124 protein-coding genes, 1 tRNA gene and 2 pseudogenes (2 of these 127 running past the window's edge) are annotated in these 110,303 nt (G+C 62.3%); 28 read left to right on the top strand and 99 right to left on the bottom strand.

Annotated elements, in window-relative coordinates; all coding sequences use genetic code 11:
* Both ABID19_RS03610 and ABID19_RS03605 read left to right on the top strand, forming a co-directional pair.
* Nucleotides 1-250: the final stretch of an ornithine cyclodeaminase family protein gene (locus ABID19_RS03610; RefSeq protein ID WP_354488033.1), read on the top strand. The gene continues 752 nt to the left of window position 1, outside the view; the window shows 250 of its 1,002 coding nt (coding positions 753-1,002); its start codon lies off the left edge, out of view; it ends in the stop codon at nt 248-250.
* Complete coding sequence (locus ABID19_RS03605; protein WP_354488031.1) at nt 247-1,728, top strand: HAL/PAL/TAL family ammonia-lyase; 1,482 nt, start codon at nt 247-249, stop codon at nt 1,726-1,728. The genes ABID19_RS03610 and ABID19_RS03605 overlap by 4 nt, the downstream gene beginning before the upstream one ends.
* A gap of 17 nt (nt 1,729-1,745) precedes the next feature.
* On the opposite strand, the gene purU is transcribed toward ABID19_RS03605, so the two are convergent.
* From purU to ABID19_RS03530, 15 genes are all read right to left on the bottom strand, one after another.
* Nucleotides 1,746-2,627, bottom strand: a complete 882-nt coding sequence (purU, locus tag ABID19_RS03600; RefSeq protein WP_354488030.1) for a formyltetrahydrofolate deformylase — start codon at nt 2,625-2,627, stop codon at nt 1,746-1,748.
* Entirely contained in the window at nt 2,624-3,424 is an 801-nt protein-coding gene (locus tag ABID19_RS03595) for a 3-methyl-2-oxobutanoate hydroxymethyltransferase (RefSeq protein WP_354488029.1), read from the bottom strand. Before ABID19_RS03595 ends, purU begins: the two co-directional genes overlap by 4 nt.
* A 117-nt stretch (nt 3,425-3,541) precedes the next feature.
* Nucleotides 3,542-3,853 (bottom strand): MocE family 2Fe-2S type ferredoxin, encoded by a 312-nt coding sequence (locus ABID19_RS03590; protein WP_354488028.1) that lies wholly within the window; start codon nt 3,851-3,853, stop codon nt 3,542-3,544.
* A gap of 44 nt (nt 3,854-3,897) precedes the next feature.
* Nucleotides 3,898-4,986: a fatty acid desaturase family protein gene (locus ABID19_RS03585; protein WP_354488026.1), complete on the bottom strand. Its 1,089-nt coding sequence runs from the start codon at nt 4,984-4,986 to the stop codon at nt 3,898-3,900.
* Nucleotides 4,987-5,070: 84 nt separating this feature from the next.
* The gene (locus ABID19_RS03580) at nt 5,071-6,252 is read right to left on the bottom strand and encodes an aldose 1-epimerase family protein (RefSeq protein ID WP_354488025.1); all 1,182 of its coding nucleotides are present in this window, start codon (nt 6,250-6,252) and stop codon (nt 5,071-5,073) included.
* 16 nt (nt 6,253-6,268) lie between these two features.
* Entirely contained in the window at nt 6,269-7,051 is a 783-nt protein-coding gene (locus ABID19_RS03575) for an ATP-binding cassette domain-containing protein (RefSeq protein ID WP_435528687.1), read from the bottom strand.
* Nucleotides 7,048-8,052 (bottom strand): ABC transporter permease, encoded by a 1,005-nt coding sequence (locus ABID19_RS03570; RefSeq protein WP_354488024.1) that lies wholly within the window; start codon nt 8,050-8,052, stop codon nt 7,048-7,050. Before ABID19_RS03570 ends, ABID19_RS03575 begins: the two co-directional genes overlap by 4 nt.
* Before the next feature lie 61 nt (nt 8,053-8,113).
* Entirely contained in the window at nt 8,114-9,049 is a 936-nt protein-coding gene (locus ABID19_RS03565; protein ID WP_354488023.1) for a sugar ABC transporter substrate-binding protein, read from the bottom strand.
* Between the two features lie 69 nt (nt 9,050-9,118).
* A complete protein-coding gene (locus ABID19_RS03560) occupies nt 9,119-10,033 on the bottom strand; it encodes a sugar phosphate isomerase/epimerase family protein (RefSeq protein WP_354488022.1) in 915 nt (304 codons plus the stop codon).
* 26 nt (nt 10,034-10,059) lie between these two features.
* A complete protein-coding gene (locus ABID19_RS03555) occupies nt 10,060-11,157 on the bottom strand; it encodes a Gfo/Idh/MocA family protein (RefSeq protein WP_354488294.1) in 1,098 nt (365 codons plus the stop codon).
* 50 nt (nt 11,158-11,207) lie between these two features.
* Nucleotides 11,208-12,299, bottom strand: coding sequence for an ABC transporter ATP-binding protein (locus ABID19_RS03550; protein WP_354488021.1), 1,092 nt, complete (start codon nt 12,297-12,299; stop codon nt 11,208-11,210).
* A gap of 4 nt (nt 12,300-12,303) precedes the next feature.
* Nucleotides 12,304-13,395 (bottom strand): ABC transporter ATP-binding protein, encoded by a 1,092-nt coding sequence (locus ABID19_RS03545; RefSeq protein ID WP_354488020.1) that lies wholly within the window; start codon nt 13,393-13,395, stop codon nt 12,304-12,306.
* Complete coding sequence (locus ABID19_RS03540) at nt 13,392-14,351, bottom strand: carbohydrate ABC transporter permease (protein WP_354488019.1); 960 nt, start codon at nt 14,349-14,351, stop codon at nt 13,392-13,394. The genes ABID19_RS03545 and ABID19_RS03540 overlap by 4 nt, the downstream gene beginning before the upstream one ends.
* Nucleotides 14,348-15,208 carry a carbohydrate ABC transporter permease gene (locus tag ABID19_RS03535; RefSeq protein ID WP_354488018.1) on the bottom strand — a complete coding sequence of 287 codons (861 nt, stop codon included), beginning with the start codon at nt 15,206-15,208 and terminating at the stop codon, nt 14,348-14,350. The genes ABID19_RS03540 and ABID19_RS03535 overlap by 4 nt, the downstream gene beginning before the upstream one ends.
* A gap of 80 nt (nt 15,209-15,288) precedes the next feature.
* The gene (locus ABID19_RS03530; RefSeq protein ID WP_354488017.1) at nt 15,289-16,902 is read right to left on the bottom strand and encodes an extracellular solute-binding protein; all 1,614 of its coding nucleotides are present in this window, start codon (nt 16,900-16,902) and stop codon (nt 15,289-15,291) included.
* A 365-nt stretch (nt 16,903-17,267) separates the two neighbouring features.
* On the opposite strand from ABID19_RS03530, the gene ABID19_RS03525 reads away from it, so the two are divergent.
* Complete coding sequence (locus ABID19_RS03525) at nt 17,268-18,299, top strand: LacI family DNA-binding transcriptional regulator (protein WP_354488016.1); 1,032 nt, start codon at nt 17,268-17,270, stop codon at nt 18,297-18,299.
* Nucleotides 18,300-18,360: 61 nt separating this feature from the next.
* On the opposite strand, the gene ABID19_RS03520 is transcribed toward ABID19_RS03525, so the two are convergent.
* The 7 genes from ABID19_RS03520 to ABID19_RS03490 form a co-directional block, all read right to left on the bottom strand.
* Nucleotides 18,361-19,380, bottom strand: coding sequence for an aliphatic sulfonate ABC transporter substrate-binding protein (locus ABID19_RS03520; protein WP_354488015.1), 1,020 nt, complete (start codon nt 19,378-19,380; stop codon nt 18,361-18,363).
* 69 nt (nt 19,381-19,449) lie between these two features.
* Nucleotides 19,450-20,352: an ABC transporter permease gene (locus tag ABID19_RS03515; RefSeq protein WP_354488014.1), complete on the bottom strand. Its 903-nt coding sequence runs from the start codon at nt 20,350-20,352 to the stop codon at nt 19,450-19,452.
* 11 nt (nt 20,353-20,363) lie between these two features.
* Nucleotides 20,364-21,200 carry an ABC transporter ATP-binding protein gene (locus ABID19_RS03510; protein ID WP_354488013.1) on the bottom strand — a complete coding sequence of 279 codons (837 nt, stop codon included), beginning with the start codon at nt 21,198-21,200 and terminating at the stop codon, nt 20,364-20,366.
* A gap of 17 nt (nt 21,201-21,217) precedes the next feature.
* Nucleotides 21,218-21,544: a ferredoxin family protein gene (locus tag ABID19_RS03505; protein WP_354488012.1), complete on the bottom strand. Its 327-nt coding sequence runs from the start codon at nt 21,542-21,544 to the stop codon at nt 21,218-21,220.
* On the bottom strand, nt 21,541-23,175 hold the full coding sequence (locus tag ABID19_RS03500) for an FAD-binding protein (protein WP_354488011.1): 1,635 nt from the start codon (nt 23,173-23,175) through the stop codon (nt 21,541-21,543). Before ABID19_RS03500 ends, ABID19_RS03505 begins: the two co-directional genes overlap by 4 nt.
* 49 nt (nt 23,176-23,224) lie before the next feature.
* Nucleotides 23,225-23,812, bottom strand: coding sequence for a thioredoxin family protein (locus tag ABID19_RS03495; protein WP_354488010.1), 588 nt, complete (start codon nt 23,810-23,812; stop codon nt 23,225-23,227).
* Between the two features lie 287 nt (nt 23,813-24,099).
* On the bottom strand, nt 24,100-25,080 hold the full coding sequence (locus tag ABID19_RS03490; RefSeq protein ID WP_354488008.1) for a heme/hemin ABC transporter substrate-binding protein: 981 nt from the start codon (nt 25,078-25,080) through the stop codon (nt 24,100-24,102).
* A gap of 152 nt (nt 25,081-25,232) precedes the next feature.
* On the opposite strand from ABID19_RS03490, the gene ABID19_RS03485 reads away from it, so the two are divergent.
* The gene (locus tag ABID19_RS03485; protein ID WP_354488007.1) at nt 25,233-27,353 is read left to right on the top strand and encodes a TonB-dependent hemoglobin/transferrin/lactoferrin family receptor; all 2,121 of its coding nucleotides are present in this window, start codon (nt 25,233-25,235) and stop codon (nt 27,351-27,353) included.
* Nucleotides 27,354-27,355: 2 nt separating this feature from the next.
* The gene (locus tag ABID19_RS03480; RefSeq protein ID WP_354488006.1) at nt 27,356-28,441 is read left to right on the top strand and encodes a siderophore-interacting protein; all 1,086 of its coding nucleotides are present in this window, start codon (nt 27,356-27,358) and stop codon (nt 28,439-28,441) included.
* Here the strand turns inward: ABID19_RS03480 and ABID19_RS03475 are convergent.
* The 9 genes and pseudogenes from ABID19_RS03475 to ABID19_RS03435 form a co-directional block, all read right to left on the bottom strand.
* The gene (locus tag ABID19_RS03475) at nt 28,438-28,875 is read right to left on the bottom strand and encodes an aconitase X swivel domain-containing protein (RefSeq protein ID WP_354488005.1); all 438 of its coding nucleotides are present in this window, start codon (nt 28,873-28,875) and stop codon (nt 28,438-28,440) included. The two genes, ABID19_RS03480 and ABID19_RS03475, sit on opposite strands and share 4 nt — an antisense overlap.
* Nucleotides 28,868-30,117, bottom strand: a pseudogene (locus ABID19_RS03470) (aconitase X). Before ABID19_RS03470 ends, ABID19_RS03475 begins: the two are co-directional and overlap by 8 nt.
* A 67-nt stretch (nt 30,118-30,184) precedes the next feature.
* The gene (locus ABID19_RS03465) at nt 30,185-31,249 is read right to left on the bottom strand and encodes an ABC transporter ATP-binding protein (RefSeq protein ID WP_354488004.1); all 1,065 of its coding nucleotides are present in this window, start codon (nt 31,247-31,249) and stop codon (nt 30,185-30,187) included.
* Nucleotides 31,249-32,037, bottom strand: a complete 789-nt coding sequence (locus tag ABID19_RS03460) for an ABC transporter permease (protein ID WP_354488003.1) — start codon at nt 32,035-32,037, stop codon at nt 31,249-31,251. Before ABID19_RS03460 ends, ABID19_RS03465 begins: the two co-directional genes overlap by 1 nt.
* A complete protein-coding gene (locus tag ABID19_RS03455; RefSeq protein ID WP_354488002.1) occupies nt 32,037-32,906 on the bottom strand; it encodes an ABC transporter permease in 870 nt (289 codons plus the stop codon). The genes ABID19_RS03460 and ABID19_RS03455 overlap by 1 nt, the downstream gene beginning before the upstream one ends.
* Nucleotides 32,907-32,932: 26 nt before the next feature.
* On the bottom strand, nt 32,933-33,994 hold the full coding sequence (locus ABID19_RS03450) for an ABC transporter substrate-binding protein (RefSeq protein ID WP_354488001.1): 1,062 nt from the start codon (nt 33,992-33,994) through the stop codon (nt 32,933-32,935).
* A gap of 55 nt (nt 33,995-34,049) precedes the next feature.
* Complete coding sequence (locus ABID19_RS03445; RefSeq protein ID WP_354488292.1) at nt 34,050-35,018, bottom strand: PfkB family carbohydrate kinase; 969 nt, start codon at nt 35,016-35,018, stop codon at nt 34,050-34,052.
* A 17-nt stretch (nt 35,019-35,035) separates the two neighbouring features.
* Nucleotides 35,036-36,070 (bottom strand): ADP-ribosylglycohydrolase family protein, encoded by a 1,035-nt coding sequence (locus tag ABID19_RS03440; protein WP_354487999.1) that lies wholly within the window; start codon nt 36,068-36,070, stop codon nt 35,036-35,038.
* A 2-nt stretch (nt 36,071-36,072) separates the two neighbouring features.
* Complete coding sequence (locus ABID19_RS03435) at nt 36,073-36,798, bottom strand: GntR family transcriptional regulator (protein WP_354487998.1); 726 nt, start codon at nt 36,796-36,798, stop codon at nt 36,073-36,075.
* Between the two features lie 229 nt (nt 36,799-37,027).
* Here ABID19_RS03435 and ABID19_RS03430 point away from each other — a divergent pair, with 229 nt between their 5' ends.
* Complete coding sequence (locus tag ABID19_RS03430; RefSeq protein WP_354487997.1) at nt 37,028-37,357, top strand: hypothetical protein; 330 nt, start codon at nt 37,028-37,030, stop codon at nt 37,355-37,357.
* Nucleotides 37,358-37,438: 81 nt separating this feature from the next.
* On the opposite strand, the gene ABID19_RS03425 is transcribed toward ABID19_RS03430, so the two are convergent.
* The 10 genes from ABID19_RS03425 to ABID19_RS03380 form a co-directional block, all read right to left on the bottom strand.
* Complete coding sequence (locus ABID19_RS03425) at nt 37,439-37,684, bottom strand: DUF2934 domain-containing protein (RefSeq protein ID WP_354487996.1); 246 nt, start codon at nt 37,682-37,684, stop codon at nt 37,439-37,441.
* A gap of 77 nt (nt 37,685-37,761) precedes the next feature.
* On the bottom strand, nt 37,762-37,962 hold the full coding sequence (locus ABID19_RS03420) for a hypothetical protein (protein ID WP_352939393.1): 201 nt from the start codon (nt 37,960-37,962) through the stop codon (nt 37,762-37,764).
* Between the two features lie 96 nt (nt 37,963-38,058).
* Entirely contained in the window at nt 38,059-38,364 is a 306-nt protein-coding gene (locus tag ABID19_RS03415) for a DUF1236 domain-containing protein (RefSeq protein ID WP_354487994.1), read from the bottom strand.
* 350 nt (nt 38,365-38,714) lie between these two features.
* On the bottom strand, nt 38,715-39,062 hold the full coding sequence (locus ABID19_RS03410) for a hypothetical protein (protein ID WP_354487993.1): 348 nt from the start codon (nt 39,060-39,062) through the stop codon (nt 38,715-38,717).
* Nucleotides 39,063-39,333: 271 nt separating this feature from the next.
* On the bottom strand, nt 39,334-39,627 hold the full coding sequence (locus tag ABID19_RS03405; RefSeq protein ID WP_354487992.1) for a hypothetical protein: 294 nt from the start codon (nt 39,625-39,627) through the stop codon (nt 39,334-39,336).
* Nucleotides 39,628-39,753: 126 nt separating this feature from the next.
* Nucleotides 39,754-40,098: a hypothetical protein gene (locus ABID19_RS03400; protein ID WP_435528683.1), complete on the bottom strand. Its 345-nt coding sequence runs from the start codon at nt 40,096-40,098 to the stop codon at nt 39,754-39,756.
* A complete protein-coding gene (locus ABID19_RS03395) occupies nt 40,077-40,280 on the bottom strand; it encodes a hypothetical protein (RefSeq protein WP_354487990.1) in 204 nt (67 codons plus the stop codon). The genes ABID19_RS03400 and ABID19_RS03395 overlap by 22 nt, the downstream gene beginning before the upstream one ends.
* Nucleotides 40,265-40,534 (bottom strand): hypothetical protein, encoded by a 270-nt coding sequence (locus ABID19_RS03390; RefSeq protein WP_354487989.1) that lies wholly within the window; start codon nt 40,532-40,534, stop codon nt 40,265-40,267. Before ABID19_RS03390 ends, ABID19_RS03395 begins: the two co-directional genes overlap by 16 nt.
* 106 nt (nt 40,535-40,640) lie before the next feature.
* Entirely contained in the window at nt 40,641-40,832 is a 192-nt protein-coding gene (locus ABID19_RS03385; RefSeq protein WP_354487987.1) for a hypothetical protein, read from the bottom strand.
* A gap of 4 nt (nt 40,833-40,836) precedes the next feature.
* Nucleotides 40,837-41,631 carry an N-acetylmuramidase domain-containing protein gene (locus ABID19_RS03380; RefSeq protein ID WP_354487986.1) on the bottom strand — a complete coding sequence of 265 codons (795 nt, stop codon included), beginning with the start codon at nt 41,629-41,631 and terminating at the stop codon, nt 40,837-40,839.
* An 87-nt stretch (nt 41,632-41,718) separates the two neighbouring features.
* Here ABID19_RS03380 and ABID19_RS03375 point away from each other — a divergent pair, with 87 nt between their 5' ends.
* The 4 genes from ABID19_RS03375 (at nt 41,719) to ABID19_RS03360 (ending at nt 43,674) form a co-directional block, all read left to right on the top strand.
* Nucleotides 41,719-41,904, top strand: a complete 186-nt coding sequence (locus ABID19_RS03375) for a hypothetical protein (protein ID WP_354487985.1) — start codon at nt 41,719-41,721, stop codon at nt 41,902-41,904.
* Nucleotides 41,905-42,330: 426 nt separating this feature from the next.
* On the top strand, nt 42,331-42,534 hold the full coding sequence (locus tag ABID19_RS03370; protein WP_354487983.1) for a hypothetical protein: 204 nt from the start codon (nt 42,331-42,333) through the stop codon (nt 42,532-42,534).
* Between the two features lie 139 nt (nt 42,535-42,673).
* On the top strand, nt 42,674-42,850 hold the full coding sequence (locus ABID19_RS03365; protein WP_354487982.1) for a hypothetical protein: 177 nt from the start codon (nt 42,674-42,676) through the stop codon (nt 42,848-42,850).
* Between the two features lie 281 nt (nt 42,851-43,131).
* Nucleotides 43,132-43,674: an acyltransferase gene (locus ABID19_RS03360; RefSeq protein ID WP_354487981.1), complete on the top strand. Its 543-nt coding sequence runs from the start codon at nt 43,132-43,134 to the stop codon at nt 43,672-43,674.
* Here the strand turns inward: ABID19_RS03360 and ABID19_RS03355 are convergent.
* From ABID19_RS03355 to ABID19_RS03270, 18 genes are all read right to left on the bottom strand, one after another.
* Entirely contained in the window at nt 43,663-44,376 is a 714-nt protein-coding gene (locus ABID19_RS03355; RefSeq protein ID WP_354487980.1) for a class I SAM-dependent methyltransferase, read from the bottom strand. The two genes, ABID19_RS03360 and ABID19_RS03355, sit on opposite strands and share 12 nt — an antisense overlap.
* 74 nt (nt 44,377-44,450) lie before the next feature.
* Nucleotides 44,451-45,455, bottom strand: a complete 1,005-nt coding sequence (locus tag ABID19_RS03350) for an SGNH/GDSL hydrolase family protein (protein ID WP_354487978.1) — start codon at nt 45,453-45,455, stop codon at nt 44,451-44,453.
* A complete protein-coding gene (locus ABID19_RS03345) occupies nt 45,455-46,684 on the bottom strand; it encodes a hypothetical protein (protein ID WP_354487976.1) in 1,230 nt (409 codons plus the stop codon). Before ABID19_RS03345 ends, ABID19_RS03350 begins: the two co-directional genes overlap by 1 nt.
* Nucleotides 46,685-46,836: 152 nt before the next feature.
* Nucleotides 46,837-47,112: a VanZ family protein gene (locus ABID19_RS03340; RefSeq protein ID WP_354487975.1), complete on the bottom strand. Its 276-nt coding sequence runs from the start codon at nt 47,110-47,112 to the stop codon at nt 46,837-46,839.
* 283 nt (nt 47,113-47,395) lie between these two features.
* Nucleotides 47,396-47,869, bottom strand: coding sequence for a hypothetical protein (locus ABID19_RS03335; RefSeq protein ID WP_354487974.1), 474 nt, complete (start codon nt 47,867-47,869; stop codon nt 47,396-47,398).
* A 108-nt stretch (nt 47,870-47,977) separates the two neighbouring features.
* On the bottom strand, nt 47,978-48,598 hold the full coding sequence (locus ABID19_RS03330) for a T6SS immunity protein Tdi1 domain-containing protein (RefSeq protein ID WP_354487973.1): 621 nt from the start codon (nt 48,596-48,598) through the stop codon (nt 47,978-47,980).
* Nucleotides 48,599-48,723: 125 nt separating this feature from the next.
* Nucleotides 48,724-49,020 carry a hypothetical protein gene (locus ABID19_RS03325; protein ID WP_354487972.1) on the bottom strand — a complete coding sequence of 99 codons (297 nt, stop codon included), beginning with the start codon at nt 49,018-49,020 and terminating at the stop codon, nt 48,724-48,726.
* A 448-nt stretch (nt 49,021-49,468) separates the two neighbouring features.
* Nucleotides 49,469-49,936, bottom strand: a complete 468-nt coding sequence (locus ABID19_RS03320; RefSeq protein ID WP_354487971.1) for a hypothetical protein — start codon at nt 49,934-49,936, stop codon at nt 49,469-49,471.
* A gap of 63 nt (nt 49,937-49,999) precedes the next feature.
* Nucleotides 50,000-50,440 (bottom strand): hypothetical protein, encoded by a 441-nt coding sequence (locus tag ABID19_RS03315; protein ID WP_354487970.1) that lies wholly within the window; start codon nt 50,438-50,440, stop codon nt 50,000-50,002.
* Nucleotides 50,440-52,980 (bottom strand): hypothetical protein, encoded by a 2,541-nt coding sequence (locus ABID19_RS03310; protein ID WP_354487969.1) that lies wholly within the window; start codon nt 52,978-52,980, stop codon nt 50,440-50,442. Before ABID19_RS03310 ends, ABID19_RS03315 begins: the two co-directional genes overlap by 1 nt.
* Complete coding sequence (locus tag ABID19_RS03305; RefSeq protein ID WP_354487967.1) at nt 52,981-53,511, bottom strand: hypothetical protein; 531 nt, start codon at nt 53,509-53,511, stop codon at nt 52,981-52,983.
* 2 nt (nt 53,512-53,513) lie between these two features.
* On the bottom strand, nt 53,514-54,173 hold the full coding sequence (locus ABID19_RS03300) for a hypothetical protein (RefSeq protein ID WP_354487966.1): 660 nt from the start codon (nt 54,171-54,173) through the stop codon (nt 53,514-53,516).
* Between the two features lie 205 nt (nt 54,174-54,378).
* A complete protein-coding gene (locus ABID19_RS03295) occupies nt 54,379-56,835 on the bottom strand; it encodes a phage tail protein (RefSeq protein ID WP_354487965.1) in 2,457 nt (818 codons plus the stop codon).
* A complete protein-coding gene (locus tag ABID19_RS03290; RefSeq protein WP_354487964.1) occupies nt 56,835-57,434 on the bottom strand; it encodes a hypothetical protein in 600 nt (199 codons plus the stop codon). Before ABID19_RS03290 ends, ABID19_RS03295 begins: the two co-directional genes overlap by 1 nt.
* A gap of 300 nt (nt 57,435-57,734) precedes the next feature.
* On the bottom strand, nt 57,735-57,986 hold the full coding sequence (locus ABID19_RS03285; protein WP_352937691.1) for a hypothetical protein: 252 nt from the start codon (nt 57,984-57,986) through the stop codon (nt 57,735-57,737).
* 196 nt (nt 57,987-58,182) lie between these two features.
* The gene (locus ABID19_RS03280; RefSeq protein ID WP_352937689.1) at nt 58,183-59,172 is read right to left on the bottom strand and encodes a Coat protein; all 990 of its coding nucleotides are present in this window, start codon (nt 59,170-59,172) and stop codon (nt 58,183-58,185) included.
* Nucleotides 59,173-59,260: 88 nt separating this feature from the next.
* A complete protein-coding gene (locus ABID19_RS03275; RefSeq protein ID WP_354487963.1) occupies nt 59,261-60,169 on the bottom strand; it encodes a hypothetical protein in 909 nt (302 codons plus the stop codon).
* A gap of 215 nt (nt 60,170-60,384) precedes the next feature.
* Entirely contained in the window at nt 60,385-60,957 is a 573-nt protein-coding gene (locus ABID19_RS03270; RefSeq protein ID WP_354487961.1) for a hypothetical protein, read from the bottom strand.
* Between the two features lie 287 nt (nt 60,958-61,244).
* Here ABID19_RS03270 and ABID19_RS03265 point away from each other — a divergent pair, with 287 nt between their 5' ends.
* Entirely contained in the window at nt 61,245-61,559 is a 315-nt protein-coding gene (locus tag ABID19_RS03265; protein ID WP_354487959.1) for a YMGG-like glycine zipper-containing protein, read from the top strand.
* 174 nt (nt 61,560-61,733) lie between these two features.
* Here the strand turns inward: ABID19_RS03265 and ABID19_RS03260 are convergent, their stop codons facing one another.
* From ABID19_RS03260 to ABID19_RS03225, 8 genes are all read right to left on the bottom strand, one after another.
* Complete coding sequence (locus ABID19_RS03260; RefSeq protein ID WP_354487958.1) at nt 61,734-61,940, bottom strand: hypothetical protein; 207 nt, start codon at nt 61,938-61,940, stop codon at nt 61,734-61,736.
* 184 nt (nt 61,941-62,124) lie between these two features.
* A complete protein-coding gene (locus ABID19_RS03255; protein WP_354487956.1) occupies nt 62,125-62,331 on the bottom strand; it encodes an SMI1/KNR4 family protein in 207 nt (68 codons plus the stop codon).
* Between the two features lie 171 nt (nt 62,332-62,502).
* A complete protein-coding gene (locus tag ABID19_RS03250) occupies nt 62,503-62,934 on the bottom strand; it encodes a hypothetical protein (RefSeq protein WP_354487954.1) in 432 nt (143 codons plus the stop codon).
* A 49-nt stretch (nt 62,935-62,983) separates the two neighbouring features.
* Nucleotides 62,984-63,298: a hypothetical protein gene (locus ABID19_RS03245; RefSeq protein WP_354487952.1), complete on the bottom strand. Its 315-nt coding sequence runs from the start codon at nt 63,296-63,298 to the stop codon at nt 62,984-62,986.
* Nucleotides 63,299-63,306: 8 nt separating this feature from the next.
* Nucleotides 63,307-63,606 (bottom strand): hypothetical protein, encoded by a 300-nt coding sequence (locus tag ABID19_RS03240; RefSeq protein ID WP_164759187.1) that lies wholly within the window; start codon nt 63,604-63,606, stop codon nt 63,307-63,309.
* On the bottom strand, nt 63,603-65,903 hold the full coding sequence (locus ABID19_RS03235) for an HNH endonuclease (protein WP_354487950.1): 2,301 nt from the start codon (nt 65,901-65,903) through the stop codon (nt 63,603-63,605). Before ABID19_RS03235 ends, ABID19_RS03240 begins: the two co-directional genes overlap by 4 nt.
* Before the next feature lie 251 nt (nt 65,904-66,154).
* The gene (locus ABID19_RS03230) at nt 66,155-66,475 is read right to left on the bottom strand and encodes a Bbp19 family protein (protein WP_354487948.1); all 321 of its coding nucleotides are present in this window, start codon (nt 66,473-66,475) and stop codon (nt 66,155-66,157) included.
* Nucleotides 66,472-68,238 carry a portal protein gene (locus ABID19_RS03225; RefSeq protein ID WP_354487946.1) on the bottom strand — a complete coding sequence of 589 codons (1,767 nt, stop codon included), beginning with the start codon at nt 68,236-68,238 and terminating at the stop codon, nt 66,472-66,474. The genes ABID19_RS03230 and ABID19_RS03225 overlap by 4 nt, the downstream gene beginning before the upstream one ends.
* Before the next feature lie 128 nt (nt 68,239-68,366).
* On the opposite strand from ABID19_RS03225, the gene ABID19_RS03220 reads away from it, so the two are divergent.
* Nucleotides 68,367-68,981, top strand: coding sequence for a methyltransferase domain-containing protein (locus tag ABID19_RS03220; RefSeq protein WP_354487944.1), 615 nt, complete (start codon nt 68,367-68,369; stop codon nt 68,979-68,981).
* Between the two features lie 384 nt (nt 68,982-69,365).
* On the opposite strand, the gene ABID19_RS03215 is transcribed toward ABID19_RS03220, so the two are convergent.
* Entirely contained in the window at nt 69,366-69,932 is a 567-nt protein-coding gene (locus tag ABID19_RS03215; protein ID WP_354487942.1) for a hypothetical protein, read from the bottom strand.
* Nucleotides 69,933-70,669: 737 nt separating this feature from the next.
* Here ABID19_RS03215 and ABID19_RS03210 point away from each other — a divergent pair.
* Complete coding sequence (locus ABID19_RS03210; protein WP_354487940.1) at nt 70,670-71,101, top strand: hypothetical protein; 432 nt, start codon at nt 70,670-70,672, stop codon at nt 71,099-71,101.
* 34 nt (nt 71,102-71,135) lie between these two features.
* Here the strand turns inward: ABID19_RS03210 and ABID19_RS03205 are convergent, their stop codons facing one another.
* Complete coding sequence (locus tag ABID19_RS03205) at nt 71,136-72,689, bottom strand: hypothetical protein (RefSeq protein ID WP_354488311.1); 1,554 nt, start codon at nt 72,687-72,689, stop codon at nt 71,136-71,138.
* On the opposite strand from ABID19_RS03205, the gene ABID19_RS03200 reads away from it, so the two are divergent.
* Entirely contained in the window at nt 72,570-73,334 is a 765-nt protein-coding gene (locus ABID19_RS03200) for an acyltransferase family protein (protein WP_354488290.1), read from the top strand. The genes ABID19_RS03205 and ABID19_RS03200 overlap by 120 nt on opposite strands.
* Before the next feature lie 82 nt (nt 73,335-73,416).
* On the opposite strand, the gene ABID19_RS03195 is transcribed toward ABID19_RS03200, so the two are convergent.
* From ABID19_RS03195 to ABID19_RS03175, 5 genes and pseudogenes are all read right to left on the bottom strand, one after another.
* Nucleotides 73,417-74,271, bottom strand: a complete 855-nt coding sequence (locus ABID19_RS03195; protein ID WP_354487938.1) for a hypothetical protein — start codon at nt 74,269-74,271, stop codon at nt 73,417-73,419.
* 78 nt (nt 74,272-74,349) lie between these two features.
* A pseudogene (locus ABID19_RS03190) lies at nt 74,350-75,099 on the bottom strand (phage terminase large subunit family protein); the annotation flags it as partial.
* Between the two features lie 420 nt (nt 75,100-75,519).
* The gene (locus tag ABID19_RS03185) at nt 75,520-76,071 is read right to left on the bottom strand and encodes a terminase large subunit domain-containing protein (RefSeq protein WP_435528682.1); all 552 of its coding nucleotides are present in this window, start codon (nt 76,069-76,071) and stop codon (nt 75,520-75,522) included.
* A 79-nt stretch (nt 76,072-76,150) separates the two neighbouring features.
* On the bottom strand, nt 76,151-76,579 hold the full coding sequence (locus tag ABID19_RS03180) for a hypothetical protein (RefSeq protein ID WP_354487937.1): 429 nt from the start codon (nt 76,577-76,579) through the stop codon (nt 76,151-76,153).
* Between the two features lie 4 nt (nt 76,580-76,583).
* Nucleotides 76,584-77,009 carry a hypothetical protein gene (locus ABID19_RS03175; protein WP_354487935.1) on the bottom strand — a complete coding sequence of 142 codons (426 nt, stop codon included), beginning with the start codon at nt 77,007-77,009 and terminating at the stop codon, nt 76,584-76,586.
* A 560-nt stretch (nt 77,010-77,569) separates the two neighbouring features.
* Here ABID19_RS03175 and ABID19_RS03170 point away from each other — a divergent pair.
* Complete coding sequence (locus ABID19_RS03170; protein WP_352937673.1) at nt 77,570-77,875, top strand: hypothetical protein; 306 nt, start codon at nt 77,570-77,572, stop codon at nt 77,873-77,875.
* 52 nt (nt 77,876-77,927) lie between these two features.
* Here ABID19_RS03170 and ABID19_RS03165 read toward each other — a convergent pair whose 3' ends face one another.
* Nucleotides 77,928-78,362: a DoxX family protein gene (locus ABID19_RS03165; RefSeq protein ID WP_354487934.1), complete on the bottom strand. Its 435-nt coding sequence runs from the start codon at nt 78,360-78,362 to the stop codon at nt 77,928-77,930.
* A gap of 128 nt (nt 78,363-78,490) precedes the next feature.
* Nucleotides 78,491-79,237, bottom strand: a complete 747-nt coding sequence (locus ABID19_RS03160) for a tryptophan 2,3-dioxygenase family protein (protein ID WP_354487932.1) — start codon at nt 79,235-79,237, stop codon at nt 78,491-78,493.
* 160 nt (nt 79,238-79,397) lie between these two features.
* Here ABID19_RS03160 and ABID19_RS03155 point away from each other — a divergent pair, with 160 nt between their 5' ends.
* The 6 genes from ABID19_RS03155 (at nt 79,398) to ABID19_RS03130 (ending at nt 82,212) form a co-directional block, all read left to right on the top strand.
* Nucleotides 79,398-79,868, top strand: coding sequence for an Lrp/AsnC family transcriptional regulator (locus tag ABID19_RS03155; RefSeq protein ID WP_354487931.1), 471 nt, complete (start codon nt 79,398-79,400; stop codon nt 79,866-79,868).
* A 564-nt stretch (nt 79,869-80,432) separates the two neighbouring features.
* Nucleotides 80,433-80,963, top strand: coding sequence for a hypothetical protein (locus ABID19_RS03150; protein WP_354487930.1), 531 nt, complete (start codon nt 80,433-80,435; stop codon nt 80,961-80,963).
* 140 nt (nt 80,964-81,103) lie between these two features.
* Nucleotides 81,104-81,177 (top strand) — tRNA-Gln (locus tag ABID19_RS03145).
* A 112-nt stretch (nt 81,178-81,289) separates the two neighbouring features.
* The gene (locus tag ABID19_RS03140; protein WP_352937666.1) at nt 81,290-81,472 is read left to right on the top strand and encodes a DUF3606 domain-containing protein; all 183 of its coding nucleotides are present in this window, start codon (nt 81,290-81,292) and stop codon (nt 81,470-81,472) included.
* A gap of 217 nt (nt 81,473-81,689) precedes the next feature.
* Nucleotides 81,690-81,845 (top strand): hypothetical protein, encoded by a 156-nt coding sequence (locus ABID19_RS03135; protein ID WP_354487929.1) that lies wholly within the window; start codon nt 81,690-81,692, stop codon nt 81,843-81,845.
* A 181-nt stretch (nt 81,846-82,026) separates the two neighbouring features.
* A complete protein-coding gene (locus ABID19_RS03130) occupies nt 82,027-82,212 on the top strand; it encodes a hypothetical protein (protein ID WP_354487928.1) in 186 nt (61 codons plus the stop codon).
* Nucleotide 82,213: 1 nt separating this feature from the next.
* Here ABID19_RS03130 and ABID19_RS03125 read toward each other — a convergent pair whose 3' ends face one another.
* The 4 genes from ABID19_RS03125 to ABID19_RS03110 form a co-directional block, all read right to left on the bottom strand.
* Nucleotides 82,214-84,310 carry an EAL domain-containing protein gene (locus ABID19_RS03125; RefSeq protein WP_354487927.1) on the bottom strand — a complete coding sequence of 699 codons (2,097 nt, stop codon included), beginning with the start codon at nt 84,308-84,310 and terminating at the stop codon, nt 82,214-82,216.
* A 146-nt stretch (nt 84,311-84,456) separates the two neighbouring features.
* Complete coding sequence (locus ABID19_RS03120; RefSeq protein ID WP_354487926.1) at nt 84,457-85,056, bottom strand: YdeI/OmpD-associated family protein; 600 nt, start codon at nt 85,054-85,056, stop codon at nt 84,457-84,459.
* A 156-nt stretch (nt 85,057-85,212) separates the two neighbouring features.
* Complete coding sequence (locus tag ABID19_RS03115) at nt 85,213-85,425, bottom strand: tautomerase family protein (protein WP_354487925.1); 213 nt, start codon at nt 85,423-85,425, stop codon at nt 85,213-85,215.
* A 34-nt stretch (nt 85,426-85,459) separates the two neighbouring features.
* Entirely contained in the window at nt 85,460-86,200 is a 741-nt protein-coding gene (locus ABID19_RS03110; RefSeq protein ID WP_354487924.1) for an SDR family oxidoreductase, read from the bottom strand.
* Between the two features lie 100 nt (nt 86,201-86,300).
* On the opposite strand from ABID19_RS03110, the gene ABID19_RS03105 reads away from it, so the two are divergent.
* The 3 genes from ABID19_RS03105 (at nt 86,301) to ABID19_RS03095 (ending at nt 88,799) form a co-directional block, all read left to right on the top strand.
* The gene (locus ABID19_RS03105; protein ID WP_354487923.1) at nt 86,301-87,206 is read left to right on the top strand and encodes a LysR family transcriptional regulator; all 906 of its coding nucleotides are present in this window, start codon (nt 86,301-86,303) and stop codon (nt 87,204-87,206) included.
* Nucleotides 87,207-87,345: 139 nt separating this feature from the next.
* A complete protein-coding gene (locus ABID19_RS03100; RefSeq protein WP_354487922.1) occupies nt 87,346-87,957 on the top strand; it encodes a hypothetical protein in 612 nt (203 codons plus the stop codon).
* Between the two features lie 119 nt (nt 87,958-88,076).
* On the top strand, nt 88,077-88,799 hold the full coding sequence (locus ABID19_RS03095) for an SDR family oxidoreductase (RefSeq protein WP_354487921.1): 723 nt from the start codon (nt 88,077-88,079) through the stop codon (nt 88,797-88,799).
* Here ABID19_RS03095 and ABID19_RS03090 read toward each other — a convergent pair.
* Complete coding sequence (locus tag ABID19_RS03090; RefSeq protein ID WP_354487920.1) at nt 88,750-89,691, bottom strand: LysR family transcriptional regulator; 942 nt, start codon at nt 89,689-89,691, stop codon at nt 88,750-88,752. The two genes, ABID19_RS03095 and ABID19_RS03090, sit on opposite strands and share 50 nt — an antisense overlap.
* Before the next feature lie 22 nt (nt 89,692-89,713).
* The gene (locus tag ABID19_RS03085; protein WP_352937654.1) at nt 89,714-90,616 is read right to left on the bottom strand and encodes a S1C family serine protease; all 903 of its coding nucleotides are present in this window, start codon (nt 90,614-90,616) and stop codon (nt 89,714-89,716) included.
* Between the two features lie 289 nt (nt 90,617-90,905).
* Between ABID19_RS03085 and yghU the strand changes: the two genes are divergently transcribed.
* Nucleotides 90,906-91,772: a glutathione-dependent disulfide-bond oxidoreductase gene (yghU, locus tag ABID19_RS03080; RefSeq protein WP_354487918.1), complete on the top strand. Its 867-nt coding sequence runs from the start codon at nt 90,906-90,908 to the stop codon at nt 91,770-91,772.
* 716 nt (nt 91,773-92,488) lie between these two features.
* Here the strand turns inward: yghU and ABID19_RS03075 are convergent.
* The 10 genes from ABID19_RS03075 to ABID19_RS03030 form a co-directional block, all read right to left on the bottom strand.
* Nucleotides 92,489-93,364 (bottom strand): DMT family transporter, encoded by an 876-nt coding sequence (locus tag ABID19_RS03075; RefSeq protein WP_354487917.1) that lies wholly within the window; start codon nt 93,362-93,364, stop codon nt 92,489-92,491.
* A 354-nt stretch (nt 93,365-93,718) separates the two neighbouring features.
* On the bottom strand, nt 93,719-93,991 hold the full coding sequence (minE, locus tag ABID19_RS03070; protein ID WP_352937650.1) for a cell division topological specificity factor MinE: 273 nt from the start codon (nt 93,989-93,991) through the stop codon (nt 93,719-93,721).
* Complete coding sequence (gene minD / locus ABID19_RS03065; RefSeq protein WP_352937649.1) at nt 93,988-94,803, bottom strand: septum site-determining protein MinD; 816 nt, start codon at nt 94,801-94,803, stop codon at nt 93,988-93,990. The genes minE and minD overlap by 4 nt, the downstream gene beginning before the upstream one ends.
* 29 nt (nt 94,804-94,832) lie before the next feature.
* Entirely contained in the window at nt 94,833-95,594 is a 762-nt protein-coding gene (gene minC / locus ABID19_RS03060; RefSeq protein WP_354487915.1) for a septum site-determining protein MinC, read from the bottom strand.
* 164 nt (nt 95,595-95,758) lie between these two features.
* Nucleotides 95,759-96,196, bottom strand: a complete 438-nt coding sequence (locus ABID19_RS03055) for a hypothetical protein (protein ID WP_354487913.1) — start codon at nt 96,194-96,196, stop codon at nt 95,759-95,761.
* A 359-nt stretch (nt 96,197-96,555) separates the two neighbouring features.
* Nucleotides 96,556-96,705, bottom strand: a complete 150-nt coding sequence (locus ABID19_RS03050) for a hypothetical protein (RefSeq protein WP_354487911.1) — start codon at nt 96,703-96,705, stop codon at nt 96,556-96,558.
* A 4-nt stretch (nt 96,706-96,709) separates the two neighbouring features.
* Entirely contained in the window at nt 96,710-97,039 is a 330-nt protein-coding gene (locus ABID19_RS03045) for a DUF2934 domain-containing protein (RefSeq protein ID WP_354487909.1), read from the bottom strand.
* 121 nt (nt 97,040-97,160) lie between these two features.
* Nucleotides 97,161-97,820 carry a BA14K family protein gene (locus tag ABID19_RS03040; protein WP_354487908.1) on the bottom strand — a complete coding sequence of 220 codons (660 nt, stop codon included), beginning with the start codon at nt 97,818-97,820 and terminating at the stop codon, nt 97,161-97,163.
* A gap of 132 nt (nt 97,821-97,952) precedes the next feature.
* Nucleotides 97,953-99,095, bottom strand: a complete 1,143-nt coding sequence (locus tag ABID19_RS03035) for a KamA family radical SAM protein (RefSeq protein ID WP_435528680.1) — start codon at nt 99,093-99,095, stop codon at nt 97,953-97,955.
* Between the two features lie 258 nt (nt 99,096-99,353).
* On the bottom strand, nt 99,354-100,976 hold the full coding sequence (locus tag ABID19_RS03030; protein ID WP_354487906.1) for an ABC-F family ATP-binding cassette domain-containing protein: 1,623 nt from the start codon (nt 100,974-100,976) through the stop codon (nt 99,354-99,356).
* 195 nt (nt 100,977-101,171) lie between these two features.
* Here ABID19_RS03030 and ABID19_RS03025 point away from each other — a divergent pair, with 195 nt between their 5' ends.
* Both ABID19_RS03025 and ABID19_RS03020 read left to right on the top strand, forming a co-directional pair.
* A complete protein-coding gene (locus tag ABID19_RS03025) occupies nt 101,172-101,531 on the top strand; it encodes a hypothetical protein (RefSeq protein WP_354487904.1) in 360 nt (119 codons plus the stop codon).
* A 221-nt stretch (nt 101,532-101,752) separates the two neighbouring features.
* Nucleotides 101,753-102,163 (top strand): hypothetical protein, encoded by a 411-nt coding sequence (locus ABID19_RS03020; protein ID WP_354487902.1) that lies wholly within the window; start codon nt 101,753-101,755, stop codon nt 102,161-102,163.
* A gap of 30 nt (nt 102,164-102,193) precedes the next feature.
* On the opposite strand, the gene ABID19_RS03015 is transcribed toward ABID19_RS03020, so the two are convergent.
* Nucleotides 102,194-104,212, bottom strand: coding sequence for an amidase (locus ABID19_RS03015; protein ID WP_354487900.1), 2,019 nt, complete (start codon nt 104,210-104,212; stop codon nt 102,194-102,196).
* A 330-nt stretch (nt 104,213-104,542) separates the two neighbouring features.
* Here ABID19_RS03015 and ABID19_RS03010 point away from each other — a divergent pair, with 330 nt between their 5' ends.
* Nucleotides 104,543-105,007: a GFA family protein gene (locus ABID19_RS03010; RefSeq protein ID WP_354487898.1), complete on the top strand. Its 465-nt coding sequence runs from the start codon at nt 104,543-104,545 to the stop codon at nt 105,005-105,007.
* A gap of 63 nt (nt 105,008-105,070) precedes the next feature.
* Here ABID19_RS03010 and ABID19_RS03005 read toward each other — a convergent pair whose 3' ends face one another.
* The 6 genes from ABID19_RS03005 to ligD all read right to left on the bottom strand — a co-directional run.
* Nucleotides 105,071-105,841 (bottom strand): exodeoxyribonuclease III, encoded by a 771-nt coding sequence (locus tag ABID19_RS03005; protein ID WP_354487896.1) that lies wholly within the window; start codon nt 105,839-105,841, stop codon nt 105,071-105,073.
* Nucleotides 105,842-105,850: 9 nt separating this feature from the next.
* Nucleotides 105,851-106,495: an alpha/beta hydrolase family protein gene (locus tag ABID19_RS03000; protein WP_354487894.1), complete on the bottom strand. Its 645-nt coding sequence runs from the start codon at nt 106,493-106,495 to the stop codon at nt 105,851-105,853.
* Between the two features lie 215 nt (nt 106,496-106,710).
* Nucleotides 106,711-107,385 carry a hypothetical protein gene (locus ABID19_RS02995; RefSeq protein ID WP_354487892.1) on the bottom strand — a complete coding sequence of 225 codons (675 nt, stop codon included), beginning with the start codon at nt 107,383-107,385 and terminating at the stop codon, nt 106,711-106,713.
* Nucleotides 107,386-107,394: 9 nt separating this feature from the next.
* On the bottom strand, nt 107,395-108,486 hold the full coding sequence (locus ABID19_RS02990; protein WP_354487890.1) for a tetratricopeptide repeat protein: 1,092 nt from the start codon (nt 108,484-108,486) through the stop codon (nt 107,395-107,397).
* Nucleotides 108,483-109,394: a non-homologous end joining protein Ku gene (gene ku / locus ABID19_RS02985; RefSeq protein ID WP_354487888.1), complete on the bottom strand. Its 912-nt coding sequence runs from the start codon at nt 109,392-109,394 to the stop codon at nt 108,483-108,485. The genes ABID19_RS02990 and ku overlap by 4 nt, the downstream gene beginning before the upstream one ends.
* Nucleotides 109,395-109,487: 93 nt before the next feature.
* On the bottom strand, nt 109,488-110,303 hold the 3' end of the coding sequence (gene ligD / locus ABID19_RS02980; protein ID WP_354487887.1) for a DNA ligase D. The gene runs 1,665 nt beyond the window's last position; the window shows 816 of its 2,481 coding nt (coding positions 1,666-2,481); the start codon falls outside the window, past its right edge; it ends in the stop codon at nt 109,488-109,490.

The following is a 110,303-nucleotide window of genomic DNA, read 5'->3' as shown; positions in this document are numbered from 1 at the left end:
CTGGGGCCAGTGCAAGGGCGGCAAATTCGGCTCGCTGCGCGCCCATGTCGAGACCGGACGCCTGAGCGAACAGACGCTGCACGCCGAACTTGGCCAGATCGCCGCCGGCCGCAGGCCGGGCCGCCAGAGCGACGACGAGACGATCCTGTTCTGGCATCGCGGCCTTTCGCTCTCCGATATCGCGCTGGGCAAGGCAATGCTGGCCAAGGCGCAGGCGCAAGGCATCGGTCAGCGGCTGCGTTTTGCATGAGTGCGCTCGTCCTCACCGGAGCCGGCATCCGCATCGAGGACGTCGCGGCGGTTGCCCGTGACGGACGCAAGGTCGAGGTGGCGCCCGCGGTCATGGAGAAGCTGGACAGAGCGCGAAAAGTGCTCGATCGCGTCGCCGCTTCGGGCCAGCCGATCTATGGGCTCAACACCGGTCTCGGCGCTAACCTCGGCGTGTCAATCGGCGGCGACGCCAGCGCCTTCCAGCGCCAATTGCTGGAAGGGCGTGGTGGTGCGGTGGGTGACGCGCTGCCGCAAGACATGGTGCGCGCGACGATGCTTGCCCGCGCGGCGATGTTTTCGGCCGGCGGTTCGGGCATTTCATCGCCGGTTTTCGTCGCACTCATCGACGCGCTCAATGCCGGCGTGCATCCCGTAATGCCGTCGTTGGGCTCGATCGGCGACAGCGACCTGGTGCTGGTGGCAGCGCTCGGCCGCATGCTGATCGGTGACGGCGAAGCCGACTTTCAGGGCCGGCGCATGCCCGCGGCCAAGGCGCTGGCCATGGCGCGCCTCGCCCCCGTCAGCCTCGCGCCCAAGGACGGGCTGTCGCTGATAAGCGCCTCGGCGGTGTCCGCCGGCAGCGGCGCGCTGGCGGTGGCCGACGCACTGTCCGCCTTCGCACAACAACAGCAAGCGGGCGCGCTGACCATGGAAGGCATCGGCGCCAACCAGACGATCCTCGATCCGCGCTTGCAGGCGGCGCGCCCGGCCGCTGGCCAGCAGCAGGCGGCAAAAGGCTTGCGCGAGCTGCTGGCACGCGACAAGGCGCCGGCGCCGGCGACCTTACAAGACCCGCTGTCGATCCGCTGCATGCCGTCGATCCATGGCGCGCTGCTGCTGGCAATCGATCAGGCCAGGCAAGCCGTCGAGATCGAGCTCAACGCCGCCGCCGACAACCCGCTGGTGCTGGGCGACGACGACATGGTGCTGTCGACCGGCAATTTCCACACCCCGTCGCTGTCGCTGGCCTTCGAGACGCTTGGGCTTGCCATTGCGCAATGTGCGGCCGCCTGTGCTGCCCGCTTCATCCAGCTCACCGGCTCAGGCCGCAACGGCCTGCCCAAATATCTGTCGCCGGTCGGCGGCGCTTCGGCCGGCTTCGTGCCGTTGCAAAAAACAGTGACCGCGATCCTCGCCGCCATCCGCCATAAGGCCAACCCAGTGATGCTCGACTTCCTGCCGGTCTCCGAAGGCGTCGAGGACCATGCGACGCAAGCACCGCTGGCCGTTTCGAAATGCGCCGAGATGATCGTGCTGTGGCAGCGGCTGATCGCCTTCGAGCTGATGGCCGCCGCACAGGCCGCAGACCTGCGCGACGGGCTGACGTTGGCGCCAGCGACCGCCACAATTCATGCGGCGGTGCGCGCGCTCGTCCTGCCGCTCCAGGAGGACAGGCCACAGGGCATCGATGCCGAGGCGATTTACGCAGCGCTCGCTAGCGGATCGTGGCAGGCGTAGCGCCGAACGACCACTCGTCAAAAGACGATTGTCTTGTGGCCGTTGAGCATGACGCGAGCCTCGAGATGCAGTTTGACGGCACGCGCCAGCACGCGGCTTTCGATGTCGCGGCCGACGGCCACGAAATCCTCCGCGCTCATCGCATGGGTGACGCGTTCGGTCTCCTGTTCGATGATCGGGCCTTCGTCAAGATCCGATGTCACGTAATGCGCCGTCGCGCCGATCAGCTTGACGCCACGGTCGAAGGCCTGGTGATAGGGCTTTGCGCCCTTGAAACTCGGCAGGAAGGAATGGTGGATGTTGATCGCCCGCCCGTAAAGCCGGTCCGACAGGCCCTTCGAAAAGACCTGCATGTAGCGCGCCAGGACGACAAGCTCGGAGCCCGTCTCCTGCACGAGATCCAGCAGCTTCTGCTCCTGTTCGGCCTTGTTTTCCCTGGTCGTCGGCCAATGGTGGTAGGGAACGCCTTCCATCTCGGCGAAGCGCCGGGCGTCTTCGTGGTTGGAGACGACGGCGGCGACCTCGGCATTCAGCCAGCCGACCCTGATCTGGTAAAGCAGATGGAGAAGCGCATGGTCGAATTTCGAAACCATGACGATGATCTTCGGGCGGCGCGCCTGATCGACCAGAGCGGTCTTCATCCCAAACCGGTCGACGGACGATTTCAGGGCTCGCTCCAGATCGTCCTTCGTCGAACCAGCCGGGCTGGTGAACGCGATCCGCATGAAAAAGCGATTGCTCTGCCGGTCCCAAAACTGGCTGCTTTCGGCGATGTTGGCGCCGTTCGCGGCAAGCTCCGTGGTGACCGCAGCGACGACCCCCGGCCGGTCCTCACACGATAGATTGAGAATATGAACCGGCTTCACATCGCCGGTTGCAGCATTGCTGTCAGGTTTCACGCGCCGTCGACCCTTTTCATGAACAGACCGAGTTGGTCCGGGTCCATATGCACCACATGCTTATCTTCCGGATAGGCCAGGCTGTTCACGTCGGCGACATATTCGGAAAAAGCAGCGATGCGTTCGGCCTGCAGACGATCGTATTCGGCGGCGAAATTGCGATAAACCTTGGAATGGCGAGGCATATGGCCGCGGTTCTGGCCAAGGATGTCGTCGGCGAATAGATATTGCGCGTCGCAGCCGGTGCCCGCCCCCATCGACAGCATGATCAGCGAAGTGCGTTCCGAGATTGCCTTGGCCACCTCGACCGGCACCACTTCGATCTCGGCGCCGACAGCACCTGCGGCCTCGTACTGCTTGACCGCCTCGAAGATCTGCATGGCGCTGTCGGCAGTCTTTCCGACGGCCTTGAAGCCACCGGTCCAGGTCGCGCGGGATGGAATGAGTCCGACATGGCCGATCACCGGTATATTGTCATCGGCCATCCGTTTGACCGTGGCGAAGCCGGCGCTGCAATAGACCGCGTCGGCACTCGCCTTGTAGAGCCGGAACGCCCAGCGCACGAAATCGTCGGCAGTGCCAATCTCGTAGAAATTGTCTCCCGGCATGGTGAACAGGCTGGGTGCTGCATCGCGATATTGCGGGTTGAGCACCAGCTCCGGCGGCACCGAGACGATGTCGATTCCGGCTCTTTCGGCGGCCTCTGCCTCGTCCATGGTCAGCACGCGCAGCATGGTCAGTTGCCGCTTGCCCTTCATGGCGCGCAGATCGGCGATCGTCGGTCTTTTGCGGCTCATCGATTTCGGTCCCTTTGTTGCGTGTATGGAAGGCCGGTCAGCCTTCAATTTACATGATCTTTCCCGAACCGAAGGTCAGCGCAGCAAAAACCGGTTCCCACTTTTCGGGATCATGCCCTAGATCTGGATCATCACCTTACCGGCCTCGACTTTGACCGGGTAGGTCACGAGATTGACGCAGACGGGAGCCCCTTTGGCCTGGCCAGTCTTGTAGTTGAAGCGGCCATTGTGCTTGGGGCATTCGATGATGTCGTCCATGACCAGCCCGTCGGCCAGATGGGCCTTCTCATGCGTGCAAAATCCGTCGGTGGCGAAGAATTCGTCGTCAGGGGAACGGTAGATCGCGAAGGTGCGGCCACTATGGTCGAAGCGGATGACATCCTCTTCTTCGACATCGTCAACGGCGCACGCTTCGACCCAATCGGCCATTTCTATTTCTCCTGAAATTTCTGCATTGCAGCAGTGCGCGATGCCTATTCCGCCGCCGCCGACATATTCACTTCGTGGAACTCGCCACGATAGGGCCGCGCCGTCGGCGGCAGTTCGCGTTTGAGGAAATAGTCCTCATATTTAAGCTGCCTGAGCAGGACCGGCCAGACTTCGCGATAGGCATGCCAGATAGACGGGTTCGGCTCCGGCAAATCGTGCTTGATCAATTCATGCAGCCTGGGCAACGCGTGATAGGGCACCATCGGAAACATGTGATGTTCCACGTGGTAGTTCATGTTCCAGTAGATGAAGCGGCTGATCGGATTCATGTATACGGTGCGGGTGTTGAGCCGGTGGTCGATCACATTGTCGGCCAGGCCGATGTGCTGCAGCAGGCCAGTCAGCACCATGTGCCAGGTGCCGTAGAGGCGCGGCACCCCGATGAGCACCAGCGGTATCCAGGACTGCATGAAAACCGCGAGCGCGATCGTGGCGATGTAGATCGCGACATGCCAGCGCGCGGCGATGACGGCCCTGTGCTGTTCCATCTCGGGAACGTAGCTTTTCTCGTCGGGCGTCAGCTTGCCGAATGCTTGGCGCACCAGCGCCGGGAGCGAATAGCGAAAATCAAGGATGCCGGTGAAAGCGAGCGCTGCGCGCAAAAGATCCGGCGGGCGCATCACGGCGATCTCGGCATCGCGGCCGACGATGATGGTGTCGGTGTGATGGCGGGCATGGCTCCAGCGCCAGGTCACCGGATTGCGCATCAGCATGAAGCTGGCGATCTGGTAGACCACGTCGTTCATCCAGCGCGTGCGGAAGGCGGTGCCATGGCCGCATTCGTGCCAGCGCGAGTCGCTGGAGGAGCCGTAGAGCACGCCATAGACGAAGAAGAACGGCACGCACCACCAGGTGCCCCAGAAGTAAACCCCACCGGCAGCGGAACCCAGGATCGCGACGATCCAGATGATCGTATCGCGGATCGCCGGGCCGTCGGAGCGCTGCATCAATTCCTTCATCACCTTGCGGGGGACGTCGGTGTGGTACCATTCGGCCGAGGCCAATCCGGTTTCGATTGCCCTGCGTGTGCTCTCGCCGACCAGGCTGTAGTCGCGCTTCATCTTGTCAGCCATTGTGACCTCCAAATCCCGTGGGCCGCGAGCCCTCCCCGCTCCGGCCGGATCCAAGCTCCCAACTGGTGCCTCGCATCGACCTCATCACGACCTGCCTCCGAGAACCGGAAAATTGCCTGACGGCGTCGGATAATCCTGCTGCGGCTGCGTAGCGATGTCAGCGATCCGGCTTTCAGCGGCAGCGATATCGCCGGCGCCGTCGAGAACCCGCAACACCGCATTGTAGGAGCGGCTTTCGCCATGCTCCAGCCAGATCATCTCGCCGCGTTCGCGCGCGGCCAGATTGCCTAGCACGTGATGCGTCGACGGCTCGATGCCCAGCGCATAGTGTCCGGCCTGGAAATTCTGCCACTCATAGGCACAAGGCAACTGGTCCTTGCGAGTGACGACTTCGAGACCAAGGCCAAGACGGTCGTTGACCACCGCCACCGGCACCTCGCCCTGGGCGTCGGCGCCGAGTTCGTGCTGCCAGACCTGCTCCCTGAAACCCAGTTGCGGCGCCGGCACGGTGCGGTAACCAACCTTCTGCGCCTCGTAGCGCTCGCCGGCATGTCCGGCCCATACCACATCGCGGATCGGCGCCAGATAGCGCGAGCCCTCGTCGAGTACCGGGTGGCTGACATTGATGTGGTAGAAATACATATGCGGCGTGCAGTTGAAGCCGTGATTGACGACCCGATCCGAAAGCCGGATCTCGTTGCCGCCGACATCGGCCTCGATCCGCCGCAACAGATGCAGATCCTCGCCGAACACCGTCGACTGCTGGACGATCGCCTCGGCCCACAGCACGCAGCGGTCGCCGTCCCACGCCTCGCCGTGGCCGGTCAGCCGCGCCGGGATGGTGCTGACGCGGCCATGCAGCGAATGGCGCACCGTCTTCTTCGCCGGATAATTGTAGCTGTCGGCCGGCACTTCATCCATGAACAGGATATGGTCGAGGCCACAGGTCAGCAGCAGTCCGGAAAATGACCGCGCCCAGGCCAGCCCCTCCTCGCCTTCATACTCGTGCAGGCCGGGATGGCGGAAGCCACTCGGCGAATGCCAGCCGATCGCCTGCCCCTTGAAGTCGCAGTCGGCAATATCGAGTGCCCGGTCGACGAGCGCGGTGAAGCGCAGGCCTGAGCCGGTGCGGAATTCGAGCATGCGGATGCCGCGCTCGACGCCGTCGCCAAGCGTCATCAGCCGCACGCCGGCGAATTGCGACAGCATGCCGGAGCGCTCCGAGACCTGCCGGCGCGAAAGCGTCTTGCCGTAAAGCTCTACCATGTGACGGCCAGTTCCTTCACTTCGCTCTCGTCTCCTTGAGCAGGGCCGACATGTCGGCGCCGGTGATGATGCTTTCCACCGTCAGCAGATCGGTATCGGCGACCGTCTGCTCGGCGACGATCTCGCCGCGGCGCATGACGATGATGCGGTCGGCGACCTGGAAGACATGGTGGATGTTGTGGGTGATCAAAAGCACCGAATGACCGGCCGCGCGCACCTCCTTGACGAAGCGCAGCACGCCATGTGTTTCCTCAACGCCGAGATTGTTTGTCGGCTCGTCGAGGATGATGACCTTGGCGGCAAACTGCATGGCCCGCGAAATGGCGATCGACTGGCGCTCGCCACCCGAAAGCGTGCTGACCAGCGCATCGGCGTCGAGCTTTTTCGAGATGCCGACGCGCTTCAAAAGCGCCGATGCGGCGTCGCGCAATTTGGCGAGGTCGAGCGGCGCGAACACGCCCAGCCATTTCAGATTGACCGGCTCGCGACCGAGAAAGAGATTACGCGCAATGCTGAGATCCGGCGCCAGCGACGTGTCCTGGTGGATGGTTTCGATACCGAGATCCATCGCATCGCGCGTCGAGCGGATCGAGACTTTCTGGCCGCGCACATAGATGTCGCCGCGGTCGACGGGAAACACGCCTGAGATCGCCTTGATCAGCGTGGATTTGCCGGCGCCGTTGTCGCCCAATAAGGCCACCACCTCGCCCTCATTGAGTGTGAAGGAGGCGCTCTTCAGGGCACGGACGCTGCCGAAGGACTTTTGCAGGTTCTGCAGCCGAAGCACTTCCATGATCAGCTCCTTGCGGCGTTCTTCTGCAGCAGAGCGTGCAGGATGAGCATGGCGAGGATGATGACGCCGACGAAGATGTTGTAAGCGAGCCCCGGCACGCCGATCAGCACAATGCCGTTGCGGATGGCGCGCAGCATCAGCGCGCCGACGATCGTGCCCAGGATGGTACCCCGCCCGCCGGTCAGCGCCGTGCCGCCGACCACCACCATGGCGATCACTTCGAGCTCGTATCCGGTGCCGGCCACCGGCGAGGCAGCCGAGATGCGGAAGGCGCTGATCATGCCGGCCAGACCTGCCAGCACCGAAGTCAGGATGAACAGCCAGATCTTGACCGCATCGGCCGGCACGCCGCGCGCCACCGCCGCGTTGCGATTGGAGCCGATGGCGCTGATCCAGTTGCCGAGCTTGGCGTAGTGCAACACGTAGATCGCCAGCAGCGACAGGCCGACGAACCACCACAGCGAGGTGTAGAACCGGAACGAGCCGATGTTGAAACTGCCGGCCAGCAGCGTCACGAAGAAGCCGGGCTGGTCCCATGATTTCAGCGGAAACCCTTGCGTGATGTAGAGCGCGGCACCCCGCACCACGAGCAGCATCGACAGCGTGACCAGGAAGGAAGAAATGCCGATCTTGGTGACGATCAGCCCATTGATCGTCCCGATCGCCACGCACAGCAATAGCCCGGCCAGAAGCGCCATGCCGATGTCAACCTGGCCGCTCTGCACCAAAAGCATGACCACGACTGGCGCCAATCCAAACACGGCCCCGACCGAAAGGTCGAACTCGCCTGCGGTCAGAAGCAGCGTCATGCCGAGCGCGATAATGCCGAGTTCGGGCAGAAACGCCATCATGTTGGAGATGTTGAGCGGCGACAGGAAATTGGCGTCGGCGATGGCGAACACAGCCAGCAGCACGACGAGGATGACGAGCGAGGAGAATTGCGGCGAGCGGATCAGGCTCGACCTGCGCTTGACGCCCGGCATTTCCTCTTCTGCGGCAATTGTCATAACGGTTTGAACCATACCTTGGAGCGACGCCCGCCGCCTGCGCGGCGGACGTCAATTTCCATCACTTGTTATAGAGTTTCAGGATCGGCTCGACGCTTGTCGCGTCGTAGAGGCTGAAGGTGTGGATGTCGTAGCCGATCGGTTCACCCGAGGCGGCAAGGCCCAGCAGCGCGACCGGCATGAAGCCCTGCGCCGACGGGAACTGCCAGGCGGCCGCGTTGACGAAGCCGGCCTTGACGGCTTCGGCGGTTTCCTTGGAATTGCCCCAGCCGACGACCGGGATCTTGCCGGCCGGCACGCCGGCGCCGTCGAACACCCGCTTGATGCTGGCCGCCACGGAATCGCCGAGCGCGATGATCGCCGGCGGATTGTTGGCCACCATATAGTCGGTCATCTTGGCGATGATGCCGGCCGGGTCCGTGCCGCAATCGACCACGTCATACTTGATGCCGAGCGGATCGAAGACGCTGGCGATACCTTCGGTCTCGAGCTGCTGGTAACTTGCGCCCGGCACCTCCACCGGCAGGAATACCTTGTCGCCCTGCTTCACCATCTTGTTGTCGACCAGGTACTTGGCCCAGATGGCGCCAGCTTCCTTGAGGTCGGCACCGACATAGGCCTGCCGCCCAGTTGCCGGATCATCGGTGTTGAAGAACACGATCGGGATGCCCGCAGCCTTGGCCGCCTTGACCTCCTCGGTCCACAGGCCGGGCTGCGCCGAGGTGGTGCCGATACCGTCGGGCTTGGCGGCCAGTGCCGAGTTGAAGGCCTCCTTCTGCGCCGCCATGTCGCCACCGCTGAAGGATATCTTGCAGGTCACCTTGAGCTGGTCACAGGCTTTGGTGGCGCCGGCATTCCAGTCGAGCCAGAATGCATCCGATGGGCCGCCATGCGACAGGAGATAGAACGTCTTCTGGCCGTCCTGTGCCTGCGAGCTGAATGCGAGGCTGGCGAGTACCGTCGCGGCCGCCGCCAGTTTCAATCCGAATTTCAACATTTCGCTTCCTCCATTGTTGGTTCCTCCCGGCCGAATGCGCCGCCGCATGGCGGCGACGCAGGACCGCTGTCAGAGGCCGTTGGCGCGGAACTTGCCGTCGAGGAATTTCTTGGCCCGCGGCACGTCGTCTTCCGAAAGATGCTCGATGATGACCGGGATGTTCGGGTGCTTTTCGGCAAGCCGCTTAAGATAGAGATCGTAGTTCAGCGAACCTAGGCCGGGCGCCGGCAGCTCGATCTCGCCGACACCGCGGAACGTGTGGCTCTCCAGCGCGTCCTCGTCGCCGATATCGGCATGCTTCTCCGACTTGTCGCCGCCAGAGCGCTTGACGTCCTTGGCGTGCGCGATCTTGATCTTGTCGGTCAGCGTGTCGAACACCTGGTTCAGGATCTGGTCCATCCTGTCGATGTTATGGGTCTCGAAATAATTGGTCGGATCCATCAGCAGGCCGAGGCCGGGATGATCGACCTGCGCGAACATCTTCACCGTCTCCTCGACCGAGCCGACGACATTGTTGACATAGGTTTCGAGCAGGAACACTGCGCCGTGGTCGTAGGCCGTCTGGGCGAGGTCAGCGATGACCTTGCGGCATTCCTCGAAACCTTCCTCGGTCTTGTTTTTGGGGTGGTGGACCCAGTCGGACTCGGTGTTGTAGGTGCCGGTTTCCGAGATCACGTAAGGCGAGCCGAAATCGCGGGCACTGCGAATGATCTCCTTGAGATAGCCGACGCGCTTCTCGCGCTCTGTCTTGTCCGGATGGATGATGTTGGTGTAGCCCGACACGCAGCACACCGGCAGATTGTGGTCGCGGAAGGTGTCGCGAACAGTCCGGGCCTTGTCCTTGGTGATCTGCCCGGCCGACAGATCGACATCCTTGAAATGCAGGTCGAGCTGCACCGTGTTGAAATCGAGCGCGCGGATCTTCTGCGCGGTTTCCTTGAGGCTGTACGGGAAATAGCCCGTGAAAATACCTGCCTGCATCATGATGTGAAATCCTCCCTGTAAGTGATTCAGTTGATTGAGTTTGTCGAGATTTCGGAAAGCTTGACCGTGCGGCCCTCGTCGATCGAGCGGTAGCCGGCTTCGATCAGCGCCATGGTCTTGACGTTGTCGGCGACGGAGAGTGCAGGCGGCTCACCCGTCTTCACCGCGTGCTGGAGCTGCTCCATCACGCCGATGAAGGCGTGCGGGAACCACATCGTTTCCCAGCTGGGTGTCACCCATTCGCCGCCGGTGGTCTCGGTCGAGGCATAGGTCAGCGTCGAGGCAGCGCCCGTCGGCCAGCCGATCGTGCCCTTGGCGACGCCCTTGGTGCCATCGACGCGCCAGTTGATGTGCTGGTCGTCCTTGTAACCGTCCTGGCGCGGGCCGGACCAAACATCCTCCAGCGACACGGCGAGCACGCCGGAGGGAAACCGCAGCGTCGACACGGTGATGCCGTCGGAATGGTCGAAGCGGGTGCGCGGGTCCTTGCGGGTCAGCGTGGTGATCTCCTGGGGATCACCGAACAGGAAGCGCAGCACGTCGAGGTGGTGGACGCTCATATTGGCGAGCGTCAGCCGGTCGTAGTCCTCGAGGAAGCTCTGCCAGTGCGGGATCGCGTGCATGTCGATCTGCGCGAAGACGATGTCGCCGAGCGCGCCGCTGTCCATGATCTGCTTCAGCACGCGCATCGACTGGTCGTAGCGCATGTTCTGGTTGACCGAGAGGACCTTGCCGGCCTTGGCCGCCTCGTCGCGCAGCTCGATTGCATCCTTGAGTGACAACGCCAGCGGCTTCTGCGCCAGGATCGCCTTGATGTGCTTTTGCTTCAGCGCATGACGGATCAGCGCCGGCTGCTGGTCCGGCGGAAAGGCAAGGTCGATGATCTCGACATTTTCGTCCTCGATCAACTGTTCCGGCGTGTCGTGGACGGTCGGGATCTCCCAGCGCCTGGCGACCTTCTCGGCGCTGGCTTTGGTCCGCGAGGCAATCGCTACCACCGGAAAGCCGGCTTCCTTGTAAGCGGCAAGATGGCATTCGGCCATGATCATACCGGCGCCGACGCAGCCGATTTTGTACTCCCTGGTGCGGACCTTCACGTCCGGCTCGAAGTCGTTGCCCGCTATTTCTTCGCTTGCCACATGTTCCTCCCGAAGCTCGTTTCTTAAAACCGCTGTCATCGTGCCAGCGCTCCGCCGCTTTGGCCGAAATAATGCACTCTGGCCGGCTCACAGGATATCGCCACCATCGCGTCCGGTTTGATATCAGGCTGGCCGCGCAACAACGCCCTCAGCCGCGCCTGCCCGGCAGCGAGCGTCATCACGGTATAGCCGCCAAGCGGCTCGACCTCGAACACTCGTGCCGGGCGGCCCGCGCGCCCAACCGACATTCCCTCATGCGATATTTCCCCATCCAGCCAGGGCTGGACCTTGATATCTTCCGGCCTGAGCCCGATCTCGACGGCATCGGCCGGAGCAGCCTTGTCGGCGATACGGATCGCGCCTTCGGCCGCCTCGACGCCGCCCTCGCTGCGCACCGACTTCAAGATATTCATCATCGGCGAACCGAGCAGCCGCGCCACATAGGTGCTGGCCGGGCGATCATAGATCTCGGCCGGCGCGCCGATCTGCCTGATCTTGCCATTCTCCAGGATGGCAATGCGGTCGGCGACCGACATCGCCTCTTCCTGGTCGTGCGTAACATAGATCAGCGTCTTGCCGAGCTCGCGCTGGATGCGCTTCAGCTCGACGCGCGTCTCTTCGCGCAGCCTGGCATCGAGTGCCGAGATCGGGTCATCCATGAGATAGGCGGCGGGATCGCGCACCAGCGCACGGGCGATCGCCACGCGCTGCCGCTCGCCGCCCGAAAGCTGCGCCGGCGGCTTGTGCAGGATGTGGCCGATATGCAGCTTGGCCGCGGCGTCGGCGACACGCTTTTCGATATCGGCCTCGGCGACCCGGCGTTCGACCAGGGGAAAACGGACATTGTCGCGCGCGGTCATATGCGGAAACAGCGCCAGGTTCTGGAACACCATGGCGACATTGCGCTCGGCCGGCGACACGGTGTTGACCGGCCTGCCACCGATCAGGATTTCGCCCGAGTCAGGCGTTTCCAGTCCGAGCACCAGACGCAGCACCGTCGACTTACCCGACAGCGGCGGGCCGAAGAAGCAGAAGAACTCATTGTCGTTGACCGTGAACGAGGCGTCGTCGACGGCGAGCGTGTTGCCGTAGCGTTTCGTCACATTGCGGAAGACGATATCAGCCATGGTCTCAGCCCGCTTTCATCGCCAGGCCGGTCGCGGCGTCGAAGACGCGCACCGACTGCGCGGCCGGCGCTACAACTGCCGTTTGTCCGATCGCCAGCCCGACATCATTGTCGAACACCCCCTTCACCGCGCTCTCGCCCTGGCCGAGATGCACGATGGTGCGCGCGCCGATACGCTCGACGAAAGTCACCGGCAAGGAGAGACCTTGGCCGCCTTCAACCAGCGTCGCCTGTTCCGGTCGGAAGCCGTAAAGCACATCGCCTTGCGCGCGCCGCACCGCGGCAGCGACTTCGTCCGGCAGCGGCGGCGTCGCGCCAAGCGGCCCGAGATCGACGACCAGGCCCCGGTCGCTTTCCGCTGGCCTGCCCTTAAGCAGGTTCATGCCCGGCGCACCGATGAAGCGGGCGACGAAGACATTCGCCGGATTGTTGTAGACCTCGAGCGGTGTGCCGACCTGCTGCAGCACGCCATGGTCCATCACCGCGATGCGGTCGGCCATGGTCATCGCCTCGAGCTGGTCGTGGGTGACATAGACCATAGTCTGCCGGAACTGACGCTGCAATTGCTTCAGTTCGGTCCGCATCACCGCGCGGAAGGCTGCGTCGACATTCGACAGCGGCTCATCAAGCAGAAAGATCGCTGGCTCCATGATCGCCGAACGGCCGATCGCCACGCGCTGCAATATGTTGACCGACAGTCGGTCGGCCTTGCGGTCGAGCAGCGGCGTCAGTTGCAGCATCTCGGCAATGGCGCCGACGCGGCGGTCGATCTCAGCTTTCGCAGCGCCCCGCATCTTCGGCCCGTAGGCGAGGTTCTGGCGCACCGTCATATGGGTGAAGATCGCGTAGTTCTGGAAGACGAAGCCGACGCCGCGCCGCCCCATCGGCACGCCGGCCATGTCGCGCTCACCGAACAGGATTTTGCCGCTGGTCGGCTCTTCCATGCCGGCGATCATGTTCATCGTTGTCGACTTGCCGCAGCCCGACGGTCCGAGCAGCGCCATGAACTCGCCATCGGCGATGGCGAGGTCCATTGTCTTAAGAGCGGTAAAGTCGCCGAACTTCTTGACCAGGTTCTGCAGATGGATCGCGCTCATGCCGGCACCTCGCGCGCTCGGGCCATGCGCTTCATGGCAAAGACCGCGGCGATGGACAGCACGATCAGGATGGCCAGCGCGATCGCCGCGACATAACCCCAGATCAGGTCCTGGGTGGTAAGCTTGTAGATGTAGACGGAGATCGTCTCGGTGGCGACGCCGGGGCCGCCACCGGTCATGATGTAGAGCGTGTCGAATATCTTGAAGTTCTCGATCACACGGATCGCTAGCGCGATGATGATGATCGTCTTCATCTTCGGCAGCACGATGGTGACAAAGCGCTGCCAGGAATTGGCGCCAAGCAGCGTCGCCGCCTTGATCTGGTCCTCGGGCACGCCGACCAGGCCGGCAAGCAGGATGAGGAACATCAGCGGCGTCCACTGCCAGATATCGGCGACCATGACGGCGATGAGCGCTAGCGTCGGGTCCGAAAGCCAGGCGATGGTGACGGGGAAGCCCGATATCGACGACAGGATGTCGTTGACCGGTCCACCCGACTGGAACAGCATGAAGAACATGTAGCCGGCGACAGCAGGCACCACCATCATCGGCATCAGCAGGATCGAGTAGAATATCCGCTTGCCCGGAAACTCGTCGGCAAACAGCGTCGCCAGCGCCAGTCCGAGCAGAAACTCGACGGGCACGCAGACAATCATGACGATGGCCGTGCGCTTCAGCGCGCTCCAGAAGCGCGCGTCGACGGCAAGGTCGGTGTAATTGGCGAAATTGTTCCACATCGACCAGGCATTCCACCAACCGGTGCCCGAAAGCGGCGACCAGTCGGTCAGGCTGATGTAGAGCTGCATGAGCAGCGGGAAGACGGCGATGAACAGCACCAGGATCTGCGCCGGCAGCGTCAGCCGGAAGCCGAGCTTTGCGCCTTCGTCCCGCAAGGTCGGCTTTGCCTGGACGGCCTCCATCACGTCCTCCGAAATCGTCGCAGTCACCGTGCTCATTGCTTGAGCGCCCCGAAGGTCAGCCCGCGCACCAGATGGCGCTGGATGGCGATGCCCATGATCACAGGCGGCACCGCCGCGATCAGGCCGAGCGCCGCCTTGGCGCCGTAGAGCTGTCCGGTCATCGAGGAGGACAAGGACGCCATATAGACCGGGATCGTCACCCATTCTCGCGTCGTCAAAAGCAGCGCGATCAGATAGTCCGACCAGTTGAGGATGAAGACGAAGAGCGCGGCGCTGGCCAGCGGCGCACGCATCATTGGCAGCGTTATGCGGGTGAAGACGCGCAGCCGCGAGCAGCCCTCGACCAGCGCCGCTTCCTCGATCTCGCGCGGCATGTCGTCGAAGAAGGTCTTCATCAGCCAGAAGGCGAAAGGCAGTGTGACGATCCCATAGATCAGCGACAATCCCCACCAGCTGTCGGTGAAGTTGAGGAAGGCCCACATGATCATGACAGGCGTCATCACCGCCATCGGCGGAAACAGGCGCAACTGGATTAGCGCTAGCGGCAGGTTCTGGCCCGAGCCGAAGCGCGACAGTCCGTAGGCGGCTGCCGTGCCGGCCGACATGGCGATTGCCGTGCCGAACGTCGCAGACAGCAGCGACGACAGGATCGGTTTCAGCGCGGTGCGGTCGAGCGCGACGATCAGATTGTTGGTCGATTCACCGAAGACGAAGCGGAAATTGCTGAGCGTCGGGTTCTTCGGCCACCAGGTCAGATCGGCGCCGGTCGCCGACCATTCGGCGATCGGCTTGAAGGCCATCGACACCATCCACAGGATCGGCACCAGCGTCACCGCTATTGCCGCAAGGATCGCGGTATAGCGGAATATCTCGAAGGGAACTGAACGCTTCATCTTGCAGCTTTGCTGGAGTCATCGTTTGCGGAGGGGAAGAGCAATCACTCCTCCCCTCCCATTGGATCCTGGGAGGAGGATCAGCTGACCGGATCGAGAACGGTGGGCCACGCCTCCTTGTTGGTCTTGATGGCTTCGAGAAGCTTTTCCTCGCCGGTGCGCCGCGCGATCTTCTTCCACTCGGCTTCGGTGTCGGCCATCGCCTGCTCGGCGGTCTTGGCCTTGGTCAGCGCTGCGACGAGGTTCTCGTCCAGCGCATTGTGGAACGCGGTGGCGCCGGGATAGTTGATGCTCGGCACGGTGCGGGCGACCGTCTCGCGCACCACATCCATGTGGTAGGCGTGATAGGTCTGGCGGACCAGCGGATCGGAAAAATCCGACAGCCGGAACGGGTCGAAATAGCCGCCCGGATTGGCCGTCATCCAGGCATAGATGCGGCTCGATCCCAGCCATTGCAGGAAGAGGTAGCAGGCCTCGGGATGCTTGGCCTGCGAGGACACCGACGCCGAAAGATTGAGCCACAGTACCGAGCGACTGATCAGCTTGCCGTCGATCTCGCGGCCGGGCGGCAGCATCGAGCCGATCTTGCCGGTGACAGCTGAATCCTTGTTGCCGGCATTGTCGAGGAATTTCGGCAGGTTGGAGAAGGCGCAGGTCATGGCGGCGCCGCCCTTTGCGAAATTGCCATACTGCTCCGGCCAGCCCCATGAGATCGCATCCGGCGAATGATGGACCAGCGATGCGATGTACTCGTTGGTCGCAGCAATGCCTTGCTCGGAATTGATCAGTGGCTTGCCGGTATCGTCGAACAGGAACTGATTGGGCGATGCCATTGAGACATAACGCTGATACCAGTTGGTGTAGCCCCAGCCCTGGTTGCGCAGATCGGTCGAGCCGAACAGGCCCTTATCCGGGCGCTGGAAGAAGGCCGCGATCTCGTCATGCTGCTTCCAGGTCTTCGGCGGCGCCAGTTCGTAGCCATGCTTGTCCGAGAAGGCCTTCTTCTCTGCCGCGTCGCCGAACAGATCGGTGCGGTAGACCCAGGTCTGGAAATCGCCGTCCAGCGACACGCCATAGGTCGAGCCGCGATACTGATTGAGCAGCGACACGCCCTTGGCGCCGTTGACATAGCCGCGCTCGGGATCGTCCCATTCGGGCTTATGCTGGGCGACGAAGTCGTCGAGCTTCAGGATGCCGCCGGTCTCAGCGAGATCGCCGAGGCGGTTCCACTCGACAGCGTAGATGTCGTAGGCCCCACCCTTGGTGGAGATGTCCTGCATCGTCTTGGTGAATTCCTGGCCGTTCGGCACACCGACGATTTCGAGCGGGATGCCGGTTTCCTTTTCCCACAGATCCTTGATCGACGGCGCGCCGGCCGGAAACGGCTGCGTCAGCTGGCCGATCGAGCCGTCGGACAGGCCGAGCACGATCTTGGCCGGCGCCTTGCCGGCACCCCTCATCGCCTTGGCCGCCTCGATGGCGCGGCCTTCCGGCGTATCGGAACCATATTGATAGCGCTCCGAGCCATCGAAGCCCGTCGGCCCGCCGATCATGCCCGGCGCCAGCGCATCGGCCGCATAGGCGCGGCCTGGACGGATAAATTGCGGGGCTATACCTGCCGCGGCCACGAGCACGGCCGCCTTTCCACCGGACGCCAGCAAACGGCGCCGCGATATGCGGATCAAATTTGACATTGGAAGTCCTCCCTCAGGGCCCTGTTCCTCCACGACCCTTATGATGGATATTGACGGCAGTATGCGAAGGCTGTCAACATCATAGATACTCAAAACACATCACAAGATCGCAAATGAGGGAGAAAATGCAGTCCACCGAGGTCATCCCATCGCGCCCGCTGCTTGAATTTGAGGGAAACACGCACCGCGCCGGCCCCTTCCCAGCCCGGCTCGACGATTTGGTGTAGCGCGCCGGCTTGCGCATCGGCTAAGGCCGGATACATCATTTCCCATCAGAATCGCGGATGGTGATGAAGCCGTCTTCCGATCCGTGCCATGCGCGATTTTGATGCGCCCGTAGCGCACTAGCAATGAGGTGATCGACTGTGCGGTCTACCCTGACAGACATAGCCCGCGAAGCTGGCGTTTCCGCCGCCACCGTCGACCGTGTGCTGAACAACCGCCCCGGCGTTCGGGCGCGCACGCGCGAAATCGTGATGGAGATGGCGCAGCGGCTTGGCTATATCGCCGAGAATTCGAACAGCCCGACCCAGCGCCCCACCTTGCCCGGCGCTGTCATACGGCTCGACTTTGCCCTGCCCGCCGGTACCAACTCCTTCATCAAGATGCTGCACCGGCATATCGAGGCGCAGGCGCAGGGGCGACCCGATCTCGACGTCCGCGTCGCCACGATCGAAGGCTTCAATCCGGACCGGCTCTCCCGGCTGCTGCATGATCTGCACGGCCAGACGCAAGGCGTCGGCGTCATCGCGCTCGACCATCCCACCGTCCGCGAGGCGATCCGCTCGCTGTCGACCAGCGGCGTCAAGGTCGTCACCATCGCGTCCGACATCCTGCATGTGCCGAGGGTTGCTTATATCGGCATCGACAACCGCGCTGCCGGCCGGTTGGCCGGCTATCTGCTCAATCGCTTCATGGGCACCGACCGTCCGGGCAAGGTCGCGCTGTTCGCCGGCTCGCTGTCCTATCGCGGCCATGAGGAGCGCGAGATGGGCTTCCGCCATATATTGACGGAGGAATCGCCCAATCTCGAGATCGTCGAGATGCGCGAGATGCTCGATGACCGGGAAAAGGCCTATTCGGAAGCGTCCGCCCTGCTGGACCGGCACCCGGACCTGGCCGCGATCTACAATGTCGGCGCCGGCAACACCGGCATCGCCAGGGCGCTGAAGGAGCGCGGGCGGGCGCTGTCGACCGTCTTTCTCGGCCACGAGGTGACGGAAGGCACCAAGGAGCTGCTGCTCGACGGCACGCTCGACGCGGTCATCGACCAAAACCCGCGCGTCGAAGCCCGCGAAGCGCTCAACACCCTGACCCATGCCGTCAGGGGCTTGCCCTACGAACTGCACCAGCCGAGGCTGCAGGTGATCTTCAGGGAAAACATCCCGGAGATCTGAATGGAAACTCTGGGATGGGAGAGCAACGCCGGACTGGCGCTGCCCCTCAATGTTGCCGTGCCTATTGGACAGCAGCGACTTCCGTATAGGCGCCGTCGACAAAGCTCTTGTCGACCCATTTGTCATAGTCGATCGAGCCTTTCAGCAACCCGGCGCCGGCCATGAACTTTTCCTCGCCCTTGAGTGCGGCGATCGCATCATCGGTAAGTTTGGGATCCTGGTAGAACAGGCCCTGGCTATAAGTCTTGCGGACGGATTTCTCCGACGATTTGGTCGCCTCGACAAAGGTCTTGATCGTCTCGTCGGAATGGGCGTCGGCCCAGCGCGCAATCTCGATATCGACCTTCAGCAGCCGCCTGACCAGGTCAGGATATTTCGCCGCGAAAGCGCCATTGACCGAGATGACATTCGGCACGTTCCATTCCGGATGGATGCTGGTGTCGTAGAGCACACGGGCCTCGCCGGTGTCGACCAGCTTGGCCGCCGTCGAGTCGGTCTCGACGATCGCATCGATGTCGCCGCGCAGCAGTGCCGGCCCTGACGCCTCGAAAGGAAGGTTCAGCCCTTCGACATCGCTGGTCGTCAGGCCGACGCTGTTCAGCGCCTTGCTGAAATTCGAATGGCGCACCGTGCCGGTAAGATAGGCCACCTTCTTTCCCCTCAGATCCTGTAGCGTCTTTAGCGGCGAGTCGGCCTTGACGATGATGGAGGAGCCACCTGCCTTCACATAGCTCGATACGCCGATCAGCTTGACGTCGGCGCCGGAGGCGGCGACGCGCAGCGCTGGATTGTTGCCGGTATAGGTGACCTCGATCGCTCCGGTCGCCAGCGCTGTCGTCGCCTCGGAACCGCCATTGAAGGTCACCAATTCGACCTTGATGCCGTCCTTGGCGAATTCCTTCTCCCACCAGCCATCCTGCTGGGCGAGGATGAATTTGAGATGGCCCGGCGCGGTGCTGCCGATGCGGATGACCTCGGGGTTGTCCCGCGCAAAAGCGGGGACGCCACCGAGCCCCACGATCACGGCGATGGCGCCTTGCAAGAGCAATCTGCGAACTGCATCGAACGGTATCCTGGACATCTGAAATTCCTTCCTGATTGGACGAATGGCCTGATTGGACGAACGGCCTGATTGGGATGGATAGCTGGCTTAAATGAGTGAGGTCTCGGACTGGCCCTTCCAGGCGGTTGCCCAGCGCTCGAACCAGACGAGCAGGTAGTTGACGACAAGGCCGATGACGGTGAGCGTCAGGATGCCGGCATACATGTCGGCCGTTTCCATCATCAGTTGCGAGTTCTGGATGAGGAAGCCGAGGCCGGATTTGGCGGCCAACATCTCGGCGCCGATCACCGCAAACAGCGAAGATTTTACGCCGAGCCGCGCGCCGGCGACGATCGAGGGAATGCTGGCCGGCAAGATGATCTTCCGGAACAGGTCGAAGTCGGACGTGCCCATCGAGCGTGCCGCCTTGATCAGCAGCGGATCGACCGACTTGACGCCGCTGATCGTGTTGACCAGCAGGAAAAACACCGAGGAGTAGAAGGTGATCGCCACCTTCGATTCCTCGCCGATACCGAGCAGAAGGATGAACACCGGCAGCAGCGCGAACTGCGAAGTGTTGCGCAGCGTCTGCACCAGCAGATCTGAGACCTTCTCGAACAGCGAATAGCGCCCCATCAGCAGGCCGAGCGGGATGGCAACGACCACGCCCAGCGCGAAACCAGTGGCCGCGCGTTGCAGGCTGATACCGATATGCTCGACCAGCACGCCCGAGGCGAGCAGATCCCACCACGCGACCAGCACCTCACTCAGCGGCGGGAAGAAGATGCGGTTCAGCCAGCCGAGCCGTGGCGCGATCTCCCAGGTGAGGAAGAATAGCCCGAGCAGCGGCAGGCCGTAGATGAAGGTGCCGAAGCCGGCTCCTCTCCTACGCCTGGCAGCCGGGCTGCGGGCCTTGATTGCCGGGACCCTGGCGGCGGCCACCGCTTCACCGGCTCCAGCAAACGATTGAAAGCCGCCGGCGGGGCCAAACTTTTCGGTCAGATAGGCCATGCCAAATCTCCTCAGTGGCTGAACGCTGGCGACAGCGTCCAATCCTTCTGTGCCTTGTTGACCTCGTCGCGCAGCACGTCCCAGACACGGGCGCGGTGATTGTTGAAGGCTGCACTGGCGCGGATGTCGCCGTCGCGCGGCCGCGGCAGGTCGATGTCGATGATCTCCTTGACCGTGCCCGGACGCGCGGTCATCACCACCACCCGGTCGGCCAGGAAGATCGCCTCATCGATCGAATGGGTAACGAAGATCACCGTGGTCTTGATCTTGCCCCAGATCCTGAGCAGCTCGCCTTGCAGGATCTCGCGGGTCTGCTGGTCGAGCGCGGCGAACGGTTCGTCCATCAGCAGCACTTCCGGGTTGCTGGCCAGTGCGCGCGCGATCGCCACACGCTGCTGCATGCCGCCGGAAAGCTGGTTGGGAAAGCGGTCCTCGAAACCGGCGAGGCCGAACAGCGCCAGAAGATGGCGGGCCGTGGCGGTGCGCTCGGATTTGGCGACGCCGCGCACCTCCAGCGCATATTCGATGTTGGCCAGCGCCGTGCGCCAGGGAAACAGCGCATATTGCTGGAACACGTAGCCGGTCTTCGGGTCCGGCCTGGTGATCCGCCTGCCATCGAGCTGGACGCCGCCGCTGGTCGCCTGCGTCAGCCCGCCGATGATATCGAGCAGCACCGACTTGCCCGACCCGCTCGGCCCGACCAGCGTGATGAACTCGCCCTTGCGGATGGCGAGATCGACGCCGTCGAGCACGGTGACGCGGTCGGTCGCCTCGCCGTCGACGGTGACGAATTGTCCCGGCTTGAGTTGGAAGGTTTTTTTGATGTCGCTGACGACAATACGGTCCATGCCTGCCTCCGGTCGCTCTATTGCGCCACGCGGATGCGGTGCGTCGGGTCGAATTGCGAGCCGCCCGCCTTGCCGCGCTTCCAGCCGAGTGCGCTTGCATAGCTGCCAAACAAATGACGTGCCTCGACTTCCGCCTCGCTGATGCCGGTCGGCCCTTCGGCGACCTCGGCCACATAGAGCGCATCGGTCGGGCAATAGATCTCGCAAAGGAAGCAGGTCTGGCAGTCTTCCTGACGCGCGATTATTGGCGCGCCATCCTTGGTCGCGTCGAAGACGTTGGCCGGGCAGACCTTGACGCAGATGTCGCATTCGACGCAGCGCGTGGCCGAGACGATCTCGATCATGACGCCAGCTCCGCCAGCCGATCGGGCGCCCCGGCGATGCGGAAATCATCGACGCCGGTGATGAGCAGCCGGTGTGCGAAGGCCGGGTTCTTGCCCGGAAGATCGGTGCGACGATGCATGCCGCGGCTCTCGCTGCGCTGAAGCGCAGCCGCCACCGACCAGCGCCCGGCAGCAGCAATCGACGCCGCCTCGCGCGTACGGATCCGCTCCAGCCCCTCGCCTTGCAGATGGTCGCGCACATCGCACCAGACGCTCTCCAGCCGCTCGCCGCTTTTTTCCAGGCCAGCGCCGGTGCGGAAGAAGTTCTTGTCGAGCGGTGTGGCCTCATTGCGCACGGCTTCTATCACTTCACCTGCAGAAAACTCGGCGCGCGGCGAAGCCGCCGAACGCAAGCCGGCCTGGCCGAGCGGCCGGACCTCGCTGCGGAACGCCTTGCCGCCGCGGCGCCTGGCATGGGTCGAGGCGCCCTTGCCGGCCCACCAGCCGCTGGCCAGCGCCCAGGACGAATTGACAGCGCCGCCGCCCGAAACCGCGCCGGTCATGATCTCGCGGCTGGCGGCATCGCCGGCGGCATAAAGGCCAGGCACGCCGGTGGCGCAGTCGTCAGAGACGATGTCGATGCCCCCGGTGCCGCGCACCGTGCCTTCGGCGCGCAGCGTGATGCGGAATAGCTCGGTGAAGGGGTCGATGCCGGCGCGGTCATAAGGCACGAAGCAGTTCGGCTGGCCCTGGCGCAGCCAACCTTGCAGCGCCGGCTCGGACTGGTCGAGCCGCGCATAGACCGGCCCCTCGATCAGCGCACGCGCCACTTCTTCCTCACGGTCGCCGATGCCATTGCGCAGCGGTTCACCAGTCGGACCGAGGATGGGCGAACCGTCCTCGCGGTGGAACGAGGCCCAGCGGAACGGCAGGCCCTTGTTCAGCGACGAGCCATGCGGCGCCAGCGTGTACTTGCCGGTGAATTCCATGCCCGAAAGGCTGGCGCCGGCTTCCGCCGCCATCAGGTAACCATCGCCGGTGAGACCGGTCGAGCCGAGGATGCGTTCGCGGAAAGCGCAGCCACCGGTTGCCAGCACCACCGCCTTGGCGTCGACACGCCAGTCGCGCTCGATCTGGCGGCCGACGCCGGCGGCACCCACGACCGCATCGCCGTCCGACAGAAGTTCGAGCGCCGGATGATGGTCGAGCACGGTGACGCCCGCCATCAGCACCCGGCGGCGCATGAAGCGCATGTAGTCCGGTCCGCGTAGATTGGCGATGTAGAGCCGCCCGTCATCCTCGCTCGGAAACGGATAGCCCCATTCGGAGAGTTTCAGGAGGTTGCGGTACGCCGTGTCGACGCAGCGCAGCATCCAGCGTTGGTCGGCGAGTTCGCCGGTGCGCTGCCAGCGCCGCTCAACCACCGCGTGCCGGTTGTCGCCAGGCGGCACGCACCAGGTGCCGGTGTTGGACGGCGCGGTGGCGCCGCTGGTGCCGAGATAACCCTTGTCGGCCAGCACCACGGTCGCGCCGTTCTCGGCCGCCGCGACCGCCGCCCAGGCGGCCGAAGGACCGCCGCCCAGCACCAGCACATCGGCGGTGAGGTGCAACCCTTCAGGCGCGGATCGGACGGCTGTGGCAGTCTTCGGCATGATCACTCGCGGAAGGGATTAGCGGTCAGCTAAGGCCGGCAGGTTCGGTTCACGCCGCCCTGGAGAACCACACCGGCTCGTTGCCAGCGCTCCATTTGATGTTGCAGCCGATCGAAGGCACCTGCTCAGCGGCCGGCGTTTCGCCCTTCAGCACCGTGTCGACCGCGGCGCGCAGATCGGCACCCGTCACCGGCTTGCCGTTGCCCGGCCGCGCTTCGTCGAACTGGCCGTGATAGGCGAGCCGCCGATCGGCGCCGAACAGGAAGAAATCGGGCGTGCAAGCCGCTCCATAGGCTTTCGCGGTCTGCTGTGAAGCGTCCTTGAGATAGGGGAAGCCATAGCCGAATTTTTCCGCCTCCTCGCCGATCCTGGCCAGCGTCTCCTCGGGACGCGCCTCATGGTCGTTGGCGTTGATCGCCACCACTTGCAGGCCCTTGCCGGCATAGTCGTTGGCGAACGCCGCGAGAGCCTCGCGGATCAGCACGACGAACGGGCAGCGGTTGGAGATGAAGGCAACGAGCAGCGCCGGCTTGGCGTCGAAATCGGCCAACCTGTGTAGCACGCCTTGCGCGTCCGGCAGCAGAAAATCGGCAGCCTTCGTACCAAGGTCGATAGGATTGGATTCTGTCTTCGGCATCGATGCGCTCCCTTTGTGTCTCGCAGTCCAGCCGCGAACGCCATGCCGTTCGCAGTTAGTCTATGAATTTAGTAGAATTATAGTCTGGAGATGCCGTTCGCGGTCAAGCTGGCGGGATGGAATATCGTGCCAATGTTTGGCCCGGCCCGGCAACTTTGTTCGGCCGGCAAGCATCCTGGAGAAAACGGCGCTCCGGACCGGCGTCCGACCACGACAGCCGGCGCCTCGGCATTTCGCGTCAAATGGCCGTCTCGCATAGGGGCAAAGTGGGCCTGCCGATATTGGCCTTAGTCTGCGTCCGCGACCTCTGGATACAGCGCCTGCGCCAGGTCGCGGATCGCATCGGCTGTGCGCGGGCCAAAGCCGATCATATAGGCGCCGTCCAGCACGATCAGCGACTTGTTCTCCGCCGCCGGCGTGGCGCTCAGCGCGCGTGTGCCGAACACCTGCTCGGCGGTCGGCCCGCCCTTGCCGTCGCTCATCATCAAGATGACATCGGGCGCCATTTCGATGAGCTTCTCCTCCGATGCCGGCTTGTAACCTTTCACGACAGCCATCGGATTGATGCCACCGGCATAACGGATGATCGCATCGGCCGCCGTGCCAGAGCCGGCCGCGCTCAGCCGCACGAGGCCGTGGAAGAACACCACCTTCTTGCGGCGCTCCAGCGCAATTTTCGACGCGAGATCGGTGGCCGCTTGAAAGGCGGCAAGCACCTCGGCGGAGACCACCCTGCCCTTGTCCTCGCGCCCAAGCGACGCGGCGATCAGCGTGATCTTGCGCTCGATGCCTTGCGGACTGTTGTCTTCCGGCACGAAGACGACCGGGATCGCGAGCGACCTCAGCACCTCGATGGCCTCCGGCGGCCCGCTGTCTTGCGCCGCCAGGATCAGATCCGGGCGAAGCGCGACCAGGCCTTCGACGGACAACTGGCGCCGATAGCCGACATTGGGCTTTTGCGCGACGGATGAGGGATATTTGCTGCCGCGATCGACGGCGATGATCCGTTCGCCGGCGCCCAGAGCATGCACGATCTCGGTGACGTCGGAGCCAAGTGTCAGGATTCTCGTCGCCGGTCCCGGCGCGACCGTTCGCCCCAGCGCGTCGACCACCCTCTCGGCGGCCGTCGCCTTGAAGCCGCAGGACGGCGCCAGGACGGACAACGCCAGAAAGAGCGCCATCACGATCCTGCCCGGTTGAAACCAGTGCATCCACCTGCCCGCATTGCCGACCATGCCATTCACTCCCGTCCAGGATGCTTTCGCCAATGGTGTGGTCCTATAAATTTAAAGTTGACTCATGTCATCATGTTTTAATATGTGACCCATGCCCTGACCGATCGGTCGAGGGATTTCCGTCATGCCAGCCAAGGCCGTTCAGCCATCGCCAGCAATTTTCCTTTGCTTGGGGCTGGGATCACATGAAACTGACGAACAACACGACCTTGATGGCGAGCACCGCGCTCGCCTTCGCGCTCGGCTTATGCGCTGCGCCGCAGGCCAATGCGCAGGAACAGGAAAAGAAGGCCGCAGCCAAAACCGGCCGGCTTGCGCCGGCCAACGCCGCTCAGGACCAGCCGGCGACCATGCTCGATGTCATCACCATCTCGGCAACGATGATCAAGACAGCAGTCATCGAATCGATGGCCGCCATCAGTGCCGTCGATCAGGAAGAGCTCGAGCGCATCCAGCCTGACACCGCCGCCGACATCTTTCGCACCACGCCCGGCGTAGCCGCCTCGATGAACGGCGACGATCCGGCGACCGCTATAAACATACGCGGACTGCAGCAGTATGGCCGCGTGGTGGTGACACTCGACGGCGCCCGCCAGGATTACTGGCGCGTCGGCCACGGCTCGGGCTCGTTCTATGTTGAACCGGAACTGATCAAGGAAGCCACCGTCATTCGCGGCCCGGTCTCGAACGCCTATGGCTCGGGCGGCATCGGCGGCGTCGTCTCCTTCGAAACCAAGGATGCCGGCGACTTCCTCAAGCAGGAGGAGCGCTGGGCGCTGAGCGAGAAGCTCGGCTATGAGGATAATGGCGACGGCTTCACCACCAGCACCACAGGCGCCTACCGCTTCAGCGACGACGCCGATATCATCGGCAATCTCATCTACCGCGACCGCGACAGCTACACCGACGGCAATGGCGACACGGTGCCATGGACCGGCGAGAGCATCACCAGCGGCTATATGAAGGCGACGCTGCGTCCCGCCGACGGCCACGAGCTCAAGCTCGGCGCGATCCTGCAGCGCTACAGCGACCAGATCACCGGATCGAGCGGTTCGACCTCGCCGACGCTCAGCCGTTACGACACCAACACGACCAACCAGACCTACACGGCTGCCTACACCTGGAAACCTGACGACAACGAGCTGATCGACTTCAGCGCCAATGCCTACCACAACCGCACGCGCGCCGAGCAGATACAGGTCTGGCCGACTTCCGAGATCGGCAACTTCCGCTACTATGACGTCGCCACAACGGGCTTCAACGTGAAGAACTCCTCGCGTTTCGACGCCTGGGAGATGGCAAACACGCTCACCTACGGGCTCGACTATTACTATCTGGAAGCATCATCGGAGGCCGCGCATTTCGGCGCCGGCGAACAACAGGGCTATGGCGGCTTCCTGCAATGGCAGGGCGACTATGAGAACTGGCTGCAGCTCATCGCCGCCGTGCGCTATGATGGCTACCAGCTCGACGGTGAGACAAAGACCGTGCCGCCGGAGGAAGCCTCGATGTCGGGCGACCGCTGGTCGCCGCGCCTCACCGTAGGCGTGACACCGCTCGAAGGCTTCCAACTCTACGGCACTTATTCCGAAGGCTACCGGGCACCGGGCTTGCAGGACGTCTATCGCGGCGGCGGCGCGCATGGCGGAGGCGACAGCTACGAGCCCAATTTGCTTCTCCAGCCCGAAACGGCGAAGAGCTGGGAAGCCGGCGTCAATCTGAAATACGATGATGTGCTGACCGCCGGCGACCTGTTTCGTGCCAAGGTCAATGTCTTCCACACCGATATCGAGGACTATATCGATGTCGACCTGACCGTCCTGCCGCGCACGGCGATCAATATCGGCGACGCGCGGCTGAAGGGCATCGAGGCCGAGGCCGTCTACGACTATGGCTGGGGCTTCGTGAACCTCGCCGGCGCCCTGATCGACGCCAAGGTCGTCAGCGGCGTTTACTCCGGCCAAGCGCTGAGCAACACGCCGCTCGACCGCTTCTCGGCAACACTCGGCTTCAGGATGCTCGAAGACCAGCTCACCGTCGGCGCGCAATATCTCAGCGTCGGCAAGATCACGCGCACCAACCGCACCCAGCCGAACGAGCCGACAGTCGTCGATGACGGCTTCGATCTGGTCAACGTCTTTGCCAACTGGCGCATCAACGACCACGCCAAGCTCGATTTCGCTGTCGATAACGTCTTTGACACCGCCTACACCGACCCGCAAAGCGCATGGTCGACGTCGGCGGCGACGGAACAGGGCAAGGGCCGCACTTTCAAGGTGGCGCTCACCGGCAGGATCGGAGGTTGAACGTGAGCGAAGCATCGGCAAGCGGACTGGCCTGCGAAGCGCGTCTGAACCTGCGCAACCTGCCGCTTTACATCGGCCGCATCAGCGACAGGCTGCAGAGCTTCGATGCCGCTGCCTTGCAGGACGGACAGCGGCTCGACTTTCGCTTCCCCTTCGGCGGCGCTTCCTTCGACATGGAGCGGCTGGTGATGCGGGCCAATGCAGCCGACCGCGACGGCCTGGCCCGTATCAAGGACCTTTTGGCCACCGCGATCGAGGTCTATGCCAAGGATGAGAATCCCGAGATCGTCTGGACCGGCGATCTCGCCGGGGAAACCCGCCTCGCCCAGTTTCGCGAGATGACCGTCACCCATGCCGGCGATCTCACACCGCACATGCGCCGCATCCGCTTCGCCGGCGAGGATCTCTCTCGTTTTGCGAAATTCGGCGGCATGCATATCCGCATACTGTTCCCGACCAGCGAAGTGCCCGATCCGCTCTGGCCCATGCTCGGGAGCAATGGTCTGCCGGTCTGGCCTTCGGACGACAGGCGCCCGGTGGCGCGCGTCTACACGATCCGCGCGCTCGACGTGGCCAACGGCGTCATCGATGTCGACTTCCTCGTCCATCCCGGCGAAAGCGTCGGCGCCGCGTGGGCCATACAAGCGGCACCTGGCATGAAGGTCGGCATCATGGGTCCTGTCGGCCGCCCGGTGCGGCAGTCGTCGTGGTATGTCATGGGTGCCGACGAAACCGGCATGCCGGCGTTGGCGCGACTTCTGGAGTCGCTGCCCGCCGAGACCAAAGGCGTGGGCTACATCGAGATCGCCAACGATACCGAACGGCAGGTGATCGACAACGTCACCGGCATAGAGCTTCACTGGCTGCCGAGAAATGGTGTGCCAGCCGGGCTTGATGATCGGCTGGCGCGCGCCGTCCTATCAGTGGAATGGCCGCAGACCGACTCGGCCTTCGGCTGGTTCGCGGCGGAAGCCGCCGCCGCCAAGATCGTTCGTGAACATTGGCGCGGTCAGCTTTCACTCGGCCGTGACCAGACGTTGGCCGCGGCCTGTTGGCGCCTCGGTGCTGCCGGATTGATGGCCGGCTAAAACTTGCTCACAGTCGCTCGCGCATCCGCGCCCAGGCTGATCGCGATTCTATCGCCGGAGACAATGCCTGAAGTGTCGCAGACGACCAGCGGCATGCTGATATCGTAGAGGAACTCGGCAGCGATGGCGCCGACGGCAAGGATCGGATCCGGCCGCTCCAGGATGATACCGGCCGGCGCCGTGCCCCGGCGGATCGCCTCAGCCAAGACTGAGGACGAGGACGACGAGCCTCGCCCGCTCGGCATCACGAGGATTTTGCCGGCGATGTTGCCGCCCAGGTCCGAATGCGAATGGTCAATGATCTCGCCTGTTTCGACATCGATCCCGCCCCAGAAGCTGAGCGCTTGCGACAGAACCAGCGCCGAGCCTCGCGCTTCGCCGGCAAGCTGGAAGGTGCCAAACCTGTTCAGGGCTCGACTTTCCTGTTCACTCATTGCGTACCCTTACGACATGGCCGGCCGCGGCGGAACGAATGCAATCCGCCATCTCAGCAAAGGCAACTGAGACGCCGATATTTCCGGGCGCGTAGTGCGCCCATTTGCCGGAATTGGTCATCACCACGCCATCGAGCCGCTTGATGATCGCGGTGACATAGGTGCAGGTATCGGCGACTGGAATAAGCCCGAACGCCTCCATGCCGGCCAGTGCCCCCTCATCGTGCAAACGCGTCAGCGTCGCGCGCCCGGTGTTGACGTAGATCGGAATGCCTCTGCCCGGCGCCACCTTTCGCAACAATGGCAATAGCCGCATCCATTCGTCGTGCGAGAAATGCGGCGTGCCCAGAGACACGGCTGCCAAAGGCGCGCCGTCGGGGACGCTCGACAGCTTGGCCAGCGCTTGGTCGATGTCGGCGGGAGAAATCCGGATCGTCTCCTCCGGCGCCAGGCCATGAAGGGCTTCTTCGAGCGTGTTCGCTTCCGGCGTGATGCCAGCCGCATGGAACAGCGCCACGGCGCCCGTCGTTGCGGCGGCTGCGCCTAGCGCCTTCAGCTGGTCCTCATCGCGCGGTCTTGGCAGACCCGAGATCACCGGGATGCGATCGCCACTCGCTTGCCCGATGATCAGCCCGACGGCGACGAACAGGCTGTCGCTCGGCTCCAGGTTTGAACCGATCAACTCGAACAGAACCTGGCCGCGCCGGTTTTCGCTCAGATGCAGTCCCCATGCCGGCGCGCGCCCGGTCATCGCACAGCACAAATCGATGAAATCGCCATAGCGGTTGGTCCGCGCTCCGATCACCGAATTGGCAAAGACGATGGCGTTGGACTCACCCCAGGCGATCTGCTCGCCAAAGCTTGGCCTGAACCGCGTCTGATAGGGCGCGCAGGTGAAGGTCGCCTGGCAGCCGAGCTCCAGATGCGCCTTCATCAGCCGGCGTGCCGGTGCCGCTTGCGCCGGCGGCATCTTCACCAGTCCGGGATGAGGTCGAACGAGCCGACATTCAGCGTTGTCGGCACCCGAACCTGGCCACCGCCTTCGACCAGCCTCTCGACGAAATCGAGGCTGGCCTGGCCGTGATACAGGCAGCCGTCGATATGAGCACCGGCGATATCCAACAGCTCGCGCGCACCGACAGCCTTCGAAAAGGCGATTAGGATCTTCATCGCTGCGGCCACGGCCGGGCCGTGCTCGCCATCGAGCATGGACTGGTCGCCCGTACCGAGTTCAAGCGTCATCGGGTGCTCCGCTTTTCCGCACTATGCCCGATAGACAGAGAGGGTGGGAAGGATCGCCAACTTCAGTTTATATGCCGGCGATCAGCACCGTACTCTCCGGCGACCAGCGCAGCACCACCTCCTGGCCTTCGGCCAGCTTTTCAGCGCCTGTGTTCTGCACAATGACCTTGAGCGTCTGCCCGTCGCGATCGACGAAATAGGTGCTGTTGTTGCCGGCGAAGATACGCTTGGAAACCTGGCCCCGCAGCATATTGGCGTTCGGATCAGGCGTCCCGGAATCGGTGGCGATACGGATGCGTTCGGGCCGCACCGCGCAGCTAGCTTTGGCGCCGGCGGCAAGCGTCGCGCCTGCCCCGGCGGCAATCGCGGTGCCATCGGCCAAGCGGATACCGGTGCCGGTGGTGTCACCGCGCAAGATGTTGGCGTCGCCTAGGAAGGTGGCGGCGAACTCGCTCTTCGGTCTGTCGTAGATCTCTTCCGGCGGCCCCTCCTGCACCAGCCGGCCGTCGCGCAGGATGCCGATGTGGTCGCTCATTGTCAGCGCCTCTTCCTGATCGTGGGTGACGAAAATGGTGGTGATGCCGATCTCGCGCTGGATGCGCTTCAGCTCGATCTGCATGTCGACGCGCAACGCCTTGTCGAGCGCGCCCAATGGCTCGTCGAGCAAAAGCACGCGTGGCTTGGTGACGATGGCGCGGGCCAGCGCGACGCGTTGGCGCTGGCCGCCGGACAGTTGGTGCGGTCGCCGGTCGCCAAGCTTGCCAAGCTGCACGAGGTCGAGCGCGCGCTGTACCTCGGCGGCAATTACCGCCTTGGCCTCGCCGCGCACCGAAAGCCCGAAGGCGACATTGTCGGCGACGCTCATATTGGGAAACAGCGCATAGTTCTGGAACACCATGCCGATGCGCCGCTTCTCCACCGGCACGCGCTCGACGCCTTCGCCGCCGATGAAGATACGGCCGGAGTCGGGAAAATCGAAACCAGCGATCTGCCGCAGCAGCGTGGTCTTACCGCTGCCCGACGGCCCGAGCAACGCATAGAAACCGCCGTCGGCGAAGTCGATGGAGACATCGTCCAGCGCCTTGTGCGCGCCGAAACTGCGCGACAAATTCGATACCTGCACGCCGGCCATTATTTCTCTCCGCCGAATTTGAAGAACCGTGCCGTGAGCAGCATCAGCGTCATCGACACCACGATGATGATGGTCGAGACCGCGTTTATCTCGGGCGTGAAACCCTTGCGGATAGCGGCGTAGATTTCGACCGGCAACGTTGTCTGGCCGGGCGTCGACAGGAAATAGGAGACGACAAACTGGTCGAATGACACGGCAAAGGCGAACAGCCCGCCGGCGATGACGCCGGGCATGATCCAGGGCAGCGTCACGCGCGAAGTCACCTGCCACTGATTGGCGCCGAGCGAACGCGCCGCTTCCTCCAGTTCCGGCGCGAAGGTCTGCAGCCGGGCCGAGACGACGACGATGACATAGGGCAGCGCCAGCGCCACATGGCCAAGCAGGATTGCAAACAGACCACGCCCGATGCCAACGCCGAAGAAGAAGATCAGCATCGCCGTGCCGGTGATCAGCCACGGAATGGCGATCGGCGGAAACAGCAGTGCCTGCAGGACTTTCTTGCCGCGAAATTCGTAGCGGAAAAGCGCCAGCGACGCCGCCGAGCCGAGCACCGTGCAAATGATGGTGGTGATGATCGCGATCTTGATGCTGTTCCAGGTTGCGGAGATCAGCTGGTCGTTCTGCCAAAGCGAAGCATACCACTCCGTCGTCCATTCGAGCGGCAATTGGTAGAAAGGCGAGACGTTGAACGACATCAGGGCCATGATGATGATCGGCAGGTAGAGGAAGGCGAGCAGCAGCCAGATGTACAAACGCCCAAGCCATTCCAGGATACGCGTCGTCGCCATCAGGCAGCCCTTTTCAGCACCGGCGCGACTACCGCCAGGATAACCAGTACGACGGCCAGCAGGATGAAGGAAAGAGCGGCCCCCAGCGGCCAGTTGAAGACAGCGACGAACTGGTCCTCGATGACCGTTCCGTAGAAGGTGCCGGTGCGGCCGCCGAGGATGCGCGGCTCCATGAAGGAGCCGACGACGGGCACGAAGATCAGCGCCGCTCCGGCGATCAGTCCGGGCATGGACAGCGGAACGATCACACGCTTCAGCATTTGCAGCCGCGACGCGCCGAGCGAACGCCCCGCCTCGATCAGCGAGTCGTCGATGGCCTGCAGCGTAAGGTAGCAGGTCAGCACCATGTAGGGCACGTAGGAGTGCACCAGGCCGATGATCACTGCAGGGTAGGAATACATCAGGTCGATGTTGATCTTGAACGGCAGCACGGCGTTGAGCGCCGTGTCGAGAATGCCGCCTTCGCGCAGCACCATCGCCCATGAGAAGATGCGCACCAGCCCGTTTGACCAGAACGGCAAGATAACAAGCAGGAAGATCGCCTCGCGGCTGCGCCCCTTCAGCACCTTGGCCAGGACATAGGCCGCGGGATAGCCGATGACGACGCACCACAGCGTCACCTCGAGCCCGAGCCTGAGCGACGCCAGCAGCAGCGTCAAATACAGCCCTTGCGAGAAGAAGGTGGTGTAGTTGTCCAGCGTGAAAGACCACGCCTTGCCCGACAGCGGCAGCTCCGTCATGAACGAGAAGAATACCATGGCCGACAGCGGCAGAAAGATCGCCACCGTCAGCCAGAGATAGGCAGGCAGGAGCAAAGGCAAAGCCGATCGCAATCCGCTCCTCGAACCGCTCGCGACCTGTCCTGCCATATGCCCTCCTCCCCGAAAAGGCGCCGTTACTTCACGTTGACCTTGAGCTCTTGCCACAGCGCCAGATAGGCCTCGCGCTGCGCATCGGTGATCGGCGCCTGGAACTGGATGCGCTTGGCCACATCGGGATCCCCCATCACCTTGCGGTTGAAGGCATCTTCCGGAAGCGCCGCGACCGCTTTGGTGTTGGCCGACACCGGCGCGCCAACCTTGGTGACCCATTCGACATAGAAGGACGGGTCGATCATGTAGTTAATGAAGGCCTCGGCGCCGGCGACATTCTTGGAGCCGACCGGTATGGAAAAAGCGTCGAGCCATGCGACGGCGCCTTCCCTTGGGATGACCAGTGAGACCGGCAGCTTGAAATGCGTCTTGGCGCGGTCGGCCGAGCCGCTCCAATAGGTGCCGATATCGATCTGGTTGGAGGCGACCATCTGGTTCCAGTCGTTCTCCGAACTCCAGAACGTCTTGATCTGCGGCATCAGCGAGGTCAGCTTCGCCTTGATCGCTTCCATGTCCTTGATGTCGTTGATGTTCTGGCCGGTGGCGATGGCGCCGAACTGGACCGCTTCGACAGCATCGTCGCGGATGACCACCCGGCCCTTACGGGCTTCGTTCCACATCTCGGCGATGCTGGTCGGCGGCGCGTCGAAGGATTTGTCGTTGATGGCAAGCGCGGTCAGACCCCACACCCATGGCACGCCATAGACCTTGCCGTCGCGGGCGAGCATCGGCGAGCCTGCCTTGTCCGGGCTGATGTCGGCGTAGTTGGGGATCTTCGAGACATCGATCGGCTGGATCAGCTTTTCCACCATCGCCTGGTCGTTGAAGGCGGCGTTGATCATGACAACGTCGTAGAGGCCGGGATTGGTCCTGAGCTTGGTCAGCATTTCCTGCTCGGAATTGAAGAAGTCGTTGACAACCTTGTTGCCGGTCGCCTTCTCGAAGGCCGCGATGGCCCAGGGCTCGTCGGCCCCGTAACCCTTCCAGTTGAGCACATGCACTTCGGCGGCAGTGGCGGCCAGCGTGAGTGCGGAGGTGAAGACGGCAGTCGCCGTCAGGAAAGCAGTCAGTTTGGGCATGCGCATGTTCGTTCCTCTCATTGTTTGCCCGGTTGGCGGGGCTTGTTACGTCTTTAGGCTGTCAGGCCTCTTGCTTCCGGCCGTGCACGGTCGTCGTTCGATCGTGATGGCTGAGGAATGTCTGGATTTCCTGGTCGCTCGGCGCCGACGAGCCGCCATGGCGGGTGACCGAGAGCGCCGCCGCCGCATTGGCGTAATTTGCCGCTTCGAAGGGCGGCACGCCGCGCGACAGCGCGCTGACGAAGGCGCCGATATGGGTATCGCCGGCACCGTTGGTATCGACGGCGGTGACGTTGAAACCCGGTATGGCCTTGCCGCTCCCATCCGCCAGCCGCACGAAGCAGCCTTTTGCCCCGGCGCGGATGATGACCCCCTCGGCGCTCGAGCAATGATTGGAAAGAAGCCGGGCAGCAATGGCCTCGACATCGCCGGGCCCGGCGATCTCAGCCGCTTCGACGGTGTTGCAGCTCAGCCAGGTCGTGCGGGCAAGCACCCGGTCGAGAATGGCGCGAGGAATATCTGAGATGACAGGCGTCGGATCGAAGACGAAGCGAATTTCCGCCGGCAGCGCCTCGACCCACTCGGCCAGCGCATCGCGGCTGCCGGGATAGCTCAGCGTGTAGCCGGAGGTGAACACCCAATCCCCCGGCGCAACACGGACCGGCGCCATCATGCCGAGGCTAAGCACACTCTCGGCGCCTGGCCATGACACGAAGGTGCGTTCCGCATCACTACTGATCATGGCGACGCAATTGCCGCTGTCCATCACAGGTGACGCCGGCGTCAGCGTGGCGATGCCTTCCGTGGCGAAGGCGGCGCGCAGGAAATCGCCGTTCGGTCCGCTGCCGAGCTGGCCGCCGAAGACGACCTTCATCCCGGTGCGGCTGGCCGCAACCATCATGTTGAAGCCGCCGCCGGCGACCTGGGCAAAGCTCGATGCAGTTTTTTCGGTGCCGGGCGCCGGCAAGGCATCGATGCGGTAGACATAATCGACCACCGCGCTGCCGATATGGACAAGACGGCCGCTCACGTCAGGCTGAGCTCTGCTCATGCCGCCGCATCCTTGCCGGAGCTGCTTTTCGCCATCCGCGCGGTAACCAAGTCGGCCGCAAGCGCGCGTACTTCGGCAATGTCGATGCTCTTCAATCCAGCGATACGCCCCTGCGGCAGCCGGGAAAAGCCGGTGCAGGCGCCAGCCATGCCGGCGGCAATGGCGCCGATCGTATCGGTGTCGCCGCCAAGATTTGCGCTGATGATGGCCGCCTGCCAGGGATCGCCTCCAGCGATTTCCAGCACGGCGAAGGCGGCCGGAACCGATTCCTGGCTGGCAACACCGGTACCGACCAGATCCACGACCAGCCGGATGCCGTCTGAGACAGTCTTGCCGCGAACGAGGCCCCTCGCCCAGTCGATGCGCGCGGCAATGTCGCCGCCGGTGACCCAGTGGCCGAGCGCCGCTCCTCGCCTTGCCGCCATAACGGCGCGGTCCGAGGCGGCACGCCAGTCGCCGCCGGCGACGCCGCAGCTGACTGCGGCGGCGACGGCTGCGGCCGAGGCAATCGCGATCGAGGTGTTGTGCGTCGCCCGGCAGGTTTCGGCGACCTTGGCGACCAGTGCGTCGGGCGGCTCCGGCGGCATCATGATACCGACCGGCGCGATGCGCATGGCCGCGCCATTGGTGTCGCCGCCGCTTCCCGCGTCCTCGGGCGGCACGCCGTCATTGATGGCGTCGATGGCGCGCTTGGTTGAAGGTCCGAGGAGATCGTAGCTGCCACGCGCCTTCACGTCGCGTTCCCAGTCCAGCAGCGCGTTGACCCAGCGTGCATGATCGAAGCTGTCGCCTGAAACAACCAGGATGCGGCCGAGCAGCAGCGCCTGTTCGGTGTCGTCGGTAACAGTGCCGGGGGCCAGGCCTTTCGACACTGGATGGTCGGCGAGCGGGGCGACGAAATCCTCGACATGCCCGTAAAGCTCGGCGATGCGGGCCGGCGACAGAAGCTGCGTCGGCATGCCGAGTGCATCGCCCAACGCACCGCCGATAAGTGCGCCCATCGCCCGGTCGATCGCCTCGGCTGTGTCCATACTCAGAATTCCAGGTGAAGGGCAAAGTGCGCCGGGTTGAGCAGGCTGGTGACATATTCGATGGCGCGGCCGTCGGCGGCGCGAGTGAGGCGCCGCGTGCGCAGGAACGGCGCGCCGGGCGCGCAATCGAGAATGGCCGCGTCCTCGGCGCTCAGCATTTCGATGTCGACCCATTCTTCGCCGTGATCGGGAACAAGCCCGGCGCCACGCAGCGTCTGATGCAGCGAACCCTCGCGCAGGCCGCGCAGCGGTACATCCTCCAGTTCAGGCGACAGCGGCAAGCGGCTGCGCTCGATCGAAATGGCGTGACCGTCATCGGCGTTGGAGCGGACCCGGTCAACGGCGATGAAAAACGGGCTTTCGACGCCAAGTCTGCCGGCAAGATCCGTATCCTGTATCACTTCGAGCCTCAGCGTGCGGGTCTCGGCGTTAGCGCCGGCGTTAGCCAGCGCGCGCGACCAGCCGACGGCGTCATCGACCGGCATGCCGTCGAAGGTGACGAACGAGCCGATGCCGACCTTGGTGGTGATCAGCCCACGGCTCGACAGTTCCTCGAGACCCTTGCGAATAGTGTTGCGGCTGACGGAGAAGCGCTGGACGAGCTCGTTTTCGCTCTGCAGGCGATCGCCGAATCCGAGCACGCCGGAGCGGATTTCATGTTCGAGGACTGTGGCGATCCGTTCGGGCTTGCCCGTCCCGGGAGACGACAGAGTCGTGCGACGCGCCATGAAATACCTGTTCAGTAAACCTGTATGATCCTGTTCAATATCGTGATGTGGCAGTTGCGTCAACGGCTCGCGCTTCCGGCACCTCTGTGCCGGTCAAAATTGGACTGCTGCCCGCGAACGGTTCGTCGCAGGCTGGAATTTTATGGGAACCTTCACCACCCCCGAGCGGTTTTTTCTATAGTCGCAAATGCGGCGACAACCGAAAAATGGAGACAAACGGAGACAAGCTATGCTTATGAAAATTCTCGCAGCGTCAGTACTTGCCGCCGGTCTGGCCACTTCTGCGATGGCCCAGAATGTCAGCGACCCAAACGCTGACATCGACACCGGCAGCGGCAGAAGCGTCGTCATCGACCCGGCCCCGGTCGATCCGGATCTGGCCGATCGGAACGCTGTCGATCCCGGGATTACCGGTAGCATTATTGCGGGCCCAGACGGCTTGAATTCCAATGCCGATCAGAACTGCCCCCTGGGCCCGCAGGGCGCGATGCCTGATGCAACGAACAAGGCTCCCGGTACGGTTTCATCGACTGTCAACGACAACCATTGCGGGAAGTAGTAGCCGAGATCGATCTGGGTAACTCACGCTTCGGCCGCGGCACGAATAGAGCTTCGTCCCGCGGCCGAAGCGCTACATGCTTTAGTCTGTTAAAGTCTTGCGCGGCCGGGCAGCCTTTGAGTCGGTTTTTTGGGGCTTGCCGTCATTGGCGTTGGGGACCGCTGACTTCTTCGGCCGAGCCGCCCTCCCCTTCGGCTGGCTGTCCTCACCGTCGATCTCGGCGGTGGCTTGATCCCAGTGCTGCTGATGCGCGCCGTCTGGCCGGCCGGCTTGCTCCCAGATTGCGTGGGCCCGCTGACGAATGCGTTCCTGCCTGTCTTCCGTCACTGTTGCCTCCATCGGTTCAAGCTTGAGCAACAGCTGTTTTAGCTGAAATTTCGATTGCCGTCTTGAGCTGCCTCAGCCTAGTCGGACAAAACCGCGACACCGAGAAGTGCCGCCTTCTTGGTGATCAGCCCCGCCAGATCCGCGTCTGAGCGCTCCGTGCCGGTCCGCTTACGCACCGCTGCGATCACCTCCTTCATCGACAACAGGGAGGTGCCCCTTTCAGCAAGCAATTTATCGACAGATGCGGCTACATTGGATGACTCGACATGCGGCAACATAGAAATGGTTCCTTTCCGTCCCGCGACAAGACAATCAGCAGCCGGCTGCCTGCCGGCAAGCCGCCACTCCCCTTATAAGGGAGCGGCGGGTGAAGGTCAGTCGATGACCTGCACGATCCTGCGCGTGCCTGGATCGACCAGAACGGTGCGGTCGTCGACGACCACGTATCTGTATTCGACATCGGGAACCTCGATCGGCTGAAGTTCAACCGTGTCGGGCAAGGTGGAACCGACATTGAGCTCCACTCCCAGAAGGCTGATCGAAGCCAGCGGGTGCCTGTCCACATATTCGCGGATGACTGTCTGCTGCTCGGGCGTGACAATCACCTGGTCTGCGGTGGCCACGCCGACACCGGTGAGCAGCACCAGCCCGGCGACGGCAGGAACAAGGTGGATCTTCATCGTCTTCTCCTGTTCTTGTTGGCGGACTTCGCCTTCCGGCTTGGCAACAACAACACATAATCCGAAGCGGCGGGCCCTGTTTGCAAACGCTCACGCAACCTTCTTGTTCCGTGAGCGGCGGCTAAATGATCGCCGCCCTGATGCGCGCTGCTGCGAGCGACCGCAGTGGCCCGCGTTCCTTTCGCAGGCACGCGGGCCGATCGGATTGCCCGATCAGCAGCGATACCGGAGGGGGGTGATATCGACTGCTTCGAAAGAAACATTTAGCTATAGCTAATGTTCCGCCTGGCGGCAAAAAAGCCCGTCGGCGCTGGACACCCGTCGGGGTGCGAGGCGGCAAAAATGCCTAATTATTGCTTCGGCGGCTGCGCCGGCACCTCGCCGGGCTTGAGCACCGGTGTCTTGCCTTCGTCCGGCGGCGGTGCGGCCATGCCCCGATCACCCGTCGGCGGCGGCAGCAGCACGCCGTTGCAAGGATCAAGCGTTTCAGTCAGGCTGCTGCTGCCACCGTTGTTGGCGGGCGGCGGCTTCTGCTGCTCGCCGTTCTGCGGTTGGGCCTGGCAAGGGCCGAGCTGGGCCGGCGCCTGGTCGGGTGGCTGGTTATCCGCTCCGGCGACAACCGGCGCCGCCAACGCCGTCGCCAATGCCAGTGCACTCAGCATCACCGAACTGCTCGGCAAGAATGCGAAAGGTTTCATATCGAACTTCTTTCCCGCGGAGGATCACCTCCTTGCCAAAGTAGGTGGGCGGCGATTGGTTCCCGCATGCGGCAACGCGCCCAGCCCCATGCCGGTTCAAGGAAACACCCGCAAATTTTTGGGCAGCAATGCGGGATGACATCAGTTGAAGACGCAAAAAAGCCGCCCCGTTGCCGGGGCGGGCGTATCTGGCAATCATTGATCAGCGATTGCTACGGTAGCGGCACCGACCAAGCGTCGTGCCTATAAACCGTGGAGCGCCGGCTGCCTCTCAGTCCGGAAAATCGAAGACCGGTTCCTCGCATCGATGGAGCCGACATTGACCGTCACGCGTCCTGACATAGGAGGTAACAGGTACTTCGGGCCAGTCGCACTCGTTGCCGAACTGTCGGACATATCGGTCATAGGTGTTGCGGCCGGTGGTAAGGACGACCGCGCGCTGGCTTCGGATCAGCTGCTGCGTCTGTTCGCATGTCATGGTGCGTGCATCCGGCCGGGAGTAAGCCATGCTTGTGGCGGCGAGCAGGATCGCTGCGGCGGTCGAGACGATTGCGCGAGCTGACATGATGCATCCTCACAAGGGTTGTGTCTAACGCGCACCTTCGCCCGTGGTTCCGCAACCTTCAACCCGAGCCGCCTTTCCGTGGGATGCTGTGTTGCGGTACAACGAGGCAGGAAAACAGGCGCGATCTCACTCCTCCTCCCCCGGCTTGAACCGCCTCACCACCACCTCGAAGACGATGTCCGAGATCCACATCGCCGAGACGCCGATGAGGAACGCCGCGGCCAGCGTCGTGGTGTCGTCGTCTGTAGCCGGAACAGGCAGGCCGGTGGCGCGGAAGTAATGCACCACCGGAAGCGTCAGATAGGCGGCCGCCAGCGCGCCGCAGATCGGCGACGCCACCATCTCGCGGACCTTGTAGCGGTGGCGCGACAAGGCCCGCAAGATACCGCCGGAAAGACCGGCGACTACCACCGGCGCCTTGATGCCGAGAGCGTCGAGAAGCTCCTGTATCATGGCTTCCACCGGCACCATTTGGCGCCCTTCCCGTTGTAGGCATTCACCTCATTGAGTTCAGGCCGCGTCATGGCAGCGACGACGGCAGCGGACGGACGGCGCGGCTGGTTGTGGTCGCACCAGACCTGACGTGGGTTGCCAATAGAGGCCGGTGTGGTGCATCCGGCGAGCAACAGGCAGACAATTAGCGCTTTGCCCATCTCATCGCCTCCTGTCGTGCGGCTTCGTCCGGCAGGTCGCGCGCCGCACGTTCGGCACCGGTCGCCTCGCGGTCCATTTCGAGGCGATCCTGCGCGGCGGCAAATTTTTCAGCCGCCTGCTTTGCCGCCTCCTTCTTGGCCCGGTTGATGCCGCCGGCGACGTACAGGCCGAGCCCGCCGATCAGCGCGGCGAAGATCGCCATGATGGTCTTGTTGCCGATGATGGCGCCGAGAATGGTGAGGGTCGTGGTCACAGGATATGCCTCCCCGTCGCCACGCAAAAAGCGATGTAGAGGATCAGGCCGGCCATGCCGAAGCCAAGCCATCCGGCGATTGCGGTCAGTATCCAGAAGGCGGTTGTCATCGGCGTTCCCTCACGAAATAACCGACTGCGAATCCGACGATGATGGGAAGCGGCTCCCAGATCATGGGATCGGCGAATTGCGGCCATCCATTTGTCACGACAGCCTTGATGGCCCCGGCGAGCGAAGCCGAGATCATGGCGGCAGTGAGTTTGCGCGACGGCATCGCGTTGGGTTGATCGACAAGCATGGTCTTAGCCTTTCTGACGAAAGATGAAGCCGAGTACGGCGTTGATGATGCGCCACAGCCAGTTGCGTTCGACGTATTCGGAGGCAGGGCTTGGCTTTGCCGCTGGCGTGGGCACAAGGGCAGGCGGAGTGACGAGCTTCGGCGGCTGCGGAGCTGCTGGCATGTGCTGTGGAGGCACTGGCGAGACTCCGTGCGGCCACGGCGTGTCCTTGATGCGTGACCACTTGGCAAACGCATTGGCCAGCTTGGTGTCGTAGGCGTTTTTCTTGTAGCCGGACCCATTGTAGCCCTTGGCAAAGCCGGTCCAATCATGATCGCGCAATTTGTCGTCGAGCCGGTTCGCTGCGATGAAATTGACCGCCGCCGCCAGTTGCAGCGCCTCGTCTTCCATCATGGCTTCGACCATGGCCTGCACGGTGAGGAAGCCGGCCGCCTTGAAATTCTCACCGAGAACCTGGCCGAGCCCCCACGACGCCGATCTGAGCGCCGCCGTCTGGTCGATGGCGCAGGCGGCTTTCAGGCGCGGATAGCTGTCCCGGGGATAAGGCTTTTCGCCCCACCGGGGGTAGGCAAGGCCGGCCGCGACGGCTTGCGCCCGCGCCGCGCCCGAGAGGTTGCGGAAAAAGACATGCGGCTCAAACAGGATGATGGGCCGGCCCTGCGCGTCGAAGCCATGCCCGCTGGTCTCGACATCGAGAAAGGCATGAATCTCATCCTCGCCGACGCCAATCCTGGCGCCTAGCCTCGGCAGATCGAGGTCGTCCAGGCGCCTGGCGGCGCCCTTGAACGTAGTGTGCATGGCCTTGTCCTTTCCGCCCTCGCGGGCAGGTTGATGTTTGCAACCGATTGTGTGAAATGAGCCAAACGGGAGGATGGGGATTTGCCTATGTCGCAAGACGAAGGAACAGCCGCGGCGCGCTGGACGGTGAAGGCCGAACTATGCGCGGTCGGCCGCGACAAGCCCCTGCTTGTGGCGCTGGCAGCGATCTTCAGCCTCTATTGCGGGCTGGTCGCTGGGCCGATCCTCTACGCGTTCCTGGCCATCCAAGGCATGGCTAATTTCTTCAAGTGACGGTGTCGACCATCTGAAAACAGCTCGATCCGTACGTCGCCTGGACCGAAATTGCTTAGCCGGGATGAAACCGCTCCCATGAACCGTTCGTACCTTGTGGGACGCATGGTGCGGGAGGGCACGTGACAATAAGGATCAGGCTTCCGGGCGGGACCTTGAAGATCAAGACCAGGGACGAGCTGCGCCGTCGCGAACAGAAGCGCGAAGTCCCGGTCTGGCAGGTCGGAAATTACTTCATCATCTGGTGGCCGAGCAGCATGTCGGATCGTCCATCCCGACGCCCACCAGAACGATGAGCCGGCGCCGGCGCCCGGATCCTTCTGGAACCAGTCCGGGGAATAGCCCCAGAAATAGTCAATGATCGCCCATTGACTCTTCCCCAACGGAAGCTCTCTATTTGCTGCACTGCACAATGGGGTTGGGCTGATGGCGGTTCGTATCAAGTTGCCGGGCGGCACCTTGAAGATGAAGGTGTATCGGGAATTGCGCGAGCGCGAGCGCGCTCGCCGCATACCTGTGCTGAAGATGGGGTCGCTGTATTTCACCTGGTGGTCGAACCGGCGGCCTCCGTCGAACGACCAGCCTAGTGCGCCGGACAATCCGGCACGCGACGCTGTAGCCCCGTCGTGATCATAAAACCGTTATCCGACGCCTGTACCGTGGGTCGTCAAGAAATAGTAACTGACGCGATGTTGACTCTTCCGCAAGGGAGGGTCTCTAATTGCTGCATTGCACATCATCATTGCGTTGCACGGCGGGAGTTGAACCGATGGCAGTGCGTATCAAATTGCCGGGCGGCACCCTGAAGATGAAAGTCTATCGGGAATTGCGGGCGCGGGAACGCGAGCGCCGCGTGCCGGTCATGAAGATGGGTTCGCTGTATTTTGTCTGGTGGTCGAACAGCCAGCCTGGTTCTCACAGCAAGCCGCAAGACAGCCATCAGTAGCTGCTACTGGGCTATTTATCCGGTATTGCTCAGCCGATCCGACGCCGACAGAACGTTCCGTTCGATTTTGTGCCTGCAACTGAAATCGGGGAACTCTCTTCGGCGATTTGAAGCGCATGTCGACCGATAGTCGCGGTCGACATACAAGTTCCGTGCGACACGGGACTATCACGCTTGCCAAGCGCCACCGTTTGCCGCAAATGACGGGTCGATCAGCGGTCTTCAGGATGGGGGTCACATCTTGTCAACCAGCCGCCGTTGAGATCACCCGGGGAGCATTGATGCCGTTCGTTCCGCCGTTCCTTTGTCGTCTAGTCGGGATCAACGCCGGCGCCGGCACGAAGATGAGTATCCAAAGCGTTCGCACCGCACGACGTGGCCATCATTCAATCGGCGACAAATGCCGCCTCCACTGTGCTTTCTCTTTTGACCGATCTGAAGCAAAGATCACCGTTGGACAGCGTTCCTATATCGGCAAAAGCCACCTCGTCTCTGCCGAGCGCATCGAAATTGGCAATGACGTGATCATAAGTTGGGGTACAACAATCGTCGATCACAACTCACACGCGACGGGATGGCAGGATCGCGAAGCCGATGTCACCGACTGGCATCAAGGGAAGAAAGATTGGTCTAACATCACCATCGCGCCGGTGAAAATTGAAGACAGCGTCTTCATCGGCTTCAACGCCATCATCCTGAAAGGAGTGACAATCGGAAAAGGCGCAGTCGTCGGTGCCGGTTCGGTGGTAACTAAAGACGTGGCACCTTTCACCATGGTCGGAGGTAACCCAGCACGTCCAATCGGCCTGAAATCAGCGAGGTGAGCACAGAGCCCCGGCCATATAGGACAAAGTGCGCACTGCAGTCTTCGGCGCGAACCTCAGAAATTCGCTTCGCAGCTTGTATTTCACCCATCCTTTCGTGCGACCAGCCAGATGCTGTTCATAGGCGAGATCGTGCGCAAAAGTCATCAGCCTTTCGATCCTTAGACCCGACGTCTTGAGCAGATTGTCGAACGTTAGCGGCGTGTAGAAATTGATGTGTCCATATGGACCTGACATACGTATGGCTTTGTCGAGATTTCGCGTGTGCTCCAGTGGCACTTCGATGTAGAGCTTTTTGCAAACCCTCGCCGCTTCCCTTAGAAACATCCGCTCGTGTTCGACATGTTCGACGACGTGGATTGCAAGACCCAGATCAAATGACTTGTCGGGATGCGGGATATGATAGCCGTCGAAGATGTCCAGACTTGCTAAGTTGGCTATTTTCCTGGTCTTGATCGCCTCGACGCCGCTGGTTGATATCTCCACAGCTCCAAGGGTTTTTCCGAGACCCTTCTTGTTTAGCTTGTCCAGCACCGCACCTTCACCGGCCCCGATGTCGAGTATCGTCTCGAAGGATTGGCCTTGGATGATCGCGTCAATATGGTCGACCGATTGCTTGGAAGCTATCTCCCGTTTTGCGGCCACCTTCCCGTCGGTGTAGTAGTCGTCATAGATAGCAATGATACTGTCGGCGTTGGCCATTAGGTCATCCCCCTCAGACGCCCCCGCTTCACTAAGCGTGCCATAGCTCAAGAATGCCGTCCAGAGCAGTTCGGCTACACACTCACTAAAGGCGAGATATTTGCAGCCAACTCTGCCGCGCCGATGTCATTTGGATGGATGCCGTCAACCAGCCGGTCGGCATTGTTGGTCATGATCGAAAGCCCATTTATGAAGAACGTTTCCGCGTCTCCCGCCGCCAGCTCGGCCGCCTGCACGGCGTTCCGGTATTGCTGGAGGGTGATGGTGTTGCTGTTTGGCGAGTAGATCGGGCTGACGAGGTAGATCTTGGCCGCCGGTAGCGCCGCCCTGGCGTTGGCGATCCAGCCTTGCACGGCGGTCTGAAACGTCGCGATTGGCGTTTGAGCGACAAAATTGTTGTAGCCGATCATGTACGTCACGCGGTCAGCGCCCAGCCCTGCCAGCGCCGAACCATTGGCCGCTACGGCTCCCTCGCTGCCGTTCGCAATACTGACAAGTTGCCAGCCTTTGAGGACCGCGAGTTTATAGGACCAGGTCAGCGTCGAGCGCGTGGCCGAAAAACCGTGCGAAATGCTGTCTCCGGCGACGGCGAGCTTGACGCCTTGTCGCGCTGCAATCGCCATCGCTGAGCCGGTGTTCACTTCAACTTTGTGAAGTTCGAGCCCTGCCGCATAGGGCCAAACGATTGTCACCGTTTTCGAGCCGGCCGGCAACGCGAAGACCGGCTCGGATTTTCCCGCCACATTCGCAGCGAAGGGGCAGGCAAAGGTCAGGGTTTCGATACCGTCGATCAGGATCGAGCCGGTCGACCGGAATGTATCAAGCCGGGTGATCAACGCATTCCAGAACAGCGTCAGTCGCAGGCTTGTCGCATTGGTGATGAACGAAACGCGGCTCCCCGGGGCAGCGTGCTTGTAGTTATTGCCTTCCGAGATCGGCCGCAGAAAGCACAATGTTGCAGCGCTTCGCTCGGCAATGCCGGCATAATCCGAAACCAGCAGTTCGGCAGCGTTCGGCAAGTAAGTGTCATAGATGATGACGGGCGGGCTCTCGTCTGTCAGACGCCAGAAAGCAACCATCACGCCAACTCGGTCAAACGAATACGGGGTGACGAGGAGCTCCCGGCGAGAACAGGTGCCGCTCCACCTAAGCAAAGCAGGTATAGGTTCAATGTGATCCTGTTGTTGGAGAACATCTGCTTGAGACGAATCACTCCTTGCGTCGGAGTCGGCGGCTGAATGAGCTGCATATATCCCCGATTTGCTATGACGCTGGAGCCCGCCTGGTTGACGTAGGCATAAAGGCTTGACGGGGCGAGGGAAAATGTGACGAAACACTCAAATTCAAGAAGATAGACTCCTCTGCGGGGAAGCCGGGCACGGACCGGAGCCCCACCATCCAGCGCAAGAGCAGAACGCCGCAAATAGGTGCCAGCCGTTGTCGTCGTCCAGCCGGTGATTTCAACCGGTGTCTGATCCGTGGGCAGCGCGACATCGGTGGACGGCGCGGATGCCTGCAAATGCATAGGGTTTTTCTTCCAGTCGAGAATGATCCACCTCAACGTCGAGGCGTAAAGCGTGATCTGCTCGCCCGCCCAGAGGTAGAATTGGTCGGTCCCGTAATCGCTGACCAAGCTGCTCGCCTGACCCGGCGTTGCGAGAAGCTGGACGATGCCGTCCTCATCGAACGGAACGAGGATCGATATGGCCTTGCCGACATGCGCATTGGCGGGCGGCATGGTGACGAGCCGCGTGACGCCAAGGGGGGCTGTGACGATGTGCAGGATGCCCATATCTGAACCAGTCACCGTGAAGTCGGATGGGCGGTCGATCGGGCTGCCGATGTTGATGCCGTATCCCGGCCCGGCGAGTGCCGCAGCCTGCGCCGCCGAGATTGCCGCCTCATCCACTAACGCATCCACGGCAGCCGTCGCATCGCTTACCAGGTTGTCAGATAGATAGAAGGTGATGAGGATGTCATCAGTGCCGATCACTGGATCGAATGTCTGGAACGAATAGGTAAAGGCCGCCGAAACCGTACCTTCCTGCACGTGAACAGTTGTTCCCTTCTGCAAGGTGCGGGCCGAGCGAGCATCGGCGGCGCGATACCAAGTGCCTTCGCTCGCCGTGTAAATGCCATTCTGTCTTGCGTCGGTCTGGTTCTTGACCAGCACTCGATCGCCGACTTCGGTCATGACACCGTCGATGGTTTTGAGTCCCTGGAGGATAATGTTGGCCGTGGTTGCCAGGCGCACGGGTTCGCGTTCGCCGGTCAGAAGTCGAACGGCGGCAGTTGCAGGTCGGGCCATCAGGCTTGCTCCATGAAAAAAGCCCCGCGAAGCGAGGCCTGAAAAGTGCTCTATGATTTCAGCGCACCCACAGGACGTGCGGGTCCATGGCGTGTCCAGAGTTTAGCCGGGGTCTGTCTTGAAAGAAAAAGGGCGCCCAAGACCGCTGCGGCCTACGGCAATCCGCCAACGCGCCTCTTTGTCCAGCTGGCGATCGTCAGCCCGCACGCCATGCCGGCGCAGTCGGCAACCCAGTCGAGTGCATCCAGATCGCGCCCTATCAACTGCGCGCCTTGAAGAATCTCGATCGCCGCGCCGATAGAAGCGAGGAGAACAATCAGCCTTACCTTGTGCTCAGGCCAGCCAAGACTTCCCAAGGCAGCCAAAACGGCGAAGGCGGCGGCGTGATTGAGCTTGTCATCATGAACGGCCATGCCGAGATCCGGCAAGAACCGCACCGGCAGAAGAGCGAGCATGAGAACGCCGGCCAACGTGACCAGAAAAACGATCCTTGCGGCGATTGGATAAGAGTCTAAACGCAACAAGATAGGAACGGTCCTTCATCTGAAAGTCGGCTGGCCTGGCATGGTCTCCCCGCCACCCGCTTGCGGGACAATTGGAGAATGCCATAGGCTACCATCATGACCACAATCAGACCACCGCCCGATGACAGCGCGACTGAACGCGGCCGCCTGGCACGATTGCCGGCGCTTGCTGGCAAGCGCCAATGCATCACTCTCGAAGGTCCGGCAGTACCTTCTCATCGAGGAATTTGAGGCGTCGATCCAGCATTTCGGCGTTGGCGGGATTCGCCGGAACATTGACCGGGATCAAATCCGCCACCGACTTTCCTTGCCGTGCGGCTTCAACCCATTCTTCCATGGCGCCGATATATCCGTCCAGCGCCTCATAGGGAGTCTTGAGGTCGTCGCCGGGTAAATATGCTGGAGGTACATCACCCACGACTACCCATATCCATTGGGGCACATCTGGTCTGCCGGGTGAAATCCCGAAGAGAAAAATATAGATTATCCCCTCGGCACCATATCCGAGATATTCGCCTTTGATAGCCTTTCCCCAGTCATAGAACTGAAGATATTGACGAGCTTCGAGAAGAGCTGAGTCAAGGTTATCGTCTGCATCCGGATCGCCGGCCGGAAGCGGCAAACGACTGACTCTACCGAGGTCCGGGGTGGCTGTGTTCATGTTATTCTCCACGGCCTGTCCCCGGACCATCTATTGACCAAAACGAACCGTCGCGTTGCGACAGGTTCCCACAAGGGTGTAGATTGCTGCTCGGCGGAGACCCTGTCTTTAGGTAAGGTCCCGGATGTTGACAGGCGTTCCCGGCGGCAAGCTTTTGACCTTAGCTATAAGCTGGCCCATCAAGTGCCAATAGACTTCCACGTCCGACAGTTCCATATTTTCGATTTCGTCCTCCCCGCTGAGGAACAGCGGTCTTTTGTACCCTATGCATTGCGCATAGGCTGGCTCCGCCCCGCCGGCCTCACGCCAGTCTGCGTAGATGTTGGCGGCTAATGCCGCATCTGCGTTTTGTATGACCTGAACTTCGTGGAAGGTTTGGATATTGGCCGGTATCTTAAGGGCCTTGCCTGTGCCCGGCTCAAACATAAGAACACCAGGCTCTCCCTGTTCCAGCCTCTGCTTATCAACTGCAAACACCGAGCCCTGCCAATCGTAACCAAAGCAGGTGATCCGGCCGGTGAATTCAGGAAAACCCAAACAGACACGCGCGTTCCACCGCGCCACGTCCTGCGCCCGGATAACGCGGTACAGATAGCCCTTGAACGACGCGCCGCCGAAACTGGTCAACAGTTCGTTCAACCCAGGTACTTTGGTATCCAGGGAAAAATTGCCTGGGTCCGCCGGCATCCTGCTGTCCACCGGAAAGTTTTTTCGGAATGTTTCGAACACTGCGCTCTCCAATCATCCAGCCGATTAATCTGACGGTGCCTAATCTACTCCTGCCCACCGTCGAACGGCTTTATGGTAGCGGAAGGGAGACCTCTTTCATCAAAGACATCGAAGACGCGTTCTGATCAGACGAGGTTAAGGTTCTTGGCGATCCCGAAATCATCCTGCCCCGCCTTCCCGTTTACCTTCAGCCACACGAAAGATGGAAGCTCTACCTCGGGTTGAAGTTCGCGGAAATCTTCGGACGCTACGACTTCCACAGGGGCGAATGTCGCTCCGGTGAAGCCGATTTTTGACAATGCGTGCGCGGCGTCTTCCGTCACAAGGAAGCATGGAAAGCTTGTTATGAGAACGTCACCGAACCATCCCTCCATCTGGTACACAAGCTTGCTTACGACAGGAGGATGTACACTTGTATCCATGACGGTGCCCCGACCTAACCCACCTGCCACATCGGGTCGAATGTCATAGTATCGCGTCGCCGACTGTACAGATGGCCGTGCCCATGCCTTCGACCACGCGGTGACAACCCATCGCCTCAGCGTTGTGACCAACCCTCACCCCTTTGAGCCGGCGGCAAACATCGCAGCCGTTACGCCGGCGCCAAGCACTATCCGGACCCTATCCGCTTGAGCAGCTTGCAACACTTTCTACCGGAAGTTGCACAAAAGCAATAGAAACGTCTAGAGTTTTTAGGCTAAATGGCACCGCCTCTGCACTGGCCTAAAGGCGCTCGGCTAGTGCCGTCCCTGTCAGAAAGCTTTGGCCCGCATTCGGCGACGCCAGGCAAGTATCCAGGGCGAGGTCGGGTTTGTTCTACTCCCATAGGTGGTGCGGGCTTGAGGACGCTTGCAGGGAAGCTGCCGTACATCACCTTGGAAGCAAAGGAAGCACATTCTTGTTAAGGAACTTGAGACGACTGCCTAACATTTCAGCGTAGGCAGGAGTCGCCGGCACGTTGACCGGGATAATGTCCGCGACCGACTTACCCTCTCGCGCCGCTTCGACCCACTCTTCCATCGCGCCTATATAGCCGTCTAGGGCAACATAGGGTGTCTTGGCGTAATGGCAGCTTATATACGCCGAAGGTATGTCGCCGACGATCACCCATGTCCATGACGGTACATCCGGCTTGGCTGGCACGAATTCAAAGAGAAAGACAAATATGACGCCATCGCAGCGGTACCCAAGATATTCGCTCTTGATGGCCGATATCCAGTTATGGGATTCCAGATATGCACGCGCCTGATGATGGGCGGCCTTGAATTCGACAGTGCCACGCGGGTTGCCGGGCGGTAGAGGCTTGACGCTGCTTAGGTTGGGGCTGGCATCATCCATGTTTCTCTCCGAGACCCCTAACCTCACCTCTCCACCAATCGACGCTGCGGAGCCGCACCGCCTTTATCGTTGCTCTTGCGAGGGCTCGAAAGGGTAAACGATAGCCAACGGAATTCCCAATGACTCAAGCAAATCGAGAACGCGTTTCGAGATGACAAGGCGATAATCTGAGGAGATTCCGAAGTCGTCGCGGCCCGGTTGCCCATTCACTTTCAGCCAGACAAAAGGTGGAAGCTCCGGCCCGGGCTGCCCCTCATGAAACGCTTCGGAGGTGGTCACTTCGGCATCGGCGAACGTTGCCCCCGAAAAGCCCATGTCCAACAGCGCGCGTTCGGTCTCTTCGGTAACGAGAAAGCTAGGAAAGGTCGTGACCAGCACGTCACCAAACCATCCTTCTACCAGGTAGTGAAGCTTGCTTACGATTGGCGGGTGAACACTAGTGTCCAGAACCGTATTTTCGCCAAAGCCACCAGCCACATGCGGCCTTATGTAGAAAAATTGCATCACTCACCTACTGGAGGGTTGAACAGATAGCCATATTTTTTGTCTATGTAGCTAGCGTAGTCTATCATCTGCTGACGATTGGTGCTGGGATTCAACCTGTAAAATTCGTCCCATTCGAACCGAAAAACTACCTTGTGCAGAAGGTCATCCAATTCTTTAGGGATTCCACGAAGGTTCTGTAATGAGTGCATCTCCTCTTCAGTGACAAGCCCAGGATACCTTTTTAAAACCTGTCGCTCTGCTGCATGATGAACTACCACGGCACCCTCCAAATTAGGGTGCGCGTCGAGAAACGTTTTGCGATAATTTTTTGACGCAGCCTTTCCGAACGTTGCTCCTGCGTACGTTACGCCAGATGGATCTCTGGCAATTGAGTCCACTATCTCGGCAAGTTCCGCCTTGTCAGGCTTTGGACCTGCTCTTAAGCGAAGAGCGGCTTGCTTTGCTGCAAGATACTTCGTGTCGACGGCTCGAGCAATTGACTGGCCTTCCGCCACAAGCTCAGACGCAGCGTCCGAACGTTTAGCCGCAAACTCTTCCAACGGCTTGGCGAGCTTGCCTACACCGCTGGTGCGGATTGTGATTAGCCCTTTCGTGAGGGCTTGGCTCAGTGACTTTAAAGCCGCGACGCTTGCAGCAGGCGCTCCGGATGCGGGATTGGGTACAGAGTTCGAAAGTGCGACAACTGCATCCAGAGGGTCACGGCGTAAATCCTCGAGAAATATCCCGATGTCATGTGGAATTCGCCCGAGAGCATCAAAGCCCCCGGTGACATAGTCGCCGAAGTCGGCGGCGGCTTGGCCGAGGACTGATTGGTCCTTGCCAGAAGGCTCGGTGGGAAGTGACGCCCCCGTTTCTTGCGCCGCTGTCGGCTCCGCCGCCGGTGTGATTGGGGCACTTTGGGCTAGCTGAGGGAGGCCTGCGTCGGCCAGTTGCTGGGACAGAGCTGCCCGAACGGTGGGATTGGGAGCTCCTGCAGACAGATCGCGGAGGATGGCATCCTTGTCCGCCCGCGGGACATCCTTGTCGTTGGACGCCTCAACGATGTTTTGGACAACGGCCAGCGGTAGCGGCCGGATGTTTTCGATGCCCAGTTGCTTCTGCGCGGCGACAGACGCAGCCATCGCATTGCTATAGGCACCCGGATCATAACTATCCGGCTCTCCCCTGCGATTCCAGGACTCACTGTCCGGCCTGGTCACCTTGTTCCAGGCCGCGTCCACATTCGGGAAGACTTTGCGAACAAAATCCCCAGCGTCCGTCCACCGGGCGTACAGAACCTGCAGGGCCGCAGAGCTGATTATCTCATACCGCGCCTGATCCTGTTCCGGCGTGGCACTGTTGGGCTTGGGCCTGGCATCCAGAACCTCAGCCTCGATGGCGGCGTTCGGCTTGATACGCATGCCGAACGCCTGGCGACCGACATCGAACGTCCTGTTAAAGTCCTGAAACTGTCTACCGCCGTCCTCGACGCCATAGACGGCTGTGAACGCCTCTGGACCCGGTGTCTCTCCGGAATAGTTGCCGGTGTACATGAGGGCTTCCGGCGCATTCTGGTAAGCGAGAGAGATGTTGATGCGCGCATCGACCAAATTTGCGGCAGTCGCTGCTTGCGCCTTCTGACCGAGATCCTGCACGGCGTCCGGCGATAGGTCGGCAATCCAGGGACCGGCCGCCCAGACTGTCTTTCCGTCGGGCTCCACGGAATTTCCGCGGACCGGTCTTTCGTCGGGCGGAAGGCCGCCAGAAAGCGCATCGCGCGAAGCCAGCACGCCAGACCCGCTCGCCGGCGGTCCACCGACAGACTCGACAGTATCGTCCTTGGTCCTGCCGCCGACCGGCCCCGCACTCAGCATCTCGGCGGTACGCTTCGGATCCTGGGCGATCATCGCCTGGACGAGCGCCTTTGCCGTGTTGCTGCGCCAGGCCGCTTCGGCCGCTTGCCTGGCTGCCGGATTGCCTATCTTGGCGATCAGGTCGTGCCCACTCTGCCGGATCGCTTCGAACGCTGCGGTGTCGTTGGGATCGCTCTGCGCGATGGAGCCGGTGTAGAAGTTATCGACCTTGCTCCACTCGGCCTGCTCATACTCGTCGCGGCGCGCCTGCTGCCTGGTGGCCATCCGCGCCGAACCGGCCGCGCGCAGGATTTCCTTCTGCTTGCTGAAATTTGCGCGCTGGCTCTCGGGTACCTTCGGCAGGATGCCGTCGAACAGCGTGTCGTACAGGCCCGGCTTGACCACCTGGCCGGTGCGAGGGTCGACCTGGCCATACATTGTGTCGTGCAGGCCGGCGCCGTCTGCCGGCGCGTTCTGGGTCGCGTCATTCTCGGCCTGCGCGATCTGCCCGTCGAACTGCCGGCGCAGAATCTCGGCATCGAACGCTTCCTGCTGCTCTTTGCGTTGCCGATAGCGCTCGGCGACGGCCGTAAGCTCGTCGCCAAAGCCTTGCATGGCCGCGCCGAGCGGCGAGCCGCCGGGATAGGAAACCACGCTACCGGTATCGAGCCGGCGCTGTGCAAGCTGGAGAGGGATAGTGGCCATCTAGTTGTTCCCTGCCCACGGGGCCCTGAGGGCCGAGCTGCCGAAGATCACGGCTCGGCTCGGCACCGCGTTGGCTGCCGCGCCTGGGACCGCCGCCTTGGTCGGGTCCTGGATTTTGGAGAGGCCGTCGACGAGATTGCCGCCGGCCTTGAAAATCGAGGCGGCCACCGCCTGCTTGCCGGAAAAGCGCGAGATCCCGGCTTGCGTGGTGAGATTGTTCTGGCGCAGTTGCGAGCCGTACTGGATCGCCTTGAGGTCGAGTTGGCCCTGCCTGGCATTGGCGGCCAACACTTCGGCTGGCGAACCTGATATACCGACGCCAGAGGCGCCGGCCTGGGCGCGCGCCTGCGACAGCAAGAGGTCCTGCTTGTGACGCTCCTGGCCCTGTTCAAAGGCCGCGCTTTGAGCGTCGGCCTGCGCTTGCTGCTCATAGGCCTTGGCCTGATAATCGGCCATCTGCCGCGACTGCTGGCCCTCGGCCAGCACGCCGCCGACCGAAAGAGCCGTGCCGATAAGGGCAAGTGTGCACATGGTTAGCCTCGTTCGCTGGCGGGAGTAAATTTGCTTTTGACGCCTTCCACCGGCGCGCCGAGCGCCGGGCGCGGGTCGAGCGCGCCGCCGGGGCTGAGAAAGGACAGAAGCAGTCTGTCGGCCTGGATCGCCGGCCGGCTGAGACGGGCAGGCACTGCCGCGCGCGATCCGCCCATGGCAGCGCGCCGGGTGGTGGTCAGATTGATCTTCAGCTCGGCAACGCCGGCGGCGTCGAACAGGCCGTTGGCGGTGGCAATGGTGCGGCTCAAGGCATCGGCCTCGAACAGCTCCTGGCGCAGCTGTTCGATCAACCGCTTGACGGTGCGCCAGCGCTCGCCAAGCGAAGCGGCCTTGGACTTGATCTCGTCGCCAAGTGCTGCGATGTCGGCGCGGGCTTCGCTTTCGGCGGCTTCGGCGCGGCGCTTGTTCACCGCCTCGACGGTTTTCTCCAGCAGCGCGATTGCCGCATTGCAGTCGGTGAGCGCGACGCGCACCTCGCCCAGGTCACCGTTGCCGAAGATCGCGCGATCCTCGGCCTGTTCCAGTTCCTGTTTGCGGGCGGCAGCATTGTTGAGGTCGGTGTCGAGCAAGGCGATGACGGCAGCGAAATCGGCAGCCGTGCGCGCCCTGCCGAGATCTTCGGCATGGGGGATTGTGTTCACGGGGAGTTCCTTGTGGAAAGCAATGGAGAGCGGAGCGGGTGATCTCCCCCTCGAGGGGGAGATGGCCGGTAGGCCAGAGGGGGTCGTCTCGCGAGGAGCGCCGGCGTTCTCGCCCGCGATGGAGGCGAAGGAGGCCGCGTCAGGACGTGCGACCCCCTCTGTCGCCTTCGGCGACATCTCCTCTCGAGGGGGAGATCAGTGCTTGCTAAGGCTCGGCATCAAATACCGGCGTGAACGCCCGGATGGTGCAAGGCGTCGGGTTGACGTGGCGGATCTTCACTCTGCCCTGCCCTTCCCAGCTGTCGTCGATCGGCACTTCGACATTGCCGGTGAACAGCGTCGCCCGGCCATCTGGCGCGACGATGCTCGGCATGCGCACCTTTTCCCAGCGGCCGCGCAGGAAAGACTGCACTTCGAGCCCTGACGTGTCGGTCTCGAGCAGCGACAGCATCACCTTGGCGACCTTCTTGCGGCGGCCGATGATCGAACCGTCGCGGCCGCCCACATCGAGTTCCAGAGTGTTGGCCTCGCAGTGGTAGCCGAGCCCGACCTGCCATTTACTGGCCACGGCGCCGCCCGGCAGCGCCACCTGGCCGGCAGCGACGGGCAGGGCCTTATAGACCTTGCCGCCGGCCAGCACGTCGACGCTCTCGCCGTCGAGATGATCGAGCCCGGAGACTGCGTTGACGGCGGCCCCCGAATAGGTCAGGCCGCAATCGACCTGAAAGGCGTCGTCGAGGCCGCCATATTCGAACGGCGCCGTCATGATCTCGATGGTGCGCTTGGTCACGCCACTGAGCGTGCGCTTGACGAACAGCCAGATATCGTCGGCGCCGTTCTGGCCTGGCGTCACAACCGCACTTTCAACGATCGCCCATTCCGAACCAGTAAAGGCGCCACCGAGGTGATGCCGGTGCATGCCGCGCACGTCCTGCGACGGCTGGTGCGTGTAGCCCCCGAGCTCACCATTTTCGAGCGGGAACCACAGCACCGGATCCGGGTCGGTCTGGAACGCCAGCTCGACGACGCCTTGCTTGGGAATATGCTCGGAGATCTGGCCGATGTCGTCGGAGGTGAACTTATTGACCGAGGTCTGCACCAGCTCGGCGATCGATTTGCGGCTGCGGGTGACATAGAGGAACGACTGCCCGGCAGCGACCGGGCGGATGCGGGCGCAGCCGAAGGTGCGCGAATTGCGGTTCTTGAACGAGGACGGCGTCAGCGCCTCGTCGATGCCGGATCCCGACAGCGCCCGGATGCCGCCTGATGTGCCGATCAAAAGCGCGCCGTCGGAATCGGCGATCCAGACGATGTCGTTGGCCTGTCCGCCGCCGGCCTGGACGAATTCCAGCGCGGCGTCGTCCTTCTCGCCCAGCGCAAAATTGTCGAAGTCGCCGGTCGCCGACGCATAGACCGAAAATCTGCGGCTGAACGCCAGCCGTTCCTCATGGAGCGAACCGCTTTCGACATATTTTCCGGGCACGAATGTCCCGAGCCGCCAGCGGGTAATTGGGCTAAGATCGGGCAGCGCATGTCCATAAAGCTGGATGGTGACGACCGTGGCGCTGGTCCGGCTGATGATCTTCGCCCAGCGCCAGCGGCCGTCAGAGCCCAGCAAGCGGACAGCCCGCCCGATATCGCTGTTTTGAAAACCAGCATCGTCATTTATCCCGATGATCGAAGAGGCTGTGAGATTGAACGGCGTCTGGCTCGCCGCCGCCTTGTTCATGGTCACTTCGGCGAACTGGGACGATCCTTGCCCGTTGACGCTCAACCAACGGAAGCGGTGATATTCGAACGCCGCCTTGTTGAAGAACTCGTAATATCGCGTCTCGCCACCAGACCAGCCGGATTGCCCGGTCTGGCTGTCAAGCGCCGTCCATGTAGAGCCGTCGTTCGAACCTTCAATCTTCCACGAAACAGGCTGGCGGCCAACGTTGACGCTGTCTGTTGCGGTGACATAGTAAGCGTCGACGATGACCTGTGCCCCGCCAGCTTGTTGATATCCAACAAAGCCGGATGTTACTCCGCTCCATTCAACGTCGGTGCCGACGTCCTTGTCGAAAGCCTCCCATGCATCGGCCGCCGCACTGGTCGATGTAACAGTTCCCGATGGTGAGATGAGACCCGTCATCGCCGGTGTCAGCGAGCCGTAATCGGCCGGCGTCAGCGTCGTCGATGTATCGTTGATCGCGTCGTAAGGGCCGTCGTCAAACTCGTAATCCTTCAGCGTCCATGTCGTGTGCGCTGTCCTGGTCAACACCTTCAGCGGATAGTCCTTGTGGCTGATCCACATCTGGTCGGCCGATTGCAGATAGGCGAGATCGAAGAGGTCGGCTTCCGCATAGGGCGAAGCGATCTCGACCGTGCCAACGCGGGCGCCATAGGCATAGACCCGGATATAGAAATCGCCGAACTCCAGGCAGTAGGCCTGCTCCGAGGAGAAGATGAACGGGATGCCGCGTGTTGTCTTGGCCGCGTTCTTTACCTCGCCGACGAATATGGTGCCGCCGCGTTTCCTGATGCCGCCATGCGGCAAGGTGACGAAGTTCTCGCATTTGGAAAGCGCTGCCCGATAAAGATCGAGCGAAGCGCGCGCGTGCAATCGCGGACTGATCTCGCCACGAACGAATGTGTCCTGGACCGGATAGAGCGTCGTCATCAGCGCACACACCTGATATCGCCGCGCTGGATCGCCCAGGACGATGTCGAAAGCCTGCCGCCACGCTGGATGGCGTTGGCGTGGAACGCCGCGTCGAGCGCCCGGTCATAGGCACCGCGGGCGATATCGATCATGCCCGCCTTGTGGGTCAACGGATGCGCGATCTTGGTGGCGAGCGCTGCAACCAGCACTTCGGTGAACAGCGCGTCCCAGTCGTTCGGATCGGTCAGATTGGCGACGTAGCGGATGAGGCGCGGCCCCGGCTGGTCGCAATAGATCAGCCCGGCCTCCTGGCGCCACGAGATCGGGATGCCGTCCGGCTCGCCATTGTGGGTCAGTGGCAAGGGCCGCAGGCAGTCCACTGGCAATTCATAGGCAAAGTTCAGCGTGCCCTCGCCGCTGCCGGTATCGGACCCGGCGACGGCAGCCGCCAGGATGGCGAACACCCAGGCGTGTTTCGTCAATTCCGCCTCCCGCGTCAGGTCGAAATGCATATTGAGCAAACGCGCGGGTTTCACATCTTGGTCAAGTGAATCGATCGGTGCCTCATCGAGTACGCCAAGCGCCATGTTGGCGATGTCAAGCGGGGTGATGGCCATGATTTAAGGGCCTCCGTCAGTGTGGATCGGGAAAGGCAGGGCATGGCGGCCCCACGGCAAAAAGCCGCTTCGTAGCGGCTGGGGATTTGGTGATTTTTGGCTTGAGCAAAACGTTCGCACGTCTTGTGCGTGGAACCCGTCACGATACCAACCACCCGTCAGGAACGGGTGGCTCGAGCTGCATTTTTGGTCCCTTGTGCCCGTTCGAGCACGAAAAAAGACGATAATATTATGGCTATTGCAGTTTCACGATGTCGCCGGCCAACGCGGCGATGACTTGCGGCCTGAAATCCCGCGGCATCAGCCGAGGCGTGCGCTCGTCGAGATCCGCCGCCCTGCTTCGGCTGGCTTGGCAAGAGCGCTTGCTTGCAGCTTTCCAGTGCCCCCCGCCATCGCCAAACCCTTGTCCAGAGCATCTTGAAGACTTGTCGTGTAGTAGGCGGTGTTTTCCAGACCGCTGAAGAAGTTTATTCGGTGAACTTCCCCCTTTTTGCTCATGACAATGCCCGCTTTTCGGAGCACTTCCTGAACTGCCTTGTATGTCATGTTCATGATCACCCTCCTTTGCCAAGAAAAGCAGCATCGCCCTTTTGTGTAACCGTTCGGTGACGGCGATTGGTCGACGTGCAACAGCAGTGTAGCCAGATCTACTCGGATCACTTTGGGCAGCACGGCGCGCGAATTGGGATTCGCCAAAATGGCCGGTCTAGCGCCCAGAAGGGGCGGGGCCCGCCCCTTCTGGCCCCGCTCAGGCCTCGGTCGTCCTCAGCGCGATGAAGGTCATGTTCTTGACGCTCGACGCGGTGCGGTCCCAGTTCGCCGCCAGCGCCAGTTCGGCGTCAGTGGCAAATTCGCCGGCCGAAGAGGCGTCGAGGAAGCGCGTGCCCGGAACGTGCGGGACGAAGTGCCGGCGGCCGACCATTTCGGTGACGCCGCCGCCATGGCCCTGGCGCGGCTTGCGGTCGAACTCCAGCGGCCCGCCTTCGGTGTTGACCGGCAGCTCGTTCCACAGGATCGCCTTGTCCTTGAACATGAAGGCCGTGTAGACGCCCGCCGCCACCGGAATGTCGTCGTCGACGACAGCCCGCAAGCCCATGTAGTACGGGATCAGCGGCCCGCCCTGCTCGGAGGGCGGCACATAGTCGATGAGGTCGGCGAGCTTCAGCGCCTTCATCTGCTTCGAATGCATCCAGATCGTCTTGAACTTGTCGGCGCGGTCGCCCATCAGATAGGCGGCTTCGATGATGTCGGTGTCGACGATGGAGGCGCCGGTCGTGCGGACCAGGTCGCCCGCATCATTGGCGATGTTGTCGGCCAGCACGCCTTTCAGGATGCCGAGCAGCGTCAGCTTGTTGGCACGCTGCCAGTAGTCGGTCTGGCGGCGCACGATCAGCTTCTGCGGGTCGTCGCCGGCCAGGATCGAGGTCAGGTCAGGAATGCCCCACGCCTGGGCGCGGACATTGCGGGCAGCGACCTCGCGGCGGGCGCCGATCTTCTTCATCTCGATCGAATCGGCCGGATCGTCGTTGACCGGCTCGGACGGATCGTTGCCGAGATCCTTCCAGCCAGGCATGTCGACGGAGCGGCCCCCCATTGAGAGTTTCGAGGCGATGGCCGGGTCGGAAAACAGGATCCCGGCTTGATAGATCTCGAGCGACTGGACATGCTCCTCGAACGAGTATTGTGCATAGACGGACGGAACGATCGCGTCCGCGATACGGGTATAGGCGTCTGCCATTTTTGTCTTCCTTCAGGTTTGGTGGGGGCGGCTAGACCATGATCCCGAAAAATGGGAACCGGTTTTCGCTGGAGATCATGGTCCAACTTCAGAGGGGGTTGTTGGGCATCCACAGGTCCGGGTTTTCACCGGCCTCGCGTGCCAGCCGGCGGGCGCGGGCGGGGTCGCTTTTGACGAGGGCTGAGATGTCAGTCAGGTTGCGTTCGCCGGCGGCGTTGCGCTTGAAGGGATTGCCTCCAATCAGAGCCGCGCCACCGTCGATCGTGTCTTCCCTAAACATCGCCTCGCCGATGGCCTGGAACGCCTTGGCGATTTGCGGATCGGTCAAGGCGCCGTCAGGCAGGAGGATACCCTTCGCCTTGTAGGCATCGACCAGGCCGAGCTTCTTCATTGCCCGGTTGGCGACCTCCAGTCTCTGGCGGAAGCCGTCGCTGTCGGTCGGTCCCCAATCGCGGACCAAGTCGTCGTGAGTGGCTTCGACCGACCGGGCAAGGGCGATCTGCTGCACCTTGGCCTGCTCGGCCATGTAGCCGACGAAGCGGTCATGATAAGCCTGCGCCACCTTTGGGGTGGCACCTGCTTCGACCGCCCAGGCCTTGGAGGCGTTGGCGAGCTCATCCGAATAGGCGAAGTTTTCGGGAAGCCCGTCGGGCCGCCTGTACTCGACCTTGTCAGGCGATGTCAGCGGACGCATCGCCTCCGGCAGCCGGGCATGGAACCTGTCCCAGACTTCCCCAGGTGCGTCCGCTGCGGGAACGCGCAGGCTCTCACCCTGCTGCCGTTCCAGCTCCGCATAGGATGTGAAAACCCGATCGAGGCTGTCAGGCTTGGTCCAGCCCTTGGTTTCAGCAAGCTTGCGGTTGCCTTCGGAAAGACCGTCAAACCAACTTTTGGCGGCCGGCGGGGCGGACCCGTTGTCCCCGATGGCCGGTGGCCGTGCAAGGTTGCCCGCCGGTGGCAAAGCCGCCACGGACCCGACGTCTGCCAGATCTGTCATGAGATGTTCCTTTGTGTTGAGGTTAAAGGCTGATGATGGGAGCAGGCGGCGGGCCTGGTATCTCCCCCCTTGAGGGGGAGATGGCCGGCAGGCCAGAGGGGGTACCAGCGCGTGGGGCGCCAACCTCCATCTGTCGCAGGGGGGGCACGCCCGGTCGCACCGACCCCCTCTGTCGCCTTCGGCGACATCTCCCCCTCAAGGGGGGAGATTAACGCCTAGACATTATCCCCCCAGTTCTCCCAGAGCAGCGTGATCGTACCCGTAATTGCCAGCGTGCCATCGGCGTCGACGTCGGTGCCGGTGGCGAAGGCGAGGTTCAGGTAAAGATCGACCGGCGTCGCAGTCCCATCGAGCGTCAACGCCGCAACCACATCGGCGACCGATGCGGTCGATAGTGCAACACCGGCGCCGTCCAGCGTGCGGCCGGTCGCGGCCAGAACGTTGACCATGGTGCCTGCGAGCGCGGCGCTCGACGCCGGCGCCGACCCGAGCGACCAGGTGAGTGCGGCATTGTCGTTGATGGTCGAGGCGCGGGTGGTCAGCACGGCGAATTGCAGCCTTGCGGTGCCACCCTTGATGCGCACCTTGCCGCCGAGAAAATCGAAAAGCTTCTGACTGGCATAGGCAAGCGCATCGGTGACCGGCACTTGCATGGCGTTGAACGAAAAAACGGTGCGGTATGCGCCGCCCTGCCCGCTCGTTCTGGCGGCAAGCCCGGATTTGGGCGGGGCAAAGCCGGCCTCGCGGGCCGCGGCACGGGAAAGCGTCCGGGAAAGACCTCGGGTCATGGCATTCTCCATTCTTGGGGATTTGGGGGATCGACTGGACTCGCCGCAGGCGGGTTCGTTACGGCCCGAGCCTGATTCATTTCGATAGAGCCCAGCTCTATCGTCTTGTTAAACCATGATTTTTATGGTTTTTTTGTTTGACCATGAACTTTCCGAACGAAAAGCCTCGTTCATCAAGACGAAAGAAACCATGTCTTATTTCGTGAGGCGCGGTGCCCCCGTTCCGCCGCAATGCGCCCGCACTTGGGAATTTATTCGGCCCTTCGGCCTTCAAAGGAGGACTTTACATGATTAAGAAAGCCATTGCCGCCGCGCTTCTGACTGCCGTGCTGGCAGGGTGTGCGCAGACCGAAGGCCAGCAGAGAGCCGGAACCGGCGCGTTGATCGGCGGCGCCGGCGGCGCGCTCGTCGGTCAGGCGATCGGCGGCAACACCAAGAGCACGGTTATCGGCGCAGCCAGCGGCGCCCTTTTGGGTGCGGTCGTCGGCAGCGCGACCACGCCGCAGCGGCGCGGCGAGCAGCTTTGCCGCTACCAGGATCGCAACAGCGGCCGCATCTACACCGCACCTTGCGACGACCGTTACTACGACGGCAATTATTGAGCGTAGCCCCCTTCTCCCCGTTCACGGGGAGAAGGTCCCGGCAGAGGGACGAGGGGCAGCGCAAAAATTCTGAAATGCTGGCACCGCCCCTCACCTGCCCTGCCGGCATCCTCCCCGTAGGTCCGTGGGCTTGCAAACCGAAGCGGGCCTCCGCTAGGTCAGTGCTCCCGCACCCTACCCATCCGTCCGTGCCGCCTTCTCCAGCGCCGCCTTACGCAGAATCGCGATAGCTCGATTCCAGTAGCGCACCGCCTCAAAATGTTCTTGTCTGGTCAACCAGATCTTGTTCTCCAAACTGACTGGATCGCCGCCAACCGCAATCGGTGTGAGCTCGAACAGTTCCACGCCCTTGGAGCGCGAATTTGTATCTTGGGCGCTCATTTCGAGTCCTCCAGCCGAGCAAATAGATCGGCGAGGTCTCGCGCTATCCTCTCGGCGGATTGCCGTTCCATAAATATAACGGGATGCGCACGATTGGCATTTCCACATCGTCGGTGTCGAAGCCATAGGCTTCCCCTCCTCCGTTCGATGCGAACAAGAGGATGCCTGGCGCATATTTTTCAACCTAATATTCTCGATTGAAGTCAGCCAAATTCTTCGGCCTTGAAAAAATTACATAGCTGTCGCCGATGAAGCCTTCACCTCCATTATGCTCTTTGAGGAAGTCGATGTAATCCGTGGGCAGCGCCACTCCCAACCGTGCGGACAGGCCATCGACGACTGCGGATTCAGCCGGTGCATCGAACTGTCCCTCAGTTAAGATATGTCCCATTTATCCTCCCAGGTCTTTCAGCAACTGATCCACCACGGCGTACCCTGTTGTCGATGAACATCGCGAGGCAGAACGATCTTGTTGGAGGAGTCGATCGGACTGCCACCAAACTTCACTGGATTGACTTCATGCATATCCACTGCAGTGCGCGAACTAAGGCGACAATAGCGCCTACCGACCGTCGTAAGGCTCAACCGTCGCGGATGGGATACCAAAGTCGTCAAGTAGATCCAGCACGCGCTTGGAGATGACCAGACGCAGATCGCCAGCAATGCCGAAATCATCATGACCTGCCTTCCCATCCACTTTCAACCACACGAACTGCGGGAGTTCTACGTGGGGCTGCAGTTCCAGGAAGTCTTCCGACTTCGTGATTTCGGCGTGAGCAAAGTTCGCACCCGAGAAGCCGATGTTCTGCAAGGCTTGCTTGACTTCAGCCACGACGAGAAAGCACGGGAACGTCGTTATGATAACATCGCCGAACCACCCTTCCATTTGGTAGATGAGTTTGCTTACAACAGGGGGATGAACGCTTGTGTCCATGATGGTGCCACGGCCAATTCCGCCGGCGACGTCGGGCTTTATGTAGAAATAGTCCATCATTCACCTAGTGGAGGAGAAGTTGTCGTGCAACTTCTAGAGAGAGGAACGCTCAACCCACGAAATTTTCGTCCACGAACATCTCCGCAAATTTCTGCGGTGTGAGAGTTACATCATTGTCGCGGGCGATTTTGAGGTTCCTTGCCCACATATCCCGGATTGCTGCCGGCATTCCCTCAGGCATGTGCATAGACTGGGCTATTGCGTCATGCCATTGTCCATCGCCGCCATAGATAGATTGCAGTTTGGGGGCCATCCTTTTCAAGCCATCCTCCGACTCTTGAGAAAGTTCTCCGATCGCCCAGAGCACATAAACATCGAGCAGTCTAAGCAGCGGCTGTCCGTCATAACGTGGGTTAGTCAACATTTAACCTCTCACGCATCATAGGTGGCATAATAAATAACGCGTTCGCAGATGGCGGAAATGCTTGGCTTTTCTTTCTGCGACGCAACCAAAGCCTCGGTAATCTCGATTGCAAGGTTGATTTCGAGAAAGTATGCCAGGCCCTCTTTAGCTGCCTCGGGTGGTACCAACACCCCATCCTGCTGAGGCAAAACCATCGCGTCTGAATCCTCTGTCCAAGGCTCCGCCGCGTAGATTGTGGGCTCCGCTGCGTAGACCGGGTCCTCCTCGTCAAATTCCGACAACCGGCCAACGATATCCAGCAACTTCATTTTTTTCCCCATAGGGAAAATCCTCCTCGACCATTCGGATGCAGTGTTTTCTGGAAGATACTCCCTCGATCATGTTGAGATCTAGGGACGAGTTGCATTACACCGGGTTCATCTGCGTGGTGCCAGCTGAAGCCGGGAGGTGCAGCGCGGGGGGCTAGCTCTGTCGGCGTTCGCTGAAGATTGAGACCCTGATTCAGCAAATCCTGAGCGAAAGCAATTTCTCCCTCCATCGTTTGCAATAGGGATTCGTTTGCAGCTTGGACGTGTACTGGGCGCGACGAGCCCGGATACAAGGTCGGGTCCAATCGCATCTCATGTATTACACTGTAGAACTGGCCTGTTGGCGCCGGAATTACGCCGAGTACTTCGGCACGCTTTGCCGCTATGTCACTCGTCGGCTCAACTGCTCGTAATATATCTTTCTCGGCAACAGCGGCTCGACCAACCGCGGACCATGGTATCGACCAGCTCAATGCATCAGATCCCTGATGCATCATCAGATTCTCAACACGGTTTGCCGGCTTGTAATAAGCCTCCGTGAAATCGGGGGAGTTGATCGTTGCCTGGCTGTTGCCATCAGCAGCCATGGTGAGCACCTTGGCCGCAAGTTCAGCTGCGCCGATCCCCGCATTGGCGGCCGCCTTGCCAAGACCTTTGGCCTGCGATGCCAACACTGAACGCGTCGACATAGGCTTGTAGCCAGACTCAACCGGCATAATCCAACCTAGATCGGCATCGGCCAGTTGCCGGGCCACGGCTGGTCGGGCAATAGGGCCGGACGTTCCCGCAAGCAGCGCGCCTACCTTCGCGTTTATGTCCTGCCGGTACATACTCGGGCTGTCATAATTGTCGGAGAGATCACGGATAATGGACAGCGGCACGGGCTGGGGGTTATCGATACCTAAGTGTTCCTGCGCGGCGACAGACATGGCTATCGCTGTGTCATAGGCGTCCTTGCCATAGCCGTCTGGATCCTCAAGCCCGCCGCCGATCACGGCTTTCCAGGCAGCATCGACATTGGGAAACACGTCGCTGACGTAGCCCCCGGCGTCGGCCCGTCTGTGATTCATGACCAGCCCTACCGCGGCGGCGGTCGCGTCACGGCGCGCCGGGTCTTCCTGCGAACCGTTCGGCCCGGAATCGGCGTCGCGAAGTGCCGCGTGGATCGCCTGGTTCGGCATGGTGCGCATGCCGAAAACCTGACGACCGACATCGGCCCGCCAGTCGAAATCCTGGAAACGCTTGTCGCCCTCGTCGAGCCCATAGGCGATCCTGAAGGCATCCCGGCCAGGCATCTTGCCGGAATAGGCGCCGGTCCTTGCGATGGCGTCCGGCGCGTTCTGCTCGGCCAGACCGATGTTGGTTCGAATCTCAACCTGCTGAGCCGTTTTGGCCGCCTCCGCCTGCCGAACCAGCGCTGCTTGTTCCGGTTGCGAAAGGTCGTCCCTAAACGCCTGCGCTACACGCTCATCTGGCGTCTGCCTGCCGACGCGGTCACCTTTCCCATCAGATGCCTTTGAGTTGTCCGAGACAAAGCTGCCTGCCGCTTGGGTCGTATCGCTGGCGGCATCTCCGCCGGAGGACTCGGCCGGCGTCCCGACACCAAACATCTCCAGGGCACGCTGCGGATTCTTGGCGATCAGCGCCTCGAAACGCGCCTTCGCGGCAGCGGTGAACCAGTCCTTCACCTTCTGCTGCCTGATCCCGGGGTCGAGCCCCATCTTGTCGATGAGATCGATCCCGTCCTGGCGGGCCACTTCGAAGGTGACGATGTCGTCGAGATTGGCCTTGCCGATGGCGATGGCATTGGTCTGCAGCACCGTGTCGACCTGGGCCTGCTCGTAATCCTGGCGCCGCTGAAACTGGCGCTGCGCCATGCGCAGCCCGCCAACCCCGCGCATCGCTTCCTTCTGTCTGGCAAAATTGGCACGCTGGCTCTCGGGCATGTTCGGCAAGGCATCGTCGAACAGCTTGTCGAACAGACCAGGCTTGACCGCCTGGCCAGTGCGCGGATCGACTTGGCCATACATGGACTCGTGCAGCCCGGTCCCGTCGGCCGGCGCATTCGCCGCCACCTCGTCTTCCGCTTGCGCGATCTGGCCGTTGAACCGGCGACGCGCGAATTCGGCGTCGAACGCCTCCTGCTGCTCTTTCATCTGCTGGTGGCGCTCGGCGACAGCGGAAAGCTCATCGCCAAAACCTTGCATGGCTGCGCCGACCGGCGATCCCTGCGGGTATTGCACCGCATTGCCGGTGTCGAGCCGGCGCTGCGCCAGTTGGAGAGGAATGGTCGCCATTTGATTGTTCCCTGCAGTGGCGCCGCGCCGGAGATCGCAGCGCTGCGCCGGCGATCCGGCCGGATGCCGCCGCCTTCGCCGAGTCATGAATTTTTGGGGAGGTCGCTAGTGACGGCGCCATTAGCCAAACAGGGCTTGGCCTTCAGGGGCCGTATTCTGATCCGGTTGTGAGCTGGGCGGGTTCGTGGACTCGTTTGAATGATACGCCGGAGCGGGTCGTAACCGCGGTGAGGCCAGCGCTTCCGAAGTCCTTACCCCTCCAGCCTCGCCGCCTTCTCCAGCGCCGCCAGCTGTGCCTCGTCCAGCGTCAGAAACCCCATAATGTGCTGCACCACTTCGGCGCGCGCATTGCTCAAGGCACTATGAAGTTCGAAGCCGTTCGGTGTCCTGGTCCTGGCCATCCATTCGCCATAGGACGGGCGGCGGTAATAGCCTGTCGTCGCGGCGAGGTCGGCCAGCACCATCTCGCCATCCTGGCCGGAGAACACCCTGAGATAGGCCTTGGCCAGGGCATCGCGCGCCTTGGCCGGACCGCCGGCCTGCCCGGAATGGGCGAAACGTTTGCGGCTCATACGCCGGCACCCGGCGCAGCCGGGCCGCCCGGCATGTCAGGCCCGGCCTGACCACCCTGCAGCATGCCTTGCAAGTCATCGAGCAGGCCGCTGTCGCGCGCCTGCACGGCGGCGGGCACAGCATCCTTGGCGACCTTGCCAGCGTTGGCGATCGCCGCCATACCAGCCTGCGCAGTTTGAGCCTTGGCCCTGGCGTCGCGGATGCCGGCGACCTCGTCCTTTCGCCGAAAAATGCGCTGCGGGCTGCGGCCGGCGCTCTGCACGATCTTCAGCGCCTCGTCGCCGTCGATATTGTCCATCACGCCGGGATCGAACTGCGCCATCTGCATGGCCGTGGTGACCACCTGGATGGTGTCGCGCGCCTCGGCCGAGCGGCGCAGCACGTCGAGCGGACCGGTGAAGGTCGGCCGCACCGCTTTGCCGGCCAGGCTTGCCGGCGGCAGGAAGCGGCTGTCTTCGTCATACAGTCCTTTGTCTTCCAGGATGCCCAACTCGCGGTCGAGATTGCTGGCGAATCCAGCCTGGATGATCGAGCCGGATGGTCCGAGCAGCGCGCCCTTCTCTTCCTGCCTGATCAGGGCTTCGGTCGCCGTCATCTGCGGGTTCTGCACCAGCGTCTGGAACAGGTTGACGAACATCATGTCGCGGATCTGCTCGGCCCGGCTTTCCGCGTAATTGAACGCATAGGTCGGGTTCTGGCCGGTGGCGATCGGCGCGATCAGCGGCCGTCCCTGGTCGTCGATCAGGCCGGGATAATTCTCGCCGGGATTGAGCACCGGCACATAGTCGAGCCGCGCCTTCGAGGCGGTGGCCGGATCGGTGATCTGCTGCAGGGCGCGCAGGCCCGAGCGGCGCACGGCGTTTTCCTCGCGCACCGTGGTCAGCGCCTCGATGGTCGGCGAGATGCCATAGGGGTCGCCCTCGTAGCGGCGCCAGTTGAAGCACGACACCGGGAAGGAGCGGAAACCGCTCTCCCTGACGATGACCTCCTCGTCCTCGATGACGTGATAAGAAGCGAATGCCGTGTCGAGATACTGGTAGGAGCCGCCCAGCCGATACATCTTGCGCTCGTCGCGCGGTTGGATGCACTGGATCAGCGAAATCTTCGTCTCGCATTTGGCCGGGTCGTCGACCAGCATCTTGATCCGCGCCGGCAGCTTCTCATAGCCGAGCAGCTGCGCCGCCTGCCGCGCGGTCCGCTCGTAGCGGCGGTGAAAAATATCGACCTGGCCCCAACGGTTGCGCGAGAGAAAACCCTCGACCACCGGGATCGAGGCATAGCGGATCAGCGCGCCGCCAAAACCCTCCTCGGCATAGAGATAGGCCGGGCCGTAGCGCACGACATTGCGCAGGCAGGCTTGCGTCGCCGGCACGAAGTTCGAATTGGCGGAATAGCGCAGCGCAAACAGGAAGTCGCGAAGCGCTTCCGCCCACTCCTTTTCCTCGTCGGTCTCCTCGTCATTCACAGCGGCGGTCGACAGCCCGTGCCATTTTTCCGACTGCGGGATGATCAGGCTTTCGAGCCCCGCAGCCAACCGGTTGGCGGCCGAGTTGATGGTGTTGGCGTAGACGCGGGCACCGCGCCGCTCCTGCCGCTCCACCTGTGAGCCTGCGCCGGATTGCCGGCGGCTACTCCAGAAATCGGGCGCATCGGGATCGCAGAATTCCGACACCGCCTCCCAGACAGCCTCATACTGGCTGCGCTCGCTCTCTAGTTCCGCCTGTCGCGACAGGATATCTTGGGCACGGGAATCGCTTGTCATGGCAATCTTTCTTCGGTGGTGTCGCTTGTTCGAGGCTCAGATCTTTTTCAGGGAGCAAGTCGAATTTTGCCCACTTTTTCGATGTTCAAAGATGGCGCGGTGGGCCTTTGCAGGAGGCCAATGTGGCAATGACGGAAAGCCTATCCGGTGCCTTGACGAGGCGAAGCAAGCAGGTTGCGAAGCGGCTAGTCGGCTACGATTCCCGCAACTGGCTGCGCATCAGGCAGATCGAGGCGTTCACCGCGTTTCTTGAGGCGGACGGCCGCAAATCGTCTGACGTGATCGAGGTGTCGCCCGGCTGGAACCGCTACTGGAAGGCGATGTGCTCCAATTACACGTCGGTCGATTTTCCCGACTTCGACATCTGCAAGGACCGCACCGACCAGCAATATTCCGTCGTCATCGCCGACCAGGTGCTGGAGCATGTGCAACGCCCGCTCGCCGCGGCACAGAATATCCACGCCATGACCAGACCGGGCGGCTGGGCGATGGTGGCGACGCCGTTCCTGTTCAGGGTCCATGCCAGGCCGCACGACTACAACCGCTGGACTCCAGCCGGCCTGAAGCAGGTGCTCGTCGAAGGCGGCTTTCCGGAAGCGGGCATAGAGGTGTTCAGCTGGGGCAACAAAGCCTGCGCAAAAGCCCATATCGGCGGCCCGGTGCGCGCCTACGGCCTATGGCGCGACCTCAGTAACGACGAGGAATATCCACTGATGGTCTGGGCGTTCGCGAAGAAAAGATGAGACTCGGAGAAACGCTGGCGCTTGAACACCCCTCTCTGGCCTGCCGGCCATCTCCCCCTCAAGGGGGGGAGATCGGATGTCGCGTCGGCTTTCGCAAACCACCAACGCTGGAGGGCTGGCAAAAGGTAGAAACTGCCAATCTCCCCCCTTGAGGGGGAGATGTCCGGCAGGACAGAGGGGGGCCTGCTTGGCGCTACCCCTGCCGCCGCTTCACCAGCCGCGCCAGCCGCCGCCAGGTCCACCAGGGCCAGCCACCCCGGTTCCTGAACACCCGTTTCATCGCGCCCATTTCATACCCCCAGAAGTACGCGGCGCTGGCCGGTGAGATCACCGGGCGCGAGATCGGTCTTCACCGTGCCGGCAGTGCCCTGGCGCTGCTCGAGTTCAGCCCGCAAGGCTGCCTCGCGCGCCTGCACGTCCTTGTCGGCGATGGTCGGTGTCGAAGGCAGCGGCTTCAAGGCGGGTGGTTTTTGCAACAGGCACATGGTTCCAGCTTTCTCTTGTCCAGTCGAAGAGGATGAAGGTTTCGCCGTTGCGGCCATAGCCAGGTAAACGGCAGCGTTCAGTGGCGCCAAGCCGGCCAAGCCAGCGCAGCGCCAATTCATTGGCGGCAAGCGCCCGCGCCTCGACCCGCCAGGCGCCCCGCGCCGCAACCTGCGGCCCGAGCACCTCGTGAAAGAACCGCGAAATCCCAGGCACGCAGCGCCTCATGCGGCGCGTGCCCCAGCTCCAGGCGATCCATAAGCCGCCGCGCTGTTCGGCGGCGCCGAAGCCGGCTTCCGGATTGCCGTCCAGCTCGGCGACATAGGCAAACCCCTGCAACGCCGTCAGCGCCAGCAGCGCCGGCGACCACTGGTCAAGCTGGCAGTCGATCTCAGCTCGGTCCTCGGGCCGCAGATTGGCGGCGATATAGGAGAGGTCACGCAGGGTTGCCGGGATGATACGGAGCATCATGTATATCCTTCGTCATCCCGGGTCGAGGCGGCGCCGCCGAGACCTTCGGTGTCCTGCCATCGCAATTGTCGAAAAAATGCCGTCGCCGCTTCCACGGGGCTTGCCACAACCAAAACGACGCGATAATACTATAATACAACTATAGGAGGCATTGTCGAGGTCCGCTCATCCTCGCCATGGTGGCGGTGTTCACGTTGCCAGTTGGTCGGCTCGGTCGCAGAAGCCCGCCCTTCTCTCGAACTAGGGTATTGGCCGAAGCATGCGTGGCTGAAGCTTTGGAAAACGGCCTTGATAATCGGGGAATACCGGTGAATTTAGAAATGGCCTCACTTCGTTTTCATACTCTAGCCGCTCGCCAAATTTCTCTCTGAAATCAATCATCCCGCCTATCAAAGACTGTACATAGGCCCTCTGGGCTTGATCAACGAGCCTGGATTGGAGATCATAAAGTTTCTCGACCAGCGTATTCTTTTTCCGGGGCGGATCAGGGTCATAGATCCCATTGAGTGCGTCCAAGTTCGGGCTGTATGGAGGTTTTTTTGAACCGTCTGGGAAATAGGCATCAGGACCTGAAAAATAATTTTCAAGAAGATCGACCGCGAAACGCCGAGCGTCCTCCGGGCTGATGGAAACCCCCGCGGGTGCCAATGGGAGGTAGCCCCTGCCTTTCGATCGAACCCATAGCATTGCTCCGTGGTCTAGCTAAATCCGTGATATTTTCGATGGACCCTAAAATGCGCCCAATCTCGACCTTTGTTATTTCTGTCATGGCTCTTATTTCTGTCATGGCTGCGCCAAGTTTCAGCAAAGAACCATCAGACAGCAGTTACTCTATAAAATTCGTCCTCAAAATGAGTGATGGGAGATACTTTGGTGGATCTGCAATTTGCAAAAAGAAAAGCGACTGCGACGCTCCATTTGAAGGAATGTTCAAAATTGGCATCATAGATTACAAAGATGGATACAGCCTATCCATATACAATTTTAGCAGAGACCTGTCATTGCTAGGCTGTTGCTCTTTTGAAAATGGAGATGATAGCATACGCCTTGACAGAACTAAAGCAAAACACACAATAAATCTATATTACCTAGTTGGGAAAGATTTGGATTACGTGGTTCCAAGGAAGTATGGGGATCTATTCTTGATAATTTCAGATAATGATTAGAGAAAATCAACATAATTGAGCTTAGTTTACGATATTATATTTTTAGCATCATCACAGCACTCGCGTATATCAATTGCTTGACAAGAGACAATCGCAGCGCGAGATCAGGTATGCCGCCCAACAGATTGCGATTGACCGCATATTCGCGTTGGGAATCTTTATCGATCAATGACATAACGGCGTCTTCCGCGACAGAGTTCGGCAATGGCTGGATGTCCTCGATACCAAGTTGCTGCTGGGCGGAAACTGACCGAACGACCGCGCCCTGATAGCCTTCAGCTTTCGACACATCTTTCCAGGCCGCATCTACGGTCGAAAAAACGTGGCGGACATAGCCGCCGGGATCGGTGGTCCTGGCCCTTAGATTCTGCCTTGCAGCCTCCACCAGCAAATCGTGATTTCCCTGATCTGCTTCTTGCGAGCTTGCCTGGCCGGACTCGGCATCGCGGAGCAAGGCGTGGATCGCATCCGTAGGCATGATCCGCATGCCAAAGGCCTGCCGGCCGACATCAATTTTCCGGCTGAAGTCCTGGAATCGTTTGCGGCCCTCTTCAGTGCCATAGACGGCGGTAAAATCCTCGGGCCCCGGCATCTTGCCGGAATAGGTGCCTGCACTTGCAATCGCCGTCGACGCGTTTTGCAAGGCAATGTCAATGTCAGTGCGCGCATCGATCAGTTGGCTTGCTGTGGCAGCGTGTGCCTGCCGGACAAGCTCTTGAAGCTCTCCCGGCTGCAAGTCGCGTAGACGCGGGTCTTGTGCCGAATCCTTGCGGCTTTCGGATACCGAAACTTCGTGAGCCAGCATCGCAGCGGCCCGCTTCGGGTCTTTGGCGATCAATGTCTGGACGGATGCCCTCGCCGTGGTGCTGAACCAGTCTTTGACAAGCTTCAACCTGCTCTGCGAATCGAGATCCAGCTTTGCAATGAAATCGAGCCCATCCTGCCTGGCTGTTTCGAACGTGCCGATGTCGTCGGGATCATCCTTTGCGATGGAGTTGACGTTGGTTTGAAGAACCCTGCTCAGTTCGGCCCGCTCATAGTCCTTGCGGTGCTGAATCTGCCGCGCCGCCATGCGCTCGGAACCCGCCGCGCGCAGCGCTTCCTTCTGCCGGGCGAAATTGGCGCGTTGGCTTTTGGGTATTTTCGGCAGGGCATCGTCGAATAGCGTGTCGAACAGGCCGGGCTTCACCACTTGGCTGTTGCGTGGATCGACTTGGCCGTACATGGCGTCGTGCGGGCCGGCGCCATCGGGCGCCGCGTTGGCTGCCACATCGGCCTCGGCTTGGGCGATTTGGTCCATCAGCTTGCGGCGGGCAATTTCGGCGTCGAACGCCTCCTGTTGCTCCTTGCGTTGCTGAAAGCGCTCGGCGACGGCCGAAAGCTCGCCGCCCAGGTCTTGCATGGCGCCGCCGATCGGCGATCCCTGCGAATGCAGCGGTTCACCCGCATCGTTCCGTTCTATTGGGTTATGACCTTCCTCATGATCGCCGCGCTTTGGTTGTTTGCCGGTCGTACAGTTTCTCTTGAGCAGATCACCAATAGCCTGCTTTTCATACCCTATCTCGATACTGTCACAGGCTTTGTCCAACCAGTACTTGGCGTGGGTTGGACGCTCAATCTGGAAATCCTGTTTTACATTCTGTTCGCGGCGACTATGGGTTTTGGTACGCTGACGCAAATGGCGACGATCGGCGTTGTCTTTGCAATCGCCGTAGCTGCACGCATCGTCTTCAAACCCGCCGCCGACGCTGTGCTGTTTTTCTATACCACGCCAATCCTGTTTGAATTCCTTGCCGGCATGGCTCTAGGCCATTTGGTCGGCAGACTGGCGCGTTTGCCTGCTTTCCTGGGTGCCTCGGCTGTCGTGTTTGGTATCGTGTCCATGCTGGTGATGGTACTTGGCTTCAACTTACCGCGAACCCTTGCTCAGGGAATTCCGGCGTTGATCCTTGTCGCAGGTTGCATCACCCTGGAAAGCTACTTCCGGGCTTTTGCTCCTCGCGGGCTGGCAAGGTTGGGCGATGCTTCCTACTCTCTCTATCTGACCCATCCTATCGTGCTGCTTGCGACCGCTCCTGTCGTTGCAAGCGTCAATGTATCACCATGGATTGCAGGCACAGTTGTTGTCGCCGCCTGCATTGCCGTCTCCCTGGCCAGCTACAGTTTTATTGAAAAGCCGCTTTTGGCCATATCGCGGATGAGCCTCTCCGCCTATCAGGTGAGGGCGCAATGAGTTGCGGCGCCCCCACCACTAGCCGCCTGGTTGGAACCCGAAGCAGCTTGTTGTTTTATGCACTTCGGCAATTTGCCAGTGGCTACTTTGAAACGAAGTAGGCGTCGTCCGTATAGAGTTTGCCAACTCCGCCATAATGGCCGACGCCAAACACGAATGACTGAGGTGTACCTGATCCGTCGGAATCCCGCCCGACCGGCCACATTGCGTTTGACGATGATTGCCAAAATACCCCGTCCAGATACCAATCGATGCCTACCCCCTCATAGAGATCCGCACGCAGCTGAAACCAGCGGCCCTTCGGGGCGGGAACATCGTTAGCCGGATTGTGTACTCCGGCCGCCGCACTTTCCACATGCAGCATCACTATCTCATCAGTCGGATTGTCGGTCAGGTTGACCCACCACGTTGGGTCCTGCCTGAAAGGCGACTGCTCCGTCATCTTGAACTGGAAGATATTCGTCCAGCCGTTTCCCGCGTATTCGTAATTGGACGGAATGAAAAACCAGGCGACATAGGTTCCATCGATCCCTGACGGCGACACCGCCTGGAGCGGACGTCCGAAAGTGTCATTCTTGGCCAGGCCGCCTGAAAACAGCCACTCTTTGTAGACTTTGGAGTGGGGCTTCCCAGCGTTGATGGCAGCCACCGTCGTTTCGAACTTTCCGAAGCTGTTGCCGCCGTGCGAGGATACATTCCCTGCGCCGGTCGAGACCAAGCCGCTGACAATTGCGTTCAGGTTGGGATCAGCTTCCGCGGAATTCTCCGCCTGAACGAAAGACCAGTCGGTGTAGCACGAGGCTTGGGTGCAAGGCCCCTCCTCCCAGTCTGCTCGCCAGTAGGGCGCGTTCTGAGCATATACGGCAGCAACTGGCACCAAAGTGGCAGCAATCGTGCAGATTGCAGTTAGAACCAACAGATTAAAAAACTTCTTCATGTCGATTTACCGTTCCTTTCTACCCTATGAAATTCCAGGAGATTGTTGACGTGTTCGAAGAGGACGTTTTGGAGGAGATCACCGAAACGCCCCTAGCGGATCGCTCTGCCCCACCTGCCTGCGCGCCGTCCTGAACTCCGCCGGATCGACCATCGCTTCCCTCAGCATCATCACGCCGTAGCGGGTCGCCGCCATCAAATCGTCGCGCAGCTTCACCACCTGGCCGCCCTTGCGGTGGTAGAGGCGGAATTCCTCGAACCAGGGCAGAAGTGTCGAGAACACCTTGAAACGGCCTGATTGCATGCGGTCGAGCATTTCCATCAGCCCGGCCTCGACCGAGACCGAGCCGTCGGCGAACTGCGCATGGCTGGAAAGCATGTTCAGCCCATGCGCCGCATATTGCCGGGCGAGCGCTACGCCCGCACCTTCCAGCGTCTCGCGGCGGCCGTCGCGCGGCCATGCCCAGGGCAGCCATTCGCCCCAGGGTTTGAGCGTCAGCGCCTGCATCGCCGGCGTCTGCTGCGACGCCCGGCAGGCTTTTGTGACATAGACGACATCGGCCTCAGTATCCCAGGCAAGCTCGACCGCGGCCGACGGATGGTCCCAGCCGAAATCCAGCGCGCCAAGCCGCGGCCAATAGCGCGGCAGCCGGAACGGCTCGCAGGCGATCAGCTCCTCGGCCACCGGAAAGATGCGGCCGGAGCCCAGCACCGGAATGCCTTTGGCCCGCGCCTCGCGCTCATGCGCCGGATAGGCTGATATGATCTCGGCGCGCTGCTGCGGCGTGTAGTGCTCGGCATCCTCGATGGTCATGAAGGTGACGTGACGGGTCATCAATGCGCCCTCGCGGCTTGAATCGTTTTGGGAGATGCGGTGGGTAGCGCGTTGTTTGGGCGAGAGCTTTTCGCGTTGGCGGGACAGCGCCCCCCTCTGTCCTGCCGGACATCTCCCCCACGAGGGGGGAGATCGGATGTCACACTGACTTTCGCTAATCTCAAACGTTGGTAGGCAAGCGGAACGCGGGGAACTGCCAATCTCCCCCCAAGTGGGGCTGTTGCAAAATGGGGAAAACCGGGAACAAACGACCCGTTTTGGATTCTTTCTGTTCTTGTTCCGATTCCGGTTCGATTCCTTTTGTTCCGAATATTGCAACAGGCCCCAAGTGGGGGAGATGTCCGGCAGGACAGAGGGGGGCGCGAAGGAACGCAACGGATGAGAGGAAGCGAATGCTTCTTTCCTGAACTTGCCTCACCGCCCAATTCCTTCCACCTCCTCCGCCGACAAAAACAGCAGCACCACCCGCGACATGCCGAGCAGCGGCGTGAAGGTGACGATGGTGATGCCGCCCGTCGCATTGGTGCGGGTCAGGCCTTCGGAATAGATGTCGAGCGGCGGTTCCTCATCGAACCAGACGCCGTGCAGCGTTTCGCCCTGCCACTTCTCGCGGCCCTTCTCAAAACTCTTGAACGACAGCACCGATTCGTCTGCCTGGACGTCGCCGCCGCCGCCATGGCGGACCACGACGCTGTCCAGCCCATGCGGCGCGCCGCGCCCCATGATGGTGCTGACAATGGCATCGGCCGGGATCATGCCGGTGCCCCACGCCGCCGGCTGCTGCGGCGGGCCGATCAGCATGCGCTGCGGGTTGTCCCGCGTGCCCTCGGCGGTGACGCCGGCCGCCCACAGCCGCACTGATGTGTCGAACACCTTGCCTTGCCACCACTCGGGATAGCGGCCGGTCAGGTGCATTGCCCATTCGGCACCGCCGGCCCTTGTCTTGCCAAGCTGGTTGCCGGCCATGAACAGCCGCTCGCGGCTGGTCGCACCCGCCGCATGGAACTCGGCCTGTTTTGGATAGGGCCGGTAGGCGGCAAGCTGATTAGTGCGGCGTCTGCGGTCCAGTTCGCTGAGCAGGCTCAGATACTCGGTCTTTGCCGCGGCCTGGCTTTTCGAGGCCAGGCTCTTCGAGGCTTGGCTTTTCGAGACCCGGCTGTTGGAGGAACGGCCGGAGGACGGCTTCGAGGCCGCGGATGCGCTGCCTGATTTCGTCATCGCTCAATCCGTCCAGAGTGTTGATGTTGGCGCCGAGATCTTTGGGCAGCACCGACAGCACGATCTTCAGATATTGGTCGGGCTTTTCACTGCGAACCTCGGCGATGACGCCGGCGCCATGCGCCCGGAAATCGGCACGGATAGCTTCCAGGAAACCATCGGCCAGCGTCTTTTTCGTCCGCTTCGGCCGGGCGGACGGCCTGGCTTGCGGCGTGGATTTCGCCGCAGCCGGCGGATCGTCGGAGATCTCCGCCATGCCGCTACTCCCCAGTCCCTGCAATCGCCGCGATCTCGGGCTTCGTCGTTTTCTTGACCGCCTGCGTGGGTCGCGTGCGGGATTTCGCCCGCTTGCCGGCGCGCTTTGCTTTTGGCTTCCGCGGCCGGCGCGCGGTACCGGGCTTTGCCACAGCCATGCTGCCGGACTTTGCCCTGCCGGTCGCTGACAGGGCTTTGAGCGCCGCCCTGACGACGCTCACGGCACTGCCGCTGACGCCCGCCAAGGGGAAACCAAAGCCACCGGCCGCATCGACTGGACCGCCCCGCACCATGCCGATCAGCACGCCGGGCGAAACGGGCTCGAAATGGCCAGCGCGCCCCTGCGGCGCCGTACCCTCGAACTGGCCAATGGCGCTGACGACCTCGCGGCCGTCATCGTCGGTGATGATGGTTGCGTAACGCTTGGACATGGAGGTTCTCTGGCGAGTGGCACACGTGAAGAAGTGTATTGGCGGTCTTTTGAAAGAGCGGCCGCGTTCCTTCGCGCCCCCCACTGTCCTGCCGGGCATCTCCCCCACTTGGGGCGAGATTGGCAGCTAGAGCGCAGTCGCTATTCCTGCAATGCCGGGGATTGGCGAAAGCCGAGGTGACAGCCGATCTCCCTCCTTGTGGGGAGATGTCCGGCAGGACAGAGGGGGGCGCTGTCCCGCCGGCATTTGATATCAGCAGCACAGGCAGCAAACGTTCGAAAGAGGCTTGAAACAAAAAACCCGCCTCGGTGGGCGGGTCGTTGGCGCAAATCAGCACCATGCCCAAATGTATAGCATAGCTGCCGGCACGATGTCAATGGTCAATCGGTCGATTTAAGGAAAAAATTCCTGAACCCGGCGATTTGCACACGAAAGCCTGCGAAGCGCCCGATCCCGGTACCGCCATGCCGGATCGGAAAAGACGCTCGCGCGTTTGCAGCTTGATGCATGTCGCCAAAACTCGGAACGCGACGTGCTTTAGCCAATGGGAGCAACCAGCCATGAATGTCGCCAATCTGCAACTCGAAGGCCTGCTGATGGCCGTCGCATCGATCAACCAGGTCCTTGTTCGCAAGGGCGTGCTCTCGGTCGAGGAGATAGACATCGCCTTGCGCAAGGCCGAAGCCGGCGAGACCAGCGAGGAGCGGTCGGAAGGCATGTCGGCGTCGAGCCGCGATGCCGTCAACTTCCCGATCCGCCTGCTGGAACTGGCCAATCAGTGTCAGCCGGAGGCGGATATGCCGTCATTCTCGAAACTGGCGCGCATGGTCGGCCAGATGAAGGAACCCTACAACGACCAGATGTGACGTCGCGATCGCCTCCCCGTATCGGAATGCCGCTTGCCAGCCAAAGATTCGATCAGCTGGCCGATCCCGGTTTCCAGGTCAGCACGCGGCCAGGCCCATGCACGGCGGCAAACAGCAGTCCGGCCAGGAAGGTGAAATGGTCGACGAAGAAACCGAACTCGGCCTGGTTGCCGGCCCAGTGCGACGGCCCGTGGAAGGCAAAGCCGAGGAAGATGACGTAGACCGCGGCAACAAGCGCGGCCGGTGTGAAGAAAGCGCCGGTCAGGAAGCATATGACCAGCACCACTTCGAGCAGCGCCGCGCACCAGGCCAGAAACAGCGGGAACGGAAATCCGGCGGCGGCGATGTAGCCCGCGGTGGCACCCATATCGGTGAACTTGAAGACCACCGCCAGGAGGAAGACGGCCGCGAAGATCAGCCGGCCGATGAGGATTGCCGCGGTTTGCCACGGCGTTTGAGCGGGTGATTGAGCGGTTTCCAACGACATGATGTCCTCCAGGCTTGCGACGGGTTTCGCCCCAAGGACGATACACCAGCCGCAAACCCGACATCATCCCCGAAGAATACTAGCTGGGCCAGCGCAAATGGCCGGCCGCCGCAGGTGCTGGGCTCAGACTACTCGGCTGCGTGGTGGCTGATCGGTGCCCGCACTGTGCCGTACTGGCTGCCCCAGCGGTCGGTCATGGCGCAGCGGATATCCCACAGTTCCGGAAAGAACCGATGGCGGGCACCGGCCTCGAGCAGTTCGACCGGCCGACCCTTCAACGATTTCGAGCCCAGCCCGATCGAGCGATGGATGAGGTAGAGGTGGTTGGCGCGGAATTTCTGGAACAGCTCGTCGAATTCGATCAGCGTCTCGGCCACGACATAGCTGTCGCCATGATCGTATCTCGCATCGTAGACATCCTCGGCCGACAGCCCGCGACCATCGAGATAGGACGCCTTGAAGGCTCGCCACAGGTCCGGCGGCATGCGCAGCAGGAGCTTGAAGCCCGGCGATTCCTGGCCGCTGCCATTGCCGAGCTGCAGCCGAATCTCCTGGTATTCCTTGGGTGACATGGTTTCGAGCAGGTCGAGCTGTGCCGTCATCATGCGCATCAGCCGATGCACGCGCCCCATCAGCGTGACGATGCGATGCGTATTCTGCTGCTCGAGGAAGTCGACGACGTCGACCAGAGTGTAGGTGATGAGCTTCATCCACAGCTCCTCGACCTGGTGCACGATCTGGAACTGCAGCTCGTCGGCATTGACCATCTCGGCCAGCGGCTTCTGGCAGGCGAGAAGCTTGTCGCACCTGAGGTAGACGCCGTAGTCGCGCATCTCCGGCGCTTCGATACGGGCATAATAGTCCGGCTTGTGCATGGCAGCTGCTCCTTTGCCCGGCCCATCGGCTCAGGGCATCTGTTCGGTCCGAACCTGAAGGATAAGCGCTTTTAGCTTGAACATTGTTCCTTTCTGTTACCCAAATGGCATAAAATGAAGGACGAAAGTTGGTTCATATAACGATTCTGGAGAACGGTTTATGCTGGATGCCCTCGACCGGAAGATCGTCGCGGCGCTGGAACGCGACGCGCGAATCTCTTACGCGGCGCTCGCCGACGAGGTCGGCTTAAGCAAGACGCCGTGCTGGAAGCGGGTCAAGGCGCTGGAGGACGCCGGCATCATCCGTGGCTACTCGACGCGGATCGACCCGGCCAAGCTCGGCTTCGGCATCGAAGCGTTCATCCAGGTGTCGATCGATTTCGAGCTTTCCGAAGCCTTCGAGGCCGCGGTCCAGGCGCACCCGCTGATCCGGCGCTGCCACGCCACGACGGGCGATGCCGACTATCTCCTGCAGATCGTGACGGTCGACATGATGGCGCTGGACAGGATGCTGCGCGTCGAGCTCAGCCGCCTGCCCGGCGTGCGCCGGACGATCACCTCGATGGCCATGCGCGAGATCAAGGGCGGCATTTCTTTCGCCAACGCCGTTGGGCATACGCAGAAGCGATAGAGGCTTGGCAACCGTTCATCCGATCGGCCGGATGGTTCAGGCTGCGGTTTTATCGGGCTTGTCTATCCGCCGTGCCGGGCTTGTTGCCGGATCGAAATCCGGCTCCTTCTGCGATGCGGCGTCCGCTTTCCGTTTCGGGCAGTCCTCGTAGCCGTGGTCGCGCCCGCCGCAATAAGCGCAGCATTTTGCGGGAATATCGGGGCGGAACATTGTCATGCATCGAAATGCACTGGCGCCCGTCTGGTTGCGTCGCACCGCTATTTTTCGCTTACATTTGGGGATTTGGGCGCTGAACCCGGGCGCTAAGGCGTATAGCCCAGCACGGCCAGGACCGACAGCCCTGCAACCAGGCCAATGGCAATAACAATGCCGAAATGCCGTTCCAGGAATCTGGGCGGCCCCTGCCAGTCATATCGCATATCTGAAACTCCGCCGGGTAATCTGGGGCAGAGGGTTGCGGCGTCAAGGCCGGCAGGCCCTTGTTGGGCGCCAGCTTGATGGGTGGTAGACAGGCAGCTGCCATTGTCCTTATCGTGGTTCATACTGGAACGCGGGACGGCACTCATGCCCAATCCTTCATCCGTGGGCGAAAGGCATTCACAGCCCGCTGCAGCACCTGACCCTCGCCTGGCCTTTGTCTATGCGGAGGCGGTGCGTGGTCTCCTACACCAGCAGAACGTGGTGGAGAGCCTCAATACCCGGGCGGGCAATCTGATCTTTGCAACCGCGTTCGTGAGTTCTCTCCTCGGCGGCAGGGCTCTCCTGGATGGGCTGGGGCCGTGGGACTGGCTGGCGCTGGCGCTGCTTTTCCTGATCGGGCTTCTGGTCGTGATCATGTTGTGGCCCTACTACAATCTTACGTTCCGCTTCGATCCGGAGGAGCTGCTGCAGGATTTTGTCGATCAAGAACCTTCTGGAACCCAAAACCCCTCTGCAGCCATGGATGTGATGCACCGCGCGCTTGCGCTCCGCATCAAAACCGACATGGCCAGCAACTGGCGGATCATTCAGCGCCTGCGCGTCGCGCTACAGCTTGCCTTGTTTCTATTGCTGCTGGAGCTGTTGGCGTGGATGCTCGCGATAGTCCGGATCTAGGCTCAGGGCCGGGACAGTTCTTTGGCCGACATCCAGAAAGCTCTCGCGCTTATGGATCGGGCGCGCATTTTCGGGAATGAACGCCTGAAGCGGCTTCATGCGCGAATGAGAAAGTGCTAGACAGCGTCCACTTCCTCTATTCCCGCTTCGTCTAATGGTAGGACAGCGCCCTTTGAAGGCGTGAATCGTGGTTCGAGCCCATGAGCGGGAACCAGCCGCGCCGTGCCGATCAGGCTGCTGCAACGCGCCGGCACATTTTTGAAATTCACAAGGATGGTCGGCCGGACCAAGGCACCCTATAACGACCAGATGTGACGGAGGACGACATGGCCGACGACAAATCCAAGACCAAACAGGACCGCAAACCGGCCGCCGGCGAGGAGCCTTACGACGTTGCGGCTTTTGCGAAAAAATACGGCATACCGCCGAGCGAGGCCGCGACCATCATCAAGAGGTACGGGCCTTCGAGAAAGAAGCTCGACGCGCATATGGCAAGCCGCAACGCCTGATCGCATCCGCTTTCGTCGATCCGGACATCATCATCCGGTTGACCAAGCCGCCTGTTCCTGCCTGCCGGCGCTGTCGACCGGATTCAACGCTAGGTTTCAAGAAAGCAATAACTCATTTACTTTGACGCGGTACCACCCAGGCGGGAAATCGTTGGGGGGTCGGATGCCGGAATGTGTACTGCGCTTTGAATGTGTCATGGAGCCAACCGGCCGGTGGATGATCTGGGACACCAGGCTCGATCTTCCGGCCCAGTTCTCGGCGCTTGCGCTGATCGGCCTGTGTCACGGTGAGGCCGTTTCGCTATGCAGCCTCTTGAACGAGACAGACTCCGAGGCCGCCTCGGTCGATGCCCGGCAGAGCCGGGCCTCCTGATGGTAGCGCTGCCAGCAGCATGAACTTTCCTCCGTAAAACGCTGCCCTTGGCTGCGGATGGCGTATTGGCCCGGCAGGCAGATCTCGCCCACCTGCCCGCTCGCCATTTGCCCAGGATTTTGCCTTGACAAACAAAGGTGCTACATTAGCTGACTAATCGATTCACAGTCGGGGGACCGGCATGGCGAAGAAGAAGTCAAAACAGGAACCGTCGAGCATTTCCGCGGTCTCTTCGGCGGAAGCCTATGAGGCGACCTATTTTGCCCGCAAGTGCGGCCTGACGCCGGATGAAGCGCTCAAGATCATGCGTGAGGCCCAGGGCTGGGCCGGCACGACGACGTCATCCGGCGCCAAGCGGAAGAACTAGTCTACGCTTGTCGTCCCGCCGGCAGGGCCGCTTGCGCGCTCGCTCGTGCAACGATCGCTTGCAGCGGCTCCGGCCGGTGCAGCAGAAATCCCTGGCCGAAGGCAACACCCATATCTCTGAGAATGTTGAGCGCAGCCTGTTCCTCGATCTTCTCCGCCACCACGGAGCAGCCGAGGCTTCTGGCGATGCCCGATATGGCCGAGACGATTTCGCGGTCGAAGCGGCTTTCCGCAATATGCTTGATGAAGGACCCGTCGATCTTGATCGCGTCGACGGGAAAGCGCCTGAGATATTCGAACGAGCTCATGCCCGCCCCGAAATCATCGAGGCTGACGCGGCAGCGCCGCTCGCGCGCCTTGCGGACGAACTGTTCGGCAGCAGTGAAATTTGTGACCGCAGCGGTTTCCGTGATCTCGAAGCCGATGCCCGAATGCGGCGCCCCGGTCTCGTCGATGGTGGCGTCGACGAAATCCCAAAGCTGCGGATCGCTCAGCGTCTGCGCCGACAGGTTGAAGCCGAGCGTGAGCGCCCCTGACCTCAGCGCCGGCCCATGAAGCGAGAGCGCCGTCCTGATGATCCAGCGATCGAGTCGCGAGGCAACGCCGAACCGCTCCGCCGCCGGGATGAACTCGCCCGGCGGGATCAGCTGTCCATTGCGCCCGACGAGCCGCGCCAGAACCTCGACTTGGCGGCTCTCTTCCCAAGGTTTTCCGAGCCGATGGATCTCCTGGCCGAATAGTTTCAGTCTTCCATCTTCCATGGCATCGACGGTGTCGGCCGCCAGCCGCGCTGCATTGAGGCCGCCGGAACCGGATGTCGTCTCGGGAGAGAAGACCGCGAAGCGATTGCGCCCGGCGGCCTTGGCCGCATAGCAGGCGTCGTCGGCACAGGCGAGCGCGTCGGCCACCGCAGTATTTTGATCGGCGACAAAGGCGATGCCGATGCTGGCGGCGAGCTTGCGCGACATCGCCGTCGAGCCTAGGTCCGCATCACGAACTGCCGCGAGGACGGCGCCAGCCAGAAGCTCGGCTTGCGCCGCATCGCAATCGGGCACCAGCAGCGCGAACTCGTCGCCGCCAAGGCGCGCGGCATGCGCCGACGGCGGCAGACAGCCCAGAATGCCCATGGCGACACTCTTGAGCGCCAGGTCGCCGGCGGCGTGGCCGGCGAAGTCGTTCAGCGCCTTGAAGTAATCGAGATCGACGTAGAAGACTGCTAGCGGGCGCGCCGTTGCGATATGCTGCGCCAGCAGCCGGTCGAATGCGGCACGGTTCAAAAGGCCGGTCAGGGCGTCGTGATGGGCCGCATGGGCGAGTTCCTGCTCGCGTTGCTTCGTCTCGGTGATATCGCGCACCGTGCCCAGGATCTGGCCTGACGATTGAGCGTCGGCGATGAAGCGTATCAGCGATTCGACATGTCGGACCTCGCCGTCCCGCTTGACGATCCGGTATTGCACGGCCACGACCTTCTGGGTTTGCAACGGCACCTTGTGGGCCCGCTCGGCGTTGTCCCTATCGTCCGGATGCAGATAGCTGTGCCAGAGGTCGCTCGACACCTCGTCGGTGTCAGCGACAAGCCCGAAGATTTCCCGGGTGCGCTCGTCCCAGTAGCTTTTGTGTGCGGCAAGGTCGTGATGCCAGATCCCGGTGCCGCTGGCGGCCAATGCCAGGCGAAACCGAGCATTGACCTGTTCGAGCTCTGCTTCCGCTTGCTTCTGCTTGGTGATGTCGGTCTGGACACCCATAAGTCGGATCGGCCGGCCTTCGGCATCGCGCTCGACCACACCGCCGCGATCGAGAACCCACACCCAGTGGCCGGATTTGTGTTTCAGCCTGAGTTCGGTCTCGATAGAATCGGTCAGGCCGGCAATGTGGCGTTCGCCGCTGGCCACCGCCCGCTCGCGATCGTCTGGATGCGTCAGCTGCAGCCAGAGATCACTGGTCTTGGCAAGCTCACCCTCGCCATAGCCCAGCATCTGCGACCACATTGCCGAGTAGAAACAGTCGCCGCTCGTGAGATCCCAGTCCCAGACTCCAAGATGCGCGCGTTCGAGCGCCAACTCCCAGAACTCTCCGTTGCGATCCTTCTTTTCGGCCATGCCCTGCACTTCGCCCGACCCGTCGCGGCCATTGTGCGGCAAAAGCAAAGAAGAAACCGTTACTGCGCACGGGAGTGGGCGAAGAGCCATGGGAGGCTTGCTTCGGCCTATCGCAGCCACAGCCGCAACCGCCCGGCCACAACCCCTCACTTCTTCCCTTGCGGGTAGATCGTCTCGCCGCGCTTCAGCATTTCGACAAACGCCGCGATCTTCTTCTTGCGCCCGGCTTCGGTCTTCATGTTGTGGATGCGGAAGGCGAGCGCGAAACGGTTCTGGGCGCTGAGCGTTGCCAGCATCGCCTTGGCTTCGGGCTCGGCATCGATGGCGGCCTGCAAATCGCCGGGAATTTTCATGTCCTTGCCGCTTCCATAGGCGCGCGCCCAGCGGCCGTCGGCCTTCGCCGCCTCCACCTGTTTCAGCCCATGCTCGGTCATCCGGCCCTGCTCGATCAGCCGGGCGACGTTGTCGACATTGATCTGGCTCCAGATGCTCTTCCTGCCGCGCGGCGTGTAGCGCTGCAAATAGCTCTTGTCGTCGAGCCCCTTGCGCACGGCATCGATCCAGCCCCAGCACAGCACGACGTCGATCGCCTCCTTGGGCGTGATCGAAGGCAGCCCCGAACCGACCTTGTGGATCTTGATCCAGACCTCTGTCTCGGTGTCGTGGTGCTGGCCGAGCCAGGTGTAAAAGCTTTCGGCATCGCTGAACTCGCGCACCTTGGCAGGATCGACCTGAACCGGCGCCATCAGCGGGCCAGCCTTTTTGCAAGCGTCATCGGTTTCCTCCTTGCTGCCCCGCCTTCATCTGATGAAGCAGCAACGGAGCCACCGTTGCAAGACTGGCGGGACAGCGAAGCTGCCAATCTCCCCACGAGGGGGGAGATTGGCAGCGTCCCCGACGGCTCACGATGCTGCCGGCAAATCCCCAGGAATCGTGAACACTTCGTCGGCGCGGCCGTAGCCGCCGTCGACGACTTCCTCGATCAGCACCATTGTGTAGGGCCGCACGCCTCCGCCGAACATCTCGACGAACAAAGCGGTGGTCTTATGGATGAGGTCTTCCTTCTGCCCGGCGGACAGAGCGCGCTCGGGCACCTTGAAATTTGCGAACGGCATGGCGTCAATTCCTTGTTGGTTGTTTGGAGAAAAATCAGACTGTGCCGCCATTGGCGCGCAGCACCTGGCCGTTGATCCAGCCGCCATCCGGTCCGGCGAGGAACGACACCACCCCGGCGATGTCGGCTGGTTGGCCGAGCCGGCCGAGCGGAATCGTCTTGGTGATGGTCTCGACGAGCGTCTCGGACTTGCCGCCGAGGAACAGCTCGGTCGCCACCGGCCCCGGCGCCACGACATTGACGGTGATGCCGCGCGGCCCGAGTTCCTTGGCCAGCACATGCGTCATCGCCTCGACGCCGGCCTTGGTCGCGGCGTAGACGCCGTAGGTCGGCTGGTAGAGCCCGACGACGCTGGACGAGAAGCTGACAATACGGCCGCCGTCGCGAAGCCGCCTGGCGCCTTCGCGCATGCCGCGAAACACGCCGCCGAGGTTCACCGCGATCTGCCGGTCGAAATCTGCGTCGTCCATCTCAGCGAGCGGCGCAAGTTTCATGATCCCGGCATTGTTGACCAGCACGTCGAGCCCGCCGAAGGCTTGCTCGGCAGCGTCGAACAAACGCGCCACGCCAGTGGGCTCGCCGACATCCGCCTGGACTGCGATTGCCACGCCGCCCGCCGCCTCGATCTCGCGCACCACGCTGTCGGCGGCTTCAGCGCCTCTGGCGTAATTGACGACGACCGAAAAGTCGTCGCGAGCCAGCCTTCTGGCGATTTCCGCGCCGATGCCCTTCGAGGCGCCGGTCACCAGCGCCGCCCTTCCATTCTGTATCGCCATGACGGATCTCCAATTCTTGTCGACTGAAGGTAGGTGATAAATTCACCGGGATAATCGTTCGGGTCTTGCCAACACCATTTGGATATGGCGAACAATTGACATGGACAGTCTCGACCGGATGCGCCTTCTCTCCCGTGTGATCGAGCGCGGCAGCTTCACCGCCGCCGCCGCCGACCTTGGCCTGTCGCGATCCACCGCCACCGAAGCGATCAAGGAGCTGGAGGCGCGGCTCGGCGTCAGGCTGCTCGAGCGCACCACGCGCCACGTCACCCCTACCCTCGACGGCCAGGCCTATTACCAGCGCTGCCTCGCCATCCTGGCCGATGTGGAGGATGCCGAGGCTGGCTTCCAGGCGGCGCAGCCGCAAGGGCAGCTCAGGATCGACGTGCACGGCTTCATGGCTCGCCATTTCATCTTGCCGCGGCTCGCCGAGTTCCTCGACCGCTATCCCAGGATCGATCTGCATATCGGCGACGGCGACCGGCTGGTCGACCTGGTGCGCGAAGGCGTCGACTGCGTGCTGCGTTCCGGCGAACAGGCCGACAGCGGCATGATCGTGCGAAGGGTTGCAACGCTGCGCGAAGTCACCTGCGCCAGTCCCGCCTACCTGGAGAGGCACGGCGTGCCGGCCACACCCGACGATCTCGGCGGCCATGCGATGGTCGGCTTCCGCTCGTCGCGGACCGGCGAGGTCATGCCGCTCGAATTCACGGTTGGGGGCGAACTGCGTCACATCACGCTGCCGAGCCGGGTGACAGTCAACGGCTCCGACACGATGGCCGAACTCGCTCGCCTCGGCTTCGGCCTTGTGCAAGCGCCGCACTACCGCTTCGCCGGCGATTTCGCGCGCGGCACGCTGGTCGAGGTGCTGCCGGACTATCCGCCGTCGCCGACGCCACTGTCGGCGCTCTACCCGCAAAACCGCCAGCTCGCGCCGCGCGTGCGGGTGTTCATCGACTGGGTAATCGGGATTTTTGGCGAGGATGGTAAATCGGGCCGGGTGTGATGAGCCGTCGGGCCGGCTACTTTGAGCAGGTCGCGTCCTCGCGCCTGCGGCGCCCATGGCGGTTCTTCCCGTCGTACTGTAGGAATTTCCCTGGCAGAACCGGCCATGGCGGCGGGCTTCAACTGGGGGATATATTGCCATGCGAGCGATGCTGTTCGGCCTGATGTTGTTGCTGCCGACCGTGGCCCGGGCGGAACCGATCGAAACCCAGAAGATCATCACCGCGCTGACCGGCGACTGGAATGGCGACGGCGCCGTCGATCTGGTGATGATCGTCGAGACCAAGCCCGGCGACCCGATGGACATGTACTTCTTCCTCAGGGACCGCGAGGCCAATTTTCTAAAACCTGCCGGCATCGTGCGTGAGCAGATCTACGGGGAGTGGAACGGCTACGACCGGCCGGGCTACGAGGCTTCCGACACCGAGCCGGGGCTGACCGCATTGCCGAACGGCTCGATCAAGCTGGATCTGCCGGCAATGCCGGTTGGTAGTAAACGAACCAACCAGACGCTGACGCTCGCATACCGCAATGATGCCTTCATCGTCGCCGGTTTTGCCTATGACTATCACGATTACCTTCAGGACAATGTCGCAAGCGACTGCGACTACAATGTTTTGACCGGCAAGGGCAAAAGCAGCAAGATGCAGCCCGATGGCACCACAAAGCAGAAGACCGTGGCGGTGGAAGGCAAGGTCATTGCCTTTTCGGAATGGAGCCCCGGAATGGGCTTCAGCGCCTGCGGCGAGTGAGGCACGCCGCACCATCGGATTTTCCGATAGCACTATCGTTTTCTTCCGTTTCCGCTTCGAGCCCAGACCTGCGACTTCCCTGACGAAGTGATCGTCTGTGGAAGCGAAGGGTAGCAGATATGGCAAACAGGAAAGTTCTGGTCGTCGGCGGCAGTTCGGGGATGGGTCTGGCGCTGGCAAGGCAGTGTCTCGAGGCTGGCGCCGAGGTCATAATTGCCGGGCGCAACGAGGACAGGCTGAAGCGCGCCCGCGAGCAACTGGCCAACCCTGCCGCGTTGGATACGGCCGCCGTCGACATCACCCGCGAGGCCCAGGTCGCCGCTCTGTTCAGGCGGATCGGCCGGCTCGACCATATCGTCAGCACCGCAGCCGATATCGAAGGCGCCTATCAGCTGTTGCCGGCGCTCGAGCTAAGGGCGGCGCAGAGGGTCGTTGAAAGCAAAATCTACGGGCCGCTGCTGCTGGCCAAATACGGCGCGCCCATGCTCTCAGCCACGGGCTCGATCACCTTCACATCGGGCATCGCAGCCTACCGACCGACGGCGCGAGGCTCGGTCGTCGCCGCTGTCAATGCGGCGCTGGAGGGGCTTGTGCGGGCACTCGCCATCGAGCTGGCGCCCATCCGCGTCAACGCCGTCTCGCCTGGCTGGGTCGATACCCCGATCTGGAGTTTCGTTGCTGGCGACAAGAAGGACGACACGCTGAACGCGATGGCCGAGCGCCTGCCGGTCGGACGGAGCGGACAACCCGACGACATCGCCGACGCCATCTGTTTCTTGATGGGCAACGCTTTTACGACAGGGACGACACTGCATGTCGAGGGCGGGCATCGGCTGGTCTGACAGGCGCGAATTTGTCGCCCGCCGCCGCCAGCAGCAGTTTCACGGCAGGCGGCTGAACCCGTCTGCGGCGCCAGATCATAGCGAACGACGCTGTGTCAACCGGACCCGGCCAGGGCATTTCGATGATCTCGCCACGATCGAGCGCCTCGACCACCGCCAGGCGCGGCACCAGACCAAGGCCGGCCCCAGCCGCCACCAGGCGCGCGATTGTGCCGATGCTGCCGACCTCGGCGGCGAGCCTCGGCGATGCAATGCCTGCCTCGGCAAAAGCCTTGTCGAACAGGTGCCGATAGATGCATCCGGCTTCGGTGACGACGAAGCGCATGCTGCCGAGCGCGGTCAGATCGACTCTCATCGCTGCCTTCCCAGGAGGAACGATAAGGATCAATGGTTCCGCCGATAGCGTCCGCTTGGCGAGGTGCTCGTCGGCCTTGTCGAAACCGTCCCTGTCGAAGCAGAAGGCGACGTCGATGTCGCCATCTTTCAGCTTGCGCATGAGATCGCCGCTGCCCGCGACCGTCAGCCGAAGCTCGATGTCGGGACGGGCGGCCTGGAAATCCGGCAGCCACCGCGCAAGCTTCGCCGAGGCGATCGTCTCCAATGCGCCGATCGTCACCGATCCGGCGGTGTGTCCGGCAGTTACGTCCACAGCCGCCCGTGCCTCTTCGGCCAGCATCAGAATACCTTGCGCATAAGGCATCAGCGTGGTGCCCGCCGGCGTCAGCTGCAGGCCTTGCTTCGACCGCGTGAACAGCACCGTGCCAAGCTCGTTCTCAAGCGTCTGAATCTGATCGCTCACGCTCGATTGCGCGAGGTGGATCTCCTCTGCGGCGCGGGTGATGTTTCGACACCGCGCAACCGCGAGGAACGTCTTGAGCAGTCTTGGATGCATCAGGTGACCCGTATCGACTGCTTTACTGCAGCTGCGGTTTCTTGAGAAAGCTGTTGCGGTCGGCCGACTTGACGCGCAGCCAGGTTTCGCGGCCGTCGCGCACCACCCGCAACGGTATCTCGGCGCCCGCCGGGTTCTGCCACAGCTTGCGGTAGAAATCGGCGAGCCCGTCGACTTCGCCGTCGCGCACATCTGAGATGATGTCGCCCTGGCGCAGGCCGGCTTCGGCGGCCGGGCTGCCTTCGGCAACACTCATCACCACGACCTCGCCATTGCTCTCGGCGGAGAACGCGCCAAGCCACGGGCGCGGTGGCTTGGCAACTTGGCCGCGTGTCAGGAGATCGTCGAGGATGGGCGGCAGAAGGTCGATCGGCACCACCATGTTGATATCGGCGATCTCGCCGGCGCGGCTCATCTGCAGGCGCAGCGAACCGATGCCGAGCAGCCTGCCGTCCTGCCCGATGAGTGCCGCACCTCCCCATGACGGATGGGCCGGCGCGGTGAAGATCGCCTCGTCGAGCAGATACTCCCAATAGCCGGCGAATTCCTGCTTGGTGACGATGTGCGCGCTGACCGACTGGCCGATGCCGTCGGCCAGCACGACGGGATCACCGGCCTTGGCCCTGGCCGCGTCGCCGAGGGCCACCGCGGGCAGGCCGAGCGGCGCCAGCGCCTGCACCAGACCGAAGCCGGTCTCCTGGTCGTAGGCGAGCGCGTGCGCGGGAACCACACGCCCGTTGTGGTCGGTCAGCCAGACCTCTTCCGCCTCGGTGATGAGATAGCCGATGGTGAGCACCAGCCCGTCGTCGCGAATGACCACGCCGCTGCCTTCCCTGCTCGTGCCCAGTGCATTGGCAGTGAAGGCGTCGTCGGGGATCGAAGCGCGCACCGCCACGATGGACCGCAAAATTGTATCGATGGTCATGCTCTCAATCCCGGCAATATGCATGGCGGCCGCCAACGGCCTGATATCTCCTATAGGTATGGCGCATGTGACGAGGCGCAAGGGCATCGGTGGCCCCTTCCCAAGGGGAGAACGTGGATCGGCACCCAGCATCGAACAATAGTTCAACACAAGTTGAACTTCCTGCTGCCCGCACTACCTGTATTCCACGCTATCTGTATCTATGTGTGGATGAGCCTGCTCCATCCTCGCTCCTCTCTCGTGCGCAAGCTGAACTTCCCACGCCCTTCCCAACACAAGGCCTCCCGAGATGACCGAATACACTCCGCCGAAAGTATGGACCTGGAACAAGGAGAATGGCGGCGCCTTCGCCAGCATCAACCGGCCGATCGCCGGCCCGACGCATGACAAAGAGCTGCCGGTCGGCAAGCATCCGCTGCAGCTGTATTCACTGGCGACGCCGAACGGCGTCAAGGTGACGATCATGCTGGAGGAACTCTTGGCGCTCGGCCACAAAGGCGCCGAATATGACGCCTGGCTGATCAGGATCAACGACGGCGACCAGTTCGGCAGCGGCTTCGTCGAGGTCAATCCCAACTCAAAAATCCCGGCGCTGATGGACCGCAGCGGGCCAAAGCCGATCCGCGTCTTCGAATCCGGCTCTATCCTGGTGCATCTGGCCGAAAAATTCGGCGAATTCCTGCCGACCGAGCAGCCGGCGCGCGCCGAAACCCTGTCATGGCTGTTCTGGCAGATGGGCTCGGCGCCCTATCTCGGCGGCGGCTTCGGCCATTTCTACGCCTATGCGCCGGAAAAGATCGAATATGCCATCGACCGCTTCGCCATGGAGACCAAGCGCCAGCTTGATGTGCTTGATCGGCGCCTGGCCGAGACTGAATATCTGGCTGGGGCCGACTACACCATCGCCGACATGGCGGTGTGGCCGTGGTATGGCGGGCTGGCGCTCGGGCGCATGTACAATGATTCCGGCGAGTTCCTGTCGGTCCAGGAATATAAGAACGTGCAGCGCTGGGCCGCCGCGATCGATGCGCGACCGGCCGTACAGCGCGGGCGCATGGTCAACCGCGCCTTTGGCGAACCGGCGATGCAGCTCCACGAGCGTCACGACGCCAGCGATTTCGACACCAAGACGCAGGACAAGCTGGCGGCAGAGTGAGCGGCGAAGCTGTCGATCTCCCGCCTCGTGCAGGAGATCGCGGCGTCTTCCGCCCGCCTCGTCTCGACCGCCGATATCCGGAGCCGGTCGGGCAAGAACGGTCCTCTATCTGCTGGAGTGGCGATTGCACGAGCCGCAGACAGGCTTCCGCGCTGCCCAATCCCTGGTATATGTATCAGGAAATATATACTGGTTGACTAAAGTAATAGAACGTCCAATGCACATTTCCAGAACCGAACATGTCCGGCTTCAAAAGGCTTAGACCATATTGTCTATTTTAGCTACATTATGATCTAAGCATGTGGATATTCAGCCCGCCTGATCTGAATCTCGACACGCCCGGATGCCGATGGTCCGGCCAGACGACGGGTGCGGATTACCTGTGTGACTTTCGTCCTCTATAGATCAGCCGGACGACGAATATAAAATATCCAACCTGCAGAACGATCAAGGTCAGGACGGTCCAACCTAGCGCCTTCCAGATTGAACCTGTTGCCAAAAAAGTCGAGAGCGCCACGACGAATGACGCGGTGGTCATCCCCACCAGGAACCGTGGAAAATTCATCGCCTTCCAAGGCCGTCCCGGCGCTTGCAACAGCCGCGACGACCCCCCTTGCCCATTTAACCCAGACCAACGTTTTCACCCTTTCAAGGGTTGCGCAAGTGGCAAATGGACCTGAGGTGCGCCCACGCTTGACACAATCTTTGGTTGAAGCCTATTCGGGCGAAGGCACCGGCGGCTTGTTCGTCACGGTGGCGCCGAAGGCAGCGGCTATGACGGCGGCTATCCCCAGGCACTGCAGCCCGGTCAGGAACTCGTGCAGGAACAGGAACCCCGCCAGCGCGCCCAGCGCCGGCTCCAGGCACGTCAGCGTGCCGTAGAGCCTGGCGGGCATCCTGGTCAGCGCCACCATCTCCAGCCAGAACGGCAGGGCGCTTGAGAACAGCCCGACCAGCAGGGCGCCGGCCAGGATCGACGGCGCGACCAGCGCCGGCCCCGCCTCGGCCACGCCGAACGGCAGCGCAAGCACTGCGGCGATTGCCAGGCCGTAAGCCGTGGCCTGCCCGCCGAATTCGGCGCCCGCCTTCTGCGCGAACACGATGTAGAGCGCCCAGAAGCCGCCGGCCGCCAGCGCCAGCATCACGCCGGTTGGATCGAGCGCCTGGCGCGAATGGACCAGCGGCGACAGCAAAACGATGCCGGCAATGGCAAGCGCCACCCAGGCGAAGTCGGTGCCGCGCCGCGACGATAGCGTCGCGACTAGAAGCGGGCCGGTAAATTCGAGCGCCACCGCGATGCCGAGCGGGATCGTCTTGAGCGCCGCGTAGAACAAAAGGTTGAGCGCGGCGAGCGTCACCCCATACGCGATCAGCCACGGCCACACAGCCCGCGACGGACGCACCCGCCAGGGCCGCAGCACCGCCGCCAGCATCAGCGCGCCGACGACCAGCCGCAGCGCCGTCGTGCCCTGCGCGCCGACCAGTGGAAACAGGCCCTTGGCGAAGGCCGCGCCGATCTGGATCGACACCATGGCGCCGAGCAGCGCCGCGACGGGAAGAGGTGCGGAAACAGGCTTGATGACAGGCGACATCACTACGGTTGGTCCTCCCTGCCGTCGGGCTATGCGCGACGGCATGCGGCGGAGATAGGGCCAATGGGCTTGGCTGTCGTGAGGCAGCGAGAGGTGGTTGGGTAGGGCAAGGTGGGATCAGACGGTCGGGCCGGCGAAGAACCTTGGATATGCAGGCGGGACAGCGCCCCCCTCTGTCCTGCCGGACATCTCCCCCACTTGGGGGAGATCGGCAGCTTCGGCGCTCCGCGCTCTCTTGCACCGTTGCCGATTGGCGAAAGCCGGCGAGACGTCCAATCTCCCCCCAAGTGGGGGAGATGGCCGGCAGGCCAGAGGGGGGCGCGAAGGATCGCGGCGGGGCCGAACTTTGCGAACTCAGGCCGACATCGCCATCGGCCTTGCGCTCTTGTTGGGGATTTGGATGTCGATATCCAGCGTCGACATCGTCTCGCCGCGCTCCATCGAGACCTGCAGATAATCCTGGTCGATCTGCACATGCCTGGCGATGACCGCCATGATCTCCTCGCGCAAGATGGAGACGAGATCAGGCTGGCTGCGGCTGCGGCGCTCATAGGCGAGCAGCACCTGCAGCCGCTCGCGCGCCACCGGCGCGCTGCCGCGCCGCTTGAAAAGGTCCAACAGGTTCATGCTGCCCTCCTTCCAAAGATCCGGTCGAGGAAGCCCTTGCGCTCGAACGGCACGACGACCGGCAGCTCCTCGCCCTCGAGCCGTTTGGCCGCCTCGATATAGGCGCGGGCGGCAGCATTGGTGGGATCGCTGAGCGTCACCGGCGAACCAAGGTTGGAGGCCTTGAGCACATCCTGGCTCTCGGGAATGATGCCCAGGAGCGGCGTCGACAGGATCTCCAGAACGTCGTCGATCGAGAGCATTTCGCCGCGCGCCGCACGCGCCGCATCGTAGCGCGTCACCAGCACATGCTTGGCGATCTGCTCGCCCCGCTCGGCCTTCACGGTTCTCGCATCGAGCAGACCGATGATGCGATCGGAATCGCGCACCGAACTGACCTCAGGATTGGTGACGATGACCGCCTCGTCGGCAAAGCGCATGGCGAGCTGCGCACCGCGCTCGATGCCCGCCGGGCTGTCGCAGAAGACGTAGTCGAACACCGAGCGCAGCTTGTCGATCACCTCGCCGACGCCCTCCTCGGTCAGCGCATCCTTGTCACGCGTCTGTGAGGCCGGCAGCAGGAACAGCGTCTCGACCCGCTTGTCGCGGATCAGCGCCTGCGACAGCTTGGCCGTTCCCTGGATGACGTTGACCAGATCGAACACCACCCGCCGCTCGGCGCCCATGATCAGATCGAGATTCCTTAAACCCACATCGAAGTCGACCAGGGCCACCTTCTTGCCGGTTCTCGCGACCGCGGCACCAAGGGCGGCCGTCGAGGTCGTCTTGCCAACGCCCCCCTTGCCTGAGGTGACCACCACTACCTTGCCCATATATGCCTCCATTATTGTTGTTGGGATCGTCAGTTGAACGGCGCGATGCGCAGCGTGTCTTTTTCGAGAAAGGCCTGGACCGCTTTGCCGCGCAAGGACGGTTCCATCTCCTCGGCGGTGCAATACCAGCCGTCGACCGACAGCAGTTCGGCCTCGTTTTTGCGGCAGAAGATACGCGCCGCCGAATGGCCGAGCACGCCGGCCGACGCGCGCCCGCGCAGCGTGCCGTAAACATGGATGGAGCCGGCGGCGACGATCTCGGACCCGGAGGCGACGGAGCCCAGCACGATGACATCGCCATGCGCGTGGAAGACCGACTGGCCCGAACGGATCGGCGTTTTCACCATCAGCGTCGCCGGCGCTTCCGGCTGCCTGTCTTCCGGCTGCTTGCCGTCTTCCGCCTTGCCTTCTTCCGGCTTGCCGGTCTCTTCCGGCCTGCCCTTGCTGTCGGCCTGCATGAGCAGCCCGGCGGTGGCCTCTTTGGCGCCGATCAGCACCGGCGGCAGATTGGCCTCAAGCGCCGTGCTGCCGTCGAGCTCGATGGCATAGATGCGGATGCCGCGCAGGCCAAGCTCAGCGACCAGCGCTTCGATCTGACCGACCTCCGGCTTCAACGTATTGAGATTAAGCACCACCGGCCGGCCGGCGAAATAACCGGGAGAATTGCCGATCCAGCGATCAAGGCTCTCCAGCCACTCCGAAAGCGGCGCCTCCGGGGTGAGCGTAAAGGCGACGAACGAGCGGGCGCGAAAGCGAATGGATTTGGTCTCGACGGGGGCGGCGAAGGTCACGGACAGCGATTCCTTACTGATAGGTAAACGCTAGCCAGCCATGGTTAACGAAAGGTTAACGGAGGGGGTGTTTGCGGCATCTGGAAAGCTATTGCTGACAGACTTGGCGGTGTCACCAGCCAAGCGACAGCGCTGGAAATTACCCGCCCTCGGCACCTCGCTGGCTAAATGCCCTTCGCTGCGTCCTCGATCAGTTCCGCCAGCAAGGTAGAGAACCGCTCGTCAGTCCTATCCCCTATGTTTCCCACTTCTCTCGCCACGATCCCGGGCGAAGAGACTGACACTTCCCCACTCAGATGAACGTCGACCGTGAACGTTCTGGCTACCTCCCCCTCCGTGCCTCGCTTCCCATAGAGTTTGAACCGAACAGATGGTGTTGACGCTTTGGCTTGGCGGCCTGGCGCAGTGTCCATCTCGACAGTCACCTCGCCCCTCACGTCGGCTTGGGCCTCTTGCAACGATGCAACCACGACTTCGTTTAGCCAGGCCCTGGCTTGCGCGCCGAAGTCCACCCCCTCGGCCTTCTCATTGCCGACCTTCCCCTCTTGCTCACGGCGAGCTTCCTTCCCGCGATCAAGGGCGTCTTTGTACTTTGACATCATGGTTTTGCCTCCGATTGTGAGCGCATGAGACCGGCCGTCGCCATGCTCCTCCTAATGGGTAGAACGCGCACAATCGGCGTCCGTTGCGTAAGTGGAGCCCGCGGTTCGCCGCTGCGCACGGTGACGTCCTTTCGGCCGCACCGTTTGCACCTGAACTTGATGGCTCAGCACATAGACGGGATTGCAGATGCCACAGGCGAGCGACGGGCGCCGCTCAGCGCCCGCCTACTCGCACCGCTGCGGGGCCGCCGGAATAGGGCTGGTTTGTCTTCCGGCCGATAGGGGCGGTAGCGGCTTCCCGACGGCTTGTTAGGGCTTGAATACGCCAGGCATGCGGCGCAACTGGCCGCAGTGCCGCCTCAATGGCGCTTGAAATACTGCACCTCGCGCTCGTGCTTCTCGGCTGCCTCACGGGTATCGAAGGTGCCGAGATTGCGGCGCTTGCCGGTCTTTTCGTCCTTCTTGCGCGAATAGAGGCGGTATTTTCCGTCTTTGAGGTTTCTGATCATCCTGTCACTCCCCGAGCCGCTGCTTCCCCTTGAGGTTGCGCGCAGCTTGCTCGATCGCCGCCCGGTCGTTGCCCAACCTGTCGATCAGCTCCTGCGCCTGGTCGCCAGATATGCCGGTGCGTATCGCCAGGGCCTCCACCGTCAACACGTCGGAGCTCGCGACCTCGCGGGTTTCCGGCAAAGCATCGCCTGCCGTCAACGGCAGGGCTGCCTCCCTGTCGATCTCGGCCTCGGCCCGGTGCCAGTGCCGCTCGGGATCACCATGGATGCGGCCTTCACGTTCCCAGATCTGGTATGCGCGCTCACGAATCTTGTCTTCCCGGTCGTCGCCCATGTTGATTCCTCCTTTGGTATCGGATGAACGCCGCGCCAACCCGAACGATCCAAGAAATCTGTGTGATCGTTGGGGGGCGCACAAGGCGCCATGCACTGTGACCGCCAAGCGCCGCTCCCGCCTACTCGCACTGCCTGCGCGGGCCGCCGGAGTAAGGCTGGTAGCTGTTGTCTTCCGGCCGATAGGAGCGGTAGCGGCTGAAGCAATATTGCACGTGGTCGGGCGGAAGCCAGGCGGCGCCGGCTTCCTGCGACGGAACGTAGTCATCCATCGGCAATATGTCGCTCGCCTCGACATAGCTGGCGCCATCGTCGGAAGGCTGTGCGGTGCCGTCGATAGCGCCGGTATCGGAATAAGGCGAGATGCAGGGGCGCTGCTCTCCGCTGTAGGATGTGTAGTGGTCATCGCTTGGTCGGTAGGAGCGGTAGTGGCTTGCGCACCATTCCACATGGCCGGCAGGCACCGTCTGCCGCACGTCCGCCTGCTGCTCGCCCGTCTGCTGCTCGTCCGCTTCCGGCTGGATAGAGCCGGTAACGATGGGCGCCGAAGCTGCGGCATCGGCAGGTTCGGCCGGGACCGGGCGGGCGGGAAGGCGCTCAAGGCGCTGCGTGGCAGGGTCCACCTTCCGCGGCTCCTTGGGCCACAGTTCGGCGACGCTGGAGGTCGGGGCGGCCTGCCGCACCGGCTCGGCGGCAAGAATCCAGACCGCGAAGGCCAGCCCGCTGGCGAAAACCGCAAGCGTCAGCACGAAGCCACCAAGTACCGCCGATAGAGCTTTCACCCTGCGCTCCCTTGCCCCTCATCTTTAAAATGCGAGGCATTGGATCCGGTTCCAACCAGGAGCGACAGCTTCCGCGCTCAAGGGAGGCTCCTCTCCGGCCGCTTCGCGGCCACCTCTCCGCTTCACCAGGTTTCACAGGTCGCTGACAATCTCCCTATACGCCCTCACCTCGCCATCCTGCCCGCGAATCCGCCAGGTCTCCCCGTCCCGCGCCTCGACATAGCACGGCCCCAGCGGCACCTTGCCTCCGCCGTCCGGCAGGTCGAGCACATAGACGGGGTTGCAGATGCCCGACAGGCGCGCGCGCAGAGCGCTAGCCAGCGCCTGTCCCTGGTGAATAGTGGTGCGCCGATGCGCCATGCCGCGGGCGAGGTCGCCGTGGTGCAGGTAATAGGGTTTGACGCCGAGGCGGTACATCAGCTCCCGGCACAGCTCCTCCAACACCTCGACCGTGTCGTTGACGCCTTTCAGGAGAACGCTCTGGTTCAGCAGCACGAAACCGGCTTGCCGCAACGTGCGGCAGGCCTGCTCGGCGGCGTCAGTGATCTCGCGCGCGTGGTTGAAATGGGTGACGACGGTGACCATCAGCCGGCCCTGCAGGGAGCGAACCAGCCCTGATGTGACGCGCAACGGCAGCGCGACAGGCACGCGGGTGTGGATGCGCAAGAGCCGCACATGCGGAACCGCCTCGATGCGGGCGCGGATTTCGGCCAGCGCCTTGTCCGGCAACGACAGCGGGTCGCCGCCGGTCAGGATCACCTCGCGGATTTCAGGATGGGTCTCGATATAGGCGAAGGCCGGCTCCAGCGCCTCGCGTGAAAAACCACGGCCGATCGAGGTCAGCGACTCCTTGCGGAAGCAGAACCGGCAATAGACCGCGCACTGATAGGTCGGAAACAACAGAACCCGGTCGGCATGGCGATGCGTCAACCGCGGCACCGGGCTGAATTCATGGTCGGCGATCGGATCGTCGAGCTCGCCGTCCTGCTCGGCCAATTCGTCAGGCGACGGGATAACCTGCGCCCGTATCGGATCGGCGGGGTCGCTCCAGTCGATCAGGTCGAGATAGGTTTTGGGGATGCGAACCTTGTGGCGCGCGGCCGCCTCTGGGACCGCCGCGCGCTCGGCTGGCGACAGCGGCAGGGAATCCAGGTCGCGCGCATGCCGCACGCCGGCGCGAACATCGTCCTGCCACGCGTCGTCGTCGTGGGCGCGCTCGTCATCGGCCGTCATGCCGGCTGCATCCATGCTGGCGCCGGCGAGGTGTGGGGTCATCGAAGGGCTCCTTGAATTTGGGGCTGGATACAGCATTGGAGCCAAGGCTTGAAGGCAGTAAGCGGTGTTGGATGCACGGATGGACACAACCGCTGGCCATCGCTGATGCAAAACATTAGCTTGCGCTTACATTAGCTTGAGCGTATGTATAGATATGGCCGGTGATCTACCCCCCAACCGGTTAGGCTCGGCGCCAGTCCCTCCCCCCTCAGGCACGACGCCGGGCCGCTCGGCCCCTGTCGCGCGCTCACCGCAGAGTTAACCTCGCAGCCCCGGCGCTTCCTGCCCGGTGCGCTCGACATACTCCGTATAGCCGCCGCCATAGGTGTGGATGCCGTCGGGCGTCAGTTCCAGCACCCGGTTCGACAGCGCCGCGAGGAAATGCCGGTCATGCGAGACGAACAGCATGGTGCCTTCATACTGCGAAAGCGCCGTAATCAGCATCTCCTTGGTGGCGATGTCGAGATGGTTGGTCGGCTCGTCCAGCACCAGCAAATTGGGCGGGTCGAACAGCATCAGCGCCATCACCAGCCGCGCCTTCTCGCCGCCCGACAGCACCCGGCATTTCTTCTCGATCTCGTCGCCGGAAAAGCCGAAGCAGCCGGCAAGCGCGCGTAGCGGCGCCTGGCCTGCCTGCGGAAACGCGTCTTCCAGCGTCTGGAACACGGTGCGCTCGCCCTCCAGCACTTCCATGGCGTGCTGGGCGAAATAGCCCATCTTGACGCTCGGCCCGCGCGCCACCGTGCCATTGTCGGGTTCGGAAGCGCCGGCCACCAGCTTCAGCAGCGTCGACTTGCCGGCGCCGTTGATGCCCATCACGCACCAGCGCTCGCGCCGGCGCACCTGAAAATCCAGCCCCTCATAGATCGAGCGGCTGCCATAGCCCTTGTGGACCTTCTTCAGCGTCACCACGTCCTCGCCGCAGCGCGGCGCCGGCTGGAAGTCGAATGACACCTTCTGGCGGCGCTTGGGCGGCTCGACGCGGTCGATCTTCTCCAGCTTCTTCACCCGGCTCTGCACCTGGGCGGCATGCGACGCCCGCGCCTTGAAGCGCTCGATGAAGGCGATCTCCTTGGCCAGCATCGCCTGCTGGCGCTCGAACTGCGCCTGCTGCTGCCGGTCGGCGATCGCCCGCTGCTGCTGGTAGAATTCATAATTGCCGGAGTAAGCGGTCAGCGAGCCGCCGTCGATCTCCACCACCTTGTTGACGATGCGGTTCATGAACTCGCGGTCGTGCGAGGTCATCAGCAGCGCGCCGTCATAGTTCTTCAGGAACTGCTCCAGCCAGATCAGGCTTTCCAGGTCGAGATGGTTGCTCGGCTCGTCGAGCAGCATGGCGTCGGGCCGCATCAACAGGATGCGCGCCAGCGCCACGCGCATCTTCCAGCCGCCGGAAAGTTTTCCAACGTCGCCGTCCATCATCTCCTGGCTGAAGCCGAGACCGTCAAGCACCTCGCGGGCGCGGCCGTCGAGCGCATAGCCGTCGAGTTCCTCGAACCGCGCCTGCAGGTCGCCGTAGCGAGCGATGATGGCGTCCATTTCATCGGCCCGCTCCGGATCGCCCATGGCCGCTTCGAGCGCGCGCATCTCGGCCGCCACCTCGCTCACCGGCCCGGCGCCGTCCATCACTTCGGCAACGGCGCTGCGGCCTTCCATGTCGCCGACATCCTGGCTGAAATAGCCGATGGTGACGCCGCGATCGACCGAGACCTGGCCCTCGTCTGGCTGCTCCTCGCCGTTGATCATCCGAAACAGCGTCGTCTTGCCGGCGCCGTTGGGGCCGACCAGCCCGACCTTCTCGCCCTTCTGCAGGGAGGTAGAGGCCTCGATGAAGACGATCTGCCTTCCGTTCTGCTTGCTGATGCTTTCGAGTCGAATCATGCTTTCCACGCGTGCCAAAGGGATTTTCCCCGCGCCAATACGCGATAGGCCGCGCCTGCGGAAGCCCGCAAATCAATGGAATACTACGGCCGACAGGTGCCCCGCCCGCTAGATGCCAGAACGATCCGCTTGGCGTTCAGTTGGAGGCTCGAGCTGAATTAGCGGAACCTCGGATGGTGCCGTCAGTTTAGAAAGATGGACCTCAAGCACCCAAAGGAGGATGAGATGAAAACGCTAAAGGCTATTTTCCTCGCCGCTTCTATGATCGGCCTGAGCGCCGGCACGGCAAGCGCCACCTGCCACGATACGACCGCATCGATCGACGCTCAAACAGGTATAGCAAAGGACGGAACGCGTGCGCCTCTCGAAACTGATGCGAACGCCGGTAGCACTGTAAAGGGCGGCCCGGCCAACAAGGACGCCAACACCATGCCGCTTGCCAACCAGGAAGGCGGTGGGGATAAAAACCTTGCCACTTCGCAGCAGGATGCCCAGGCGCAGCAGGAGGGCGACAAGACAGCTGCGGCCAAAGCCGACCCCTGCAAGCCGGACTGACAACGCGGAGTGAAAAGCCGGCCGCAGACGCCGCGGCCGCCATGGGGCCAACCCGATCAGCAGCGCGTTGCCCTTAGCCGCGCGACGGCAAGGGCAGCGAGCGCGGTCTCGCGTCGTCTCGAACGCGACGGCCGCGTGACCGCCCTACGCAGTAGGTAATAGATGGAAATCCGGCCCGCGCCGCACTACGATCTTCACTGACGGCAACCGGGGGGGTGGAAATGGACGAGCAGCATACCGTATTCCTGATCGGTGGCGGCACGGGCGGCGACGAGCAGGCGGTGTTCACCTTGCGCTCGTCCGAAACCGCCTGCCACCTCACCTGCAGCTACCGTGACAAGGTGATCGAGGCCGAGGAGGAAGACTATTTCGAAGCGCTGTTCCAAATCCGCCAGCAACTCGAACTCGATCGCCTGCTGCCCTTTTGTTATGGAGCGAGCGGGAATATTTATCCCGAAGGAACGGTCATCGAGATGAGCCGCGGATTGATCGCCTGCAAGGTGAAAATGGGGCAGCTCCCCCAGAAGTCTGATTTGGTCAATATATTTGACGACGGGTACGACGTTGTGCCGACCTTCGTCCGCATACAACAGGAATTTTGGGATGAATGGCTGGCCTCGCTGCCTTCATAGCGACCAGCAACTGTCTCACCTGGCGCAATCTCATCCAATCCCGCCCGTCACCGCATAGGCACCGGCGACACGTCCGTCCTCAAGATGCACGACAGCGGTGACGATCGAGCCGTATGAGGCGCGCCAGACGCTGTGGATTCTCTCATGCTCTTTGGCCGCCACGACCGCACGTCCGGTGAAGCGCGCGCCGGTCCGCTGCATGTGAATGGACTCGCCGTTGACATGGATTTTCACGCTGATCTCGGTTCCGATCTCGTCATGCACGTCGAGCGTGATTGTTATCTCGTCCTGGCCTCCCGCACGGCGCGTCTCGGCGGCAAGTGTGACGGTCAGCGGCGGCGCGTCGTCGGGCTGGCGGGCGACATGCCGGGCGGCAAAGACATCGTCGGCCAATTCCGGCGTGCGTGGCGGCCGGGTGCGGCGCAGGCCGAAACGCTCGAAATCGCCGGCCAGCCGAAGCAGCTTCGTGTCCTCATAGGCCTTGCCGGCGAAGGTCAGCCCGACCGGCATGCCGATATCGGCCATCGTGCCCATCGGCACGGTGACGGTCGGAATGCCGAGATGGCGCCACACCAGATTGCCGTTGGCGACCCAGGTGCCGTTGCGCCAGGCAAGTGCTGCGGACGCCTCGTTGACATCCGCATCGGCCGGCCCGACATCGGCGACCGCGGGAAACACCACCGCGTCGAGCCCTTCCGCTTCGAGCCAATCCTCGAAGTCGATCCGCCGCGTCGCCTCCAGGCCTTTCAGGCCGGCCTCCAGCTCGGGGACATCAGTGAAAGGTGTCACGCCGTGCTTGGCCCGCTCGACATATTCCGCCAGATCGAAACTGTCCTCGTAACGATCCGGCAGCGTGCCCGGCGGCTGCGGAAAGATCTTTGGGCCGTCGACCGAGGCGAGATCGGGGATGGCGCGGTCGGCATTGGCGCGCAGAAAATCGTCCCAGGCAAAGATGCACAGGTCCCAGATTTCGCGCTCGGCGAAGGCTTTCGGAACCAGCCCGCGATCGACCATGTTTTTTGTGCTCGGCCGGTCGCGCTCGTAGTTGGAGACGACGGGAAAATCGACCTCGACCACATCAGCACCGAGCCGCCGCAAATCCGCCGCCGCCTGCTCCCACAGCTCCAGCACCGACGCGCGGGTCTGGATCGGAACGTCAGCCTCTACATCGCGGCCGATATACATGCGGGGCACGCCGAGCCGCACGCCTTGCAGCACCCCCTCCAGTCTGAGGCCGTTATAGCGTGGCGGCCGCACTTCCGAGCTCTTCGGCAACGTCACCCAGGGCTGCGTGCGCCAGAAATCGCCCCTGGTGTCGGGGTCGTCGGCGACGATCACGTCGAGCAGTTCCAGCATATCGGCAACGCTGCGCGTATGCGGCACCACCACGTCCATCGTCGGCACCAGCGGCCAGTTGCCGCGCACGGAAATGACGCCACGCGACGGCGTGTAGGCGACCAGCGCGTTGTTTGACGCCGGCGCCCGACCGGAAGACCATGTCTCCTCGCCGAGCCCGAAGGCGGCGAAGCTGGCGGCGGTCGCCGTGCCGGACCCGTTCGACGAGCCCGAGGCGAAAGCCGCCGTCAGGTAATCGGCATTGTAGGGGCTTTCCGCCCTTCCGTAGACGCCGCGCTGCATGCCGCCATTGGCCATCGGCGGCATGTTGGTCAGCCCGATCAGCACCGCGCCGCCGTCCCTTAGCCTCGAGATGGTGAAGGCGTCCTCGTTGGCCGTGAGATGTTCGAAGGCGGGCGAGCCGGCGGCGACCGTCAGGCCTGACACTTTGTAGCTGTCCTTGGCGGTGTAGGGGATGCCGTCCAGCGGACCAAGCATCGCGCTGTTCCGGCGGCGCCGGTCGGACGCAGCCGCCTCTTCGAACATTTTCGGATTGAGCACGGGAACGGCGTTGAGGGTGATGCCATGCCGGTCGTAATACGCGATCCTGCGCAGGCACGCGCCGACCAGCTCGACGCTGGTGACGATGCCGTCATCGAGCGCCCGCCGCAACTGTTCGATCGACGCCTCGACGATGTGGAGATCGGTCGTCATGTTCGGTCCCTGCACCCTGCGCGACGATGTGGCCCGGCGCCGCCTTTGTACAGGCCACGTTTCTTCACACACCCCCCTCTGCCCTGCCGGCATCTCCCCCGCAAGGGGGAAGATTGGCAGCGTCATCGGCAGCACCAACTATTCAACGCTGGGCATCGGCGAAAGCCGAAGTGACATCCGATCTCCCCCTTGCGGGGAGATGTCCGGCAGGACAGAGGGGGTGCTCAAGCTCCGATCCGAAAATCGCTCGTTCCGCCGCCGCAGTGTTGCGGGATCTCGGTCGCGCGCTAGGATCGCTCGGCAGGGATCAAGACCGATCGAGGACAAGCCATGGATAATTGGAAACTACCCTGGGAAGGCGGCTGCCTGTGCGGCGGGATACGCTTTCGGATAAGTGCGCCGCCCTTGCTGACAATGGCCTGTCATTGCACCGGCTGTCAGAAGCTGAGCGCGAGCGCTTATTCCCTGACCATGGCCGTGCCAAGCAACGGCTTCACTGTTACACGAGGCGAGCCCGTGGTCGGCGGCATGCATGGGCCGCACCGGCAACTCTACTGCCCGCATTGCAAGAACTGGATGTTCACGCAGCCGCACGGCCTGGACTTCTTCGTCAATGTTCGCGCTACCATGCTGGACGAACACCATTGGTATGTGCCCTTCGTTGAGGTTTTCACCTCGGAAAAGCTGCCTTGGGCTACGACCGCCGCTGCCCACAGCTTCGCCACTCAACCCGACCTTGAGGGATATGCGCCTTTGATCGAGGCCTTTGCGCGCGAAGGGGCGCGGCCGGTGTAATTGGTTGCAAGTGAGGTTGGCGAAAGCGCACTAGCAGCCAATCTCCCGCAGGGGGAAATCCCCTCACCGCAATTCCACCCACACCGGCGCGTGGTCGCTGGCGCCGGTCTCGCCGCGCACATCGCGGTCGATCCCTGCCCCAGTCAGCCGGCGCGCAAGCTTCTTCGACAGCAATATGTGGTCGAGCCGCATGCCGGCGTTGCGCGGCCAGCGGTTGCGGCGATAATCCCAGAATGTGTAGAGCGTCTCCTTCGGATGCTTCTTGCGCAGCGCATCGGTCCAGCCCTGTTCGAGCAGTGCTGCGAAGGCGGCGCGGCTTTCCGGCTGCACGAGCGCATTGTCGTCATAGGAGCGGGTCGGATAGATATCGCGCGGTTCGGGCACGACATTGTAGTCGCCGACGAGTGCCACTGGCAGGCCGGTGTCGAACAGTTCCGCCGCATGCGCGTTCAGGCGCTCGTGCCAGGCCAGCTTGTACTGGAATTTCGGGCCGGGCTGCGGATTGCCGTTCGGCGCGTAGAGGCAGGCGATGACGATGCCGTTGACCGCCGCCTCGATGTAGCGGGCCTGCTGGTCCGCCTCGTCACCAGGCAGTGCCTCGCGGGTCAGAACGGGTTCTGAACCCAGCGCCAGTATGGCGACGCCGTTCCAGGTCGGCTGCCCCACCCACACCGCGCCATAGCCGGCATCCGCGAGTGCCGAACGCGGAAACTGCGTGTCCCTCGCCTTGAGCTCCTGCAGGCAGACGATGTCCGGTTCGGCGACAGCCAGCCAGGCCAGCAGGTTTTGCAGCCGGCTGTTGATGTTGTTGATGTTGAAGGTGGCGATCTTCATCGGCCTGCTTCAGCGCACGATGCGCTCGGTCCACGCCTTCACCGCATCGGCCACGGTCTTCAGATGATCGGCGGTGGAGAAGCCGGAGATGCTTTTGCGCGGCTTGAGGTCGTGGTCGCCGTCCTCCAGCCAGAGCATCTCGATGCGGTCGGAAAGATCGTAGCTCGCGACCTCGTCCGGCGTGCCGAACTCGTCGCGTGTGCCCTGGACAATCAACGTTGGCGTCTTCAGCGCGGCCAGATGCTTCGTGCGCAGCTGCGTCGGCTTGGCCGGCGGATGGAAGGGATAGCCGAGGCAGAGCAGCCCTGAAATCACGCCCTTCGAAAACATCTCGTCGGCGACCATCGAGGCGACGCGTCCGCCCATCGACTTGCCGCCGATGATGAGCGGCCCCTTCACGCCCTTCGCCCTGAGGTCGGCGATCGCCTTGATGTATTCGGGATTCACAGTCTCGGCCCGCGGCGGCGGCTTGCGATGGCCGTAGCGGCGGGCCGCCATGTAGTGAAATTCAAAGCGCGCGACGCGGAAGCCGGCTGCGGCAAGTGCTTTGGCTGTGGCGATCATTGAGGCTGAGTCCATCGGCGCCCCGGCGCCATGGGCTAGCAGGATGGTGATGGGGGCGGTATCGGGCCCGTCGAGGAGGAAGGTGGTCATGGGATGATATCCCGATGACGGCCGAGTTCCTTCACACCCCCCTCTGGCCTACCGGCCATCTCCCCCTCAAGGGGGGAGAACGGCAGCTTCTCCGTACCACCTAGCTTCCAAGGCCGGCGATTGGCGAAAGCGATGGCGACATCCGATCTCCCCCCTTGCGGGGGAGATGGCCGGCAGGCCAGAGGGGGATATTCAAGCGCGACCATTGCAACCCTTTATACAGATACCCCACCGCAAACCTGTAACTGGAGATACTCGACCCGAGCGGCCAGCAATCCTGGCCAGCCCGTGGCATCGATACCGCTTACCCATTTGCAGGCAGCTTCTTGCCCATGCACTTGCTCCAGAAAGCAGAAATATGCCGTGTCGCGCCATGATCCGCACAATTGCGAATTGCCATCCATAACATCCAGAGCCGACGCCCAGGTGAACCATCGCCTGATCCATTCGCCAACCTTGCCGTCGAGGTCGGCAGCGCACTGGGCTATGAACGCGTCGAGATCACCTTCATTTGCCACCCAAAACGGGCCACGCCCTCTGACGAAATCCCCGTCAATGGCATCGAACCCTACCCTGAGAAATGGTTTGCTCGATCGCCGAGAGCTTTGAGTCATGAACTGTGTCGAACTCGGATCCTTAACCTCGTACCAGGCAAAGAAATCCTTGTCTAACTTCGCGAACTTCTTCCACTTGAACATCGCTACAAGCGCGCAGTCGTAGTCGCCGTACCGGCGGTCTGCATAGCAATCCAGCTCGATGCTGAAATCGGTCAAGTTGTCTGTGGACGCGATGAGCAACTTGGCGCTGCCCGGCCTGAACCATCTCTCACCAAGCCGCGTAGGGAGCTCTTCGACAACTCGCGCTCGAATGGCCTTTGCGTCGAGCACCATGTCTTGGTCTCACCCCGCCGTTCGCGCCATCTGCAAATCGACGAACTGTATCCCCTTCGCCGCCATGCGTGCCCATTCGGAATTCGCATCGAGCTCAAGATACCGCACCCAGTTCCGCCGTGCTTCCGCCAGATTGCCGGCGTCGAATTCGAGCCTGGCGAGGTTAAACACCGCGTCGGCATAGTTTTGGTCGAGCGCGATCGCCTTTTGCAGGTGCCGTCGCGCCGAGGCCTCGCGGCCCTGCTCGGTCATCAGCCCGGCCAGATTGAACCAGGCCTCGACAAAGCCGGGGTCGAGCTTGATGGCGCGGGCATAGTCGTGCGCCGCCTCGGCCGCGTGGCCGGAGGCGCGCAGGCAGTTGGCGCGGTTGAAGGCGGCAATCGCATCGCTCGGATCGATGGCCAGGCAGCGCTGGTAGAGAGCCGCCGCCGCATCGTGGTTTTCAGCCTCTTCCGCCGCTTCAGCGTCGGCGAACAATTCTTCCAGCGTGTCGTCATCCGGCGATCCCAGGTCGAACAGCAATTGCCCGTTGAGTTCGCTCTGGCCGCCTTCGAGATAGATCGTATCGGCGCGCCCATGCTGCGAGCCGACATTGAGCGACTTGGCGGTGAGCGAGGCGACCGGGCCGGAGCGGTGCACCGAGCGCGCGATCGCTCCCCATGAGGCGCCGCCGGCAACCAGCCCGGCATATTTGCGGGCGAGGATCAAATCGCGGAAGGAATAAGGCTCGCCATCATGCTCGAAGGCATCGAAAAGCGACAACAGGTCGAGGTCGGATGCGGCCAATCGCGATTGATCGAGAAGCGACTGCCGCGACAGGGCCGAAGCCTCCGGCGCCTTCATCAGCCCGAGCAGGCGCAGAAATCCGTTTTCGCTGAGAAGGGTGCGCCCTGCCCGGCGCTCGGCCGCGAAGCGACGCTCGGTCTCGGCATCGCCTGCCTTGGCCAGAAGCGTGCGACCAAACACGACATGGCTGGTGCGCCTCGTGACGCCACGCCGCAACTGGCCCTGCTGGCGCGCGACCTCACGCGCGGCCAGCCGAAGCGGAAACGCCGCCAGCGCGCCGACGACGCCGAAGATGCCGCCGGCGGGGACCGTCACGCCTTGCTCTTGCCGACGGCCTTCAGCAGATTGGCCTTCAACGGGTTTTCCTTGGCAGCGCCGCCTGCGGCCGCCTTCTTGGCAGCCGGTTTCGCCCCTTCATCGGCCTTGCTCTTGCTCTTGGCTGGCGGCTTGGCCGACTGCGACAGGCTGGCCTTCAGCGCATCCATCAGGTTGATGACGTTGCCGCGCTCGGGGGCGGCCGCGATGATCGGCTTGTGGCCTTTTAGCTTCTCGCGGATCATCGCCATCAGGGCAATCTCGTAGCGATCCTCGTAATTCTTCGGGTCGAAGGTGGTTTCCTTCTGCTTGATCAGCGCTTCGGCGAGCTGCAGCATTTCCGGGTCGGGCTTGCCGGCCGGGATGTTGCCGAAATATTCGGATGTGCCGCGCACCTCATTCGGGTTCCTCAAGGTGCAGACGAACATGCCGTTCTCGCGCGCGCCGATCGTCACCACGCGCTCGCGGCTGGATAGCACCAGCCGCGCGATCGCCAGCTTGCCGGACTTGCGCATGGCTTCGCGCAGCACGGCGAAGGTTTCCTCGGCCATCGCCCCATCCGGCGCCAGATAATAGGGCGCGTCCTGGTAGATGACGTCGACCTCGCCCTCGTCGACAAAGGCCTCGATGTTCATCGTATGATTGGATTCGATGCGCACCGCGTCGAGATCGGTATCATCGATGATGATGTACTGCTTGTCCTCGTATTCGTAACCCTTGACCAGGTCCGAGCGCTCGACCAGCCCGAGCTCGGGATCGACCGGTTTCATGTTGATGCGGTTGTGCGTCTTCTTGTGCAACTGGTTGAAGCTGATGCGCTCGCTTGCGCTGGTGGCCGGATAGAGCCGGACCGGACAGCTGACGAGGCTGAGCTTGAGGTAACCTTTCCAACTTGCCCTGGGCGCCATGAATTCTCTCCTACGCGGCCGTGCACTGTCGAACTGTCGCAGCGCTGTTCGTCCGAAGGACGAAAGACAGCGCCGAAATCCTACATCGAGCCCTCACAATACCGGCAAATCCCTAGCGAAATCTTCCATGTCCGCCCAGGGATCGCCGGAACTGGCCAGAAGGCCCGGCAGCGAAGAATAATTCAAATCCTGCGGAGCGTCGATGGATTCCAGATCAGACCAGCTCACCGGCGTCGAGGCCGGCAAATTGGTGCGGGCGCGCAGCGAATAGGGTGCGGCGGACGTGTGGCCGCGCGCATTGCGGTGATAGTCGATGAAGATACGCCGTTTGCGGTTGTCCTTGCCCATGGTCGTGGTGAAGGTATCGGGCGCCGTGGCGGCCAGATGCGTGGCGATGGCGCTGCTGACTTGATGCAGCTTCTTCCAGTTCTGCTTCTGCGTCACCGGCACTGATATATGGATGCCGCTGCCGCCGGAGGTCTTGGCGAACGGCGTCAGCCCGAGACGTTCCAGCTCGCCCTTGATGTGCACGGCGGCTTCCACCACCTCGCGCCACGCGATCCCCTCGCCCGGGTCGAGGTCGAAGACGACCAGGTCGGGCTTGTCCAGTTTTGTGCGATGGGTGCCCCAGGTGTGGAACTCGACGACGCCGAACTGCGCCAGCGCCAGATAGCCCTTGGCGCCCTCGACCGAGAGATAGGATTTTGTCTCGCCCTCGGAGTTGATCGCTTCGAAGGTGACGACCGAAGGCGGCATGCCGGTGAAGGCATGGCGCTGGAAGAAACAATCCTGCGGCTTGCCGGTCGGGCAGCGCACCAGAGACACCGGCCGGCCGAGAATGTGCGGCAGCATGAAGTCGCCGACCAACGCGTAATAGACCGCGATGTCGAGCTTGGTCGGTCCGGTCTT

It is taken from the genome of Mesorhizobium robiniae (genome assembly GCF_040545535.1).
In the GTDB taxonomy this organism is placed as follows: Bacteria; Pseudomonadota; Alphaproteobacteria; order Rhizobiales; family Rhizobiaceae; genus Mesorhizobium; species Mesorhizobium robiniae.
This window is presented reverse-complemented; position numbering and strand designations above follow the sequence as displayed.

Coding starts and splice junctions, on each gene's coding strand:
- ABID19_RS03605 (WP_354488031.1), top strand. CDS start 247: ATGAGTGCGCTCGTCCTCACCGGAGCCGGCATCCGCATCGAGGACGTC.
- ABID19_RS03595 (WP_354488029.1), bottom strand. CDS start 3,424: ATGAGCCGCAAAAGACCGACGATCGCCGATCTGCGCGCCATGAAGGGC.
- ABID19_RS03590 (WP_354488028.1), bottom strand. CDS start 3,853: ATGGCCGATTGGGTCGAAGCGTGCGCCGTTGACGATGTCGAAGAAGAG.
- ABID19_RS03585 (WP_354488026.1), bottom strand. CDS start 4,986: ATGGCTGACAAGATGAAGCGCGACTACAGCCTGGTCGGCGAGAGCACA.
- ABID19_RS03580 (WP_354488025.1), bottom strand. CDS start 6,252: ATGGTAGAGCTTTACGGCAAGACGCTTTCGCGCCGGCAGGTCTCGGAG.
- ABID19_RS03570 (WP_354488024.1), bottom strand. CDS start 8,052: ATGACAATTGCCGCAGAAGAGGAAATGCCGGGCGTCAAGCGCAGGTCG.
- ABID19_RS03565 (WP_354488023.1), bottom strand. CDS start 9,049: ATGTTGAAATTCGGATTGAAACTGGCGGCGGCCGCGACGGTACTCGCC.
- ABID19_RS03560 (WP_354488022.1), bottom strand. CDS start 10,033: ATGATGCAGGCAGGTATTTTCACGGGCTATTTCCCGTACAGCCTCAAG.
- ABID19_RS03550 (WP_354488021.1), bottom strand. CDS start 12,299: ATGGCTGATATCGTCTTCCGCAATGTGACGAAACGCTACGGCAACACG.
- ABID19_RS03545 (WP_354488020.1), bottom strand. CDS start 13,395: ATGAGCGCGATCCATCTGCAGAACCTGGTCAAGAAGTTCGGCGACTTT.
- ABID19_RS03540 (WP_354488019.1), bottom strand. CDS start 14,351: ATGAGCACGGTGACTGCGACGATTTCGGAGGACGTGATGGAGGCCGTC.
- ABID19_RS03535 (WP_354488018.1), bottom strand. CDS start 15,208: ATGAAGCGTTCAGTTCCCTTCGAGATATTCCGCTATACCGCGATCCTT.
- ABID19_RS03530 (WP_354488017.1), bottom strand. CDS start 16,902: ATGTCAAATTTGATCCGCATATCGCGGCGCCGTTTGCTGGCGTCCGGT.
- ABID19_RS03520 (WP_354488015.1), bottom strand. CDS start 19,380: ATGTCCAGGATACCGTTCGATGCAGTTCGCAGATTGCTCTTGCAAGGC.
- ABID19_RS03515 (WP_354488014.1), bottom strand. CDS start 20,352: ATGGCCTATCTGACCGAAAAGTTTGGCCCCGCCGGCGGCTTTCAATCG.
- ABID19_RS03510 (WP_354488013.1), bottom strand. CDS start 21,200: ATGGACCGTATTGTCGTCAGCGACATCAAAAAAACCTTCCAACTCAAG.
- ABID19_RS03505 (WP_354488012.1), bottom strand. CDS start 21,544: ATGATCGAGATCGTCTCGGCCACGCGCTGCGTCGAATGCGACATCTGC.
- ABID19_RS03500 (WP_354488011.1), bottom strand. CDS start 23,175: ATGCCGAAGACTGCCACAGCCGTCCGATCCGCGCCTGAAGGGTTGCAC.
- ABID19_RS03495 (WP_354488010.1), bottom strand. CDS start 23,812: ATGCCGAAGACAGAATCCAATCCTATCGACCTTGGTACGAAGGCTGCC.
- ABID19_RS03485 (WP_354488007.1), top strand. CDS start 25,233: ATGAAACTGACGAACAACACGACCTTGATGGCGAGCACCGCGCTCGCC.
- ABID19_RS03475 (WP_354488005.1), bottom strand. CDS start 28,875: ATGAGTGAACAGGAAAGTCGAGCCCTGAACAGGTTTGGCACCTTCCAG.
- ABID19_RS03465 (WP_354488004.1), bottom strand. CDS start 31,249: ATGGCCGGCGTGCAGGTATCGAATTTGTCGCGCAGTTTCGGCGCGCAC.
- ABID19_RS03460 (WP_354488003.1), bottom strand. CDS start 32,037: ATGGCGACGACGCGTATCCTGGAATGGCTTGGGCGTTTGTACATCTGG.
- ABID19_RS03455 (WP_354488002.1), bottom strand. CDS start 32,906: ATGGCAGGACAGGTCGCGAGCGGTTCGAGGAGCGGATTGCGATCGGCT.
- ABID19_RS03450 (WP_354488001.1), bottom strand. CDS start 33,994: ATGCGCATGCCCAAACTGACTGCTTTCCTGACGGCGACTGCCGTCTTC.
- ABID19_RS03440 (WP_354487999.1), bottom strand. CDS start 36,070: ATGGACACAGCCGAGGCGATCGACCGGGCGATGGGCGCACTTATCGGC.
- ABID19_RS03435 (WP_354487998.1), bottom strand. CDS start 36,798: ATGGCGCGTCGCACGACTCTGTCGTCTCCCGGGACGGGCAAGCCCGAA.
- ABID19_RS03430 (WP_354487997.1), top strand. CDS start 37,028: ATGCTTATGAAAATTCTCGCAGCGTCAGTACTTGCCGCCGGTCTGGCC.
- ABID19_RS03420 (WP_352939393.1), bottom strand. CDS start 37,962: ATGTTGCCGCATGTCGAGTCATCCAATGTAGCCGCATCTGTCGATAAA.
- ABID19_RS03415 (WP_354487994.1), bottom strand. CDS start 38,364: ATGAAGATCCACCTTGTTCCTGCCGTCGCCGGGCTGGTGCTGCTCACC.
- ABID19_RS03410 (WP_354487993.1), bottom strand. CDS start 39,062: ATGAAACCTTTCGCATTCTTGCCGAGCAGTTCGGTGATGCTGAGTGCA.
- ABID19_RS03405 (WP_354487992.1), bottom strand. CDS start 39,627: ATGTCAGCTCGCGCAATCGTCTCGACCGCCGCAGCGATCCTGCTCGCC.
- ABID19_RS03400 (WP_435528683.1), bottom strand. CDS start 40,098: ATGGTGCCGGTGGAAGCCATGATACAGGAGCTTCTCGACGCTCTCGGC.
- ABID19_RS03395 (WP_354487990.1), bottom strand. CDS start 40,280: ATGGGCAAAGCGCTAATTGTCTGCCTGTTGCTCGCCGGATGCACCACA.
- ABID19_RS03385 (WP_354487987.1), bottom strand. CDS start 40,832: ATGCTTGTCGATCAACCCAACGCGATGCCGTCGCGCAAACTCACTGCC.
- ABID19_RS03380 (WP_354487986.1), bottom strand. CDS start 41,631: ATGCACACTACGTTCAAGGGCGCCGCCAGGCGCCTGGACGACCTCGAT.
- ABID19_RS03375 (WP_354487985.1), top strand. CDS start 41,719: ATGTCGCAAGACGAAGGAACAGCCGCGGCGCGCTGGACGGTGAAGGCC.
- ABID19_RS03370 (WP_354487983.1), top strand. CDS start 42,331: ATGGCGGTTCGTATCAAGTTGCCGGGCGGCACCTTGAAGATGAAGGTG.
- ABID19_RS03365 (WP_354487982.1), top strand. CDS start 42,674: ATGGCAGTGCGTATCAAATTGCCGGGCGGCACCCTGAAGATGAAAGTC.
- ABID19_RS03360 (WP_354487981.1), top strand. CDS start 43,132: ATGCCGTTCGTTCCGCCGTTCCTTTGTCGTCTAGTCGGGATCAACGCC.
- ABID19_RS03355 (WP_354487980.1), bottom strand. CDS start 44,376: ATGGCCAACGCCGACAGTATCATTGCTATCTATGACGACTACTACACC.
- ABID19_RS03350 (WP_354487978.1), bottom strand. CDS start 45,455: ATGGTTGCTTTCTGGCGTCTGACAGACGAGAGCCCGCCCGTCATCATC.
- ABID19_RS03345 (WP_354487976.1), bottom strand. CDS start 46,684: ATGGCCCGACCTGCAACTGCCGCCGTTCGACTTCTGACCGGCGAACGC.
- ABID19_RS03335 (WP_354487974.1), bottom strand. CDS start 47,869: ATGAACACAGCCACCCCGGACCTCGGTAGAGTCAGTCGTTTGCCGCTT.
- ABID19_RS03325 (WP_354487972.1), bottom strand. CDS start 49,020: ATGGATACAAGTGTACATCCTCCTGTCGTAAGCAAGCTTGTGTACCAG.
- ABID19_RS03320 (WP_354487971.1), bottom strand. CDS start 49,936: ATGGATGATGCCAGCCCCAACCTAAGCAGCGTCAAGCCTCTACCGCCC.
- ABID19_RS03315 (WP_354487970.1), bottom strand. CDS start 50,440: ATGCAATTTTTCTACATAAGGCCGCATGTGGCTGGTGGCTTTGGCGAA.
- ABID19_RS03310 (WP_354487969.1), bottom strand. CDS start 52,980: ATGGCCACTATCCCTCTCCAGCTTGCACAGCGCCGGCTCGATACCGGT.
- ABID19_RS03305 (WP_354487967.1), bottom strand. CDS start 53,511: ATGTGCACACTTGCCCTTATCGGCACGGCTCTTTCGGTCGGCGGCGTG.
- ABID19_RS03295 (WP_354487965.1), bottom strand. CDS start 56,835: ATGACGACGCTCTATCCGGTCCAGGACACATTCGTTCGTGGCGAGATC.
- ABID19_RS03290 (WP_354487964.1), bottom strand. CDS start 57,434: ATGGCCATCACCCCGCTTGACATCGCCAACATGGCGCTTGGCGTACTC.
- ABID19_RS03285 (WP_352937691.1), bottom strand. CDS start 57,986: ATGAACATGACATACAAGGCAGTTCAGGAAGTGCTCCGAAAAGCGGGC.
- ABID19_RS03280 (WP_352937689.1), bottom strand. CDS start 59,172: ATGGCAGACGCCTATACCCGTATCGCGGACGCGATCGTTCCGTCCGTC.
- ABID19_RS03275 (WP_354487963.1), bottom strand. CDS start 60,169: ATGACAGATCTGGCAGACGTCGGGTCCGTGGCGGCTTTGCCACCGGCG.
- ABID19_RS03270 (WP_354487961.1), bottom strand. CDS start 60,957: ATGACCCGAGGTCTTTCCCGGACGCTTTCCCGTGCCGCGGCCCGCGAG.
- ABID19_RS03265 (WP_354487959.1), top strand. CDS start 61,245: ATGATTAAGAAAGCCATTGCCGCCGCGCTTCTGACTGCCGTGCTGGCA.
- ABID19_RS03260 (WP_354487958.1), bottom strand. CDS start 61,940: ATGAGCGCCCAAGATACAAATTCGCGCTCCAAGGGCGTGGAACTGTTC.
- ABID19_RS03255 (WP_354487956.1), bottom strand. CDS start 62,331: ATGGGACATATCTTAACTGAGGGACAGTTCGATGCACCGGCTGAATCC.
- ABID19_RS03250 (WP_354487954.1), bottom strand. CDS start 62,934: ATGATGGACTATTTCTACATAAAGCCCGACGTCGCCGGCGGAATTGGC.
- ABID19_RS03245 (WP_354487952.1), bottom strand. CDS start 63,298: ATGTTGACTAACCCACGTTATGACGGACAGCCGCTGCTTAGACTGCTC.
- ABID19_RS03240 (WP_164759187.1), bottom strand. CDS start 63,606: ATGAAGTTGCTGGATATCGTTGGCCGGTTGTCGGAATTTGACGAGGAG.
- ABID19_RS03235 (WP_354487950.1), bottom strand. CDS start 65,903: ATGGCGACCATTCCTCTCCAACTGGCGCAGCGCCGGCTCGACACCGGC.
- ABID19_RS03230 (WP_354487948.1), bottom strand. CDS start 66,475: ATGAGCCGCAAACGTTTCGCCCATTCCGGGCAGGCCGGCGGTCCGGCC.
- ABID19_RS03225 (WP_354487946.1), bottom strand. CDS start 68,238: ATGACAAGCGATTCCCGTGCCCAAGATATCCTGTCGCGACAGGCGGAA.
- ABID19_RS03220 (WP_354487944.1), top strand. CDS start 68,367: ATGACGGAAAGCCTATCCGGTGCCTTGACGAGGCGAAGCAAGCAGGTT.
- ABID19_RS03215 (WP_354487942.1), bottom strand. CDS start 69,932: ATGCTCCGTATCATCCCGGCAACCCTGCGTGACCTCTCCTATATCGCC.
- ABID19_RS03210 (WP_354487940.1), top strand. CDS start 70,670: ATGCGCCCAATCTCGACCTTTGTTATTTCTGTCATGGCTCTTATTTCT.
- ABID19_RS03200 (WP_354488290.1), top strand. CDS start 72,570: ATGACCTTCCTCATGATCGCCGCGCTTTGGTTGTTTGCCGGTCGTACA.
- ABID19_RS03195 (WP_354487938.1), bottom strand. CDS start 74,271: ATGAAGAAGTTTTTTAATCTGTTGGTTCTAACTGCAATCTGCACGATT.
- ABID19_RS03185 (WP_435528682.1), bottom strand. CDS start 76,071: ATGGCCGGCAACCAGCTTGGCAAGACAAGGGCCGGCGGTGCCGAATGG.
- ABID19_RS03180 (WP_354487937.1), bottom strand. CDS start 76,579: ATGGCGGAGATCTCCGACGATCCGCCGGCTGCGGCGAAATCCACGCCG.
- ABID19_RS03175 (WP_354487935.1), bottom strand. CDS start 77,009: ATGTCCAAGCGTTACGCAACCATCATCACCGACGATGACGGCCGCGAG.
- ABID19_RS03170 (WP_352937673.1), top strand. CDS start 77,570: ATGAATGTCGCCAATCTGCAACTCGAAGGCCTGCTGATGGCCGTCGCA.
- ABID19_RS03165 (WP_354487934.1), bottom strand. CDS start 78,362: ATGTCGTTGGAAACCGCTCAATCACCCGCTCAAACGCCGTGGCAAACC.
- ABID19_RS03160 (WP_354487932.1), bottom strand. CDS start 79,237: ATGCACAAGCCGGACTATTATGCCCGTATCGAAGCGCCGGAGATGCGC.
- ABID19_RS03155 (WP_354487931.1), top strand. CDS start 79,398: ATGCTGGATGCCCTCGACCGGAAGATCGTCGCGGCGCTGGAACGCGAC.
- ABID19_RS03150 (WP_354487930.1), top strand. CDS start 80,433: ATGCCCAATCCTTCATCCGTGGGCGAAAGGCATTCACAGCCCGCTGCA.
- ABID19_RS03140 (WP_352937666.1), top strand. CDS start 81,290: ATGGCCGACGACAAATCCAAGACCAAACAGGACCGCAAACCGGCCGCC.
- ABID19_RS03135 (WP_354487929.1), top strand. CDS start 81,690: ATGATCTGGGACACCAGGCTCGATCTTCCGGCCCAGTTCTCGGCGCTT.
- ABID19_RS03130 (WP_354487928.1), top strand. CDS start 82,027: ATGGCGAAGAAGAAGTCAAAACAGGAACCGTCGAGCATTTCCGCGGTC.
- ABID19_RS03125 (WP_354487927.1), bottom strand. CDS start 84,310: ATGGCCGAAAAGAAGGATCGCAACGGAGAGTTCTGGGAGTTGGCGCTC.
- ABID19_RS03120 (WP_354487926.1), bottom strand. CDS start 85,056: ATGGCGCCGGTTCAGGTCGATCCTGCCAAGGTGCGCGAGTTCAGCGAT.
- ABID19_RS03115 (WP_354487925.1), bottom strand. CDS start 85,425: ATGCCGTTCGCAAATTTCAAGGTGCCCGAGCGCGCTCTGTCCGCCGGG.
- ABID19_RS03110 (WP_354487924.1), bottom strand. CDS start 86,200: ATGGCGATACAGAATGGAAGGGCGGCGCTGGTGACCGGCGCCTCGAAG.
- ABID19_RS03105 (WP_354487923.1), top strand. CDS start 86,301: ATGGACAGTCTCGACCGGATGCGCCTTCTCTCCCGTGTGATCGAGCGC.
- ABID19_RS03100 (WP_354487922.1), top strand. CDS start 87,346: ATGCGAGCGATGCTGTTCGGCCTGATGTTGTTGCTGCCGACCGTGGCC.
- ABID19_RS03095 (WP_354487921.1), top strand. CDS start 88,077: ATGGCAAACAGGAAAGTTCTGGTCGTCGGCGGCAGTTCGGGGATGGGT.
- ABID19_RS03090 (WP_354487920.1), bottom strand. CDS start 89,691: ATGCATCCAAGACTGCTCAAGACGTTCCTCGCGGTTGCGCGGTGTCGA.
- ABID19_RS03085 (WP_352937654.1), bottom strand. CDS start 90,616: ATGACCATCGATACAATTTTGCGGTCCATCGTGGCGGTGCGCGCTTCG.
- yghU (WP_354487918.1), top strand. CDS start 90,906: ATGACCGAATACACTCCGCCGAAAGTATGGACCTGGAACAAGGAGAAT.
- ABID19_RS03075 (WP_354487917.1), bottom strand. CDS start 93,364: ATGTCGCCTGTCATCAAGCCTGTTTCCGCACCTCTTCCCGTCGCGGCG.
- minE (WP_352937650.1), bottom strand. CDS start 93,991: ATGAACCTGTTGGACCTTTTCAAGCGGCGCGGCAGCGCGCCGGTGGCG.
- minD (WP_352937649.1), bottom strand. CDS start 94,803: ATGGGCAAGGTAGTGGTGGTCACCTCAGGCAAGGGGGGCGTTGGCAAG.
- ABID19_RS03055 (WP_354487913.1), bottom strand. CDS start 96,196: ATGATGTCAAAGTACAAAGACGCCCTTGATCGCGGGAAGGAAGCTCGC.
- ABID19_RS03050 (WP_354487911.1), bottom strand. CDS start 96,705: ATGATCAGAAACCTCAAAGACGGAAAATACCGCCTCTATTCGCGCAAG.
- ABID19_RS03045 (WP_354487909.1), bottom strand. CDS start 97,039: ATGGGCGACGACCGGGAAGACAAGATTCGTGAGCGCGCATACCAGATC.
- ABID19_RS03035 (WP_435528680.1), bottom strand. CDS start 99,095: ATGACCCCACACCTCGCCGGCGCCAGCATGGATGCAGCCGGCATGACG.
- ABID19_RS03030 (WP_354487906.1), bottom strand. CDS start 100,976: ATGATTCGACTCGAAAGCATCAGCAAGCAGAACGGAAGGCAGATCGTC.
- ABID19_RS03025 (WP_354487904.1), top strand. CDS start 101,172: ATGGACCTCAAGCACCCAAAGGAGGATGAGATGAAAACGCTAAAGGCT.
- ABID19_RS03020 (WP_354487902.1), top strand. CDS start 101,753: ATGGACGAGCAGCATACCGTATTCCTGATCGGTGGCGGCACGGGCGGC.
- ABID19_RS03015 (WP_354487900.1), bottom strand. CDS start 104,212: ATGACGACCGATCTCCACATCGTCGAGGCGTCGATCGAACAGTTGCGG.
- ABID19_RS03010 (WP_354487898.1), top strand. CDS start 104,543: ATGGATAATTGGAAACTACCCTGGGAAGGCGGCTGCCTGTGCGGCGGG.
- ABID19_RS03005 (WP_354487896.1), bottom strand. CDS start 105,841: ATGAAGATCGCCACCTTCAACATCAACAACATCAACAGCCGGCTGCAA.
- ABID19_RS03000 (WP_354487894.1), bottom strand. CDS start 106,495: ATGACCACCTTCCTCCTCGACGGGCCCGATACCGCCCCCATCACCATC.
- ABID19_RS02995 (WP_354487892.1), bottom strand. CDS start 107,385: ATGGTGCTCGACGCAAAGGCCATTCGAGCGCGAGTTGTCGAAGAGCTC.
- ku (WP_354487888.1), bottom strand. CDS start 109,394: ATGGCGCCCAGGGCAAGTTGGAAAGGTTACCTCAAGCTCAGCCTCGTC.